We start from the raw sequence: 114,600 nt of genomic DNA on the forward strand, positions 1-114,600 counted from the left end.
GGTCGCGCACGATGCCCAGCACGTCGCCGACCAGCTCGGGGTCGAGCGCGGCGGTGACCTCGTCGAGCAGCAGCAGCGTCGGCTGCGTGCACAGGGCGCGTACGACGGCGGCGCGCTGCTGCTGACCGCCGGAGAGCCGGTCGGGGTGCTTGTCGGCGTGCTCGGCCAGGCCGAAGCGGTCGAGCAGCTCGCGGGCCCGCTCGCGGGCGGCTCGACGGCCCAGGCCGTGGGCGTGGCGCGGGGCGAGCGTGCAGTTCTCGAGGACCGTCAGGTGCGGGAAGAGGTTGTAGGCCTGGAAGACCATTCCCATCCGGCGCCGCACCTGCAGCGGGTCGACCCGCGGGTCGGAGATCTCGCGGCCCTCGAAGGTGATGACCCCGTCGTCGATCTCCTCGAGCAGGTTGAGGCAGCGCAGCAGCGTCGACTTGCCCGAGCCGGACGAGCCAATCAGGCACACCACGTCGCCGGGCTCGACGCGCAGGTCGACGTCGTCGAGGACGACCCGGTCGCCGTACGCCTTGCGCAGGCCGGTGACCTCGATCAGCGGCGCGCTCACAGGACCCCCGCCCGCTCGCGCTCGGCGACCCGGCGCTGCAGCCAGTCGGTGAAGCGGGCCAGCGGCACGGTCAGGGCGATGAAGAGCACCGAGACGACGACCAGCGAGGTGTAGTTGAAGTTGTAGGCGCTGTAGTCGCGTGCGGCGAAGACGCCGTCGAAGGCGCCGACCAGCGAGACCAGGGCAGTGTCCTTCTGCAGCGAGATGAAGTCGTTGAGCAGCGGCGGCACGACGCGACGCACCGCCTGCGGCACCACCACGTGGCGCAGGGTGCGCACCGGGCCCAGCCCCAGCGCCCGGGCGCTGGCGATCTGGGAGGGGTGGATGGACTCGATGCCGGCGCGGAAGACCTCGGCGACGTAGGCGGAGTACGACAGGATCAGCGCGACCGTCGCCCACACCAGCCGGTCGTTGGTGACGCCCTGCAGCTCCAGGGCCGGCACGCCGTAGCCGAGCAGCACCACCAGCAGCAGGGTGGGGATGCCCCGCATCACGTCGGTGAACGCGACCGCCACGATGCGTGCCGGCGCGAGCCACGCCGAGCGGGTGCCGCGCATGATCGCCACCAGCAGCGCCAGCACGAGGATGGCCGGCTCGGCGACCAGGAAGATCCGCACGTTGAGCCAGAAGGCCTCGACCACCAGCGGGAACGAGTCCCGGGCGTCGGACCAGGAGAAGAACGTCTCCTGCACCCGCTCCCAGCCCGGCGAGAGCACCAGGGCGAGGCCGAGGAGCGCGAAGACCAGGACGGTGGACAGGCCGGCGGTGCCCGTGCGACGCACCCGCAGGCGACGGCGCTCGGCGCGCCGGGCGAGCTCGCGCTCGCTGGGGTGCCAGGCCCCGGAGCCGGTCGGCACTACTGCAGCTCGGGCACGCCGACGACGTCGGAGAGCCACTCCTGCTCGATGTCGGCGAGCTCGCCGTCGGCCTCCATGGCCGCGAGCGCGGCGTCGACACAGGTCACCAGCGGGTTGCCCTTCTCGAAGAGCATCCCGAACTCCTCCTGCTCCCCGCTCTCGGGCTGGAACTGGCCCACGATGGTGCTGCCGGGGATCTCGACGGCGGAGATGTAGAAGGCGGTCGGCAGGTCGGCCAGCACCGCGTCGACCTGGTCGTTGGCCAGCGCCTGCTTGGCGGAGTTGGTGTCCTCGAAGACCGCCGGGTCGACCTCGGGCTGGATGACGTCGCGGATCGCGGTGAGCGAGGTGGTGCCGGTCTGGGCGCCCAGGCGCAGGTCGGCGAGGTCCTCGAGGCTGGTGGCCTCGGCGCCGGCGGTGCCCTCGAGCGCCACCACGGCCTGCGCGGCCTGGTAGTAGCCCTGCGAGAAGTCGACGACCTCGGCGCGCTTCGGGGTGATCGAGATCTGGTTGATGTCGAAGTCGAAGTCCTTGGCGCCCGGCGCGTAGGAGGTGTTGAAGGGCACCCGCACCCAGGTGACCTCGTCCTCGGAGAAGCCCAGGCGCTCCGCGACGGCGTACGCCACCGCCGACTCGTAGCCCTCGCCGTTGGTCGGGTCGTTGTCGGCGAACCACGGCTCGTACGCCGGGCTGTCGGTGCCGACGGTGAGGGTGCCGTCCTCGAGCAGCATGTCGTCGGTGACGCAGCCGGCCGGGTCGACGTCGGCGGCGTCCTCGTCGGGCGAGGCCGAGGCGCCCGGGTCGGTCGCGGTGGGCTCCTCGTCGGCGGGCGCGCAGGCGACCGCACCGAGCAGCAGGGGCAGGGAGGCGAGGGCGGGGACGACCGCAGACCGGCGCAGCATGGGGGAATCGTAGGACGAACCGGGGCTTGCAACTCGTTGCATAGGTCGGGCACGATACGTCCATGGCCCTCGAGCACGCCCTGCTGGTCGCCCTGCGCGAGCAGCCGGCCTCCGGTCTCGAGCTCACCCGGCGCTTCGGCCGCTCGATCGGCTACTTCTGGCCGGCCACCCACCAGCAGATCTACCGGGTGCTGGGCCGGATGGAGGGCGACGGCTGGGTGCACGCCACGACCGTCGAGCAGACCGGCCGGCCCGACAAGAAGGTCTACGAGGTCTCCGCCACCGGCGAGCAGGCCCTCGCCGAGTGGCTGGCCACCCCCACCACGCCCCACCCGCTGCGCTCGGAGCTGGCGGTGAAGATGCGTGGGGCCTCCTTCGGCAACCGCGCCGCCGTGCTCGACGTCGTGCGCGCCGACCTCGCCGAGCACCGCGCCCGCCTGGCGCACTACGAGCAGCTGACCGCCCGCGACTACCCCGACCCCACCACCCTGAGCGACCTCGAGCTCGACCAGTACCTCGTCCTGCGCGGCGGGGTCCTGACCGAGCAGACCTGGGTCACCTGGCTCACCGAGTACCTGGAGGCACACGCATGAGCACCCACCCGACCGGCCCCTACCCCCACCTGATGGAGCCGCTGCGGCTCGGGTCGCTGACGCTGCGCAACCGCGTGGTGATGGGCTCGATGCACACCGGGCTCGAGGACACCCCCTGGGACGTGCCCAAGCTGGCGGCGTACGCCGCGGAGCGCGCGCGGGGCGGCGTCGGCCTCATCGTCACCGGCGGCTACGCGCCGACCAAGCGCGGCTGGCTCAAGCCGTTCGCCTCCGAGCTGACCACCCGCCTGCAGGCGATGCGGCACCGCCAGGTCACCGACGCGGTGCACGCCGAGGGCGGCGCGATCGCGCTGCAGGTGCTGCACGCGGGCCGCTACGGCTACCACCCGTTCATCCACTCGGCCTCCGACACCAAGAGCCCGATCACGCCGTTCAAGCCCTCGGCGATGTCGGCGCGCCAGGTCGACCGCACCGCGACCGCGTTCGCGAGGACGGTCGCGCTGGCCGTCAAGGGCGGCTACGACGCGGTCGAGATCATGGGCTCCGAGGGCTACCTGATCAACCAGTTCCTCGCCGAGCGCACCAACCAGCGCGACGACGCCTGGGGCGGCAGCGCCGAGAAGCGGATGCGCTTCCCGCTCGAGGTGGTGCGTCGCACCCGCGACCTGGTGGGCGACGACCTGCCGATCATGTACCGGATCTCGCTGCTCGACCTCGTCGAGGGCGGCCAGAGCTGGGACGAGGTCGTGACCCTGGCGCACCGCCTCACCGAGGCCGGGGTCAGCGTCCTCAACACCGGCATCGGCTGGCACGAGGCGCGGATCCCCACGATCATCACCCAGGTCCCGCCGGCGGCGTGGCGCTCGGTGACCGCGCGGCTCAAGGCCGAGGTGTCGGTGCCGGTCTGCGCCTCCAACCGGATCAACACCCCCGAGCTGGCCGAGTCGATCCTCGCCGAGGGCGGCGCCGACCTGGTCTCGATGGCGCGCCCGCTGCTGGCCGACCCCGACTTCGTCAACAAGGCCGCCGCCGGTCGCGGCGACGAGATCAACACCTGCATCGCCTGCAACCAGGCCTGCCTCGACCACACCTTCTCCAACAAGACCGCCTCCTGCCTGGTCAACCCGCGCGCCTGCCGCGAGACCACGCTGGTGCTGGCCCCCACCCGCGTACGCCGCTCGGTCGCCGTGGTCGGCGCCGGCCCGGCGGGCCTGGCCACCGCGGTCTCCGCGGCCGAGCGCGGCCTGGCGGTGACCCTCTTCGAGGCCCAGCCCGACCTCGGCGGCCAGTTCCGCCTGGCGATGGCGGTGCCCGGCAAGGAGGACTTCGCCGAGACGCTGCGCTACTACACCCGGCGCCTGGAGGTGCTCGGGGTCGACGTCCGGCTCTCGACCCGCGCCACCGCCGCCGACCTGACCGGCTACGACGAGGTCGTGGTCAGCACCGGCGTCGAGCCCCGGCTGCCGGTGATCCCCGGCGGCGACGACCCGCGGGTCGTCTCGTACGCCGACGTGCTCTCGGGCCGGGTGGTGCCCGGCAAGCGGGTCGCGGTGATCGGCGCCGGCGGCATCGGCGTCGACGTCAGCCACTGGCTGGTCCACGACCCCTCCTCCCCCGGCCCCGACGAGCAGGCCGGCGTCGAGGAGTGGATGGCGCACTGGGGCGTCGGCGACCCGAGCCTGCACCGCGGCGGCCTGACCGAGCGCAAGCCGCGCGAGCCGTTCCGCGAGGTGACGCTGCTGCAGCGCAAGACCTCGATGATCGGCAAGGACCTCGGCAAGACCTCGGGCTGGGCGCACCGCGCGGTGCTCAAGCAGTCGGGCGTCATGCAGGTCGCGGGGGCGACGTACGAGCGGATCGAGGGTCGCGACGACGCCGTCCTCCTGCACGTCACCGTCGAGGGCGAGCCGCGCGAGCTGGTCGTGGACCACGTCGTGCTGTGCGCCGGGCAGGAGTCGGTGCGCTCGCTCTTCGACGACCTGACCGCCGCCGAGACCCACCCCGGCCTGCACCTGGTCGGCGGGGCCGACGTGGCCGCCGAGCTCGACGCCAAGCGCGCCATCGAGCAGGGCACCCGCGTGGCCGCCGCCCTCTGAGCGGCCGAAGGCCTGCGGTGGGCCCGTGAGCTCGGGCACCACCGTCGGTCCTGCGACCCCGGCCACGGCCCGGCCGGCCGTGCGCGTGGTGGCGTGGGCGCTGGTGGTGACGTGGCTGGCGGTCAGCGCCGCCGCCGTCCTCACCGGCGCGCGCAGCAGCACCTACGACGACCTGGAGCGTGCCCTGCGCGACGGGACGGTCACCGAGGTCGCCGTCGTGGGCGGGCTGACGGCGGGCGTCCGCGGCCGGGCCACGGTCCGGCTCGAGTGGCGCGAGGGGTGGCTCCTGCGCCGCGCCAGCGTCGAGGAGCGGGCGCCGGCTCGCGATGGGGCCGACGTACGCCGGGCCAGGGGCACCGCCGTGGTCGCGGCTCCCGTCGCCGACCGGCTGCGCGAGCTGCAGCCGGGGGTCGAGGTCGAGCACCGGGACTTCGCCCCCTCGGGGCTCAGCGTGTGGGGGATCCCGGTGCCGGTCTGGCTCTCCTGGACGTTCCTGGTCGCCACGGCCGGCACGCTGGCGGTGCTCGCCGCGACACCCGGCCCCTGGCGGGCGACCCGGTGGGCGTGGTTCTGGCTGCTCTGGACGCTGCCCCCGGTGGGCCTGCTGGCCTTCCTGCTCCTCGGCGGACCGAGCGGCCTGGCCGCCCCCGCGCCCGGGGCGCGCCGCCTGGGCGGCGGCTGGGCGTTCGTGCTGCTGCTCGTCCTGGGCGGCGGCACGGTGCTCGGCGGCACCTTCGTCTGAGGCCTGGCTAGGGTCGGGGCATGCCTGGTGAGGTCAACCGAGACGACAGCTGCCTGTTCTGCGCGATCGTGGCGGGCACCATCCCCTCGACGAGGGTCGACGAGGACGAGCGGACGGTGTCCTTCATGGACATCAACCCCGCCACCGACGGGCACCTGCTCGTCGTGCCGCGCGCGCACGCGGTGGACCTGACCGACATCGCGCCCGAGGACCTCGCGGCCTGCGCGCTGACCGCGCAGCGGCTGGCCCGGCGCCAGCTCGACGTGCTCGGCGCCGACGGGGTCAACCTGCTCAACTGCACCGGCGAGGCCGCCTGGCAGAGCGTCTTCCACTTCCACCTGCACGTCGTGCCCCGCTACGCCGGCGACCCCGAGCGCGACGGGCTGTCGCTGCCCTGGGTGCCCTCCCCCGGCGACCCCGACCGGATCGCCGCCACCGGCCGGCGGCTGCAGGGCGGGGCCGAAGGGTGATCCGCGACCTCACCGACTCCGAGGCCCGCGCCGCGCTGCCGCTGAAGTGGGGCGCGGTGCCCGAGGGCACCATCCCGGCCTGGGTGGCCGAGATGGACTTCGCGCCGGCGCCGGCGATCACCGCGGCGCTGACCGCCGCCGTCGGTCGCGGGATGCTCGGCTACTCCGCCTTCCCCGGCACCGCCCAGCCCGCCGACCTCGACGCCGCCTTCCGCGGCTTCGCCGAGCGGCACTGGGGCTGGGACGTGGCCCCCGACTCCTCCACCCCCGTCGGCGACGTGGTCGCCGGGCTGCGCCTGGCCCTCGACGAGCTGTGCCCGCCGGGCCCGGTCGTCGTGCCGCTGCCCTGCTACCCGCCGTTCCGCGACGTGGTCGCGCTGGCCGGGCGCGAGGCGGCGTACGTCGAGCACGACCCCGACCTCGACCACGACGACCCCGACGCGGGGGCCCTCGACCTGGCCGCCGTGGAGCGGCACCTCGAGGCCGGCGCCCGCACCGTGCTGCTCTGCCACCCGCACAACCCCCTGGGCCGGATCGCGCGCCGGGCCGAGCTCGAGGCGCTGCGCGACCTGGTGGCCGCCCACGGAGCCCGGGTGCTGGTCGACGAGGTGCACGCGCCGCTGGTGCTGCCCGGCCAGGACCGGTTCGTGCCCTACCTGTCGGTCGACCCCGGGGCGGTGCTCGTCACCAGCGCCTCCAAGACCTTCGGCACCCCCGGGCTGCACGCCGCGCAGGTCGTGCTGACCGACCCCGAGGAGACCGCTCGGCTGCGGGCGGTGCCGATCGCGGCCAACCACGGCCACTCCGGCCTCGGCCTGGTCGCCGGCGCCGCCGCCTGGCGCGACAGCGACCTGTGGCTGCACGCGCTGCGCTCCCGGCTGCGGGTCAACGCCGAGGACCTGCGCGACCTGGTCGCCCAGCACCTGCCGAAGGCGCGGCTGCGACCGCTCGAGGCGACGTACCTGGCCTGGCTCGACCTGCGCGCCTACGGCGTCGCCGACCCGGCCGGCGCCGCCCTCGAGCACGGGGTGCGCCTGGCCCCCGGCCACGACTACCACCCCGGCCTCGACGGGCACGCCCGCCTCAACATCGCCACCTCCGAGCAGCGGCTGGTGCAGATCGTGGAGCGGCTCGCCGCCGCCCTGACCTGAGCGCGAGCCGGCCGGTTCGAACGAGCCGGCTCGGCGTACGCCGCTCCGCACCCACCTCGCCGCACGCCGTCGCGCTCAGCGCTCCGATGGACTGTGCGGAAGCGACCGGTCGAGGGTGCACACCTGACTGCTCGGTGGTTCAGAAGTGACCGCTCGGCCGGCGGGGGGGTCAGACCTCGAGGCGGCCCTTGCGGCGCACGAGGGGGCGCTCGGCGCGGGGGAGCCAGGTGCGGGTGACGTGGTCGACGACGTGCACGCCGGGGGGCGACTCGATGCGGTGCAGGCCGGGGACCTCGTGGCCGCGGCCGTCGCGCAGCGCGGAGTAGACCTGCCACTCGCGGCGCTTGCGGGGGGCGCGGGAGGTGTCGAAGTCCATGTCGCTCCAGTGCGCGAACTCGTCGCGGTCGAGCCACTTCAGCTCCACGCACAGGCCCTCGGGGGCCACGAGCCGGGTGGTCGACTCGGGGAACTCGCGCACCTCCCACTCGAAGGCCTTCACGAACGTGAACTCCGGGCCCATCGGGTAGATCCACGGCTCGAGGAACCGGAAGCCCAGGTCGAGCCAGGCGACCTGCTCGCTCTCCACCGACAGCGGGTGGCGCGGCACGGCGACGATGGCGTTGGAGTCCTCGAGCTGCCAGGACAGGTCGCGCAGGATGCTCACGCCCTCGCGGGTCAGCACCATGTCGCCGTCCCACTTCATCGAGTAGGCGGTGCGCACGTGGGAGAACGACCAGTTGTAGAAGTGCGTGAGCGAGTGCACCGAGTCGGGCCGGGTGGCCAGGTGCTCGCTGCCGGCCCGGGAGACGCGGTGGGGGTAGGACGTCACGGTGATCCGGTCACCGGCCCCGCACTCGTCGGCCACGTCCTGCGCCACCTCGGGGGTGCCGTCGTCGGAGAGATTGTCGACGATGACGACGTGCTGGACCGCCTCCAGCATCGGCGGCAGCACCCAGGGCAGGTTGTGCGCCTCGTTCTTGAGCCGGAAGACGCAGGTCAGCCCGGGAGACAGCGCCCCGTCCTTCCAGGGCCAGCGCACGTCGTAGGCCGGGTCGCCCTCGAGGCAGGCGATGTCGGCGCCGCGCACCGGGCTCATCCGCGCTCCCGGCCCGCGACCTTGCGCAGCCCCCGGCGCACCGAGGGCGGCACCATCGCGCGCACCGAGTGCGGCACCTTGTCCACCGCGCTGGGCGCCCCGGGCTGGGCCCGCGCCCCCTCGCGGCGCGCCGCGTCGGCGGTGGAGCGGGTCAGGGCCTCCGCCTCGTCGTACATGTCGGCGTACGCCGCCCGCAGCTCGTCGAGGGTCGCCTGGACCTCGGGGGTGTCACCGCCCTCGTCGGGCAGCTGGTCGAGGGCCTCCCAGGTCGCCTGGGCGATGTCGCGCAGCCGCCGGGGCACCTCGATGTCGTCCCAGGTCAGCGAGACGCGGCGCAGCGAGGGGTCGATGAACTGGTGGACCTTGCGGATGTCGTTGGCCGAGGCCGACTTCACCGCGTCGAGGTCGAAGCGCTGCCCGAGGCCGAAGACCGGGACGGTCCAGTCGTCGAGCAGGTCGTGGTAGCGCACGAAGGCGCGGGCCGAGCCGCGGGTGCTGCGCTCGACGTGCAGCATCATGTTGACCCAGGCGGCGGTGCGGTGGACCTCGCTGGTGCGGGCGTCGTAGACGCGCTGCTTGGAGCCGACGACCTCGGTGACCGGGCGCAGCATCGTGACGTAGCCGGCCTCGGCCTCGGCGCGCATCGCCGCCGAGCGCCACACGCCCAGGAACCAGGCCAGGCGCGGGTCCTTGACCACCAGCTCGGGGCCGCCCGCGACGAGCTGCTCCTCGAGCCAGGTGTGCAGGCGGGTGCGCAGCGGTTCGAAGTTGTTCAGCCGCCCGGTGTCGAACCACGCCGAGGGCCGCGCGTCGGCCATCGAGACGTTGGTGCGCTCGAGGAGCTCGTCGTGGAAGTCCACGACCCACTGCGACTCCGCGAACCCCTTGGGGTTGGTGTCGTCGGCGGCGACCTCCGGCGCCGGCACCGTCATCCCGAGCGTCTGCAGGGCGCCGGCCATGCTGCTGGTGCCGCTGCGACCCGACCCGACGACGAAGACGACGCGGCGCTCCGGCGGGGCGGGGTCGACGAGCTGGGCAGGGGGCTCCGTGGGGGTGGGCGCGTCGACCATGGGCCTCAGACTAACGAGGTCGGCGGGTTCAGCCGACCGACCGGGTCTGCGCGGCGATCACCGCGGCGTACCAGTCGAAGGAGGCCTTGGGGGTGCGCGCCCCGGTCGCGTGGTCGACGTGGACCAGCCCGTAGCGCTGCGTGAGGCCGTGCACCCACTCGAAGCTGTCGAGCAGCGACCACACGTAGTAGCCGCGCACGTCGACGCCGCGCTGGCAGGCCTGCGCGACCGCGCGCAGGTGCGCGTCGAGGTAGGCGATGCGCTCCTGGTCGTCGACGGCGCCGCCCTCGTCGGGCGGCGTCGAGTACGCCGCCCCCGACTCGGTGACCACCAGCGGCGGCAGCGCCGCCCGGTAGCGGGCACGCAGGGTGATCAGCCACTCGCGCAGCGCGTCGGGCACCACCGGCCAGCCGATGTCGGTGACCGGGTAGCCGACCAGCTCGCAGACCTCGAAGGGGATCGGCGACTCCTCGGGCGCCGCGCCGATCTTGATGGGGCTGTAGTAGTTGACGCCGTAGAAGTCGAGGGGCTGGCGGATCGTGGCGAGGTCGCCGGGGCGCACCGCCTCCTCGACCAGCATCGCGAGGTCGACGGGGTAGCGCCCCAGCAGCATCGGCTCGAGGAAGAGCCCGTTCCACAGCGCGTCGAAGAGCTTGGTGGCGCCCACGTCGGCCGGGTCGTCGCTGACCGGCCACATCGGGGCGTGGTTGTTGGCGCACCCGACCGAGGAGGCGCCGGCGGCGCGCAGCTCGACGACCGCGCGGCCGTGGGCCAGCAGCAGGTGGTGGGCCACCGGCAGCGAGTCGAAGCCCATCTCGCGCCCGGGGGCGTGCATGCCGGTGGCGTGGCCCATCACGGTGGCCACGTTGGGCTCGACCACGGGGATCCAGTGCTCGACCCGGTCGGCGATACGCTCGCCGACCACGCCGGCGTACTCGGCGAACGCCTCGACGGTGTCCCGGTTGAGCCAGCCGCCGTCGTCCTCGAGGGCCTGGGGCAGGTCCCAGTGGTAGAGCGCGGCCATCGGCGCGACGCCCCGGACGAGCATCTCGTCGACCAGCCGGTCGTAGAAGTCGAGCCCGGCGGCGTTGACCGCCCCCCGCCCGCTCGGCAGCACCCGCGACCAGGAGATGGAGAAGCGGTGCCCGCCGACCCCGAGCCGGGCCATCAGGTCGACGTCGTCGCGCCAGCGCCGGTAGGAGTCGCAGGCCGGCTCGCCGCTGCTGGCGTCGAGCACCGTGCCCGGGAGGCTGGTGAAGGTGTCCCAGACCGAGGGCCCGCGGCCGTCGACGTCGGTGCTGCCCTCGGTCTGGTACGCCGACGAGGCGGTGCCCAGGCGGAAGCCCGGGGGCAGCACGGGGAAGGAACCTGTCACCGGCACAATGATGCCTGTGACCGTGGAGATCCGTCGGGGAACCGCCCGCTTCGTGACCCGGGTGCCGGGGCGACTGACCCGGCACTCCTTCTCGTTCGGGGAGCACTACGACCCCGAGCGGCTCTCCTTCGGGCCGGTCGTGTGCCACGACGACCACCTGGTCAGCGGCGGCGAGGGCTTCGAGGAGCACGCGCACAGCGACCTGGAGATCGTGACCTGGGTCGTCTCCGGCGCGGTGCGCCACGTCGACGCCGACGGTCGCGAGGAGGTCGTGCCGGCCGGCTCGCTGGCCGTGCTGTCCGCCGGCAGCGGGGTGCGCCACGCCGAGACCGCCGTGCCCGGCGCCGGGCCGACCCGGTTCGTGCAGACCTGGCTGCGCCCCGACGAGACCGGCACCGCGCCGTCGTACGCCGTCGCGCCCGTGGACCCCGCCATGACCGGCCTGCTGCCCGCGCCGCTGGCGGTGGGGGTCGCCGGGGCGACCCTGCAGGTGGCCCAGCTCGAGGCCGGCGACGCGCTGTCCCTGCCGGCCGCCCCCCGGCTGCACGCCTACCTGACCCGGGGCGCGCTGCTGCGCTCCTCGCTCGCCGAGCCGCTCGCGGCCGGTGACGCCTTCTGCTTCACCGACGAGCCGGCCCACCCGGTCGTCGCGGCGGTCGACACCCAGATGCTGGTGTGGACCTTCGCGAGCTGACGCGGGCCGGCCGGCTCGGCGGGTGGGCGGTCAGCGCTTCTTGGGCTTGCCGATCTTGATCACGAAGCGCGTCCGGACGTTCTCGACGCCGTCGCTGACGACCAGGACCACCTTGTACTGGCCACGGAAGTCGTAGCGGTTGATGGCCTTCTTGCCGCGCGCCTTGTTGCCGTCGCCGAAGGTCCACCGGTAGGAGAGCGGGTCGCCGTCGGCGTCGGTGGCCTTGACCCGGAACCGGATGGGCGACTTCGCCCGGGCCTTGCCCTGACCCTCGAGCGGCTTGGCGGCGATCCTGCGGACCTCCGGGGCCCGGTTGCCCGGGGGCGCCGTGACGGTCTGGGTGGCGGTGGCCGTCGCGGTGGTCGTGGCGGTCTCGGTCGGCTCGCTGGTCACCGTGGTCGTCGCGGTTGCGGTGGGCTGGCTCGTGACCGTCGTGGTCGCGGTGGCGGTGGGCTGGCTGGTCACCGTCGTGGTCGCGGTGGCGGTGGGCTGGCTGGTCACGGTCGCGGTGGTCGTCGCCGTCGCCGTGGTCGTGGCGGTGGCCGTCGTGGTCGCGGTCGCGGTGGTTGTCGCCGTGGTCGTCGCCGTCGCCGTGGTCGTGGCCGTCGCGGTCGTCGTCGCGGTGACGGTGGTGGCGGTCTCGGTCGGCTTCACGGCGCCGACCGTGTAGGTGCAGGTGGTCTTCGCCCGGTCAACCTCCTCCTCGATGGGGGCCAGCCCACGAGACGAGATGATCTTGAAGTCGCTCAGCACGGCGCCGGCCTTGAGGTCGGGGGTGGCACCCAGGGAGGGGAAGTCGTTGGCCTTGACGGTGACCGTCACCAGGTCGAAATCCGGGTCGAAGTTGCCAGTCAGGCTTTTTGGCGTCGTGATCCCCTCACCGGTGAGCTCGAACACGCCTGGAGCGCTGAGCGGCGACTGGAGTACCAGGAGGTCTCGTCTTGCCTCAACAACGTATTTCTTGCCAGCGAGCGAAAAGGACCAGTGGAACAAGTCGCTGATGCCACGCAAGCCACCACTGAAGACGGAAAGGTCGGTGACCTTGATATGGAACGTGACGGCGTCGCCCGTCTCATTGGTGGAGAGCCACGCCTCACGCAGGTCGAGTCCATCAGGGTCGAGGGCCGGGTCCACCGGCACCACGACCAGGTCGTTGACGTCGCCCTCGGGGTCGGTGAAGCGGGCGTCGTAGGTGCACTCGTCAGGAGAGGGCGCGGAGGTGGCCGGACCGGTCAGGGCCGAGGTCACGGCCAGGATCGGCAGACCCACGAGTGCCACGCCGGTGGCGGTGACAGTGGCAGCGGACCTTTTCCAGGACCGTTGAGCAGGAGAAGGCGTCATCGGGGGGCTCGCTTCCGTTGGGGAGGACGGCGTCGTACCCATGACCAACGGGACTTCACCCAAGGAGTGACCGTGACGACACCAGTGGTCTAGTCGACCTTCGCCGATCGATGGGACCCGGACGTGCCGCGACCCCGTCGGTCCTCGGTCGACGGGGTCGCAGCGTGTCTGCTCCGGGAAGGTCAGCGGCTACCCCCCGGGGTACGACTGCTCAACGACCCCGCCGACCAGGGGTCACCCGGGGTGCGGCGTGGTCTGGACCACACCGTCCGTCCCGGACGACCCGGCCGTCAGCCGCGCTCGCCGGGACGCCGCTCCTGGCGGAGGTCCTCCTCGCCGAGGCCGCCCAGGTGGGTCGCCAGCGCCACCAGCAGCAGGAAGCCGCCCCAGACCAGCCCGGCCACCAGCACCATGCCGGGGGCCTGGAGGTCGCCGGTCACCCGCACGAGCACCAGCGAGGCGGCCGTCGCGATCGCGATCGTCCAGACCCCGCGACGGGCGAGCCGCGCCGGGCGGGTGCCCGCGCGGGTTCCCGAGCGGTCGGACGGCTGCTCGGTGTCGCTCACGTCCACCACCCTAGTGAGGCGCCGCCCGGCTGGGCGCCGCGCAGGCGGTTGCGGCAGGCTGGGCGCATGGAACCCGACGGCGCCCGCGAGCGGCTCGCGGCCTGGCTCGAGGAGCTCGGCCTGGTCGAGCACCTGGCCGAGGCCGGGCTGCCCACGATGGTGCGCGACGACCAGGGTCGGGCCGTGTGGACCGACCCCGGCACCGGTGCCGAGCTGAGCGACGACCAGGTGGCCGAGCTCGACGCGGTGCTGCACCAGGAGGGCAGCGAACCGGCCCACGCCGTGCCGGTGCCGCTGCTGCAGATCGCCCGCCAGGCGCGGGTGCACGACGAGCTGCTCACCAGTGCGTGGCACAGCTACGAGAGCCTCGCGCGGCTGCGCGGCACCTCGGTGGAGCGCACCCGCTTCGCGGTGCACAAGGCGGCCGGGCAGCACCGGCTGCTCGCGGTGACCGGCCCGGCCGGGCTGATGGTGCCCGACTTCCAGCTCGACGCCACCGGGGAGGTGCGCCCCGAGCTGGTCGACCTCCTCGAGCCGCTGCTCGCCGCCGGCATGGACGGCTGGAAGGCGTGGGCCTGGCTGACCCGCCCGGCCGCCCTGGCCGCCGGGCTGGTGCCCGAGCAGGCCGCCGCGAGCCCCGACCCCGCCGACGTCGACGTCGTACGCCGCGCGGCGCAGCGGCTGGCCCGCACCGTCGCCGGCACCGGCTGACCGTCGGCCGGCCGGGTCAGCCGATGACCCGCAGCGCGCCGGGTCGCACCTCCACGACGGCCGGCTCGGCGGCCAGGCCGGGCAGCACGCCCAGCGGCTCGCCGTCCCCGCCGACGGGCAGCGGCGTGCGGCCGTCGGCGTTGAGCTCGACGCGGGCGCCGCGCAGCACCGTGACCTGGGGCAGGTCGACGTGGGAGCCGTCGTAGATCTTCGGGAACGAGCGCACCAGGGCGGTGCGCGAGGCGGCCTCCACCACGACGACGTCGAGCAGGCCGTCGTCGACCACGGCACCGGGGGCGACCTTCATGCCCTTGCCGTAGTAGGCCGAGCCGGCCACCACGACCAGCGCCGCGGCGTACTCGCCGACCCGGCCGTCGACGGCGACCCGGAAGCGACCGGGCTGGTAGGTGGCGATGGCGCGCACCGCTGCGAGCGGGTACTGCAGCTTCTGCGGCGTCCAGCGCATCCGGTCGACCATCGCTGCGGCCCGGGCGTCGATGCCCGAGTAGACCGACCCCGCCACCAGCCGGCTCGACGCGCCGGGCGGGGTCCAGGCCAGGAGGTCGACCTCCCGCACGGGCGCCCGCAGCAGGTGCTCGGCGATCGCCTCGGGCTCGGAGGGCAGCCCAAGCATCCGCGCGAAGTCGTTGCCGCGGCCCGCGGGGAGCACGCCCAGGGTGCCGCCGCCCCGGGAGACCGCGCCGGCCAGGTGGGAGAGCATCCCGTCGCCGCCGACCGAGACCACGACGTCGCCGCGCTCGACCGCGGCCTGCACCAGGGTGTCGGTGGCGCGCGGCCCGGGCGAGTAGGTGACGTCGACCGACGCCCCGGCCTCGCGCAGCACCCGCGCGACCGGCACCACCGCCTCCGGGGCCGCACCGCCGCCGGAGGCGGGGTTGACCAGGAACGTGAAGGAGCGGACGTCGCTCACGGGACCAGCACCCCCGGGTTGAGGATGCCGGTGGGGTCGAGGTCGGCCTTGACCGCCCGCAGGACCGAGGCGCCCAGGTCGCCGATCTCGGCGCTCAGCCACGGCCGGTGGTCGGTGCCGACGGCGTGGTGGTGGCTGATCGTGGCGCCGTTGGCGGTGATCGCGTCGTTGGCCGCGGCCTTGGCGCGCCCCCAGCGCTCCAGCGGCTGCTCGCCGGCGGCGGTGGCGACGGTGAAGTAGAGCGAGCAGCCGGTCTCGTAGACGTGGGAGAGGTGGCACAGCACGATCGCGGAGCCGCCTTCGGCGCCCAGCTCGCGCTCGAGCGCGGCGCGCACGTCGGCGTACAGCGCGTCGACCTTCGACCAGAAGGTCGCGGTCTCGAGGGTCTCGACGAGCACGCCGACGTCGAGCATCGAGTCGCGCAGGTACGGCGCGTTGAAGCGGCCGTGGGCCCACGAGGCGCCCGGCTCCTCGCCGAGCGGGGTGCCGCCGAGGCCGGCGAGCACCTCGGTGACCGCGGCGCGGCGCGCCTCGACCTGGCCGGGGGTGCCCTCGTGGCCCACGATCATCAGGCAGCCGGTGGCCTGCTCGCCGATCGCGTCGGGGCGGGCCAGGTTGAGCCCGGTCTCGGCCTCGTCGGAGAGCCGCAGCACGGTCGGGAGCAGACCCGACTGCACGAGCGTGCGCATCGCGGTCGCGCCCTCGACGAAGGAGTCCCAGCGCCAGCCCTCGTAGACCTTGACCTCGGGCAGCCGGCGGACCCGGACGGTGACCGCGGTGATGACGCCGAAGGCGCCCTCGGAGCCCAGCACCAGCTGGCGCAGGTCGGGGCCGGCGGCGTTGGCCGGCGACGAGCCGAGGCGCCACTCGCCGCGCGGTGTGGCCACCCGCAGCCCGACGACCATCTGGTCGAAGCGGCCGTAGCCGGCGCTGGACTGGCCCGAGGAGCGGGTGGCGGCGAAGCCGCCGATCGAGGCGTGCTGGAAGGACTGTGGGTAGTGGCCCAGGCACAGGCCGTGCTCGGCCAGCAGCGCCTCGGCCTCGGGCCCGCGCAGGCCGGGCTCGAGGGTGGCGGTCATCGACACCTCGTCGACCTCCAGGAGCGCGTCGAGGCGGACCAGGTCGAGCGAGACCAGCCCGGCGTACCCGTCGCGGCGCGCGGCGAGGCCGCCGGTCACGCAGGTGCCGCCACCGAAGGGCACGACGGCCAGGTGGTGCTCGACGGCCAGGGCCAGGACCGCGGCCACCTCGTCGTGGTCGGCGGGGCGCACCACCACGTCGGGGGCGTCGCCGAGGTCGCCGGCGCGGGCGCGCAGCAGGTCGGGGGTCGACTTGCCGCGGGTGCGCAGCCGGCGGGTCCCGTCGTCGGTGTGCACGTGGTCGGGGCCGGCGATCGCGCGCAGTCCGGCGAGCACCTCGTCGGTGACGCCCACCGGGGCCAGCGCGACGCTCGTGGTCGCGGGGGTGTCGGCCAGGCCGAAGGCGAGCTCGACGAGGCCGCGCGCCGCCTCGGGCAGCGGGGTCGCGGCGGCCGGGTCGCCCCAGCGCTGCGGGTGCATCTCACGGGGGTGCGCGTCGAGGGTCGTGGGAGAGCTGGTGTCGTGGGTCACGTGTTACAGTGTGACACATGACGTCACTGTGTCACAACGATGCGCCGGGAGACCCCCGCGACGCCTACCTCGACGCGGCCCGCGAGTGCATCCTCGACGTCGGCTGGCGGCGTACGACGCTCACCGAGGTCGCGCGCCGAGCGGGGGTGTCGCGGATGACGATCTACCGCTCCTGGGCCGACATGCCGACGCTGCTCGGCGACCTGATGACCCGCGAGTGGTCGGGCCTGGTCGCCTCGACGACCGCGGAGGACACCGGCGACCGCGACCCCGTCGAGCAGATCGTCGACGAGGTGGTGCGCACCATCGGCGCGCTGCGCCGCAACGAGCTGTTCGTGCGCATCGTCGAGCTCGACCCCGAGCTGGTGCTGCCCTACCTGCTGCACCGCCGCGGCCGCTCCCAGGAGCTGATCGTGACCCTGCTCGCCGACGCGGTCGCCCGCGCCCAGGCCGACGGGGTGGTGCGGCCCGGGCCGCCGCTGGCCATCGCCCGCAGCCTGGTGCTGGCCGCCCACGGCTTCGTGCTCTCGGCGCACACGATGGTCGACGACCAGGTCGGCGCCGACGACCTCGACGCCGAGCTGCGCCACCTGCTGACCCGGGCGCTGCGCCCGTGAGCGCGCCCACCGGCACCCCGACGCGCATCCGGGCCGGCCTGTCCGACGCCCCCGAGCAGGTCGACCTCGTCGTGGTCGGGCTCGGCGTCACCGGCGCCGGCGTCGCCCTCGACGCCGTGACCCGCGGCCTGAGCGTGCTCGCCGTCGACGCCCACGACCTCGCCTTCGGCACCTCGCGGTGGAGCTCGAAGATGGTGCACGGCGGCCTGCGCTACCTCGCCCAGGGCCAGGTCGGCGTGGCCCACGAGAGCGCGGTCGAGCGCGGCACCCTGATGAAGACCACCGCACCCCACCTGGTCCGCGCGATGCCGATGCTGATCCCGCTCACCACCAGCACGCCCGCGCTGCAGCGGGTGCTCTCGCGCAGCGGCCTGGCCGCCGGCGACCTGCTGCGCCGCGGGGCCCGCACCAGCGCCGAGACCCTGCCCACCCCGCGACGCCTCAGCCGCACCGAGGCCCTCGCGATGGCGCCCGGCCTGCGCCCCGCCGGCCTGCGCGGCGGGCTGCTGGGCTGGGACGGCCAGCTCGAGGACGACGCCCGCCTGGTCACCACCATCGCGCGCACCGCGGCGGCGTACGGCGCCCACGTGCGCACGCGCGCCAGGGTGCTGCACGCCAGCGGCACGTCGGTGGCGCTGCGCGACGAGCTCACCGGCGCCACCCGCACCGTGCGCGCCCGCTCTGTCGTCAACGCCACGGGCGTGTGGGCCGGCGACCTGGCCGAGGAGGTGACGCTGCGCCCCAGCCGCGGCACCCACCTGGTGCTGCGCGGCGACCGGCTGCCGGGGCTGCGCACCAGCGTCTTCGCGCCCGTGCCGGGCTCGACCAACCGGTTCGTGATGGTGCTCCCCCAGCCCGACGGCACCATCTACGTCGGCCTCACCGACGAGCCGGCCCCCGGCCCCGTGCCCGACGTGCCGCAGCCGACCGAGCCCGAGATCGGCTTCCTGCTCGACGTGGTCGCCGCGACCTTCGCCGAGCCGCTGCACCGCACCGACGTGGTCGGTGCGTACGCCGGGCTGCGGCCGCTGCTCGACGTGGCGGGCCCGGACGCGGCCGGCCAGACCGCCGACCTGTCCCGGCGCCACGCGGTGCTGACCGGGCGCACCGGCATGGTCACCGTCGTCGGCGGCAAGCTCACGACCTACCGCCGGATGGCCCAGGACGCCGTCGACACCGCCGTCGCCGGCGCCGGGCTCGACGCCGGCCCCTGCCGCACGGCCACGCTGCCGCTGCTCGGCGCCGCACCGCGGTCCGTCCTCGACGCGCTCGAGGAGCCCGCGCGGCTGGTGCGCCGCTTCGGCACCGACGCCGCGCTGGTGCTCGGCACGGCCCGCGAGGTCACCGGCCTGGGCGACGACGAGCTGCTGGCCCCGGCGGCGCCGACGGTCCCGGTAACCCTGGCCGAGCTGGTCTTCGCGGTGACCCACGAGGGCGCCCACGACGTCGACGACCTCCTCGAGCGGCGTACCCGGGTGGGGCTGGTGGGCGCCGACCGGGCGCTGGCCGAGCCGGCCGCCGAGCGGGCCCTCGCCCTGGCAGCGATGAGTCCGGGGCGCTAGCCGGGTCGGAGCGGTGACGGCACACTGTGAGGAGCACACCGATGACCGCACCCGCGACGGAGACCCCGCGCATGACCTCGACACCCCGCGTCGGCGCGAGCCCGGCCGAGCTCAGCGACTTCCCCGCCCTCACCGAGCGCTACTCGCGCGAGCTGCTGGCGCACTGCTACCGGATGAGCGGCTCGGTGCACGAGGCCGAGGACCTGGTGCAGGAGACGTTCCTGCGGGCCTGGAAGGCCTCGGCCGGCTTCGAGGGCCGCTCGTCGGTGCGGACCTGGCTCTACCGCATCGCCACCAACGTGTGCCTGACCAACCTGGAGGGCCGGCCCCGGCGACCGCTGCCCACCGGGCTGGGCACCGAGGACCAGCCGGCCGGTGACGCGCTCGAGCAGGACCACGAGGTCGCCTGGCTCGAGCCGGTGCCCGACGCGGCAGTGCTCGTCGAGCAGCGCGACTCCATCCGCCTGGCCTTCGTCGCCGCGCTCCAGCACCTGCCGGCGCGGCAGCGGGCGGTGCTGATCATGCGCGACGTGCTGCGCTGGAGCGCGGCCGAGGTCGCCGAGGCGCTCGAGACCACCCCGGCCGCGGTCAACTCCGCCCTCCAGCGCGCGCACGCGCAGATGAGCGCGCGGGCCCTCACCCAGGACACCGTCGAGCCCGACCTCAGCCCCGCGCAGCAGCACCTCCTCGAGCGGTACGTCGACGCGTTCTGGCGCAAGGACGTCGACCAGATCGTCTCGATGCTCACCGCCGAGGCCGTGTGGGAGATGCCCCCGTTCACCAGCTGGTTCCGCGGGCGCGCCAACATCGCGTGGCTCATCGGCAACGAGTGCCCCGGCGGCAGCCGCGACATGCCGATGATCGAGACGTCGGCCAACGGCCAGCCGGCGTTCGGCCTGTACATGCGCGGGCCCGGCGGCGAGTTCACCCCCTTCCAGCTGCAGGTGCTGGAGATGACCGGCCCGCCGGAGGCCCCCGAGATCCGGCAGGTCGCCGCGTTCTTCGACCCCCGCCTCTTCGAGGTCTTCGGCCTGCCCGCGAGCCTGCCCGCCGACCACGTGCCCACGGGTACGACGCCGTGAGCGCGCAGCTCGACCGGGCGGTCGGGCTGCTGGAGGCGTCGCTGACGGGCACCCGCGAGGTGCTCGGTCGGGTCGGTGCGCGCGACCTGCGCCGGGCCACCCCCTGCGCGGGCTGGGACCTCGCCGCGCTGGTGCGGCACATGGACGAGTCCCTGGCGGCCTACCTCGAGGCCAGCCACGGCCACCTCCGGCTGGCACCGCTCCCCACGCCCGCCGCGGCGCCCGGCGGTGCGCCCGTCGCGTCGGTGCGGGCCCGGGCCTGCGCCCTGCTCGGTGCGTGGTCCCTGGCCGCCGAGCAGGACCTCGACGGGGTCGCCCTCGACGGGGCCAATCTCGAGGGGGCCGGCCTGCCGGCCGACCTGCTCGTCTGCACCGCGGCCCTGGAGGTCGCGGTGCACGGCTGGGACGTCGCCCGCAGCCTCGACGACCCCGGGTGCCCGACGGTGCTGACCGAGGCCCTCGCGGCCGCGCTGCTGCCGGTGGCCAGGTGCACGGTCGCCGCCGGTCGCGGCAGCGGCCACTTCGCACCGGCCGTCGCGACCCCGCCGCGCGCCGGCGCCCCGGCGGTCCTGCTGGGGCTGCTGGGTCGTACGCCGGCCCCGCCGGCCCCATCGCCCCGGTCGGCCTGACTGGACCGGCCGGCGACGATCGGGCGAAACACCGCGGGCAAAACTTTACCTTCCTACGCTGCTGCCATGGCCCTGGCCCCGACGCCCCCGACCGCTGCCGGCGGCGCCCTCACGACCGCGGGCCGGCTCCAGCAGGTCGGGGTGCTGCTGCGGACCGGCCGGGTCCGCGACGCGGCGGGCGTGCTGGCGGTACTGGCCGCGGCGCCGCCCACCGCCACCGGCGAGCGCGCCACGCTGCTCGCCGCCCGGGTCGAGGTGCTGCTGGGCCGCGGCGACCTGACCACCGCCGCCACGCTCGTGGGCCCGCTGCTCGACCTGGTCACGGTGCCCGGGCCCAGTGGCCAGGCGGCCGCGGCGGTGGCGCACCACGCCCTCGGCGACCTCGCGGCCGCCGCCGGCGACCTCGACTCCTCGGTCGAGCACCTCACCCGGGCCGGCGCCCTGGCCCCTGACGCCGACCCCGAGCAGCTGCCCTGGCGCGCCAGCCAGGCCCTCGCCCTGGCCCGGGCCCGCCGGCCCCAGGAGGCCGCCCGCCAGGCCCGCGCCCACCTGCGGGTCGGGCGGGCCGCCGGGTCGGCGTACGCCGTCGCGCAGGGACTGCGCGCGCTGGCCACCGTCAGCACCACCGGCGAGGGCCGCCTGCTGCTCGAGGAGGCGCGCGAGACGCTCGCCGGCGGCCCGGCGGCCCGGCTCTCCGCGCAGGTCGACACCGACCTGGCCGGGCTGCTGGTGCTCTCCGGCGAGGGCTCCTCGCCCCGGGTGGTGCGGCTGCTGCGCGCCGCCGAGACGTACGCGGCCGACCAGGGGCTGTGGCCGTTGCGCCAGCGCGCCCGGCGGCTGCTCGACCTCGTGGGCGCGAGCGCGGAAGGGCGCAGCGAGGCGCTGGCCGCCCTCACCCTGGCCGAGCGTCGGGTCGCCGAGCTGGCGGTGCAGGGCCTGAGCAACCGCGAGATCGCCACCGCGCTGGTGGTGACGGTCAAGGCCGTCGAGTGGCACCTGTCGCGGGTCTACCGCAAGGTGCAGATCACCTCGCGGCGCGAGCTCGCCGGCGCACTGATGGGCTGAGTCGCCCAGGAGCGCTCAGGGCAGGTCCGGGTCCGGTGCGGTCCAGGTCAGGGTGCGGCCGTGGGCGTGCGTCCAGGCCACCGCCCGGCCGTCGAGGCCCAGCACGAACAGGCCCGGCGGCGGGGCGGGGCCGGTGGCGGTGACGCCGGGCAGCACGTCGGGGCCCTCGTTGCTGAGCCAGTGGCAGGCCCCCTCGGCGACCAGCCCCCGCAGCAGCTCCTCGGCCCGGCGCCGGGCCGGTTCGGGCAGGTAGCTGAGCACGGCGCTGTGCTGCACCACGACCCGGCCGTGGGCCGCGGCCCGCTCGACCAGGGCCGGCAGCTCCTCGACCAGGTCGCCCGCGACGAGGTGCGGCGGGTCCTGCCGAGCCACCTCGACCGCGGCAGCCAGCACCCGGCGACGGTCCTCGTGCTCGGGCCAGACCAGCGTCTCGAGCCAGTCGGTGGCGTCGTGGTCGGTGACGTCGAGGGGGTGCAGGTCGACGCCACCGCGCCAGGCGACCCGGGGCAGCCGGCCGGGCAGCGGGGCGCACGCCGCGCCGGCCCCGTCGACCCGGCACTCCAGCACCGGCCGGCCCTCGCCGACCCCCACCTCGTGCACGACCTCACCGTCGGGAGCGCGGTAGCGGTGGCCCCACCGGTCGGGGTAGAGGCACAGCCCGGCGCTCGCGCCGACCTCGACCAGCGCCAGCGGCTCGTCACCGAGCGCGGCCACCGCGGCCAGCGCCGGCAGCAGGGTCGCCATCCGCCCGGCCTCGTTGGTCTGCGTGGCGCGGGAGAGGATCGTGGCCCGCACCGACCCGTCGTCGCCGAGCAGCGCCGCCCGCAGCGCGTCGTACGGCGCCGGGGCCGCCACGCCGTGCCATCGCGCCGCGGCGAAGACCAGGTTCGGCTGGCGCTTCGGCGCCGGCAGCGTCTCGAGCCAGGCCCGCACCTCGGCGTCGCCGACCACGCCCAGCGCCCACTCGGTGAAGCACGGTGAGTCGTCGGCGGCCCCGGCGTACGCCGCGAAGTCCTCGTAGACCGCCACCACGTCACCCTCGACCAGCACGCCCCCCACTATCGCCGACCCGGCCCATATCTCGCGCTGACCCGGCGCACATCTCGCCTCGAGCCGGCCCGAACCGACGCCGGGTAAAGGCCGGTGCTGCACGACTCGGCCGGTTGAGGGAGGGTGGGCCCGTGACGACGTACCTCCTCATCGCCGGGCTGGGCCTCGTGCTGCTGCTGGTCTCGCTGGTCCTCGGCGACCTGCTCGACGGCGCGCTCGACGCGCTGGCCGGCGACGCCTTCTCCAGCGCGGTGATCGGGGCGTTCGTCTCGGCGCTCGGCTTCGGCGGTGCGCTGGCCCAGGGCCTCGGTGCGCCAGTGGCGGTCTCGCTGCCGGCCGGCGTCGTGGCCGGCGTCGGCTTCGGCTGGTTCGCCGCCTGGTTGACCCGGCTGCTGCGCACCGACACCTCCGGCGCCTCGCCGCGCACCGACGACACCGTGGGCCGCGAGGCCGTGGTCGTCACCGCGATCCCGGCCGACGGCTACGGCACGGTCAAGGTGCTCATCGGCGGGCACGAGATGCGCCTCAACGCGCGGCTCGACACCGACCACCCGATCCCCGTCGAGCCCGGCACCCGGGTCCACGTCACCGGCTCCGTCTCCCCCACGGCCGTCACGGTCGCGCCCACCTGGCGCGAGCTCGGCTGATCCCCTGCGCCCCACTACCCGGCACCACCCCGTCCCGCTCCCAAGGAGTCTCGTGTGAACCCGTCCGTGCTGATCCCCGTCGCGGGGTTCGTCGTCCTCTTCGTCCTGCTGGTGCTGCTGGTCACCAGCCGCTACAAGGTCGCCGGGCCCAACGAGGCGTTCATCGTCACCGGCCGCAAGGGCAAGGCGGTGGTGAACCCCGAGACCGGTGAGCTGACCACCGACCTGTCCGGGCAGAAGGTCATCCTCGGCGGCGGCACCTTCGTGATCCCGTTCGTGCAGAAGCTCGGCACCCTCGACCTCTCCTCACGCCGGATCTCGGTGCAGATCCGCGGCGCCGTCTCGGGCCAGGGCATCAAGCTCAACGTCGAGGGCGTCGCGATCGTCAAGGTCGGCGGCAACGCCGACCAGATCCGGCTGGCGGCCCAGCGCTTCCTCTCGCAGCAGGCCGACGTGGAGTCCTACACCCAGGAGGTCCTCGCCGGTGCGCTGCGCTCGATCGTGGGCGGACTGACCGTCGAGCAGATCATCCGCGACCGGGCCGCCTTCGCCCAGCGCGTCGCCGACGAGTCCGAGAACTCGCTGACCGGCCAGGGCCTGATCCTCGACACCTTCCAGATCCAGGACGTCACCGACGACGGCACCTACCTCGCCGACCTCGGTCGGCCCGAGGCAGCCCGCGTGGCCCAGGAGGCCCGCATCGCCGAGGCGAACGCCCGCCAGGCCGCCGAGCAGGCCCAGATCGCCGCCGAGCAGGAGATCGCGATCTCGCAGCGGGTGCTGGCGCTGAAGCAGTCGGAGATCAAGGCCGAGACCGACGCCGCCTCCGCGCAGGCCGCGGCGGCCGGGCCGCTGGCCCAGGCCGACCGCGACCAGTCGATCCTCACCGAGCAGGAGAAGGTCGCCGTACGCCAGGCGGCCCTGACCGAGCGCCAGCTCGAGACCGAGGTCCGCAAGCCCGCCGACGCCGAGCGCTACCGCGTCGAGCAGGAGGCCGAGGCCCGCCGCAGCGCCGAGATCGCGGCGGCCGAGGCCCGCAAGGCCTCGACCATCGCCGCCGCCGAGGCCAAGGCCCAGGAGGCCCGCCTCTCCGGTGAGGCCGAGAAGGCCCGCCGCGCCGCGCTCGCCGAGGCCGAGGCGATCGAGGGTGAGCGTCGCGGTGCGGCCGAGCGCGCCCGGCGTACGGCCGAGGCCGACGCGACCCGCGCCGAGGGTGAGGCACAGGCCGCAGCGACCCTCGCGGTCGGCCAGGCCGAGGCCGAGGCGATGGACAAGCGGGCCGAGGCGTTCGCGCACTACAACGACGCCGCGGTGCTGCAGATGCTCATCGAGGTGCTGCCCAAGGTCGCCAAGAAGGTCGCAGCACCCATCAGCGCCATCGACCAGCTGACCGTCATCTCCACCGACGGCGCCGGCGCGATGCCCAAGCAGGTCACCGACAACGTCACCCAGACGATGAGCATGCTCAAGGCCACCACCGGCCTCGACCTCGAGGCGCTCATCAAGAACTCCGTCGGCAAGGCGGCCCAGGCCACCGGGCTCGAGGGCTCCTCGACCGACTGAGCGCGAGCCGGCCCGGAGCTCCTGGAGGGAGATCCGGGCCGGGGTCGGCGCGAGATCTGCGCCGGGTCGGCGCGAGATATGCGCCGGGTCGGCGCGAGATATGCGCCGGGTCAGGTGGCGGGGAGGGCGACGTACGTCGTCTCCAGGTACTCCTCGATGCCCTCGAAGCCGCCCTCGCGGCCGAAGCCGGAGGCCTTGACGCCGCCGAAGGGGGCCGCGGGGTTGGAGATCAGGCCGGTGTTGACCCCGACCATGCCGAACTCCAGCGCCTCGGCCATCCGGATCGTGCGGGACAGGTCGCGGGTGTAGACGTAGGAGGCCAGGCCGTACTCGGTGGCGTTGGCGCGGGCCACCGCCTCCTCCTCGGTGGCGAAGGTCGTGATCGGGGCGACCGGGCCGAAGATCTCCTCGCTGTTGATCGCGGACCCGGCGGGGACGTCGAGCAGCACGGTCGGCCGGTAGAACCACCCGGCGCCCTCGGGGCGCTCGCCGCCGGTGACGACCCGGGCCCCGTCGTGCACGGCGTCGGTGACCAGCTGCGAGACGGAGTCGACGGCGGCCTCGTCGATGAGGGGCCCCACGTCGACCCCGTCGTCCTGGCCCCGGCCCAGCGACAGCGCCCCCATCCGCTCGGCCAGCTTCTCGCCGAACTCGGTCGCGACGTCCTCGTGCACCAGGAACCGGTTGGCAGCGGTGCAGGCCTCGCCCATGTTGCGCATCTTGGCCACCATGGCGCCCTCGACGGCGGCGTCGAGGTCGGCGTCGGCGAAGACCAGGAACGGCGCGTTGCCGCCGAGCTCCATGCTGACGCGCTGGAGCTGGTCGGCCGACTGGCGCACCAGGGTGCGGCCCACGCCGGTGGAGCCGGTGAAGGAGACCTTGCGCAGCCGGTCGTCGCCCTGCAGCGCCTGGCTCATCTCCTTGGCGTGGGTCGAGGGCAGCACGTTGAGCACCCCGTCGGGCAGCCCGGCCTCACCGAGGATCGCGGCCAGCGCCAGCATCGTCAGCGGCGTCTGGGCGGCCGGCTTGATGACCATCGTGCAGCCCGCGGCGACCGCCGGGCCGATCTTGCGGGTGCCCATCGCGAGCGGGAAGTTCCAGGGCGTGACGAAGAAGCAGGGACCGACCGGCTTCTTGATCGTCAGCAGGCGGCTGCCGCCGGCCGGCGCCTGCATCCAGCGGCCGTGGATGCGCACGGCCTCCTCGGCGTACCAGCGGAAGAACTCGTTGCCGTAGGCGACCTCGCCCTTGGCCTCCTTGATGGTCTTGCCCATCTCCAGGCTCATCAGCCGGGCCAGGTCGTCGGCGCGCTCACCGATCATCTCGAAGGCGCGGCGCAGGATCTCGCCACGCTCCCGGGGCGGGGTGGCCGCCCACCCGGCCTGGGCGGCCACGGCGGCGTCGAGCGCCTCGACCGCGTCGCCCACCGACGCGTCGGCGACCCGGGTCAGCTCCGAGCCGTCGGCCGGGTCGTGCACGGCGAAGGTGGCGCCGTCCTCGGCGTCGCGCCACCGGCCCCCCACGAGGAGCCGACGGTGCTCGTCGGGCAGCAGGGCGGCGAGGTCGGGAGTCTGGTCAGCACCGTTCATGGCGCGATCCTCGCACCACGATCTCCTTCTCCCAACGCTTCACCCGGCCGGGCGCGTCGTGGCATACTCGAGATGTCGACTTCGGAGGGAGCACTCAGAAGACGGCTGTGGACCCCTCGCCGACCCCATGCGGCGGGGGGTTCATCTGTTCGGTGCCAGCCCGGTGCCAGCCCGCACCAGCCCGGGGGGGGGGCTCAGCCGGCCGCGCGCAGCAGCGCCTCGACGAGCGGACCGGCCGTGCCGGAGCCGGAGTCGCCCACCTCGACGTACGCCGCGACCGCCAGGTCGCCCTGGGCCGCGACCATCCAGGCGTGGGTGAGCACCTTGCCGTCCCGCTCGAACTCGGCGGTGCCGGTCTTGGCCAGCACGGCGGGGCCGGGCACGTCGGCGAGGCCTCGCCCGCTGCCGGAGACGACCACCTCGCGCAGCATCGAGCGCAGCGCCTCGGCCTCGCCCTGCGTCAGCGGCGCGGCCCCCTCGGGCGGGTCGTCGGTGTAGCCCTCGACCAGGGTCGGGACGACGGTCGCTCCCTCCTGGACGCTGGCGATGACCGCGGCCATCACCATCGGCGAGGCCAGCACCCGGCCCTGCCCGATGAGCGAGGCGGCCGCCTCGGTCTCGCTCTCGGGCTGCGGCACGCTGCCGAAGTACGCCGGGAAGCCCAGGTCGTGGTCGATGCCCATGCCCAGCGTGGCCGCGGCGTCGTAGAGGTCGGTGCCGTCGAGGCGACCGGACTCGGCGATCAGCGCGGTGTTGCACGAGCTGGCGATCGCGCGGCGCAGCGGGATCCGGCCGAGGTCGGCCGAGGGGTAGTCGGAGTAGTTGGTGAACGCCTTGCCGTCGACGACGACCCGCGGGCTGCAGGTCACCGTGGTCGAGGGGCTCATCCCGGCGCGGAGCAGGGCCAGGCTGGTGACGATCTTGAAGGTGCTGCCGGGCGCGGCCTGGCCGAAGGTCGCGACGTTCGTGGCCCCGACCCCGGGGCCGTTGGCCGCGGCGAGCACCTCGCCGTCGCTGGGGCGCAGCGCGACCAGCGCGCTGGCCGGGCCGACGTCGGCCAGCAGCGACTCGGCGGTGCGCTGCAGGCCGACGTCGAGGCTCAGGCGCAGGTCCTCGCCGTCGGTGGCCGGCAGTGCGACCAGCTCGCGCTCGCCGCCCCCGGCCCCCGGGTCCTCGTCGACGGCGCGCACGAGCATGCCCGGGCTGCCCCGCAGCTCCTCGTCGTAGCGCGCCTGCAGCCCCGAGAGCCCGGCGCGGTCCCCGACGCGGTAGACGCCGGGCCGGGCCTCCATCATCTCGGCAGTCACCTCGCCGACGCTGCCGAGCAGCTCGGCGGCGAAGTCGCGGGTGGGCGCGAGCGCCTGCTCCGAGGAGATCGCCTTGATGCCGGCGAACGTGTCGGAGCCCTGCGACAGCGACGCCGGCACGTCGCCGACGCGGTAGACGATCCCCTCGACGAAGGCCTCGGGCCCGGCCCCCGCGACCCGGGCGCGGTAGGTCTTCTTGTCGAGGTCCGCGAGCTCGGCGAGCCGCTCGGCGGCCCGCAGCGCCTGCTGCTTCGACACCGCCGACCGGTCGACCCCGAAGCGCACGACCGCCCGGGGGGTGACGATGCGCTTGCCGCCGGCACCGAGCACGTCGCCGCGCGAGGCCCCCAGGGTGGAGGCGTCGAGCACCTCGCCGTCGTCGAGGCTGGGCTCGACCACGGACGGCTGCCACACCGCGCGCCACTCGTCGTCGACCAGGCGCAGGCTGGTGGTGGTCTCGTAGGACCAGTCCCCGGCGGGCAGCCGCCAGGTCCAGCCCAGGTCGACCTCGGCCACGTCGCGGCTGTCGCTGACCGTGAGCACCTCGACCTGCGGCTCGAGGCTCGCGAAGGCCGGCTCGAGCCCCGCGACCACGGCCGCGTGCGCCTCGTCGGCCTCGGTGGCGGCCGGCTCGGCCAGCGGGACCGAGCCGGGCTCGCCGGCCGCGAGGGCGGCGGCGTACGCCTCGGCGGCGGGGCGCGCGTCGGGCCCGCCCACCGTGTCGGCGACCTGGTCGCAGCCGGTCAGGCCGGCCGCGACCAGCGCGGCGGCGCCCAGCAGGGCAGGGGTCCCGAGACGTCGCATGCGACGTTCCTACCAGCCCCCGCCCCCAGGGCCCGGGAGCCCCGCGAGGGGCAGCGTCCCTACGGCTTCTTGTGGCGCGCCTTCTTGCGGTCGAAGTCGCCCGCGGGCTTGTCGCCGCGGGGCGGGCGCGCCACGGAGCTGCGGGGGCCGTTGTCGGCGCGCAGCTCGATCAGCTTGCCGGAGATGCGGGTCTCGGCCAGGGCCGAGAACACCTCCGGGCCCAGGTCGGCCGGCAGCTCGACGAGCGAGAAGTCGGGGCGGATCTGGATCTTGCCGAAGTCGCTGCGCGAGAGCCCGCCCTCGTTGGCGAGCGCCCCGACGATCTGGCGCGGCTCGACCTTGTGCCGCTTGCCCACGTTGATGCGGTACGTCGCCAGGTTGGTGTCGCCGCCGCGGCGCGGGGCCCGCTCGGCGCGGGCCTTGCCGGCCCGCTCGTCGCGACCGCCCGGCTCGGAGCGGCGCTCCTCGCGCTGGGCGCGGGCCCGGTCGGCCTCGGGGTCGATCAGCAGCGGGGTCTCGCCCTGCGAGAGCACCGCCAGGGCCGCGGCCACGTCGACCTCGGGCACGTCGTGCTCGCGCACGTAGTGGGCCACGATGTCGCGGAAGCGGTCGATGCGCGCGGTGTTGGCCAGCGCCTCGGTGATCTGGTCGTCGAAGCGCGCCAGCCGGGTGGAGTTGACGTCCTCGGCGGTCGGCAGCTGCATCTGGGTCAGCGGCTGCTTGGTGGCCTTCTCGATGTGCTTGAGCAGGTAGCGCTCGCGCGGGGTGATGAAGGAGATCGCGTCGCCGGTGCGTCCCGCGCGGCCGGTGCGGCCGATGCGGTGCACGTAGGACTCGGTGTCGGTGGGGATGTCGTAGTTGACGACGTGGCTGATCCGCTCGACGTCGAGACCGCGGGCGGCGACGTCGGTGGCGACCAGGATGTCGAGCTTGCCGGCCTTGAGCTGGTTGACGGTCCGCTCGCGCTGCGCCTGGGCGACGTCGCCGTTGATGGCGGCCGCGGAGTAGCCGCGGGCGCGCAGCTTCTCGGCCAGGGTCTCGGTCTCGTTCTTGGTGCGGACGAAGACGATCATCCCCTCGAAGTTCTCGACCTCGAGGATGCGGGTGAGGGCGTCGACCTTCTGCGGGTAGGAGACCGTGAGGTAGCGCTGGGTGATGTTGGCGGCGGTCGTCGCGCTGCGCTTGACGGTGATCTCGGCCGGGTTGCTCAGGTACTGCTTGGAGAGCCGGCGGATCTGCGCGGGCATGGTGGCCGAGAACAGCGCCACCTGCTTGTCGTCGGGGGTCTCGGCCAGGATCGTCTCGACGTCCTCGGCGAAGCCCATGTTGAGCATCTCGTCGGCCTCGTCGAGGACCAGGAAGCGCAGCTGCGACAGGTCCAGGGTGCCCTTGTCGAGGTGGTCCATGATCCGGCCGGGGGTGCCGACGACCACGTGGACGCCGCGACGCAGCGCGGAGAGCTGCACGCCGTAGGCCTGGCCGCCGTAGACCGGCAGCACGTGCACGCCGCGCATCCGGGCGGCGTACTTCTCGAACGCCTCGCACACCTGGAGCGCGAGCTCACGGGTGGGGGCGAGCACGAGCGCCTGCGGGCTCTTCTGCGCGATGTCGAGGTTGGAGAGGATCGGCAGGGCGAACGCGGCGGTCTTGCCGGTGCCGGTCTGCGCGAGGCCCACGACGTCGCGGCCCTCGAGGAGGGTCGGGATCGTGGCGGCCTGGATGGCCGACGGGGTCTCGTAGCCCACGTCGGACAGTGCCTTGAGCACCGGCTCGGACAGACCGAGATCGACGAAGGTCGGCACCTGATCGTCGACGGTCGTGGGGTCGGTGTCAGAGGAAGTCACTGCCATAAGGTAGTGGGTCGCGGGCGTGGGCCCCGATTCCTGCGCGCGGTGGCCTGGATCACCCGCACCCTCCGGGGCCCTCCCCGACCCGCTGCCCGACCCACTGTCCGGCCCACTGCACGGCTCACTGCCGGGCTCACTCCACGGTGACCGACTTGGCCAGGTTGCGGGGCTTGTCGGCGTCGAGCCCGAGGTGCTTCGCGGCGTGGTAGGCCAGCACCTGCAGCGGGATCGTCAGCAGGATCGGGTCGATCTCGCGCTCGTTGCGGGGTACGTCGATGCGGTGCGTGCCGGGGGCGGCCGACAGGTCGCCCAGGTCCACGCCCTCGTGGGTGACGACCACCAGCGGTCCGCGGCGCGCCGCGATCTCGTGGAGCGCGGCGACGTTGCGCTCGACGAGCTCGTCGTCGGGCACCAGCGCCACGGTCGGCACCGCCTCGCTGATCAGCGCCAGCGGGCCGTGCTTGAGCTCGGAGGTCTGGTAGGCCTCGGCGTGGCGGTAGGTGATCTCCTTGAACTTCTGCGCGCCCTCGCGGGCGACCGGGAAGCCGCGCACCCGGCCGATGAAGAACAGGCTGTCGGCCTCGGCGAGGCGCTGGGCGACCTCCTCGAGCTCGCCGTCGCGGTCGAGGACCGACTGGATCTGCTCGGGCAGCCGCTGCAGCCCGGCGATGAGCCGCTTGCCGTCGGCGATGGAGAGGTCGCGCACCCGACCGAGCTGGAGCGCGAGCAGCGAGAAGGCCAGGAACATCGTGGTCAGCGCCTTGGTGCTGGCCACCGCGACCTCGGGGCCGGCGTGCAGGTAGATGCCGCCGTCGCACTCGCGGGCGATCGCGCTGCCCACGACGTTGACCAGCCCGACCACGCGACCGCCCTTGCGCCGGATCTCCTGCACCGCCAGCAGCGTGTCGATGGTCTCGCCCGACTGGCTGACGGCGACGTAGAGGGTGTCGGGCTCGATGACCGGGTCGCGGTAGCGGAACTCGCTGGCCGCCTCGGCGTCGGCGGGGATGCGGGCGAGCTCCTCGATCATGGAGGCCCCCATCTGCCCCACGTAGTACGCCGAGCCGCAGCCCAGGATCTTGACCCGGCGGATCGCCCGCAGCTCGCGGGCGTCGAGGTTGAGGCCGCCGAGGTGGGAGGTGCCGAACCGCTCGTCGAGGCGCCCGCGCAGCACCCGCTCGGCCGCGCGCGGCTGGTCGAGCATCTCGGCGTGCATGAACGACTCGTGCTCGCCGATCTCGTACGCCGCCGGGTCGACGTCGACGCGCGAGGCGTCGCGGTGGGTGCGGTGCAGCTGGGCGGTGTCGTGGCGGTAGGTGGTGAAGCCCTGCGCCGTGACGGTGGCCATCTCGCCGTCGTCGAGGTAGGCGACGGTGGTGGTGTAGCGCACCAGCGCGGCCAGGTCGCTGGCCACGTGCATCTCCTTGTCGCCGACACCGACGATCAGGGGGCTGCCGTTGCGGGCCACCACGATCCGGTCGGGGAAGTCGGCGTGCACGACCGCCAGGCCGTAGGTGCCCTCGACGGCGCTGAGGGCGTCGGCGACCCGGCCCTCGAGGGTGTCGGCGCCGGAGCGGGCCACCAGGTGGGCGATGACCTCGGTGTCGGTGTCGGAGGACAGCTCGACGCCCTCGTCGGTGAGCATCGCGCGCAGCGACGAGGCGTTGTCGAGGATGCCGTTGTGCACCACAGCGACGCGGCTGGCGACGTCGGTGTGGGGGTGCGCGTTGTGGTCGGTGGCCGGGCCGTGGGTGGCCCAGCGGGTGTGCCCGATGCCGACCTTGCCGCCGAAGCGGGCCGGCAGCTCCTCGGCGAGGTCGCGCACCCGGCCCGAGCGCTTGGCCACCCGCAGCGCGCCGGCGGTGCCCAGCACCGCCATGCCGGCGGAGTCGTAGCCGCGGTGCTCGAGGCGCCCGAGGCCCTCGAGGAGCAGGGGGGCGGCCTGCTGGGTGCCGATGTAGCCGACGATTCCGCACATGCTGGTGTCTCCTGGCTGGTTGGGGCCGGTTGAGGGCCGGTTGAAGGGTGCTGGACGGCTCAGCCGTAGATCATCCGGCGCAGCTGGCGCTCGGACAGGGTGGGCGGGGCCACGACGCGCTCGGCCAGCTCGGCCGCGACGCGCGTGAAGATCTCGGGGTTGCGCAGCCCGCGCAGCTGCAGCGCGGCGTGGCGACGGCGTACGTAGTCCTCGACGCTCTCGCGGTGGAAGGCCACCACGTCACCGACGACGCGGCGCGCCTCGGCCTCGTCGAGGCCGGTGGTGGCCACCAGGTGCTGCACCAGGGGCGCCACCGGGTCGGGGGCGCCAATCCCCCGCTGCACGACCGTCACCCCGTCAATCTGCTCGATAGGGGGTCGTCGACGCAAGATCCTGCCCGATTCCGGGCAAGAACCGGTGCATCGGCTCGGATCTTCACTTCCGGTGGTCAGCGGCCCGAGAGGGGTGTTATGTTAGGTGAACAGAAGGTGAACAGGAGGTGTCCGATGACGGACTCGCAGATGACCGGTGGCCCCACTCGCAGCTGGGTGCTGGTGACCGACGCGGACGGACGTTCGCACCTGGAGTCGCGGTGGACCACGCCCCAGCCCGCCCCGGCCGCCGCACCCGTGCCGGCGACCCAGGCTGCCTGAGGCGTCCCGCACCCCATCCAGTCGCACGAGCCGCGTCCCACCGGGACGCGGCTCGTTCGCGTTCCCGGACCCCGTCGAGAAAAAGATCTGCGGCCCGGGAATGATCTCGCGGCGCCATGGCTTAGGTAGTTGAATCTTCACCCACGACTTCCCAGGAGCACCCCATGGCCATCTTCCGCAAGAACGACACCACCGCCCACGCCTTCGACGCGCCCACCGCCGCCCTGGAGGACATCTCCGGCGACTACACCATCGACGCCAGCCACAGCCGCCTCGGCTTCAGCGCCCGGCACGCGATGGTCACCACCGTGCGCGGGCAGTTCACCGACTGGTCGGGCACCGCCCACGTCGACACCGCCGACCCGGCCGCCTCCTCGGTCTCCCTCACCATCCGCACCGCCTCGATCGACACCGGCAACGCCGACCGCAACGCCCACCTGGCCTCCGCCGACTTCTTCGACGCCGAGAACCACCCCGAGATCACCTTCGTCTCCACCCACGTCACCCGCGACGGCGACGACTGGACCATCGCCGGCGACCTGACCATCAAGGGCGTCACCCAGCCGGTCACGATCGAGTTCGAGTCGACCGGCTCGGCCCAGGACCCGTTCGGCTACCTGCGCATCGGCTTCGAGGGCGGCACCTCGATCAACCGCAAGGACTGGGGCCTGACCTGGAACGCGGCCCTCGAGACCGGTGGCGTGCTGGTGTCGGAGAAGATCAAGCTCGACTTCGACGTCTCGGCGATCCGCAACGCCTGATCCCTGCGCGGCCCCGGGACGTCATGCCCCAGGCACGGACGGACGTCCTGCCCGTACGACGTCCCGGGCGCCCGCCGCGGAAATCAGGTGCCGGGGGTGCCCGCCCGGGTGCACCATCGGCGCATGAGCACGACGCCGGCACCGCTGCCCCCCGGGCTGCGCACCCGCACCCTGACCCTCGACGACGCCGCGGCCGTGGCCGACCTGGTGCGCGCCGAGGAGACGGTCGACCTCGGCGCGCCCGAGGTCGACGTCGAGGACATCCGCGCCGACTGGCTGCGTCCCAGCTACGACCTCGCCTCGAGCGCCGTCGGCGTCGAGGACCCCGCGGCCGGCGGGCGGCTCGTGGCCTACGTCGACCACGCCGGTGACGACGTCGCCTACGCCGCGGTCGACCCCGCCCACCAGGGTCGCGGCATCGGCACCTGGCTCGCAGGGTGGGTGCAGCAGCGCGCCCGGGAGCGTGGCGCCACGCGGGTCGGCAGCCAGGTGCCGCAGGACAGCGCCGCCGACCGGCTGATGGCCGCCCTGGGCTACCGGGTGCGCTGGACCGCCTGGGACCTGGAGCTGCCCGAGGGCGTCACCATGCCCGCCGCCCCGCTGGCCGCCGGGCACACGCTGCGCGACGCCGACCCGGCCGACCGGGAGGCGGCCTGGACGCTGCTCGAGGACTGCTTCCTGGAGTGGGCCGAACGGCCCCGCCAGCCGCTGGCCGACTTCGGCGCGCGGGTCTGGGACCGCGAGGGCCACCAGCCCTGGAACCTGCGGCTGGTGCACGACGCGGACGGCGTCCTGGTCGGCGCCACCCACGTGCACCTGGCCGGCGGGGGCGGCTACGTCGCCAAGGTCGGCGTACGTCGCGACCGTCGTGGGCAGGGCCTGGCCGCGGCGATGCTGGTCGACGCCTTCGCCCTGGCCCGGGAGCACGGGGCGACCCGCTGCTACCTCTCCACCGACTCGCGCACCGGGGCGCTCGGGCTCTACGAGAAGGTCGGGATGGTCGTCTCCTCGACCTGGGTGAACCGCGCGATCGACCTCTGAGCCGGGCCGTCCCGGCGACCTCTGGGAGGCTGTCCCGGTGAGCAGCCCGACCAGCACCACGCAGCCCGACCTGCACGGGGCCGGGCTGCAGCGCTCGCTCATCGCCCTGATCCAGGTGCTCGGGCTGGCGGTGTGGTTCTCGGCGACCGCGATCGCGCCCACGCTGCGCGGCGAGTGGGGGCTCGGCGACACCTCGGTGGTGTGGCTGACCGGTGCGGTCCAGATCGGCTTCGTCGTGGGGGCGCTGACCTCCAGCGTGCTCAACCTGCCCGACCGGATGCCGCCGCAGCGGCTGGTGGCCCTGTGCGCCTTCGGCGCGGCCGCGTCGACGTCGCTGCTGGCGCTGGCCGCCGACGGGCTGGCCCTGGCCCTGCCGCTGCGCTTCCTGACCGGGGCCTTCCTCGCCGGGGTCTACCCGGTCGGCATGAAGCTGATGGCCTCCTGGTCGCTGCCGGTCGACCGCGGTCGCGCGTTCGGCGTGCTCGTCGGCTCGCTGACCCTCGGCTCGGCGCTGCCGCACCTGATCAGCGCCTCGGGGCCGCTGCCGTGGCGCGCGGTGATGCTCACCGCCGCCGCCCTCACCCTCGGCGCCGGGCTCGTGGCGCTCACGGTGCTGCGCCCCGGGCCGCTGCTGGCGCCGGGCCAGCGCCCGCAGGCACGGCACGCGCTCGCCGGGCTCAGCAGCCGCGCCCCGCTGCTGGCCAACCTCGGCTACTTCGGCCACATGTGGGAGCTCTACGCGCTGTGGACCTGGCTGCCGGCCTTCCTCGTGCACCAGCCGGCGTGGGAGCTCTCGGGGGCCGGGGTGAGCGCGCTGACCTTCCTGACCGTGGGCGTGGCGGGTCTCGTCGGCGCCCTGCTCGGGGGCTGGGGCGCCGACCGGTACGGCCGCTCGGCCGCGGCCGTCGCCGCGATGGCGACCAGCGCGGCCTGCTGCCTGCTCGCCCCGCTGCTCTGGTCGACCGGACCGGTGCTGCTGGTGGTCTTCCTGCTGGTGTGGGGCGCGTCGGTGATCGCCGACTCCGGGGTCTTCTCCACCGCGCTGAGCGAGAGCACCGACCAGCGCTACGTCGGCACCGCGCTGAGCGTGCAGACCGCGATCGGCTTCACGCTCTCGGTGGTGACCATCCAGCTGCTGCCGCTGCTCGCCGACGCGGTCGGGTGGCGCTACGCCTTCTGGCTGCTCGCGCCGGGCCCGGCGCTGGGCGCGCTGGCGATGCTGCGCCTGGGTCGGATCACGGCACCTCGACGGTCGTGACCACCGAGGTGACCGAGGGCCGGCGGGGGGTGGAGGAGAAGCCGAAGTCGGGAGCGGGGTGCACGGGCGCGAGCGCGCCGAGGTCCCGCCCCTCCAGCCGTCCCCGGATCGCGGTCACCGCGTGGTGGTCGGTGGCGCCGTACCACTCGCGGCGCCCGTGGCCGGCCGACCCGCGGGTCCGCACGCCCCGCATCACGACCCGGGCGACCGGGTCGACCGCTGCGCAGAAGGCGGGCGACGTCGCCACCGGGTCGGGTACCAGGCCCAGCAGCCGGCCCAGCGGGGTGCGCCCGCCCACGTCGAGGTCGAGCTCGAGGGAGTCGGCCCGCACCGACCAGGCACCGGCCGGGCCGGTGGTCTCGAAGGCCTCGACCCGGACCTCGTCGAAGGTGTAGGTCGAGGCGATGAACTCGGCGACCCGCTCGGTGGGGGCCAGCAGCAGCCGGTGACCCGAGGGCAGCGCGACCATCGCGTCGGAGAACGGGCCCCACGGGGTCCGGTCCCAGCGCCCGACGACCACGCGCACGCCGGTGGTGCTGCCGACGCCGGCGATCCGGCCGTGGAAGCGTTGACGCATGCTGCGAGCCTAGGGGCCGGGCCTCACCCCCCGGCGTTCCAGATGTCGTTGGTGCAGCGCCAGGTGCCGCCCTCGCGGCGCCACGTCGTGAGGACCCGCCCCTCCATGACCACGGGTGTGCCGTCCTCGCCGGTCATCTCGACCCGGTTGGTGCCCCGGATCCAGGCCATCGAGCCGTCGTCGGAGAGCTCGATCTCGCCGGTCTCCCACGAGATGCGGAAGCCGGGGATGGCCGTGCTCGCGGTGACGTAGGCGCGCAGCGCGTCCTTGCCGCGCACCTCGTCCATGCCGGGTGGCACGACGACGGCGTCGTCGCTCCAGTACTCCAGGACCTCCTCCAGCGGGGCGCCGGACGAGGCGGCCGCCGACCAGGCGGCGTCGCGGGACCGCAGCTCGTCGCGCAGGGCGTCGGTCGTGGTGCTGCTCGTGGTGTCGAGGGTGTCGCTCATCGGGACCTCCGGGATGACCGACCCGCCCCATGCGGGCCGGACCTCTCATCGTCGCACCGGCGGTCGCCAGCAGGAAGAGCCGCCAGTCCGGTCGCCCGTCGACCGTGCTCAGTTGTGGCCGAGCCGGTCGAAGGCGCGGGTGGCCGCGTCGACGATGTCGTCGGGCTCGGCGTCGATGGAGCCCTCCAGCCAGGCCGAGACCAGCTTCTCCACGCCTCCGATGAACATCAGCCCGGCGAGCTCGCCGTCGCGGCCCTCCAGCGCGTCGGTGCCGTAGAGCGCGGCGGCCTCGGAGGCGGCGTACGCACCGAAGCCGCGCAGCATCGCGCTGCGCGGGCCGCTCAGGGTCGGGCGGGCGGCACCGCGCAGGATCGCGACCCGGCCCTTGCGCGGGTCGTCGGTGATGACGTGCACGAAGGCCGCCACCGCGGCCCGCACCCGCTCGGCGGGGCCGCCCTCGGTGCTGGTGATGGCCTCGTCGACGACGGTGCGGATCTCGTCGGTGATCTCGGCCAGCAGCGCCAGCAGCGCCTCGTCGAGGTTGGCGAACTGCTCGTAGAAGTAGCGCTCCGTCAGGCCGGCCTCGGCGCAGATGCGGGTCATCGTCACCGGCGGCCCGTCGACGCGCGCCCACACCTCGAGGGTCGCGGCGACCAGCTGCTCACGGCGCGCGGCGACACGCTCCTGGGCGCTCTGCCCGCGGTAGCGACCCGCTTTGACGGCCATGGGGGCATGGTGCCACGGGCGGGCGGGTGCGCCGACCACCCCGGCAGCGTGCCCGTCGAGAGTATTGACAGGACGTCCTGCCTGAATGACGATCTGCGCGTGGCCCGAATCCCTGCTCCGCACCTGCCCGCCGTCCGTGACCGAGTCGTCGTGGTGACCGGGGGTGCCCGCGGCATCGGTCTCGCCACGGCGGGGCGCTTCGCGGCCGCGGGCGCGCTGGTGCTGCTCGGCGACCTCGACGTCGAGGCCGCCCGCGACGCGGCCCGCACCGTGGGCGCGGCCACCGGTGCCCCCGACCGGGTGCGCGGGGTGCACCTCGACGTCACCGACCGGGCGTCCTTCGCCGCCCTGGTGGACGAGGCGCAGGCCTGGGGACCCGTGGAGGTCCTGGTCAACAACGCCGGCATCATGCCGCTGGGCCCGGTGCTCGAGCAGCCCGACGCCGTCATCGACAAGGCCCTCGGGGTCAACCTGCGCGCCGTGGTCACCGGCACCCGGCTGGTCGCGCCCGGCATGGTCGAGCGGCGCCGCGGCCACGTCGTCAACATCGCCTCCGCCGTGGGCCGGCTCGGGCTCGCCGGCGGTGCGGTCTACTCCGCCTCCAAGTTCGGGGTCCTCGGCTTCTCCGAGGCGGCGATGGGCGAGCTCGCACCGCACGGCGTGCACGTCTCGTGCGTGCTGCCCACCGTGGTCGCCACCGAGCTGTCGGCCGGGGTCGCCGCCACCCGCGGCATGCGGCCCTGCACCCCCGAGCAGGTCGCCGACACCGTGCTCGACGTCGTGCGCCGCCCACGCTTCGAGACCTGGGTGCCCGGCTACGCCAAGGGGCTGTTCCACACCAGCAACGCGCTCCCGCGCCGGGTGCGCCGCCTCGTCAGCCACGCCCTGCACGCCGACTCCAGCCTCAGCGACGTCGACCAGGGCGCCCGCGCCGGCTACGAGCAGCGCGCCCAGCGCTGACCAGCCCACCTCGCCGACCCGGCCCGAATGTCGCGCTGACCCGGCCCGTACTTCGCACCGAGTCGGCGCGAACCGACCCCCTGCGCCCCGGAACCTCCGTACCCTCGTGCTCGTGCCCACCTCCCGCTCCCGGTGCGCGGCGCTCCTGGTCGCGGCCGGGCTCGCGCTGACCGGGCTCCCGCCCCAGGCCGGCGCCGACGCGCCCGCGCTGGCCGAGCGCGACCCCCGCAGGACCCAGGGGCTCTTCGTCGACCCGCTGATGCCCGCCGCCCAGCAGGGTCCGGCGTACGCCGACATCGCCAAGCGCGCGCAGGCGCTGTGGCTCTCCAACGAGTACTACCCGCGCGACCAGGTGGCCGACGTCGTGCGGGCCTACACCTCGCGCGCGGCGCAGGCCGGCAAGACGCCGATGCTGGTCGTCTACGCGATCCCCGACCGCGACTGCGGCCTGTACTCCTCCGGCGGCCTCCCCGGCGCCGACGCCTACCGCTCCTGGGTGGCCGAGGTCGCCGCCGGCGCCAGGGGCAGCAAGGCCCTGGTCGTCGTGGAGCCCGACGCGATCGGCTTCTACGGCCACGACGAGTGCGCCAACGGCCGCGAGCGGCTGCTGCTCCTGCGCAGCGCCGTGCGCAAGCTGAGCAGGGCCGGCGCCTGGGTCTACCTCGACGCCGCCCACTCCGGCTGGACGCCGTACGCCGACCGCGCGCGGCTGCTGAAGAAGGCCGGCGTCGGCCTGGGCCGCGGCATCAGCACCAACGTCGCCAACTACCGCCGGCTCGGCCAGGAGAAGGCGTACGCCGAGACGCTGCTGCGCTCGCTGCGCCAGGACGGCGTCAAGGGTCTGCGCTACGTCGTGGACACCTCGCGCAACGGCGCCCGCAAGCCCGTCGACGGCGACGTCACCAACCCGACCTGGGCGCGCCTGGGCAAGCCGCCGAAGATGCGGTTCGACGGTCGCTTCGACGGCACGCTGTGGGTCAAGCACCCCGGCGAGTCGGACGGCCCGGTCAACGGCGGACCCTCGTCGGGGCAGTGGTGCGACCTGCTCGCCGACCGGCTGCTGGGCCGCGACGACCCGGGCCCCGGCTGCTGACTACCAGCCCCAGGAGCCCGGGATCCCCTTGAAGGGCCCGACGACGCGGCTGGTGATCCAGCCGCCGTAGAACCCGCCCTCCTGCGCCACCACGACCTCGCCGTCGACCCGGCAGGCGTCGACGGCCAGCGGCGTGACCGCGACCGCGTCGGCCAGCGCGGCGAAGGCCGGCGTCGGGGCCGGGTAGGTCCACGCCGCCCGCGGGGCGACCACCGGCGTGCCGTCGGGGCCCGGGCCGCCCACGAGGTCGAAGTAGGCGGCGTACCCCTTCCACTCGCAGGCCGACGAGCCGTCGGTGGGCCGCAGCACGCCCTCGGCGAAGGCCTCGCGCGGCAGGTAGTAGGTCGGCGGGTGGCTGGTTTCCAGGACCCGCCAGGACCGGGTGGTGCGGGCGACGACGACACCGCGCAGCTCGACCTCGATGCTCTCGGAGGACTCCTCCAGCGCCGGCGGGCGCGGGTAGTCCCACACGGACTCCTGCCCGGGGCCGGGCTTCTCAGGTCGGGGGCGCATGGCGCCAGTGAACTCCCACGCACCAACCGCACCTCGTCGGTGCCCGCGCCGAGTCGGCTCGTTCGAACCGGCCGGCTCGCGGTGGGGTCAGTCGGTGGCGGGCTGCTCCTGCGCGTGGCGCAGGTGCATCAGCTCGAGGGCCGTGGTGAGGTCCTCGGCGCTCTCGTAGGTGGCGGGCGCCTGGTCGATGAGCACGCTCGCCCAGGTGGGCTCGTCGGTCAGCACCTCGTGGCCGAAGTACTCCTCGATGGCCGCCGTGGCCCCCTGCATGTCGAGTGTCATCCCTCCATAGTGCCAGGCCAGAAGGGGTGAGGCGCCGGTCGTGACCGTTCTGTGGCCACATCCCCCCACCCTTGGGGATGGCCGTGGCCCCTGCGCGACCCGGTAGGCATGACCTGTGACCCACCCCAGCAGCTCGACCACAGAGGCCCTCGCCCCGCACGTCATGGTGCTCTTCGGCGCCACCGGCGACCTGGCGGCCCGCAAGCTCTTCCCGGGCCTCTACCGCCTGGCGGCGCAGGGCCGCCTGCCCGACGAGTACGCCGTCATCGGCAGCGGGCGGCACTCCCCCGGCAGCGACGACGAGTTCCGCCAGCAGGTGCGCGAGGCGCTCGGCGAGAGCGTCGAGGACCTCGACGACGAGGTGGCCGACGCGCTGCTGGAGCGGGTGTCGTTCTGCACCTCCGACGCCGACGACGGCGCCGACCTGGCGGCCGCGGTGCGCGCGGCCGAGGAGAGCCTCGGGGCCGACGGGGGCACCGACGGGGTACGCCGGCTGGTCTACCTGTCGGTGCCCCCGGCGGCGATGGAGCCGATGATCGCGATGCTCGGGCGCGAGGAGCTGACCGAGCGGGCGCGGCTGGTCGTGGAGAAGCCGTTCGGCCTGGACCTCGACTCCGCCCGCGAGCTCGACGCGGCCCTCAAGGAGGTCGTCGACGAGGAGCAGGTCTTCCGCATCGACCACTTCCTGGGCAAGGAGGCGGTGCAGAACATCCTGGCGCTGCGCTTCGCCAACGGGCTCTTCGAGCCGTCCTGGAACGCCCGCCACATCGACTCGGTGCAGATCGACGTGCCCGAGGACCTCGGCCTCGAGGGCCGGGGCAGCTTCTACGAGTCCACGGGCGCGCTGCGGGACATGATCTCGACCCACCTGACCCAGCTGCTGGGCCTGGTGGCGCTCGAGGAGGCCTGCCGCTTCGACGCCGACGAGCTGCGCGACGCGAAGTCGGCCGTCTTCGCCGCGATGCGCCCGCTCGACCCCTCCCGCGTGGTGCTGGGCCAGTTCGAGGGCTACCGCGACGACGAGGACGTCGCCGACGACTCCGAGGTCGAGACCTTCGTGGCCCTCGAGGCCTGGATCGACAACGACCGCTGGCGCGACGTGCCGTTCTACCTGCGCACCGGCAAGGCGCTCGCCGAGGGCCGGCGCACCATCACGCTGCGCTTCCGCACGCCGCACACCGAGATCTTCAACGGCTCCGTGGCCTGCAACGAGCTGGTCCTCGAGCTGACCGACCAGCCGCAGGTGCACGTCGAGCTGCAGGCCAAGAAGCCCGGGCCCGACATGGACCTGGTCAAGGCGGTGATGAGCCTCGACTTCGCCGAGGACGTCGACGAGGGCGACCCGCTGGAGGCCTACGAGCGGCTGCTGCTCGACGTGCTGCGCGGCGAGCGCACCCTCTTCACCCGCTCCGACGAGGTCGAGCGGATCTGGGAGGTCTGCCAGCCGGTGCTCGACTCGCCCCCCGAGGTGCACTCCTACGAGCAGGGCTCGTGGGGCCCCCAGGCCGCCCTCGACCTGGCCCGCGGCGGCTGGCACCTGGGGCGCTGAGCGGCGCCGGCCGGGCTCAGCGGGCGTTCTCGCGCAGCGTCGCGCCCCGGGCACCCCGCACGGTGAGCACGGCGCTGACCAGCGCCACGGCACCGAAGAGCACCGCGGTCAGCAGCGCCAGCAGCGCCAGCCGCACGGGGTCGACACCGGCGACCAGCTCGGGCGTCGACAGCGTCTCGGCGTAGCCGAGGGTGACGGTGCGCAGCACGACGTACTGCGCGAGCGCGCCGGCGGCCAGCCCCGCCACGGCGGTGCTGCCCAGCACCACGCCCAGCTCGCGCGCCACCGCGCCCATCACCTCGCGCCGCGGCACCCCCACCACCCGCAGCGAGGCGGCGTCGCGACGGCGCGCGGGCAGCTGCACGGCGGTGCTGACGCCGAGGGCCGCCACCGCCATCACCAGCACCAGCACCGCCACGACGGCGTACAGCCGCAGGGCCAGGGCGTACGCCTCGCCGTCGAGGCCGGCGCGCACGTCGCCGAAGGTGCGGTCGACCGAGAGCCCGGCCGCGCGCAGCTGCTCGGAGACGTCCTCGGGGGTGTCGGCGCGGGCCAGGACCACCACCTCGGAGGAGTCCTGGTCGTAGACCTCGCGGTCGATGCTGACCATGTCGTAGTCGATGAGCAGCCCGCGCGGCCCCAGCAGCGGCACGCTCGTGGCCTCGACGACCGGGTGGACCGGGAAGCTCAGCGGTGAGCTGGTCGAGAAGGCGTTGGGGTCGGGCTCGGTGCGGGCGTCGAGCCCCTTGACCACCGGCAGGGCCTCGGGCACGTCGCCGGCGGTGAGCTGGAGGATCGCGGGCTCGCCCGTGGCCGCCTCCACGCGCAGGACGCCGTCGTCGTCGGTGAGGCGGGTGACGGCCTCGGGAGCCGACGCGTCGGCGGCCACCTTCCACCCGGCGCCGGTGACGGCCCCGTCGACCGGCTCGCCGTCGGCGAGCACGCCCCAGATCTCGACGACCCCCTGGATGTCGGTGCGCAGCGCGGCCGGGCCGCCGAAGGTCAGCCCCTCCAGGCGGCAGCCGCTGCGGCAGGCCGGCACCCGGGTCTCGAGGGTGCCCGAGCTGGGAGGCACGGGCAGGAAGGCGAACCGGACGTCGCCCTCGGCGGTGACCAGGCGCAGGCGCAGCACGAGGTCGTCGCTCGAGCGGGCCCGGTTGTCGACGACGACCCCGATCCGGCTGCCCTCCAGCAGCGGGACCTCGCCGGTCGGGCGCAGCCGCTCGGCGATCTCGGCGGTGGAGGTGCCGGGGGTCCACTGGTCCGACCACTGCGCCACGCGCTCGAGGCGGGAGGTGTCGGCGACGGTGAAGACCGGGCCGGTGCTCGAGAGGGTGCCGGCGGCCATCAGCCACTCGCCGTCGGGGTCGGCGGTGCGGCTCAGCGCCACGGTGCGGTCCAGCGACAGGTCGGAGGCCCACACCACGGCCGCGGGGGCCCGGGTCGCGGCCACGCTGGCGCGCCACTGGGAGGCCGAGTCGTAGACCCCGGCCCCGAAGACGCAGATCGCGATCGCCGCGGTGACCGGCAGGATCACCAGGGTGCCCTCGCGGCGCCGGCTGAGCGCGCGGGCGGCCACGAAGGTCGACAGCGACGAGCTGCGCGGGCCGCGGCGGGTCCACCAGCCGGCCAGCGCGGAGGTGGCCCGCGCGCCGCCGAGGCCCGCGACCACCGCGAGCAGCACCGGCAGCACCAGGTCGGTCACGTCGGGGTCGCCCGGCGCCGTCGACGACAGCTTGCTCAGCAGCACCACCAGGGCGCCGGCCACGAGCGCGAGCTGGGCGACCACGGCGCCGCGGCGCGCCCGCGCCGGACGGCGTACGCCGCCCAGCTGGGAGGCCAGGTCGACCCGCAGCACCAGCCCCACCGCGACGACCGCGACCAGGCCCGCGCCGAGCCCGACGCCGAGGCCGGCCAGCAGCGAGGTCCACGGCAGCGGCACCGGCAGCCCCGGCACCAGCCACGACTCGACCAGCAGCCACGAGACGCCGAGCCCCAGCGCCCCGCCCACCGGCACCGCGACGCCCAGCAGCACCAGCGGCTCGGAGAGGCCCAGCGACCACATCCGGCGCCGCGGCAGCCCGCGCAGCGAGGCCAGCGCCAGCTCGGGCAGGCGCAGGTCGGCGGCGGCCGTGAGCAGCCGCAGCAGCAGCGCGAGCGCCACCAGCACCAGGGACAGCACGGCCGGGGCGACCGAGCTGCGCGCGGTCTCCTGCTGGGCGCGCACCTCGGCGGCCACGCCGTCGATGTCGTTGATCGAGCGGGTCTCGAACGACGCTCCCGCGGCGACGTCGAGCCCGAGCGCCGCGAGGTCGTCCTGGGCCGAGGCCACCGCGCGCACCGCGTCGAGGCCCTCCAGGTCGAGGTCGGCCGGCGGCTCCAGGCGGCGGTCGACGAGCACCTCGACGTCAACCCCCGCGAGCCCCTCGAGGGTGTCGTGGCCGGTGAGCAGCGGTGCGGGCCGGTAGGGCTGGTTGCTCGGCGGCGGCGTCGGGGTGCGGGAGGAGAAGCGCGACAGGTCGAACCACCAGTCGGCCTCGGCGGGCCCCTCGGGCACGGTGTAGAGCCCGACCACCTCGAGGGTGCCCGCTCCCTCGACGTCGAAGGTGGCGCCGACCTCGAAGGCGGTGAGCTCGGCGTCGCCGGCGAGCATCAGCACCTCGCGCGGCGCCGCCGGGCAGCGACCCTCGACCTCGAGGTGCTCGCAGTAGCCCTCCTTGGCCGCCAGCCGCACCTGGCCGCCCAGACCCGGGGTCTCGTCGGTGCGCAGGAACGTCTGCGGCGCGACGTAGGTGCCACCGGCGCCCGCGCCGGCCTGCCGGGCCAGGGCGGCGGCCTCGCTCGCCGCCGCAGCCGGGCCGGTGCCCGGCGCCGGCCGGTAGGCCCAGCTCAGGCCGGTCAGGGGGTTGGGCGCGTCGGCGAGCCGGGTGACCAGGTAGGAGCTGGTGACCGCGACCTGGAAGACCGGGCCGAGCACGGCCGAGGCGACGGCCAGGGCGATCAGCAGCACCGAGCCGAGCGAGAGCAGCAGCCGCGAGCGCAGACCGCGCAGCACGGTGGCGACCAGGGACCTCACCGGGCGGCCTCCTCGCGCAGGATGGCCGGCCGCGACCGCTCGGCGGAGACCCGGCGGCCCCGGCCCACGACCAGCGCCACCACGGCGGCCACGACGACCGCGAGCAGCGCCACCGGCCAGGCGTCGAGGGAGGTGCGCAGCGCGACCGCGTGGGCGGGCACCTCGACCAGGGCCAGGTCGCCCAGCAGCCACGCCACGCCCGCCGCGGTGCCCAGCAGCGCCGCGGTCACCGAGACGACCACCAGGCCGGCGGCCTCGAGGCGGCCCGCGCCCCGCAGGCGTCGTACGTCGAGGCCGACGGCGCGCAGCGCGGCCACGTCGCGCAGCCAGGCCGGCCGCTCGCGGGCCACCGCGGTGGCCAGGACCAGCAGCGCGACCAGCAGCCCGGACCCGGCGACCAGCAGGTAGACCCGCGCCTGGGCGGCCCCGGTCTCGTCGCTCACCCCGGCGCGCACCTGGGCGAGCGTGCGTAGGTCGCCGCCGGTCTCGTCGAGCACCTCGTCGAGCAGGGCCTCGGGCGTGTCGGCGCGGGCCAGCACCATCACCTCGGCCACCGGCACCGTGGGGGGCGAGCCCAGCAGGACCCGCGGCAGGTCGGCGAGGAGGCCGTCGGCCTGCACCAGCGGCAGGCCGGGGACCCGGCCCACGACGCGCGCGGCCAGGTCGGCGCCGCCGGGCGAGTCGACGACCGGGTCGCCCTCCCAGACCGCGCTGCGGGTCGCGAGCACGGGCACGGAGAGCCCGGCCGCGGCGGGCACCGCCACGAGCGGGGCGGAGGTGCTGACCGCGAGGAGCCCACCGGCCACCGGGACCGGACCGCCGGGCCGGTCGCCGCGGGTCTCCTCGGCCGGCGCCCAGCCTCGCTCGAGCAGGTCCTGGTCGCCGACGACCAGCGAGTCGAGGGTCCAGGGCAGCTCGCTGTCGCCCGGCTTGCGCTGGAGGGTGACCGCGACCGGCTCGCAGCCCGCGGCGCACTCCACGGGCGTCGAGGCGGTGGCGGGGCCCCCGTCGAGGCCGACCTCGAGGCGCAGCCGCACCTGCCGGGAGCCGCCGGTGAGGTCGCGCAGGCTCAGGACCACCACGGGGCGCATGCGGCCCTCGAGGCGCCGGCTCACGCCGCTGACGGTGGCGCTCACCTCGGTGCCCACCACCGGTCGGGTCGCCGACCCGGTGTCGGGGGCCAGCTCGTCGACCACCGACGCGAGGGCGGCCGCCGCGGTGTCGTCGTGGAAGTCGCCCAGCACGGCGTCGTGGCGCGACAGGTCGAGGAAGGCGCGGCGCGCGACCGCGCTGCCCTCCCCCGGCACCAGCACCGCCGCCATCAGCCAGCGGCCCTCGGGGTCGAGGCGGCGGGTGAGCTCGAGCGCCGGCTCCGCGTCGGTCTCCAGGTCGATGCGCAGCGGGGCCCCGGCCTGCAGCCGCGCGGTGCGCTCGGTCCACTGGTCGACCTGGAGGGCGGCGGTCAGCGCCACGCCCGCGACCACGGCCGCGGCCACGAGCACCTGCACCGCCCCCGCCACACCGCTGACCCGGTCGAGGCGGCGCGCGGCGAGGAAGCCGCCGAGCCCCCCGCGGGGCCCGCGCCGGCGCACCCACACCCGGGCCACGGCGCGCAGCAGCCACAGGGCGCCGGCCCCGACGGCCAGCCCCACGAGCGCCGGCCCGGCCAGCACCACCACGTCGACCCCCGCGGCGTCGGCGCCGCTCGACCCGAGCGAGCTGCGGTAGACCGCGACCGCGGCGCCGACCACGACCAGCACCTGCGCGAACGCCGCCGCGACCGTCGTACGACGCGGCCTCGCGACCGCGGCGACCTGGTCGGCCAGCGGCTCGCGCAGCGCCGCCGCCATCCCCACCAGCAGCGCGGCGAGCGCCACCAGGACCACCAGCAGGGCCGCGACCAGGGCGTCGACGCCGACCAGCGGGGCGGGGTCGCGCAGCCAGGCGTGAGCGCTGAGGCGCGCGACGAGCAGGCCCAGCCCACCGCCGAGCAGCCCGCCAAAGGTGAGCACCAGCAGCGGCTCGAGGGCCACCAGCACGTAGAGCTCGCCGCCCTCGAGGCCGCGCAGCCGGGCCAGCGCGATCTCGCCGCGCCGGGCCGAGGCCAGCTCGCGCCCCGTGGTGGGCAGCGCGACCAGGGCCAGCAGCAGCAGCGGCACCGCGAGCGCGCCGGAGGTGCCCGCGGCCTCGGCGAAGCCGAGCACCGCCACGACCCCGGCGACCACCACGGTGGTGAGCAGCAGCAGCGGGGTCAGGGTGGCGCGGCGCGACCAGGCCCCGCGCAGGGTCCGGGCCAGGGCGCCGACGGGCTCGCGGGTCACCGGCCGGCCGGCGGGCGCCGGAAGGCGGAGTCGTCGCGCGGCGCCGGGTCCTGGGCGGGTGCCACGACCGGGTGGGCGACCGGCGGCGCGGCCGGGGCCTCCGACGCCGACGGCTCGGGCCGGAACCGCGTGTGGGCCAGGTGCACGGGCTCGGTGTGGTCGACCAGCCGGCCGTCGTCGAGCGCGTGGTGGGCGTCGCAGGCCTCGACCACGGCGGGGTCGTGGGTGGCCACGACGACCACGGCGCCGCGCTCGGCCTCGCGCCGCAGCTCGCCCAGCACGAGCGCCCGGTTGCCCTCGTCGAGCTCGCTGGTGGGCTCGTCGGCGAGCAGCACCCCGGCGCCCACGCACAGGCCGCGGGCGAGCGCGACGCGCTGCATCTGACCGCCCGAGAGCTCCTCGACCTGGCGGTCGGCGAGGTCGGCGATGTGGAAGCGGGTGAGGGCGGCCAGCGCCTGCTCGTCGGCCTCGACCGGGTCGACGCCGCGCGCGCGCAGCGCGACCGAGACGTTCTCGCGCGCCGAGAGGATCGGCACCAGGCCGTAGACCTGCAGCACGAAGGCGACCTCGGGCCGCGGGTCGCCGGTGCCGCGCCAGGTGGGCGCGCCGTCGTACGTCGCCTCGCCCGCGGTGGGCTCGAGCAGGCCGCCGACGATGGAGAGCAGCGTCGTCTTGCCCGAGCCGCTGGGCCCCGAGAGGGCGGTCATCTCCCCGGCGCGCAGCACCAGGTCGATGTCGGCCAGCAGCGGCCGGTCGACCTCGTAGCGCACGCCGCGCACCTGCACGTCGCTCACGCGTGGTCCCCCTGCTCCTCGGGCGGTCGCGAGACGACCAGGCGGTCGGCGCTGTCGACGGTCTCGGGCTCGATGCGCACCAGCGTGCCCTGCGGCCACTGCTCGGCCAGGTGGCCGGGCAGGTGCACGACACCCTCGGCGCCGATGACGACGTACTCCGCGCCGTCGCGGCCCTCGAGCCCCACGCGCCCGCCCTTCATGGTCACCGTGCGCGGGAAGGTGGCCGCGACCTCGGGCTGGTGGGTGACCACGACGATGGTGGTGCCGAGCTCGTCGCCGAGCTCGTGGACCAGGCCGATGACGGCGTCGCGGTCGTCGTGGGAGAGCTGGCTGGTCGGCTCGTCGGCGAGCAGCAGCTGGGGCGAGGTGGAGACCGCGCAGGCCAGGGCCAGGCGCTGGCGCTGGCCGCCCGACATGGTGGAGACGACCTGGTCGGCGACGCCCTCGAGGCCGACCCGGGCCAGCAGGTCGCGCTCGGGCACGGCCTGGCGGCGCTCGGCCGAGGTCAGCGCCAGCCGCGCGAAGGCGATGTTCTGGCGGGCGGTGGCGTAGGCCAGCAGGTTGCGGGTGGCGCCCTGGAGCATGGTGCTGACGCGGCGCGAGCGGAGCCGGGCCAGCTGCGGCTCGGGGAGCCGGGAGATCTCGTGCTCGCCGAGGAAGATCCGCCCGGCGCTGGGCTTCTGGATGCCGCCCAGCAGCGTCAGCAGCGTCGACTTGCCCGAGCCGGACGGGCCCAGGAAGGCCACCCGCTCACCGGGGCGGATGGCGAGGTCGACGCCCTGCAGCGCGACCACGTCGTGGCCCTCGAAGGTGCGGTAGAGGTGCACCACCCCCGTGCACCGCACCCCGATGCCACCGGGGTGGTCCAGCTCGCCGATGTCCACACCGGGCTCGAGCACTGCCACCGTTGCCGCCTCCCCTTGGTCCGCGGCACAGCAGACCCCACGCGCGCGCCGGCGCGCAACACCGCACCGGCTCCGGCGCCGCTTCGTTAAGGACCTGTGACTCTCGCCGGCCCACCGGCCCCCGCCAGACCGGCGCGGCAGGCGCGCTCGAGGGCGCGGTGGCCGCGCCAGCGCGCCAGCAGCCCGGGCACCGGGGGCAGGCCGGTGGCCTCCGGGGCCTGCTCGACCTCCAGCGCCGAGCCGTCCCAGCGCCCCCGCCAGGTCCAGCGGCCCCACCGCTCGAGGTCGGGCCACGAGACCTCCTGGCCCAGCAGCAGCGCCGGGTCGCCGCTCGCGGCCCCCGGACCCGGCGGCGGGCCCACCCGGGGCAGGTCGCGGACCACGCGGGCCCGCGTCCCGTCGGCGCCGCCGACCACGAGCAGGTGCTCGTCGGGGCGCGTGCGGGCCGCGAGCGGCTCGGTGCCGACCACCTCGAGGTGCACCAGCAGCCGCGGCAGCCACCACCAGTGCTCGCGGCGCAGCAGCACCGAGTCGGCCAGCAGCCGCGAGGGCGGCCAGCGCAGCAGCTCCTGCTCCAGCAAGGTGGCGGTGAAGACGTCGCCCTCGGGGTCCTCCTCCAGCCGGGGCCGGGCCCGCACCGACATCGGTGCCCACGCGGCCCCCGCACCCGTCGGCTCGCTGAGGCACACGAGCACCTCCGGGGCGGCGGCCAGCGACCGCGCGACGCCGGCCTGCGCGTAGGGCAGCGCCAGCACCGGCCCGTCCGGCCCGACCAGCGGCAGCACCCCGTGCACCTGCGGCCGGTCGCCGGCGCGCCAGGCGACGTCGGCGACCACGGCGGCGCGCAGGGCGGCCTCGACCTGGGCGTCGCGGCGTACGGGCTCGGGAGGCACGCGGCCACTGTAGGCACCCGACGTCACCGTCACGGGGGGTGACAGCAGTCACAGGTAAAGGCCATGATGGCGACGGCTCGGGCCACCCACTCCGCCGACGGCCGGGCCGGGAGGAGTCGTCGTGCCCGCCATCGTCGTCGCGGCCGCCGTGGCCGTGCTGTTCTTCCTGGCCTACCGCCACTACTCCAGCTACCTGGCCCGTCGGGTGTACGGCGTCGACGCGGCGTTCGTGACCCCGGCGCACCAGTTCGCCGACGGGGTCGACTTCGTGCCGACCAACAAGCACGTCGTCTTCGGCCACCACTTCACCTCGGTCGCCGGCGCGGCGCCGATCGTCGGCCCGGCGATCGCCGCCTTCTGGGGCTGGGGCCCGGCCCTTGCCTGGATCGTGGTCGGCACGATCTTCGCCGCGGGCGTGCACGACATGGGCTCGCTGGCCGTCTCGGTGCGCCACGGCGCCCGCAACATCGGCACCATCGCCCACGACGTCATCAGCAAGCGGGCCCGCACCCTGTTCCTGCTGATCATCTTCTTCCTGCTGACCCTGGTGAACGCGGTGTTCGCGGTGGTCATCGGCAACCTGCTGGTGGCCAACCCGGGCGCGGTGATCCCGATCTTCGTGGAGATCCCGCTGGCCATCGGGATCGGGCAGTACATCTACCGCTCGAAGTCGGCCGCGCTGGTGCCCTCGCTGGTCGGCGTGGTCGTGCTCTACCTGCTGATCGGGGTCGGCCAGGCGGTGCCGATCGAGCTCACCGGGCTCGCCGACGCCCTGGGCGTCGACAACCCGCGCAACGTGTGGGTCGTCATCCTCTTCGCCTACGCCTTCATCGCCTCGCGGCTGCCGGTGTGGGTGCTGCTGCAGCCGCGCGACTACATCAACTCCCACCAGCTCTTCATCGCCCTGGGCGTGATCGTCGCCGGCATCGCCGTCGGCTGGAACACCATCGCGGCACCGCTGGTCAACGACGTGCCCGAGGGCTCGCCCTCGATCTTCCCGTTCCTGTTCATCACGGTGGCCTGCGGCGCGATCTCGGGCTTCCACTCGCTGGTGGCCTCCGGCACCACCGCCAAGCAGATCGACAAGGAGGCCGACGTGCGCCACGTCGGGTACCTCGGCGCGGTCGGCGAGGGTGCGCTGGCCGTCGGCGCGCTGCTGGCGGTGACGGCCGGCGTCGCCGCGACCCGGGCCGACTGGACGGCGCTCTACCCCGACTTCGACACCGCCTCCGGCGGCGCGGTCGGCAACTTCGTCAACGGTGTCGGGGTCTTCGCCAACAACCTGGGCGTGCCGCTCGACCTCGCGATCATCTTCGCCGCGGTCGTGGTGATCTCCTTCGCCGCGACCACCATGGACACCGGGGTGCGGCTGCAGCGCTACGTCGTGCAGGAGATCGCCGAGGTCCTGGGCTGGCACCGCCTGGCCCGCAACCTGACCCTGGCCGGCATCGTCGCGGTCGTGGTGCCGCTGGCGATGGCGCTGCTGCCCGGCGGCGGCGAGGCCGGCTACACCTTCGGGGTGCTGTGGCAGCTCTTCGGCACCACCAACCAGCTCACCGCCGGCCTGGCCCTGGCCGTGGTGGCGGTGTGGGTCGTCCAGCGCGGCCGGAACCCGGTCGCGGTGCTGGTGCCGCTGGCCTTCCTGCTGGTGATGACCTCATGGGCGCTCGTGGTCAACCTCAAGAACTTCGTCGACGACGGCCAGTGGGTGCTCGCCCCGCTCGACGCGATCATCTTCGTGCTGGCCGTGTGGCTGGTGGTCGAGGCCGCCCTCGCGCTGCGCCGGGCCAGCGGCAGCAGCACCGACGGCGAGCAGGCGCCCGTCCCCGACGACAGCCCCCAGCGACGATGAGGTCCGGGCGGTGAGGTCCGGGGCGGCGAGGGCCGAGGCGGTGGCGCTCGCCGGTGAGGTGGGCCGGGTGGTGCTGGTGCGCCCCTGGACCGACGCCCGGGGCGGGGGTGGCTGCTGCTCGGGGCCCGTGCCGCGCCACGAGCACCACGACGCCTCGAGCGACCCCTCCAGCGACCCCTCCAGCGACCCGGTGGGGACGGCGTACCGGGCGCTGCGCGCCCAGCTGCCCGAGCTCGACGTGCAGGTCGTCGACGCCGGCAACACCGCCTGGCTGCTGCCGGCGGTGCTGCGCCGGGCGCGGCGACGGGTCGGCACGCTGGGCGCGGTGCGCTCGGCGCTCGGCGCCACCCGGGCCGGCTCGGTGCTCGTCGACGGGCTGCGCGTGGGCGACCTGGAGGCGCTCGGGCCCGACGAGCTGGTCGCCGTCGTGAGGCGGGCCGCCTCGGCGTAGGTTCTGCCCCCGTGGGGGAGCGGATGCGCGGCCTGGTGGCCGACACGAGACCACTGCGCAACGACCACTTCCGGCGCCTGTGGGTGGCCAACATCATCACGGTGGTCGGGGCGCAGCTGACGGTCGTCGCGGTGCCGGCGCAGATCTACGCCGACACCGGCTCGTCGGCGTACGTCGGGCTGACCGGGCTCTTCGGCCTGGTGCCGCTGGTCGTCTTCGGCCTGTACGGCGGGGCGCTGGCCGACGTCTTCGACCGGCGCAGCATCCTGCGGGTCACCACCGTCGGGCTGATCGTGACGAGCGGGCTCTTCGCGGTGCAGGCGTTCCTGGGCTCGACCAACGTGTGGCTGCTGCTGTGCCTCTTCGCGGTGCAGCAGGCGTTCTTCGCGGTCAACCAGCCCACGCGCAGCGCGGTGCTGCCCAAGCTGCTGCCGCCCGACCTGCTGCCGGCGGCCAACTCCCTCAACATGACCGTCTTCCAGGCCGGGGCGATCGCCGGGCCGCTGGTGGCCGGCATCGCGATCCCCTTCACCGGCTTCGCCTGGCTCTACGCGATCGACACCCTGACCCTCTTCGCGACGCTGGCCGCGGTGCTGCGGCTGCCGACGCTGGCCGTCGAGGGCGCGGTGGCGCAGGTGCCGGGGGTGCGCGCCGTGGTCGACGGCTTCGCCTACCTGCGCACCCAGCCGGTGCTGCTGATGTCGTTCGTGGTCGACATCATCGCGATGGTCTTCGGGATGCCGCGGGCGCTGTTCCCCGAGATCGCCGCGGTCGACTTCGGCGGCCCCGACGAGGGCGGCCTGGTCTTCGCGCTGCTCTTCGCCGCGATCCCGGCCGGTGCCGTGGTCGGCGGGGTGCTCAGCGGCTGGGTCTCGCGGGTCTCGCGGCAGGGACTCGCCGTCGTCGTGTGCATCCTGGTGTGGGGCGTGGCGATGGCCGGCTTCGGCGTCGCCGTGCTGCTGGCCCCCCAGTGGCGCACCCCGATGCTGGTGCTGGCGCTGCTGATGCTCGTCGTCGGCGGCGCCGCCGACATGGCCTCGGCGGCGTTCCGGACCTCGATGCTGCAGAGCGCCGCCACCGACGCGATGCGCGGGCGCCTGCAGGGCGTCTTCATCGTCGTGGTCGCCGGCGGGCCCCGCGTCGCCGACGTGCTGCACGGGGCCACGGCCGCCGGGGTGGGCGCGGGCGCGGCCGCGGCCGGCGGCGGGGTGCTCGTCGTGGTCGGCACGGTCGTGGCCGCCCTGGTCGTGCCGTCCTTCGTGCGCTACCGGATCACCCGCACCCCTCCCGTCGTCCGGGTCGATGAGGGATAGTGGGGCGGTGGACCACGTCGGTGACGCCCCCCTGCTCGAGCACGACACGTACGACGAGGAGCTGTCGGCCCACCTGCGCTCGCTGGCCTTCCGCCTGCTCGGCAGCCTCGCGGCCGCCGACGAGGTGACGACGCTGACGCTGCAGCAGCTGGCCGCCCAGGAGCGGTCGCAGCCGGGCAGCGTGATCGACGAGCGCACCTGGGCCTGCACCCGGCTGGCGCGCCTGGCCCTCGGGCGGCTGCGCGGGCGGCGACCCGCCACGGTGGCCGCCGGCGCCCCGGTCACCGTCGACCTCGATGAGCCCCTCGACCCCGTCGACCCCGCGCGCGAGGCCGACGCCGCCGCGCTGCGCTCGGCGGTGGGCCCCGACCTGCTCGCGGCGCTCGAGCGGCTGGCCCCGGCCGAGCGGGTGGCCTTCGTGCTGCACGACCTGTACGACTGGCACTTCGAGGACGTCGCCGGTGCGATCGGGCGGACCCCGGTCGCCGCGCGCGAGCTGGCCATCCGTGGCCGCTACGCCGTCAGCGCCGGCAGCGACGACGAGGCGGCCGTCGGCGGCTCGGGGTCGCGGGCCCGCCAGCTCGCCGTGGTCGGCGAGGTCGTGGCCGCCGCCCGCGCCGACGACCTCGACGCGATGCGGGCCGCGCTGCACCCCCAGGTGCGGCTGCGCGCCGACGGCGCCGCGATCGACCTGGGCGCCGAGGCGATCGTCGAGGGCCCCGCGGCCGTGGCCGCCCACCTCGCCGAGCACGTGGCCGACCTGCGACCGGTGCTGCTCGACGGCTACGCGGCCGCGGTGTGGCGCGACGGTGCGGCCGAGCGGATGGTCGTGGGCTTCACCGTCGAGGACGCGCTGGTGCACGAGATCGACCTCGTCGCCGACCCCGCCGTGCTCGCGCTGCTCGACCTGGCCCCCCTGGACTGATCCGCCGGGCACCGATGAATCCGGTTGTCGGCGGGGGTCCCTAGGCTGCAGAGTCGAGGGGCGACGCCCGGGAGAGGACAGCTGATGGTGGACATGATCCAGGCCCACGGCCTGGTCAAGAGGTACAAGTCGGTGACCGCGCTCGACGGTCTCGACCTGGCGGTGCCCGAGGGCCAGGTGCTGGCCCTGCTGGGGCCCAACGGTGCCGGCAAGACCACGGCGGTGCGGGTGCTGACCACGCTGCTCAAGCCCGAGGAGGGCACCGCCCACGTGGCCGGGGTCGACGTGCGCGCCGACCCCGACGGCGTCCGCGCGCGCATCGGCCTCTCGGGCCAGTACGCCGCGGTCGACGAGCACCTGACCGGCTTCGAGAACCTCGAGATGGTCGGGCGGCTCTACGGCCTGGGCCGCAGCCGCTCGCGCGAGCGGGCCCGCGAGCTGCTCGAGCGCTTCGACCTCGTCGACGCCGCCGACCGGCCCTCCAAGACCTACTCCGGCGGCATGCGCCGGCGCCTCGACCTCGCCGGGTCGCTGGTGGCCGCGCCGCCGGTGCTGATCCTCGACGAGCCCACGACGGGGCTCGACCCGCGCAGCCGCGTGGGCATGTGGGACGTCATCCGCGAGCTGGTGCGCGACGGCGCCACGCTGCTGCTGACCACGCAGTACCTCGAGGAGGCCGACCGGCTCGCCGACGACATCGTGGTCATCGACCACGGCCGGGCGATCGCGCGCGGCACGGCCGACGAGCTGAAGTCGCAGACCGGCGGCGAGCGCGTCGAGGTCGTGCTGGCCCACGCCTCCGACCGCGACGCCGCCACCCGGCTGCTCGCCGGCGTCGCCGTGGGCGAGGTCGGCGTCGGCGACAACGGCCGCGAGCTGACCGCGGCCGTCGAGGGCGGCGTCCGCTCGCTGCGCCGCGTCCTCGAGGGGCTGGAGGAGGGCGGGCTCGAGGTCCTCGACATCGGCCTGCGCCGCCCGACCCTCGACGACGTGTTCCTGACCCTGACCGGGCACGCGGCCGAGGATGCGACCGGCGACGACACCCCTGCGGCCGAGGAGGCCCTGCGATGAGCACCACCACCTCCCACGACGCCGGCACCGGCCGGCTCCCCGAGCCCACGCCCGTGCCCGAGCGGCCCGGCGGCGTGGTCCGCGCCCTGACCGACGGCTGGATCGTGGCCAAGCGCAACCTGGTCAAGATCAAGCGGGTGCCCGAGGTCCTGGTCTTCGTGCTGATCAGCCCGATCATGTTCGTGCTGCTCTTCGCGTTCGTCTTCGGCGGCGCGATCGACCCCGAGGGCGCGGTGGGCTACCGCGAGTTCCTGATCGGCGGCATCTTCGCCCAGACGGTCGTCTTCGGCGCCACCTTCACCGGCGCCGGCCTGGCCGAGGACATGCAGAAGGGCATCATCGACCGCTTCCGCTCGCTGCCGATGTCGCACGCGGCGGTCCTGGTGGGCCGCACCACCTCCGACGTCGTCTACAACGTGCTCTCGCTGATCATCATGGCGCTGACCGGCCTGCTGGTCGGCTGGCGCATCCGCGAGGGCGCCTTCGACGCGCTGCTGGGCTTCGCGCTGCTGCTGCTCTTCGCCTACGCGATCAGCTGGGTGATGGCCTACGTCGGCCTGCTGGTGCCCTCGGTCGAGGTCATCAACAACGCCTCGTTCATCGTGATCATGCCGCTGACCTTCGTCTCCAACGCGTTCGTGCCGCTGAGCTCCTTCGACGGGGTGCTGCGCCAGTTCGTGCTGTGGAACCCGGTCTCGGCGCTCACCCAGGCCAGTCGCGAGCTCTTCGGCAACGTCGACGCCTCCACCCCGGTGCCCGACGCCTGGTCGATGCAGCACCCGGCGCTCTACACGCTGCTGTGGGTCGCGCTGATCCTGGCGGTCTTCGTGCCGCTCTCGACCCGCCAGTTCGCCCGCGCCTCGGCCTGACCACCCCCGCCGACCCGGCCCAAAATTCGCGCTGACCCGGCTCAGATCTCGCACTGACCCGGCTCATACCCGCGCGGTCAGGGCCGGGTCAGTGCCAGGGCCCGGTCGTCGCCGTCGCGGACCTCGCCACGTCCGTCGGTGTTCGACGTGACCAGCAGCAGCTCGCCCGCACCGCCTGCGTCGCTCGTGGGCAGGGCCAGGACGCTGCGCAGCCTGCCCAGCTCACCGGCGAGGTGCGCCACGGGCTGCTCGACGCCCGCCTCGCCCTCATCGCCTTCAGCGCCATCGGCGCCCGCTGCCAGGGGGATCTCCCAGAGCCGCTGACCGCGCAGGGCCGCCATCCACAGCGACCCGTCCCAGAAGGCCAGCCCCGAGGGAGAGGCGTCGGCGGTGCTCCAGACCACGACCGGGTCGGTACGACCCTCGCCGCCGCCGCTGCCCTCCACGTCGGGCCAGCCGTGGTCGGCGCCGGCCTCGACCAGGTTGAGCTCGTCGAAGGCGTTCGCCCCGAACTCCGAGGCCCACAGCCGGCCCTGCTCGTCGAAGGCGAGGCCCTGCACGTTGCGGTGCCCGTAGCTGTAGACCTCGTTGTCGAAGGGGTTGCCCGGAGCCGGCTCGCCCTCGAGCGTCAGGCGCAGCACCTTGCCGGACAGCGACCCGGTGTCCTGGGCCGACTCGGGCACGCCGTTGTCGCCGGTGCCGACGTAGAGCAGGTCGTCGGGCCCGACCACGAGCTGGCCGCCCTGGTGGTAGCCGGCGCCACCGGGGATGCCGGCGAGCAGCACCTCGGGCTCGCCGAGCCGCTGCCCGTCCCAGGGCATCGACACGATCCTGCTGGTCTCCTCGACGGTGTAGTAGGCCAGCAGGGCGGACTCGTCGGGGGTCAGCGCCAGCCCCAGCAGCCCGGCCTCGCCGCCGGGCACCACGTCGGGCAGGGTCCGCAGCTCCTCGCGCTGCCCGGTGGCCGGGTCGAGCAGCAGGATCCGTCCGGTGTCGCGCTCGCTCAGCAGCACCCGGCCGTCAGCGGTCGCCGCCAGGCCCCACGGGCTGGTCAGCCCGGTGGTGACCTGCCGCTGCCCCAGCGCCGCCGGGTCGTCGGTCGACAGGTCGTCGGCGGGGCCGGCGGTGCGGGTGGAGCCGCTGGGGGCGTTGGCCCGCTCACCGGGCTCGGGGTCGGCGCCGCAGGCGACCAGGACGGGCAGGGCCAGCACGGCGGCGGCGACCCGGGCGGCGCGGGGACGGCGTACGCGAGGGGTCACCGCTCCAGCGTGACAGGCCGACCTGACGACCGGGCCCACCCGCACTGGGCGCCCCGCCCGACGTGCTGGAAGGATCAGCCCTGTCGGCAGGAGGAACCCCATGGACGACATGACGGCGATCCTGGTCGTGGCGCTGCTCGGCGGCATGGCTGCCGCCGTGGTGCGCCTGCCTCCGCTGCTGGGCTTCCTGGTCGCCGGCTTCGTGCTCAACATCGTCGGCGTGGAGTCGGTGCCGGCCCTCGAGACCGCCGCCGATCTCGGCGTGACGCTGCTGCTCTTCGGGGTGGGGCTCAAGATCGACCTGCGCCAGCTGGCCCAGCGCGAGGTGCTGGCCACCGCCACCGCCCACCTGGTCGGCTCGACCCTGCTCGGCGCGGGCGTGGTGGCGCTGATCGCCGTCGGCGGCGTCGCGCTGCTCGAGGGCAGCGACTGGCGCACCTGGGTCCTGGTCGGCTTCGCGCTGTCGTTCTCCAGCACCGTCTTCGTGGTCAAGACGCTCGAGGAGCGCAGCGCCGCGCGCTCCCTGGGCGGGCGCACCGCCATCGGGGTGCTGATCGTCCAGGACCTCGCCGCCGTGGTCTACCTGGCCGCCTCGGGCGGCAAGCCGCCCAGCCCGTGGGCGGTGGTGGTGCTGCTGCTCCTGCCCGGCGCCTGGGTGCTGCGCACCGTGCTGGCCCGCATCGGGCACGACGAGCTGCGGCCGCTCTTCGGGCTGGTGCTGGCGCTGGTGCCCGGCTACGCGCTGTTCGAGGCGGTGGGGCTCAAGGGCGATCTGGGCGCCCTGGTCGTCGGGATGCTGCTGGCCGGCCGCCCCGGCGCCGAGGGGCTCGCGAAGAGCCTCTTCACGCTCAAGGACCTGCTGCTGGTCGGCTTCTTCGTCTCCATCGGCCTCGGTGCGCTGCCCGACGCCGAGCACCTCGTGGTCGCGCTCCTGCTCGTGGTCCTGCTGCTGCCGCTCAAGGCGATCGGCTTCGCGCTGCTGCTCAGCCACGCCGGCCTGCGGCGGCGTACGTCGGTGCTCACCGGGTCGACCCTGGCCAACTTCTCGGAGTTCGGGCTGATCGTCGCCGTCGCGTCGTCCGCCGAGGTGCTGGGCGAGGAGTGGGTGGTCACCCTGGCCACCGCGATCGCGGCCAGCTTCGTGGTCGGCACGGCCGTGGGCCGCCGACCCGAGTACCTGGTCGGGGTGCTCTCCCGGCTGGTGCCCGAGCGCGCCGAGGACCGGCTGCACCCCGAGGACCGCCCGCTCGACGTCGGCCACGCCGAGGCGGTCGTGCTGGGCATGGGGCGCGTGGGCCGGTCGGCGTACGAGCGGCTCGAGCAGGTGCACGGCCTGGCCACGGTCGGGGTCGAGACCTCCGGGGACCGGGTCGCACGGCTGCTCGAGGAGGGCATCGACGTCATCGAGGGCGACGCCACCGACCCGGAGTTCTACGAGCGGCTGCGCACCGGCGACGTGCGCGTCGTGCTGCTGGCGATGCCGTTCCACGGCAACAACCTCGACGCGCTGCTGCAGCTGCGCTCGAGCGGGTTCACCGGCGTCGTCGCCGTCGTCACGCAGTACGACGCCGACCTGCGGCAGGCGCGCGCCCTCGGCGCCTCGGCGGGGTTCCAGCTCTACGACGGCGCCGGCACCGAGCTCGCCGACCGCGCGGCCCAGGCGGCCGGGCTGCGCCGTGAGGACGACTGAGCCTGCTCGTCGGCGCGGCTCTGGCAGGGTGAGGTGGTGACCCCCGACCAGAGAGCGAGCGTCCCCGCCCCGCAGCTGTCGCTGCCCGACGACGAGGCCCGGGCCCGGGTGGCGGCGTTCGCCGACGACCTGGTGCGCCGGCGCACGGTGCGGGACTTCTCCTCGCGCCCGGTCGCCGACGGCGTCCTCGAGGACGCGGTGCGGGCCGCGGCCAGTGCCCCGAGCGGGGCGCACGTGCAGCCGTGGCGCTTCGTGGTGGTCACCGACCCCGACGTACGCCGGCGGCTGCGCGAGGCGGCGGAGGCCGAGGAGCGCGAGTTCTACGAGCGACGGGCCTCGGAGGAGTGGCTCGACGCGCTGGCTCCCCTCGGCACCGATGCGACCAAGCCGTTCCTGACCGACGCGGCCGCGCTGGTGGTGGTCTTCGAGGTGCACGCGGGGCCCACCTCCCCCAAGCCGTACTACGTCAAGGAGTCGGTGGGCATCGCCGTCGGCTTCCTGCTGGCCGCCCTGCACCAGGCGGGCCTGGCCACGCTGACCCACACCCCGAGCCCGATGCGGTTCCTCGGCGAGGTGCTGGGCCGCCCGCCCGAGGAGCGCGGCTTCGTGGTCGTCGCGGTGGGGCACCCGGCCGAGGACGCGCGGGTGCCGGCGCTCGAGCGCAAGCCGCTCGACGAGGTGCTGGTGCGGGTCTGAGGCGCGGGCCGCCTGCACGGAACTATCGGCGGGACCATGAACCTTCGTGGTGGCGGCGAGAGCTCCATCGGGTGCCCGATGAAACTCCCGCGGCGCCCGCTCAGCCGGTCAGCTTGGCCAGCCGGGCGCGGAGCAGGTCGACGCGGTGGGCGTTGCCGTGCAGCTCGACGTACCCCTCGGCGTACGACGCCAGGAGCGCGTCGTCGAGGCGGCGCACGGCGCCGGGCGGGTAGCGGTAGTCCATGTGCTCGTTGATCTGGGTCTCGTCGACGCCCATCAGCACCTCGGAGAGCTCGCCGAGGCTGGTGATCCCGAGCTCGAGCAGCAGCCCGGAGATCCAGGCGTAGTGGTCGGTGCGCGACCAGCCGGCGTCGGCGTACTGCCCGGCCAGGAAGGCCGCCAGCTCGCGGGGGTCCAGGCGCGGGTCGGCGTCGGGGCCGGCGGGCTCCTCGGTGCGCGGGTCGGTGGCCTGGAGCCGGTCGCGGATGGTGGCGAACTCGCGGTCGGCGAGCTCGAGGAGCCCGGCGGCGAGGGTGAAGCGGCGGTCGAAGTCGCGCGCGTGCTCCTCGGGCACCACGCCCTTGTAGCGGATGTCGTGCTCGAACTCGGCCCAGGCGTGCTGCAGGACGGTGCGGATCTGCACCGAGGCCACCAGCCCGCGCAGCGGTGACCAGTCGGGGTCGCCCTCGCGCGCGGCGTCGAGGCCGATCACCTGGTGCCGGCTGGCGTAGCCGAAGCGGCCCTCGCTGGCGGTCTCGCGGCCCATGTCGCGGTCGTCGTGCACGACCAGCTGGTCACCGAGCAGGTCGGCGACGGTCTCGACGTCGCGCTGCACGTAGGTGATCACCCGCACCCCGAGCTGGTCGGTGACCTCGGTGAGCGGGTCGCGGTACATCGCCCGGCCGCCCGGGCGACCGTCGACGGTGCGCGCGGCCTTGGCGGCGAAGGAGGCCACCGACTTGGTGCGCCCGGTGACCGACAGGTAGTTGATGCCGGCCTCGTCGAGGATCGACTGCACCAGGCGCACGTAGCGCTCACCGGCGTCGCGCAGCTGCGGCAGCCGTGCCGCGTAGGCCTGGGTGGCCGCTTGCACCGGGTCGGCCCGGGGGCGGGTGCGGCGCGGGCTGGGCTCGAGGTCGGCGGGCAGCGTGGGCACCACGACGTAGCCGTCCTCCCAGCCGCCGTCGGGCCCGACGTACGTCGTGGTCTCCTCGGGGTGGGTGTCGGCGAAGAGCCCGACGTAGGCGCAGACGACCGCGTCGACCTGGTCCTCCACGACCCGCAGCTCGCTCTTGCGGGTGGCGCCCTCGACCGCGTCGCGCAGCCGCGCCCACGGCTCGCCGGCGGTGACCACGACCGTCTCGAGGTAGCCCATCAGGGCCAGCAGCTCGCTGCGCAGGCTCTCGAGGTCGCGGCCGGGCTTGTGCTTGTACTTCAGGGTGCGACCCAGGCGGAACAGCGAGACGGTCGCGGGGTGCGGGTAGACCTCGATCGCGCGGCGCTGGCGCCCCGAGCGGGGGTTGAGGTCGAGGCCGAGGCGACCGGCCACCCGGGCCCCGCGCGGGGTCTCGGCGAACTCCGGCTTGCCGGTGTTCGCGGGGTGGGCCCCGGCGTCGAAGCGCGCGAAGTCCTTGTTCAGCGCGGCCTCGCAACCGCGGTTGCCGCTGGCGTTGCGCACGATCAGCGGCGCGTCGACCGCGACCAGGCACGCCCCGCCCGCCACGACGCCCTCGACCGCGGCCACCACCTCGTCGTCGCTGCGCTGCGCCGAGACGTGCACCAGCCGCGCCTCGGGGTCGAGCACCGCCACCCCAGTCGGGGCGCGCTCGCCCCAGGCGAGGTCGACGCCGACGTAGTGCATGCCCCCAGCCTCTCGTACGCCGCTCAGGCCTCGTGGATCGGCTCGGCGGGCAGCTTCTTGACCCGGCGGGTGCGCCGGCGCCGCCCGGGGATCATCGAGCGCATCTCCTCGAGCTTGCCGAAGCACAGCAGCCGGTCGCCGGCCTCGAGCACGTGGCGGCTGTGCGGGTTGGGGATGACGCTGGTGCCGCGCTGCAGGGTGAGCGCCGAGATGTCGCGCTCGCGCAGGCCCGACTCGCCCAGCGTCTTGCCGACGAGGTCGGAGGCGGCCTGCACCGCGATCTCGGCGACGCCGTACCCGGTCGAGACGGTCAGGCGCTGGCGCACGTCGATCTCGGGGAAGGCGACCTGGTTGTCGATGTGGTCGATGATCGAGCCGGCGATGTCGAGGTCGGTGGCGCGCTCGATGCCCTCGAGGCCCGGGGAGGAGTTGACCTCCATCACCAGCGGTCCCTCGTTGCCCTCGAGCATGTCGACGCCGGCCACCCGCAGGCCCATGATCTGCGCGGCCCGCACCGCCGCACGCTCGTAGTCCTCGTCGAGGGTGACGCCCTCCACGATGCCGCCGCGGTGCACGTTGGAGCGGAACTCGTCGCCCTGCGCGACCCGCCGCATCGCCGCGACCACCCGGTCGCCGACCACCAGGGCGCGGATGTCGCGGCCCTTGCTCTCGGCCACGAAGCGCTGGATCAGCACGTTCTGGCGGGTGCTCTGCAGCGTCTCGATGATCGCCTCGGCCACCTTGAGGGTCGGGGCCAGGATCACGCCGATGCCCTGGGTGCCCTCGAGCAGCTTGATGACCACCGGCGCGCCGCCGACCCGCTCGATGGCCGCGATCACGTCGGCGCGGTCGCGCACGAACGTCGTGGCCGGCATCCCGATGTGGTGGCGCGAGAGGATCTGGGTGGCGCGCAGCTTGTCGCGCGAGTTCGTGATCCCCCACGAGGTGTTCGGCGTGTAGACGTCCATCTGCTCGAACTGGCGCACCACCGCGGTGCCGAAGTAGGTGATCGAGTTGCCGATGCGGGGCAGGATCGCGTCGTAGTGCGAGAGCCGCTTGCCGCGGAACTGCAGGTCGGGCTCGTCGCCGGACAGGTCGATGCCGAACCGCAGCGTGTTGAGCACCTTGACCTCGTGACCCCGGTCGAGGGCGGCCGTGCGCAGGCGCTGCGTACTGTACGACCGGGGCGCGCGGGACAGGATCGCGAGTTTCATGGGTACCCAGACTGAGAGGCGACGGTGGAGACGGGACTTTCCTACACCCTCGCAGGGTGGCGCGAGTGGGTGAGCCTGCCCGACGCCGGCGTGGAGTGGATCAAGGCCAAGCTCGACACAGGCGCGCGGACCTCCGCCATCCACGCCTTCGACCTCGAGTCCTTCGAGCGTGACGGCGTCTCGATGGTGCGCTACTCGGTGCACCCCTGGCAGGCCACCGACGACGACGCCGTGGTCGTGGAGAGCACCGTCCTGGACACCCGCGAGGTGCGCTCGTCGTCGGGCCACGTCGAGGAGCGCTACGTCGTGCCGATGGCGATCACGCTGGTCGGGCACACCGTCACCGTCGAGATGAGCCTCAGCCGCCGCGACGAGATGGGCTTCCGGATGCTGGTGGGGCGTGAGGCGCTGCGCCAGGGCTTCGTCGTCGACCCCGGTCGCTCCTACCTCGGCCCCCGCCCGCCCGTGGCCGTGCGCCGCCGCAACCGGGGCCGCTGAGATGGCGCGCCCCTCCTTCGAGATCGGTCCGGTGCGGGTGCGCCCGGGCCGGGTGCAGTCGCTGGCGCTGCCCATCACCCGCCTGGTCACCGGCGCCGAGGTCGACCTGCCCGTGCGGGTCGTGCACGGGCGCGAGGACGGCCCGACGGTGTGGGTCGACGCCGCCATCCACGGCGACGAGGCCGTCGGCGTCGAGGTGGTGCGCCAGGTGCTGGCCGACCTCGACCCGCGGACCCTGCGCGGCACCCTGATCGCGATCCCGATCGTCAACGTGCTCGGCTTCATGACCGGCAGCCGCTACCTGCCCGACCGCCGCGACCTCAACCGCTCCTTCCCCGGCTCGGCCCGCGGCTCGCTGGCCGGCCGGATCGCGCACCTGATGATGACCGAGGTCGTCGCCAAGTGCTCGGTGGGCATCGACCTGCACACCGGCTCCGACCGGCGCACCAACCTGCCGCAGATCCGCACCGACCTCGAGGACCCCGAGACCCGCCGCCTGGCCGAGGCCTTCGCCGCGCCGGTGATGATGCACGCCCGGCTGCGCGACGGCTCGCTGCGCCACGCCGCCCGCGAGGAGGGCGCCAAGGTGCTGCTCTACGAGGCCGGGGAGGCCTGGCGGATGGACCCCTGGGCCATCGACGCCGGCGTGCGCGGCGTACGCCGCGTGCTCGCCGCGCTCGGGATGACCGAGCCGGTCGAGGAGGAGCCGCCCACCCCCAGCCTCGAGTCGTGGCGCAGCGGCTGGGTGCGGGCCCGGGGCACCGGGATGCTGCACCTCGAGGCCGAGCTGGGCCAGCGCGTCGAGAAGGGCGACCGGCTCGGCGGGCTCTTCGACTCCTTCGGCAAGCGGGTGCGGCTGGTGCACGCCGACCGCGCCGGCATCGTGGTGGGCCGCACCGAGGCGCCCCTGGTGAACTCCGGCGACGCCGTGGTCCACCTCGCGGAGGTCGAGGACTGACCTCCCGGGTGGGCCACGACTGACCGATCGGCGGAGGCGCCGCCGCGCGGGGCCGGGTGAGACTGCGAGTCCCCCCACCCCCCTGGAGAACCCCCGTGCGTCCTTCCCCCGAGGCGCCGCGCACCCCCGCGCTCCGCCGCCTGGCAGCCACCGCGCTCGGTGCCGGCCTGCTCGCCTGCCCCCTGCCCGCCACCGCCGGACCCGCCGCGCCCCCCGCGTCGCTCGCTCCTGCGGCCTCCGCCCCTGCCACCGTCGCCACGGCCCCCGCCGCGGCGTCGTACGACGTGCAGCAGCGGCGGCGCAACGCCCGCGGCCCGGCCGTGGGCGTGCAGTTCCACGGCATGTGGTCCTCCTACTCCGACCCCGAGCGGGAAGAGGTGCTCGACCGGCTGGTCGAGATGGGCGCCGGCTGGGTGCGCCTGGACATGTCGTGGTCGATGATCCAGCCGACCGCCGGCCGCATCGACCCGCAGGGCTGGGGCGTGCGCTTCGTCGACCGCGTGGTCGGCATGGCCGCCGACCGCGGGCTCAAGGTGCTGGCCACCTTCTGGCTGACCCCCGACTGGGCCGACCCCGAGGCCGGCGCCCGGTCGCTGCCCGCCGACCCCCGCGACTACGGCCGGGCCCTGGCCTGGGCCGCGGAGCGCTGGCAGGGCGAGGTCGACGCCTGGGAGGTGTGGAACGAGCCGAACTCCGAGGACTTCCTCGCCGGCGCCGACGCGGCGGCGTACGCCGACCTGCTGTGCGCCGGCTACGACGCGGTGCAGGCCTCCGCGGCCCGCGGCACCGACGTCGTCTTCGGCGGCACCATGCACAACGACTCGACCTGGATCGAGGCGGCGTACGACGCCGGCGCGGGCGACTGCTTCGACGTGCTGGCCACCCACCCCTACCAGTCGCCGTCGGACACCGGCCCGATGTCGGGCTCGGGCGAGGCGCACTGGGAGTTCAGCCACCTCGGCGAGGTGCGGGACCTGATGCGCCGCCACGGCGACCGGCGCCCGGTGTGGGTGACCGAGTTCGGCTGGTCCTCGCACCGCGACCGCGGCGACGAGCAGCCGTGGGAGCGCGGGGTCAGCAAGCGCCAGCAGGCCGACTTCACGGTCGCCGCCCTCGAGGCGCTGCGCACCCGCTTCCCGTTCGTGCGCAAGGCGTTCCTCTACAACGAGCGCGCGCGCACCGACGCCGGGCGGCACATGAAGGGCTACGGCCTGATGACCAACCGGATCAAGCCCAAGCCGGTCTACCGTGCGGTGCAGGCCTGGACCGGGCGCTGAGCCGGCTCAGCGCCCGAGGCCTCCAGCATCCGCTGCAGCTCGGCGCCCATCGCCTCGATGACGGCGTGCAGGCCCTGCAGCGGGCGCACCATCACGGTGAAGTCGCTGATCAGGCCGGTGTCGTCCCAGGTGATCATGTCGACGCCCTGCACCTGCTTGCCGCCGACGTCGGTGGTGAACTCCAGCACCGCCGAGTCCTCGCCCAGCCACTCGCGGCGGTAGGCGAGCCCCGGTCCCAGCACGGCGAAGGCCGCGGCGAGGTAGGCCACGACCTTGTCGCGGCCCTCCTGCGGGGTGTGCACGGCCGGGGAGCGGAAGACCGCGTCGGCGGCGACCAGGTCGGGCAGGCCCGCGGGGTCGCCGGCCTCGGCGACGGCGTGCCAGCGGGCGAGGGCGGCGGTGGTGTCCATGGGGCCATCCCACCACCGGCCACCACCGATTGACACCCGCCGCCGGGCAGGCGGCATCCTGCCCGGGTGGACACCCCCATCCCGGACTACCTCGTCGAGGTCCTCGACGCCGTCGCCGCCGACGCGAGCGGTGCCGTGGCCGACTACATCCCCGAGCTCGCGCAGGTCGACCCCGACCAGCTCGGGGTGGTGCTCGCGACCGTCGACGGCGCGGTCTACGAGGCCGGCGACTGCGCGGCCGGGTTCACGATCCAGTCGATCTCCAAGCCGTTCGTCTACGCGCTGGCGCTGCAGCAGCGCGGGCTCGAGGCCGTGCTCGACCAGGTCGACGTCGAGCCCTCCGGCGAGGCGTTCAACGAGCTGTCGCTCGAGAAGGGCTCGGGGCGCCCGCTCAACCCGATGATCAACGCCGGCGCGATCGTGGTGCACACGATGGTCGGCGACGCCCGCGACCCGCAGGGCCGGTGCGAGCAGGTGCTGGCCGGGCTCTCCGCCTTCGCCGGGCGGCCCCTGGCCGTCGACGAGGCGGCGTACGCCTCCGAGAGCGAGACGGCGTTCCGCAACTACGCCATCGCCAACATGCTGCGCAGCCGCGACTCCATCGTCGAGGACCCCGAGGACGTGGTGGCGGCCTACACCCGGCAGTGCTCGGTGCGGGTCACGACCCGCGACCTGGCGCTGATGGCCGCGACCCTGGCCAACGGCGGCGTGCACCCGCTGAGCGAGGAGCGGGTCGTCGAGGAGTGGGTGGCGCGCCAGGTGATGAGCGTGATGGCGACCTGCGGCATGTACGACTCGGCCGGCGACTGGATCTCCACCGTCGGCTTCCCGGCCAAGAGCGGCGTCTCCGGCGGCATCATCGGCGCGCTGCCGGGCCAGCTGGGCATCGCGGCGTTCTCGCCGCGCCTGGACCCGCACGGCTCGAGCGTGCGCGGGGTCGAGGTGTGCCGCCGGCTCTCGGCCGACATGGGGCTGCACATGATGGACCCGCCGCAGCCGGCGCGCTCCACGATCCGGCGCACCCACACGGTGCAGTACGTCGACGGCAGCGCCGCGATGGTCTTCGCCCTGCACGGCTCGCTGCAGTTCGCGGGCGCCGAGCGCCTGGTGCGCGACCTGGCCGACGCCGACGCCGCGGGCCGGCTCTCCGACGCGGTGGTGCTCGACCTGACCCGGGTGCACTCGATCAACGACGTGGCCCGCCGGATGCTGCTCGAGACCGTGCGGCGCCTGCAGCTGGAGGGCTGCGGGGTCACCCTGGTCGACCCCGAGTCGACCCTGCCCGACCCCGACTGCGGCGGCGGGGTGCGCCCGCCGGTGGTGGCGACGGTCGCCGAGGCCGCGGCGCGCGGGCACGCCTGAGCCCCGTCAGGCCTCCGGCAGCCGCAGCGCGGCCACGACGTCGGCGAACATGCGCTGCTTGATCGTGCCGAGCGTCGCCCGGTCCTTGCCGGCGAGGTGGCGCACCCGCGCGGCCGCTGCCTCGTGGAGGTCCTCCACCTCGGCGGTCGCGTCGACGATGCCGGCGGCCAGCGCCTCCTCGGCGCCGAAGCGGTGCCCGGTGGTCATCGCGTCGACGGCGGCGCGGGGGGTCAGCTTCGACATGACCAGCGCGTTCATGCCCGGGGTGAAGGGGATCAGGATGTCGACCTCGGGGAAGCAGACGTAGCCGCGCTCGGTGCGCATCACCCGGTGGTCGTGGGCCATGGCGAGCATCGCGCCGGCACCGAAGGCGTGGCCGTTGAGGGCCGCGACCGTCGGCACCGGGAGCGTCAGCACCCGCTCGAAGACGCCCTGCACGCGCGCGACGTACTCGCCGAGCCGGTCGGGGTGGGCGCCGAGCCAGTCGAGGTCGAGCCCGTTGGAGAAGAACTTGCCGCCGCCCGTGGTGACCAGCACGGCGGGCTCGCTGGTGGCGGCGAGGTCGGCGAGGAAGCCGTCGACCTCGTCGAGGAAGGCGGGGCTGAAGCGGTTCTCGTCGTCGCCCAGGTGCAGGGTCCACACGCGGCGGTCCTGGGGGCCGTCCTGGCTCAGCGTCGGCATCCGGCGCTCCTCTCGTCGGGCACATCAGAGCACACGTCGGGGGAGCCCGCCGGGACCTGAGGGGGTGTGCTCGCGACGCGCCCGACTCGGAACAATCGAGGGCGGGCCCGAGGTTGGGCCCGGTGTCGGGTCGCGGACAGCGGCCCGTCCCCCACGAACCATCGAGGAGGACGCATGACGCGCATCATCATCATCGGAGGCCACGGCAAGGTGGCCCGCAAGGCGACGCCGCTGCTGGTCGAGGACGGTCACGAGGTCACGTCCGTGATCCGCGACCCCGACCAGTCGAAGACGATCACCAAGCTGGGCGCCGAGCCGGTGCTGGCCGACATCGCCTCCATGCAGAAGCACGAGATCGAGGACCTGCTCCGCGGCCAGGACCTGGTGGTCTGGGCGGCCGGTGCCGGCGGCGGGTCGGCCGAGAAGACCTACGCGGTCGACCGCGACGCGGCGATCCGCTCGATGGACGCGGCCGCGGCCGCGGGGGCCGAGCGCTACGTGATGGTGTCGTACTTCGGGGCGGGCCCCGACCACGGCGTGCCGCCCGACAACGACTTCTACGCCTACGCCGAGGCCAAGACCCAGGCCGACGCCCACCTCGAGGAGTCCGCGCTGAAGTGGACGATCCTCCAGCCCAGCGGCCTCACCGAGGGTCCGACGACCGGCAAGATCGACGTCCACACCGAGGACGCCGGGCAGGTCTCGCGCGGCAACGTCGCCGAGGTGATCCGCGCCGTCGCGGGCGCCGAGGCCTCGGCCGTCGCCGGCCTCAAGATCCCCTTCAACGACGGGGACACCCCGATCGCGGAGGGTCTGCGCCACGTGCGCTGAGCCGTCCGGGCGCCGGTGGGCCCGTCGGCCCTCCGGCGCCGGCCGCTCCCCCTAGGCTGGGCGGACCCGAGCCCGGGTCCAGCACGACACCGCCGACGCAGGAGACCCATGAGCGACCACTACGGCAGCTACCCCCAGTCCCCCGACCCCGGCCAGCAGCCCGGACAGCCCGGCCAGCCCGGGTACGGCGCACCGGTCGGCGCCGACGACGTCGCCGGCACCGGTGTGCGCATCGCCGGGTTCGTGCTCGACGTCGTGGTCGTGGCCATCGTCGGCACCCTCGTGACCCTGCCCTTCGCCTCGACGTCCAGCGGCGGCGGTGAGATCGGATTCGAGATCGGCCCCACCGGCATGGTCGTCAGCCTGGTCGTCGCGGCGCTCTACTACATCGTGCCCACGGCCCTGTACGGCCAGACGCTGGCCAAGAAGCTGCTCGGCACCCGGGTCGTGCGCATGGACGACGGCCAGGTCCCCGGGTGGGGCAAGGCGGCCGGCCGCCAGATCATCCTGGCGCTGCTCAACATCGGCTGCTACATCCCGCAGATCGTCAACGCGGTCCTGCTCGCCCAGGAGCCGCTGCACCGCGGCTGGCACGACAAGGCCGTCGGCACCCGGGTGGTCACGACCCGCTAGGCGCCGGGGCGGGCGCGACGCTTGTCGCGCCAGGCGAAGAGCGCCCGCCACAGCCGCAGCGCCCAGGAGGGGTCGCCGCCGCCGTGCAGCGACGAGGTGCCGAGGAAGGAACCCGTCACGCCGCGGCTGGCCCGGTCGCGCCCCTCGAAGTCGGCGTTGGACTGGCCGGGGCGGCGCTGCTCGGGTCTCATCGGTTCTCCTCGCGGTCGACGATGGCGAACACCCGGGCGGGGAAGCCCGAGCCCTCGCGCGGCTTGGGCCAGGTTGCCACGGCCAGCGCCCCGACGGCAGGCACCCGGTGCAGGTCGGTGAGCAGCTCGATCTGCCACTTGTCGGCGCCCAGGATGTAGGTCTCGGCGGGCGCCGAGCCGCCGGCGACCACCGCGCCGGGGTCGGTGTCGGTGGTGTCGTGGCCCACCGCGGCGACCTGGCGCTGCTCGACGAGGAAGCGCAGCGCCTCGACGCTCCAGCCGGGGTAGTGCGCGACGCCGTCGGCGTCGCGGTTGGCCATCGCCTCGCCGTCGGGCCAGCGCGACGCCCACCCGGTCAGCAGGGCCACCAGCGAGCCGGGGGTGATGCGTCCGTACCGGGCCTCGTGCGCCTCGATGTCGGCGGGGGTGACGGCGTGGTCGACGTCGGCCTCGACCTGGTCACGGACGTCGACGACCACCAGCGGCAGGATCATCTCGGTGACCGGCAGCTCGTCGAGGAAGCGCCCGCCCCGCGCGAAGTGCGCCGGCGGGTCGACATGGGTGCCCCACTGCCCGATGTGGGTGTAGCGGTGGGCCAGGAAGCCGGTGCCCACCGACCCGACCCCCTCGTCGAAGTGGAAGAGGGTCTCGCGCTCCTCGTCGGGGAAGGCGAAGTAGTGCGGGATGCCCGGCCCGAAGGCGTGGGTCAGGTCGACCCACTCGCAGGCACGCAGGCGGGTCAGGACGTCGAGCAGCGAGTCGGCCATGTCGCGGATGCTAGCCCGCGTCAGAGGCCGGTGACGCCGCCGACGAGCCAGTCGTCGAAGGTCAGGGTGCTGATCCGAGCACCGTCACCGGGCAGCAGCCCGCCGGACGCCATGGCCCGGCCAGCGCGGCCGGGCAGCCGTACGCCGACCACGGGGCGGCGGCGCCCCTCGGCGCGCACGACCCGGCGGGCCAGGTCGACCAGCTGGTGCTCCTCCGGGCCGGCGATCTCGGTCGCGTGGCCCTGCGGCCCGGCCGGTGCCAGCCGGGCCAGCTCGGCGGCGACCTCGGCGGCCGCGACCGGACGGATCCGCTGTCGGGGCAGGACCGCGACGGGGCCGGGGACGCGCGCGAGCAGCTGGCCGGCGAACTCGTGGAACTGCGTGGCCCGCAGCACGGTCGCCGGCACGGCGCCGCGCAGGGCGACCTCCTCCTGCCGGCGCTTGCCCTCGTAGTAGCCGAGGTCGACCCGGTCGACGCCGACGATGGAGAGGACGAGCAGGTGCTGCACCCCTGCGCGCCGACCCGCGTCGGCCAGGTTCGTGGTCGAGGTCTCGAAGAAGTGCACCGACCTCCGGCGGCCGGTCGTGGCGATGTTGCTGACGTCGATGACCGCCTCGGCACCGGTCAGGGCGTCGTCGAGGCCACTGCCGGTCACCAGGTCGACCCCGCGGCTCCTGGCCAGGACGACCGGCGTGTGCCCGGCCGCCGTGAGTGCCTGGACGACGTGGCGCCCGAGGAGACCGGTCCCGCCGGCGACAGCGATCCTCATCTGCCCATCCTGCCTCAGCTGGCCGGGCGCACGCGCACCTTCTGCCCCGGCTCGATCTCCACGCGCCCTTGCGCCGGCCACCCGTTCCAGCGACGCATCCTGGCGCTGGGCCGGTCGAACCAGCGCGAGACCCGGGCGATCGTCTCGCCCTCCTGGGCACGGTAGATGCCGCGGTGGTTGGCGACCGGTCGTCGCAGCGGGGCCGGGCAGGGCGAGAGGTTCGGCTCCTTCCACGGCGCCGCCAGCTCACCGACCCACTTCGGGCAGGGGCCGTGGTCGAGGGCGCGCGGGGAGCCGGCCCACCAGGAGGTGCGCCTGGTGGCGCCGTTCCAGGTGAAGGAGAGGTGGATGTGGTCGGTGTGCGGGTTCTCGCCGGTGTAGGGCTGCCACCCCGACCGGGCGTCGTACCCGCGCCAGATGCGGCGGTTCCAGATCATGTACATCACCCCGAGCTCGCGGGCGTGCGCCGCGACCTCGCCCTCGACGCTGCGGGTCAGCCACCCGGTCGCGCGCCTGGCGATGCGCCGGTCCTTGGCCCTCGACGCGCGCAGCGACCAGTCCCAGGCGCGACCCTCCTTGTGCTCCGAGAGCCCGCCGCTGCTGCAGGCGCGGGTGATCCCGCCGCTGCCTCCGCCGAACTTCGCCAGCAGCAGCCTGCGTGCGGCCAGCACGCCCGGCTTGGCGACCGGGTCGCAGGAGACCTGGCCCTGGTAGACCGGGAAGGCGTCGACCTCCTTGGCCTGGGCCGGAGGCACCGCGGCGAGGGCGGCTGCCGCGAGCAGCACGGCGAGGACGGACGTGAGCAGGCGTGCGGAACCGGCGAGGGGCATGGGGGTGCTCCGGGGGTCGAGCGGCAGGGGCGGTCGCCGTGGCGGTCGGGGGTCGCCCGCGACACCCCCGACCGTATCCGCGGCGGCGGCCGCGCGTGGTGGCTTCGCGCAACGCGGCCAGGGGCGGGTCAGGCGGTCCGCTCGTCGACCTCGGCGGCGGTCAGCTGGCGCGGCCGGATGTCGCCCCGCGCGATCTCCTCGACGTAGTGGCAGGCCACGCGGTGGCCTGGGCGCACCTGGACCAGCTCGGGCCTCTCGTCGTCGCAGCGCGTCTCCTGCCGGTAGGGGCACCGGGTGTGGAACCGGCAGCCCGCGGGCGGGTCGGACGGCGAGGGCAGGTCGCCCTGGAGGATGATCCGCTCGCGCGTGTCCTCGACGACCGGGTCGGGGACGGGCACGGCCGACATCAGCGAGCGGGTGTAGGGGTGCAGCGGCTCGTCGTACAGGTCGTCGGCGTCGGCCTGCTCGATGATCGAGCCCAGGTACATCACCGCGACCACGTCGCAGACGTGGCGGACCACCGCCAGGTCGTGCGCGATCACCAGGTAGGTCAGCCCGAGCTCGGCCTGGAGGTCCTCCAGCAGGTTCAGCACCTGCGCCTGCACCGACACGTCGAGGGCCGAGACCGGCTCATCGGCGATGATGAAGCGCGGCTCGAGGGCGAGCGCCCTGGCGATGCCGATGCGCTGCCGCTGGCCGCCGGAGAACTCGTGGGGGTACTTCTGCGCCGCGCTCGACGGCAGGCCGACCTGGTCGAGCAGCTGGCGCACGCGGGCGCCCTTCTCGAAGGAGATGCCGTGCGCCTTCAGCGGCTCGGTGAGGATCGTCTCGACGCTCTGCCGGGGGTTGAGGCTCGCCAACGGGTCCTGGAAGACCATCTGCATGTCGCGGCGCGCGCGGCGCAGCGCCTCGCCGCGCAGGCCGGCGACGTCGGTGCCGTCGAAGTGGACGGTGCCCGCCGTGATCGGGCTGAGCCGGAGGACGGCGCGTCCGAAGGTCGACTTCCCGCAGCCGGACTCGCCGACCAGGCCGACGCTGCTGCCCTGCGCGACGTCGAGGTCGACGCCGTCGACGGCCTTGACGGCACCGACGGTGCGGCCGCCCAGCAGCCCCCCCTTGATCGGGAAGTGCACCTTCAGACCGCGCACGGACAGCAGCGGCTCGGCGCCGCCGGTCGAAGGAGTGGGGCTGGGGCTCGGGCTGGGGTCGGTCACGGGGAGGCTCCTGGGGACGGCGCGGGCTCAGCCACCGGGTTGAAGCAGCGCAGGGCACGGTCGCCGACGCGCTCGAGGCTCGGAGCCCGCGTGGTGCACTCGTCGACGACGTTCCCGCACCGCGGGGCGAAGGCGCAGCCCTGGGTCCAGGGGATGGTCTGGGTGGGCGATCCCGGGATGGGGGTCAACGGCGTGCCGCGCGGGTGGTCGAGACGAGGGATGCTGGCCAGCAGGCCGGAGGTGTAGGGGTGGCGCGGCCGGGCGAACAGCGGCCCACGACCCGCCGCCTCGACGATCCGCCCCGAGTACATGACGTTGACGTCGTCGCACAGGCCGGCGACCACGCCGAGGTCGTGGGTGATCATCAGCAACGCCGCGTCGGTGTCCCTGACGAGGTCCTTGAGCACCTCCAGGACCTGTGCCTGGATGGTGACGTCGAGCGCGGTGGTCGGCTCGTCGGCGATCAGCAGCTTGGGCTCGCAGGCGAGCGCGATCGCGATCAGCACCCGCTGCCGCATCCCGCCGGAGAGCTGGTGGGGGTACTCCCGCACCCGCCTGCCCGGCTCGGGGATGCCGACCCTCTCGAGGAGCGCCACGGCCCGGTCCTGGGCCTCCGCGCGGTCGACGTCGAGGTGCGCCTTGAGGACCTCGCGCAGCTGCACGCCGATGGTCACCACCGGGTTCAGCGAGGACATCGGGTCCTGGAAGACCATCGCGATCTCGCGTCCGCGCAGTCTGCTCATCTCCCGCTCGCTGGCGTCCAGGAGGTTGCGCCCGCCGTAGAGGACCTGGCCGCTGGTGCGGGCGGCGCGGCGCGGCAGCAGGCCCATCACGGCCAGCGAGGTGACCGACTTGCCGCTGCCGGACTCGCCGACCAGGCCGACGTGCTGGCCCGCGTGCACGCTGAAGGAGACCTCGTCGACGGCCACCACGTCACGGCGCCCGCGAACGCCGAAGACGACGGACAGGTCGCGCACGTCGAGCAGGGGCTCGCCCACGGGTGTGTCGTCCACGGCCGTCACCTCCGGGACCGGGGGTCGAGGGCCTCGCGCATCGCCTCGCCCAGCAGCGTGAAGCCGAGGGCGGTGAAGGCGATCGCGAAGCCGGGAAGGAGGGCGAGGCGGGCCGCGGCCTCGAAGCGGTCCTGGGCCGCGACGAGCATGCGGCCCCACTCCGCCACGGCGGGGTCGGCCTCGCCGAGGCCGAGGTAGGACAGCGCCGCGACCTCGATGATGGCCGTGGCGAGGTTCAGCGTCGCCTGCACGATGGTCGGTCCGATCGCGTTCGGCACGATGTGGCCGGAGACGATCTTCCGCTTGCGGATGCCGAGCGCCCCCGCGGCGAGCACGTAGTCGGACTTGCCCTGCGAGAGCATCGAGCCGCGCAGCAGGCGCGCGAAGATCGGCACCTGCGCGGTGCCGATCGCGATCATCACGGCGTAGGCGTTCTGACCGAGGACGGCGACGATGCTGACCGCGAGCAGCAGGCTGGGCACGGAGAGCATCACGTCGACCAGGCGCATCACCGCGTTGTCGACCCACGAGCCGACCCGGCCGCCGAGCGCACCGAACCCGCCCGCGAGGGCGCCGAGGCCGGCGCCGGCGACGAGGCCGATCGCGGTCGAGATCACGCCGTACGCCAGCGACTGGCGGGCCCCGTAGACCAGCTGGGTCCACATGTCGGAGCCGTAGCGGTCCAGGCCCAACCAGTGGTCCTCGGAGGGTCCGGGGACCGAGGACGGGGTCACCAGGCCGGCGTCGGCGGTGGAGCCCGGCTCGTACGACGTCAGCAGCGGGGCGAAGAGGGCGACCAGCACGAAGAGCAGCACGATGACCGCCCCGGCGATCGCGGTCGGGTTGCGCCGCAGGCGGCGGAACGCCGCTCGCCAGAGACCGACGCCACCGGCCTCGTCGGGGCCCGCGCCGTGCCCGCCGCTGCCGGCCAGCATGATCTCGGCGGAGTCGGCGCCCGTCCGGCCGCTCACGAGACCCTCACCCTGGGGTCGATGACGCCGTAGGCCAGGTCGACGAGGAGGTTGATCAGCGAGTAGGTGATCGCGATGAAGATGATGAACCCCTGGAGGACGGGGAAGTCGCGCTGGGAGATCGCCTGGAAGAGGTAGCTGCCGATCCCGTTGAAGGCGAAGACGCTCTCGGTGAGCACGGCGCCGGAGAGCAGCAGGCCGGCCTGGAGGCCGATGGTGGTGACCACCGGCAGCAGCGCGTTGCGCAGGACGTGGCGGCGGCTGACGATGCGACGGCTGAGGCCCTTGGACTCCGCGGTGCGGACGTAGTCCTCGTGCAGCACCTCGGCCACCGAGGCCCGGGTGATGCGCACGATGATCGCCAGCGGGATGGTGCCGAGCGCGACCGCGGGCAGGACGAGGTGGACCATCGCGTTGAAGGCGGCGTCCCACTCACGTGTCAGCAACCCGTCGAGCACGTAGAAGTTGGTGATGTGGGTGGCGTCCATCCGGGCGTCCTGGCGCAGCGCGGTCGGGAGCAGGCCGAGCCAGTCGGCGAAGACGAGCTTGAGCAGGATGGCGAGGAAGAACACCGGGGTGGCCACCCCGAGCAGCGAGCCCGACACCACGGCGGTGTCGAGGAAGCGGCCCTGGTTGCGGGCCGCGAGGTACCCGAGCGGCACCCCGACCACGATCGCGAACAGCAGGGCCGTGGTGGCCAGCTCGATCGTGGCGGGGAACCGTTCGAAGAAGGTCGTCAGGACCGGCTGGCCGGTCTTGATCGAGTCCCCGAAGTCGCCCTGCAGCAGTGCCTTGACGTAGATCAGGTACTGCTGCAGGAGCGGTTGGTCGAAGCCGTAGGACGCGTTGACCCGGGCGATCCCCTCCGGGGTGGCGCGCTCCCCCAGCAGCGACCGCGCGGGGTCACCGGGGAGAGCGCGCACCCAGGCGAAGAGGAGCACCGAGAGGCCGAACAGCACCGGCACCAGCAGCGCCAGGCGCCGCAGCGCGAACTTCAGCATCGACTGCCTTCGGAGTCAGAGGTGCGGGGACGGGTGCGGGGACGGGTGCCGGTCAGCCGACCGAGACCACGTTCCAGACCTCGTCCTGCACCGGGCTCTGCTGGTAGCCGCTCACGTCGGGACCGAAGGCCAGCGACGGGACCGGGTGGGCCAGCGGGACACCGGGCAGGTAGTCCATGACGAGCCTGTTGATCTCCTCGTAGAGCGGCTCCTGCTCCTCGGGGGTGGGCAGTCCGCGGGCCTCGCGCAGGGCGTCGAAGATCTCCGGGTTGTCGAAGCCCCACTCGCTGCTCTTGGCGCCGAAGAAGACGCCGAGGAAGTTGTCGGTGTCGTTGTAGTCGCCGGTCCACCCGAGCAGGTGCAGGCCGTGCTTGGAGGTGCCCTGGATCTTCTCGAGGTAGTCGGGGCTCCACTGGTCGGCCGTGGGCTTGATCTTCAGGCCCACCGCCTCGAGCTGAGAGCGGATCACGTTGAACGTGTCCTCCGGCTGGGGCATGTACGGGCGGCTGACACCGGTCGGGTAGTTGAACTCGATGGTGGCGCCGTCGGCACCGGCGTCGGCGAGCATCTGCTTGGCGAGCTCGGGGTCGAACTCGTAGGTCTGCACGTCGTCGGTGTAGCCCATCACGCTGTCCGGGATGAACTCGATCGCCGGTTGGGTGCCCTCGGGCATCGAGGCGCTGATGATCTCCGGGATGTTGAGCGCGTGCGCGATGGCCTGGCGGACCTGGGGGTCGTCCAGCGGCTTCTGCTGCTGGTTCATGCCCAGGTAGAGGACGTTGAAGGGGTCCCGGTTGACGATCTGGAAGCCCTCCTCCTCGAGCGGCGCGATGTCGGCCGGGCCGACCAGGTCGAAGCCGTCGATCTCGCCGGCACGCAGCGCGTCGGCACGGGCCTTCGGGTCCTCGATCGCGACCACGACGGCCTCGTCGACGATCGCCGGGTCGCCCCAGTAGTCGTCGTAGCGCGCCAGGGTGACGTCCTGCCCGCGGTTCCAGGCGTCCAGCATGAACGGGCCGGTGCCCGTGGGGTGCTCGGTGGAGTACGCGGAGTTCTTCGGGTTGGTGGCCCCGTCGTCCTGGAACTCCTCCAGCGCGCTGGGGCTCTGCATCGAGAACGCCGGCAGCGACAGCGCGGAGATGAAGCCGGCGAAGGGCTCCTTCAGGTTGATCGTCGCGGTCAGCTCGTCGTCGGCGGTGCAGGAGTCGTAGATCGCGGAGTCCGCGCGGTCGCCGGTCGCGAAGCCGCGGAACAGCGCCGCGTAGTAGTAGGTCAGGTCGTCGGTCTGGGCCGACTCGGGCATGTTGTACCAGCGGTCGAAGTTCGAGCAGACCGCCTCCGCGTCGAAGGCGGTGCCGTCGTGGAACGTGACGTCCTCGCGCAGGTCGAAGGTGTAGCTCAGGCCGTCCTCGCCGGTCTCCCACTCGGTCGCGAGCAGCGGCGCGGGGTCGGCCGTCCCGGGCTCGGTGCCGACGAGGCCCTCGAAGATCTGGCGGGCGACCCGGAAGCTCTCGCCGTCGGAGGCGAAGAACGGGTCGAGGGTCACCGGCTCGGCGGACCCGGCGAAGACGAAGGTGCCGCCGCTCGCGCCGTCACCACCGTCGCCCGCGTCGCCGTCGCGCTCGCTCTCGGCACAACCGGTCAGGATCAGCGCAGCGGCGGCCAGTCCGACCAGACCTGCGCGCGTTGACTTCTGTGTGGACCGCACGTGTCACCTCAATTCGTCGCGTCTCGCCCGAGTGACGAAACAGAACCTGCGGGACAGTAGCGCGCCGGTGTGACGTAGAGCACTAGCCCGGCACCCGATCGCGTGTCGCGATCCGGCAACGATTTCTGGGAGGGCCACTCGCGTGTCCGGCCGTACCGACCGGGAGTGTGGAGTCGTGGATGAACCAGGTTGATCTAGGACTCCACACTTCCAGCCCGTCGTCGGCGAATGCCTCCGCCGTCAGTGCGCCATGTCGACGAACCGCGAGTAGTGACCCTGGAAGGCGACCGTGATGTCGCGGGTCGGGCCGTTGCGGTGCTTGACCACGAGCAGGTCGGCCTCGCCGGGGCGGGTCGACTCCTTCTCGTAGGCGTCCTCGCGGTGCAGCAGGATCACCATGTCGGCGTCCTGCTCGATGCTGTTGTGCAGGGCGATGCCGTTGGCGACGAAGTTGTGCACGCCCAGGACCGTGGCGTCGTACACCGGCTGCTCGCCGATGGGCTCGACCCTGGCGATGGCATCCCAGTAGATGTCGTTGGTGGCCAGGACCTCGAGGTCGGCATCGCCGAGGACGCCGGCCACCTTGGCCAGCCGTTCGCGGCTCGGGGCGTGCTTCCACATGGTCGAGCCGGCGAACGAGGTCCCCATGGCGGTGGCGAACTCGCGGTGCGTCATCCGGCGGTCCGCCAGCTCCTGGCGCACGCGCCCCCAGACCTCCTGCGGCACGGTGTCGAGGTTGGTGTTGGGCCGGACGTCGCGCAGCGCCGCCGCGAGGCGGGCGACCTGCTCGCCGCGGGCACCGTGCACCCCGATGTCGTCGAGGAACCGCAGCTGGTTCTCGGCCCCGACGACGTGCACGTGCCAGCCGTCGCGGTAGCCGGCCTTGCGGACCCGCTTGATGCGGGTGAAGACGTTGAACCTGGCGAGGAGCCTGGTCACGTCGTCGGCGAGGCGGCGGCTCGTGGTGGCGTAGTAGACCCTGCCCGTCCCGCGCTTCTCGTCCAGGTGGACGCACCCGTCGGTGGCCCACAGGTGGTGCAGGAAGAGGCCCACCTGCTCCTTGGGCAGCCCGAAGACCCAGTCGGGCACGAACTTCTCGTGGCTGCGGAGACCGAAGAGCGCGTCCTCGTCGAGCCAGGCCGCGATCGGGTTGCGCCGGCCACGGGCGAGCCGGTACGGCGCGGGGAGGCGCAGCGTGGTGACCCGGGCGGCCGGGTACTCGTCGCGGACCGCGGTGATGCCGAACCGGCGGGAGGCAGCCTCGGCCACCGCCGCGAGGTTGGCCTCGTCGACGCTGGCGTGGCGCAGCGGCTGGCGCTCGACGAAGGACCCGTCACCGAGCAGGTGCGCGAGCAGGACGACCTCGTCGGGGTCGCGCGGGGTGATCTGCATCGGGGGCGGCACGTGGCGCACCGAGCCCACGCGCGAGCCGGTCGTCAGCTCGGCCAGCGGCACCCAGCCGTCGTAGGTCAGGAACGGGTGGTTGCCGGTCGCCTCCACCGTGCGGCCCGAGGCGAGCGTGACCCGGTACGTCGCCTTCGTCCCGCTCGGGAAGGCGTGCGTCAGGGTGCGCGGCACCAGCTTGAGCCGCTCGTCCAACGCCCAGACGGGGACGTCGGTCGCGCCCGTCGCCATCAGCTCGCCCAGGGTGATCTCGGCGTTCGTGTCGGCGCGCAGGAGCCGGGTGTCGGCGGTCAGGCAACCGGACTCACGCAGGTCGCTCATGGCGGGGCGCTTGTCGGCGCGCTGCTCGGAGCCACGGTTGAGCTGCGAGAGCGCGATGATCGGGACCTCGAGCTCCTTGGCCAGCAGCTTGATCTGGCGCGAGAACTCCGAGACCTCGAGCTGGCGCGACTCGACCTTCTTGCCCGAGCTCATCAGCTGGAGGTAGTCGATGACGATCAGCTGCAGGTCGTGCTTCTGCTTCAGCCGCCGCGCCTTGGCGCGGATCTCCATCATCGTCATGTTGGGGCTGTCGTCGATGAAGACCGGCGCCGAGGAGACCTCGCCCATCTTGCGGGCCAGCTTGGTCCAGTCGTCGTCACCCATCGCGCCGTTGCGGATGTGGTTGAGCGGCACCTTCGCCTCGGCCGAGAGCAGACGCATGGTGATCTCGGAGCGCGTCATCTCGAGGCTGAAGAAGACGCTGGTCAGGTTGTTGTGGATCGACGCCGCACGGCAGAAGTCGAGGGCCAGGGTCGACTTGCCCATGGCGGGGCGGGCCGCGACGATGATCATCTGGCCCTTGTGCAGGCCGTTGGTCAGCTCGTCGAGGTCGGCGAAGCCGGTGGGCACGCCGTAGATGCCCGACTCGCGGTTGCCGATCGCCTCGATCTCGTCGAGGACGCCGTCCATGATGTCGGAGAGCGGGGCGTAGTCCTCGCCCGAGCGCTTCTCGGCGAGCTTGAAGACCTCGGCCTGGGCCTGGTCGACGATGTCGTCGACCTCGCCCTCGCCGGCATAGCCGATCTGCACGATCTTGGTGCCGGCGTCGACGAGGCGGCGCAGCACCGCCTTCTCGCGCACGATCTCGGCGTAGTAGCCCGCGTTGGCCGCGATCGGGACGTTGGCCGACAAGGTGTGCAGGTAGGGGGCCCCGCCGACCTTCTGCAGCTCACCGCGACGCTGCAGCTCGGCGGCGACGGTCACCATGTCGACCGGCTCGCTGCGGCCGTAGAGGTCGATGATCGCGTCGTGGATCGTCTCGTGGGAGGGACGGTAGAAGTCGCCGCCGCGCACCCGCTCGGTGACCTCGGAGATCGCGTCCTTGCTGATCAGCATCGAGCCCAGCACCGACTGCTCGGCGGCCATGTCCTGCGGCGGCGTGCGGTCGTTGGGGCCGCTGCGCGGACGCTCGCCCGGCGCGTAGGAGACGGGCCCGTCGCCCCAGTCCTCGTAGGGCGGCTCCTCGGCCGTGCGGCCGCTCTGCTCGGTGACGCTCAACGTGCTCTCCCATGGCTGGTCCCGGACCGACCCCGTGCCGGCTGGGCCGGTGCCCACGACGCTAGGACCGGCCACCGACAACGCGGCGCCGGACCTCGTGGAGACCGGTCCCGGACGACGTCCCGAGGACCTCGTCCGCGTGACCGTACGTGGGGATCCGCCCCAGCGGAAAGCGAGTTGTCCACAGGGCCTGGGGATAACCCGGGGTTGCCCGTGGACGACACGCGAGGACGTGTGCACTGCCTGGGGACACAACTGTGGAGAACCAAGTGATGCCGCCGACGAAATGGCCTCTGACCTGGGGAAACGCCTCTCCCCACCTGTGGACAGAAAATTGTGGGCAGGACGACGTCGTTCACCCGCCGGCCGCGCTCCGGATGCCTGGATGTTTGTCGACAAAGCGTCGACTAGCGCAGTTTCCACAACTTGTCCCCAATACGGGACAGATGCCGGCGACCGGTCTCGACCAGCGCGCGCCTACGATCCGCGGGTGAGCCCGCGCAGCGCCCCGTCCGAGCACCGGGCCACCGATCGCGAGATCTGGCGGCTGGCCGTCCCGGCGTTCCTCGCGCTGGTCGCCGAGCCGCTCTTCCTGCTCGGCGACGCGGCCGTCGTCGGCCGGCTGGGCACCCCCGAGCTGGCCGGCCTGGGCATCGCCGCGGTGGTGCTGCAGACCGCCGTCGGCCTGTGCGTCTTCCTCGCCTACGGCACCACCGCCAGCGTCGCGCGCCGCCTCGGCGCCGGCGACCTGCGTGGCGCGCTGGCCCAGGGCGTCGACGGGCTCTGGCTGGCGGTCGGGATCGGGGTGGTGACCACCGTGGTCGGCGTCGCGCTCACCGACCCGCTGGTCGCGGCCTTCGGTGCCGGACCCGAGATCAGCGAGCAGGCCACGACCTACCTGCGCATCGCCTTCCTCGGCACCACGCCGCTGCTGGTGATGCTCGCCGCCACGGGGGTGCTGCGCGGCCTGCAGGACACCCGCACCCCGCTCTACGTCGCCGTCGGCGGCAACGTGCTCAACATCGTGCTCAACGTCGTGCTCGTCTACCCCGTCGGCCTCGGCATCGCCGGCTCGGCGATCGGCTCGGTCGTCGCCCAGGTGCTCAGCGCCGCCGTGCTCACCGTGGTCGTCGTGCGCGGCGCCGGGGCGCAGGGCGCCCCGCTGGGCCCCGACCTGCCGGGCATCCGCCTGGCCGCCCGGGCCGGGGTGCCCCTGGTGGTGCGCACCCTGACGTTGCGCGCCGCCATCCTCACCACGACGTACGCCGTGACCCTGGGCGCCGCCCCCGGCGCCGGGCTCGACGTCGACCTGGCCACCCACCAGCTGGCGATGACCCTGTGGGGGTTCCTGGCCTTCGTGCTCGACGCGATCGCGATCGCGGCGCAGGCCCTGACCGGACGCACCCTCGGCGCCGGCGACGTGGCAGGCACCCGGCGGCTGACCCGGCGGATGCTGCGCTGGGGCGTGGTCAGCGGGGTGGTGACCGGCGTGCTGCTCGCCGCGGCGAGCCCGCTGCTCGGCCCGCTCTTCAGCCGGGACGCAGCCGTCCACGAGGCGCTGGTGCCGGTGCTGCTCATCGCCGCCCTGGGTCAGCCCGTGGCCGGCATCGTCTTCGTGCTCGACGGGGTGCTGATCGGAGCCGGCGACGGCCGCTACCTGGCTGTCGGGGGGCTGCTCACCCTGGTCGTCTACCTGCCCGTCGCCCTGCTCGCCGCCTCGTGGGGCGGGCTGCTGGCCCTGTGGGTCGCCTACACGACGGTCTTCATGGGCTCGCGGATGCTGGTGCTGGTGCTCCGCGAGCGCAGCGACGCCTGGGTGGTCACCGGCGGGGGCACCCCCGGCCCGTCCCGGACCCGCTCGGGCGCCGGGTCGTAGGCTCCCCGCCATGGCCCCGCTCTCCCTGGTCGCCTCGGGCCTGCTCCTGGTCGCGCTCGTCGCGCCCGTCGGCGGGTACGACGTGCTGGCCGACTGGGCGGGCTGGGCCCTGGTCGTGGCGGCGCTGCGCCGCCTGCCCCTGGCCTCGGCGACCCGGCAGCGACCGGTCCTGGTCGGGCTGGCCGTCACCGCGGGCCTGCTCTCCGCGCTGCTGTGGTTCCCGCTGCTGCACGAGGCGCTCGCCGACGTCGACCCCGCCATCGCCTGGGCGCTGAGCCTGCCGGCGCTGCTGGTGACGGTCCTCCTGGCCCACGAGCTGGCCGCGGCCGCCGCCGGCGCGCAGGACCCGGCCCCGCGGCGGCGCTGGCACCTGGTGCGCACCGTCGCCGTGCTGGTCGCCGTGCTGCCCGTCCTCGTCTACGGCGCTGGTCTGGACCAGCTCGAGCCCCTCGCCTTCGTGCTCGCCGACCTCCTGATCCTCACCGTGATCGTGATGCTGCTGGTCGATGCGCGGCGCCCGTGGGCCGGCGGCACCCCCCGCGACTTCGGTCGAAGCGCCGCGAGGACCGCCCGGGATTCGTAGCCTGAGGCGGAGCGGGGCGTTGAAGCATCGACCCCGCCAGCCCCCTCGGAGGAATCTCGATGACCGTCCCCCCGTCCGTACGTCGTGGCGCGGCCCTGTCCGTGGCCGCCCTCGTCGGCGCCCTGCTGCCGGTGCTCGCGATGCCGGCCGCCCACGCCGAGCCCGGCTGCCTCAGCGAGGCAGCACCTCCCGGCGAGCTCCCCCTCCCGCTGCCGCTGCCCTCGCCGATCGGACCCGGCGACCGGTGCGACGACAGCGAGCCGCCCGTCACCTCGGCCGTGACGGCCTCCCCCGCCCCCAACGAGGCGGGCTTCATCGCCCAGGACTCGGTCACCTTCACCTTCTCCGGCGCCCACACCGACGCCGACACCGACCCGATCGCGTTCGAGTGCCAGTTCTTCAACACCCCCGAGGCCCCGCCCGAGGACGAGTGGACCGCCTGCACGAGCCCGCAGACCTACAACGACCTCGAGGACACCCGGCGCGAGCTCGGTGGTCGCGAGACCCCCTACACCTTCCGGGTGCGGGCCTACGACGCCGCCGACCGCAAGATCGACGCCACCCAGAACGACCTGATCCTGGGTTCCAACGGGGCCGAGACCGACCTGCCCGACGTCGACCAGACGCCGGAGGAGGCCACCTTCAAGCTCGACACCGTCGCCCCCGTCGCCCGCATCTTCAACCAGCCCTTCGACCCCGAGACCCCCGACCGCCCGATGCTCACCACCGACAGCCCCACGCTGCGCATCACCGGCTCGGAGTCGCCGCTGGTCTACACCTGCGACATCGACGGCGAGGCGATGCCCTGCCGCGACGACCACGTGACCTTCAAGGACCTCGGGCCCGGCACCCGGACCCTGAGCGTCTCGGTGACCGACCGGGCCGGCAACACCTCGGCCCTGCCGGCCACGACCAGCTTCACGGTGCCCGAGGACCTGGTCTCCCCGGGCCGCCGCTGGGCGACCAAGCGCCGCGCCAAGTCCTTCGGCGGCGACTACCTGGAGGCGTCGGCGTACAAGACCAAGATCACCGTCGCCGGCGTCGACGTGCGCGAGGTGCGCCTGCTGGCCACCACCGGCCCCACGAGCGGCAAGCTGAAGTACAAGATCCCCGGCGGCGTGTGGCAGAAGGTCAAGCTCGGCGGCAAGCGCACCACCCGCAGCGACGTGGTCGTCGTGCGCAACGAGCAGAGCGCCTCCTTCACCGGCAAGATCGCCTTCCGGGTGATGAGCCGCGGCAAGCCGGTGCAGCTCGACGCGATCATGCTGCGCTGAGCCGCAGCCCCGACGTACGACGACGGGCCCGGACCTCCAGTGGAGGTCCGGGCCCGTCGCGGTGCTGCAGGGTGCTGCTGGGTCTCAGGCCTTGACGACGTTGAGGGCCACCGTGGCGGACACCTCGTCGTGCAGCCGCACGGAGACCTCGTGGTTGCCGAGCGAGCGGATCGGGTTCTTGACCGCGATCGTGCGCTTGTCGACGGCCTCGCCGGTCGTCTCGGTCAGCGCCGAGGCGATGTCGGCGGGGGTGACGGCGCCGAAGAGACGCCCGCCCTCGCCGGCCTTGACGGCGACGTTGACCGTCGACGCCTCGAGCTTGGCCTTGATCTCAGCGGCGTGGTCGTGGTCGCGGACCGCGCGGCTGGTGCGCGCGGCCTTGATCGACTCGACGGTCTTCTCGCCACCGCGGGTCCAGCGGATGGCCACGCCACGGGGCACGAGGTAGTTGCGGCCGTAGCCGTCCTTGACCTCGACCACGTCGCCCGGGCCACCGAGACCGGTGACCTCCTGGGTCAGGATGAGCTTCATCGTCCGTGCTCCTCTCAGCGACCGGTGGAGGTGTAGGGCAGCAGGGCCACCTCGCGGGCGTTCTTGACGGCGATGGCCACGTCGCGCTGGTGCTGGACGCAGTTGCCGGTCACCCGACGCGCGCGGATCTTGCCGCGGTCGGAGATGAACTTGCGAAGGAGGGTGGCGTCCTTGTAGTCGACGCCGCTCGCCTTCTCCTTGCAGAACTGGCAAACCTTCTTCTTGGGCTTGCGAATCACTGCCTTGGCCATTGTGGTGCTTCCTTTCTAGAAGCCCGCCCCGGAGTGGCTACCGGGTCGGAATGGGTCAGGTTTGTCTGGACAGGTGGTGCTGGACCGAGCGGTCCAGGATCAGAACGGGGGCTCCTCGCCCACGCCGGGGGCGCCCCAGGGGTCGTTGCCCTGGGCCGGGGCCGGCCGGGACTGGCCCCCGCCGAAGCCGCCGCCCTGCTGGCCCCCCTGCTGGGGAGCCGGCGAGGCCCACGGGTCGTTGGCCGGGGCTGCGCCCTGGCCCCCGCCCTGCTGGCCGCCGCCGGAGTAGCCTCCGCCGCCGCCCTGGCCGCCACCGGAGTAGCCTCCGCCGCCGCCCTGACGGGTCGTGCGGGCGACCTTGGCGGTCGCGTAGCGCAGGGACGGGCCGACCTCGTCGACCTCGAGCTCCATCACGGTGCGCTTCTCACCCTCGCGGGTCTCGTAGCTGCGGGCCTTGAGCCGGCCCTGGACCACGACGCGCATGCCCTTCTGGAGGGACTCGGCGACGTTCTCCGCGGCCTGCCGCCAGATCGAGCAGGACAGGAACAGCGCTTCGCCGTCCTCCCACTCGTTGGTCTGACGGTTGAGGGTGCGCGGCGTCGACGCGATCCGGAAGTTGGCCACGGCCGCCCCCGAGGGGGTGAAGCGCAGCTCCGGGTCGTCGACGAGGTTGCCGACCACCGTGATGACGGTCTCGCCTGCCATGAGGTCTCCCTAGCGGTGTGCTGATCCTGGTGCTGTTCGGTCGTCCGAGACAGCGTTCGCGACCATGGTGGCCGCTCGCGCCGACATCGGACAGGGGTCATCCACAAGTGGACGACCCGAGGCGTCGAGCCGGGGGCTCAGTGCGCGTCGGGCCGGATGACCTTGGTGCGCAGGATCGCCTCGTTGAGGCCGAGCTGACGGTCGAACTCCTTGACCGTGTCGGGCTCGGCGTTCAGCGAGATGACGGCGTAGATGCCCTCGGCGTTCTTCTTCACCTCGTACGCGAGGCGACGACGTCCCCAGACGTCGACGGACTCGACGGTGCCACCGTCCTTGGTGATCACGTTGAGGTACTTCTCGAGGGACGGCTGAATCGTCCGCTCTTCGAGGCTGGGGTCGAGGATGACCATCACTTCGTAGGCACGCATAGCGGTCTCCACCTCCTCTGGACTCGGCGGCCACGGTCTCTCCGTGGCAGGAGGGCTGTGCGAAACCCGCACCCGGCGCACCGCGGAGCGGCGGGCTGGTGGGAGCGGGGCCCGAGGACACGGACCCGTCGGTGGGTCGTGCGATCTCGGACAGCGCAAGATACCAGCGCGCCGCGGTGTCGGCCTAAACGTCGTCCACAGCCCGCACGCGCGCGAGGACCCAGGCGTGCGCCGGGCGGGGACGGGGTAGGGGGCTGGCGATGAGCCACCGCCACCCCGCCCCCTCCCTCGCTCCCTCCGTCGCGCCCGCCCCGACGGGCCCGCCGGCCCGCCTGGTCGGGCGCTACGAGCTGGCCGACCGCATCGGCGCCGGGGCGATGGGGTCGGTCTGGCGGGCCTGGGACCACCAGGCCGGGCGCTGGGTGGGCGCCAAGGTGCTCGACCAGGCCCGAGGTGGCGCCCCGACGGAGGCCGCCGGGCTGCTGCTGCGCTTCGTGCGCGAGCAGTCGGTGCGCATCGCGCACCCCCACGTGGTCGCCCCGACCGGCTGGGCGGCCGAGGACCACGTCGTCGTGCTGACCATGGACCTGGTGCGCGGCGGCTCGCTCGACGTGCTGCTCGCCGAGCACGGCGCGCTGCCCAAGAGCTACGTGCGGGTGCTGCTGGCCCAGCTGCTGCGCGCGCTGGCCGCGGTGCACGAGGCCGGGGTGGTGCACCGCGACGTCAAGCCCGCCAACCTGCTCCTCGAGCCGACCGGCGCCGCCCGGCCCCACCTGCGCCTCGGCGACTTCGGCGTCGCCACCCTCCAGCACGAACCGCGCCTGACCCGGCACCCCGGTGCGGTCGGCACCGACGGCTACATGGCCCCCGAGCAGGCGCGGGGGGCGCTGCCCGACCCCCGCCAGGACCTGTACGCCGCCGGCGTCGTGGCCCTCGAGCTCCTCACCGGCCGTCCGCCCACCCGTGAGGGCCCGCCGCCCGTCCCGCCCGGTGACCTCGCCGGTCTGCTGGCGGCGCTGACCAGCCCCGACCCGGCCGGCCGGCCACCCTCGGCGCTGGCCGCCCTCGAGCGGCTGCACCGGCTGGGCGTGCCGCCGGGCACGCCCTGGGACGAGGAGCCCGGCCCGCCGTACGTGCCCGACCGCCTCGGCGAGCCGCCGGCGCCGCGCGCGCCCGGCCGGGGTCCCGACCGGCGCACCGTGCTGGCGGCCTGCTGCCTGGTCTCGGCCGCGGTGCTCTGCGTGGTGGCGCTCGCGCTGCTCGTGTGAGGCCGGCCGGGGCTCACCGACGGCGCAGCAGCACCAGCCCGACGAGCACCAGCACGAGCGCGAGGAGCAGCAGCACCGTCGCCGCCACGAGCCGCTCGTCGGCGACCAGCGGCAGGGGCACGCTCACGTCCACGGCACCAGGGTGCCCGGGCCTCCGGCCCGCAAACCCCCGGGCGGGGGCGTCGGTGCCCGCTCCTAGGCTGGGGCCATGTCGTCGAAGTCCCAGCAGCTGCCGATCGGTGCCCACGTCGACCAGGCCGACCCGGTCGGGGAGGCGCGCGAGCGCGGGGTCCCGCTGGTGCAGATGTTCCTCGGCGACCCGCAGGGCTACCGCGGGCCCGAGGTCGCCCACCCCGGCGGGGCGGCGGGCCTGCGCGCCGAGGCCGAGGAGGCCGGGGTCGACCTCTACGTCCACGCGCCGTACATCGTCAACGTCGCCACCACCAACAACCGCATCCGGATCCCCAGCCGCAAGCTGCTGCAGCAGCACATGGACGCCGCCGCCGAGATCGGCGCCAAGGGCCTGGTCGTGCACGGCGGGCACGTCAACAAGGCCGACGACCCCGCCGTGGGCTTCGACAACTGGCGCAAGGCGGTCGAGGCGACCGACCTCAAGATCCCCCTGCTCATCGAGAACACCGCCGGCGGCGACAACGCGATGACGCGCTACCTCGAGCGCATCGAGGGCGTGTGGGCCGCGATCGGCAGCGCCGAGGGCGCCGACATGGTCGGCTTCTGCCTCGACACCTGCCACGCCCACGCCGGCGGCAACGCCCTCGAGACCGTCGTGGCCGACGTGCTGGCCATCACCGGGCGCATCGACCTGGTGCACGCCAACGACAGCCGTGACGACTTCGGCTCCGGGGCCGACCGGCACGCCAACTTCGGCGCCGGGCGCATCGACCCCGACCTGCTCGCCTCGGTCGTGCGCGACGCCGGCGCGCCCGTGGTGATGGAGACCCCCGGGCCCGCCGAGGCGCACGTCGCCGACGCGGCCTGGCTCCGCGATCGGCTGTAACGTCGCGGCTGTGAGCCCCGCAGCGACCCGTGCCGAGCCCAGCGCCCCGCTGAGGGTGCAGGAGATCCCGCCCGCCGACCACCTGGCCTTCCTGGACGGGCGGTCCTCCGCGAGCTTCCTGCAGACCCCCGCCTGGGGCCGGGTCAAGGCCGAGTGGCGCCGCGAGTCGCTGGGCTTCTTCGCCGGCGACGAGCTCGTCGGCGCCGCCCTGGTGCTCTACCGCCAGCTGCCCCGGCTCAAGCGCTACCTGGCCTACGTGCCCGAGGGCCCGGTCATCGACTGGGCCGACGACGACCTGGCCCGCTGGCTCGAGCCGCTGGCCGCGCACTGCCGGGCCCGGGGGGCCTTCGGGGTGCGGATGGGCCCGCCCGTGGTCACCGCCCGCTGGAGCGCCCAGCAGGTCAAGGACGGGATCGCCGACGACGCCGTACGCCGCCTCGGCGACCTGGCGCCGCTCGAGCGCGACGTCGTGGGGGCGCGCGTCGTCTCTCAGCTCGAGTCGATGGGCTGGCGCCACCAGGGCGTCGAGGGCGGCTTCGCCGCCGGCCAGCCGCAGTTCGTCTTCCAGGTGCCGCTCGTCGACGACGACGGGGCGCCCCTCGACGAGGACGCCGTGCTCAAGGCGATGAACCAGCAGTGGCGGCGCAACATCAAGAAGGCCGCCAAGGCCGGCGTCGAGGTGCAGTCGACCTCGGGCGTCGCCGAGGCCCTCGAGGCGCTGCCGGCCTTCCACGAGCTCTACGTGCACACCGCCGAGCGCGACCACTTCACCCCGCGCCCGCTCTCCTACTTCCGCACCATGGTCGAGGCGCTGGCCGGCGAGGGCGAGCAGCTCGGCCAGCCCGGCCGCCTGCGCCTGCACCTGGCGCGCCACGAGGGCGACCTGGTCGCGGCGACCATCGCGATCCGGGTCGGCACCCACGCCTGGTACTCCTACGGCGCCTCGTCGACCGAGAAGCGCGACGTGCGCGGCTCCAACGCCGCGCAGTGGGCGATGATGCGCGACGCCCTCGCCGCCGGCGCCCACGTCTACGACCTGCGCGGCATCACCGACACCCTCGAGGCCGACGACAGCCACGTCGGGCTGATCCAGTTCAAGGTCGGCACCGGCGGCCAGGCCGTCGAGTACGCCGGCGAGTGGGACCTGCCGCTCAACAAGGTGCTCTACCGCGCCTTCAGCCTCTACATGGCGCGCCGGTGACCGCGCGATGAGCCTCACGCTGACCGTCGACGGCCCCCGCTGGCGCGAGCACCTGCGCCGCACCGCCGCCGCCCACCCCGGGCTGGTGCCCGTGGTCAAGGGCAACGGCTACGGCTTCGGCCTGGGCCGCCTCGCGCGGCGTACCCAGTGGCTGGCCGAGCAGGACCTGGGCCACGAGCCCGGCGCCGGCACCTGCGACACCCTGGCCGTGGGCACCTACGACGAGATCGGCGAGGTCGCCCAGCGCTTCGGCGGCAGCATCGTGGTGCTCACCCCGTGGCGACCCTTCGGGACCGCGCTCGAGGCGACCGACGACGACGCCCTGGCCGAGCGGCTGGTGCACACCGTGGGCCGGCTCGAGGACCTGCGCGACCTGCTCGAGCGCCGCCCGCGGGCGCGGTTCGTCCTCGAGCGGATGACCAGCATGCAGCGCCACGGGTTCACCGCCCGCGGCCTCTGGTCGGTCGGCGAGGTGCTGCGCGCCCACCCCGGCGCCCGCCTCGAGGGCGTCGCGATGCACTTCCCGCTCGCGCACGGCTCGCACACCTCCGAGGCCTCGCGGCTGCTCACCGACGTGGTCGGCGCCGAGCTGCCCGAGGGCGCCGGCGCGCGCACGGTATGGGTCTCGCACCTCAGCGACGCCGAGCTGGCCGGGCTGGCCGCGCGCTGGCCGGAGTACCGGTTCCGCTCCCGGATGGGCACCGGGCTGTGGCTCGGCGAGCGCTCCGCCCTAACCGTGACCTCGACGGTCCTCGACGTGCACCCCCTCGAGCGCGGCGACGTCTTCGGCTACCGCGGGCGCACCGCCCCGAAGTCGGGGCACCTGCTGGTGGTGACCGGCGGCACCGCCCACGGCATCGGCCTCGAGGCGCCCACCGGCGACCTCGGGCTGCGCGGTCGCGCCGCCACCCTGGCCCGCGGCGGCCTCGACGCCGTCGGGTTCGTCCGCTCGCCGTTCTCCATCGACGCCAAGCAGCGCCTCTTCGCCGAACCGCCGCACATGCAGGCCTCGATGCTCTTCCTGCCCACCGGCGCCCGGGTCCCCGCCGTCGGCGACCTGCTCGACGTCCGGGTCCGCTACACCGCCACCACGTTCGACCGCATCGTCGTCACCTGAGGCTGCCCGGCGGAATCGTGGCCCGGCTGCATGAGTCACCGGTCGACCGGTGACTCATGCACTTGTCAGGTGTTGCAACACCCACCAAGTGCAGGAATCACCGGCTGACCGGGGACTCATGCACGGGCGCCGGGGCCCCCGGGGGTACGTCGGTCGGGGGCGGTGGGGGCAGCGGGCGGCGTACGGGGTCGTGCTGGGGGCGCCACACGTCGCGGGCGACCAGGGCCACCAGGTAGAGCTCGGCACCCACGCGCAGCACGATCGCCACCCAGTAGAAGCCGGCGTCGCCGCCGCCCCCGGCGTCGAGGAGCCCGCCGAGGTACCACCACACGGCGGCGAAGTAGAAGATCTCGCCGGCCTGCCACACCAGCTGGTCGCGCAGGCGGGGGCGGGCCAGCACCGCGAGGGGCAGCAGCCACAGCACGTACTGCGGCGAGTAGACCTTGTTGACGAGCAGGAAGCCCGCCACCAGCAGGAAGCCCAGCTGGGCCAGGCGCGGGGTCTCGGGGGCCAGCATGCCGAGCACGAAGACGCCGGCGCACCAGGCGGCGAAGAAGGCCAGCGACGCGGTGTTGATGGTGGAGGGGTCGATGTCGAGGTCGCCGGCCTGCGCGGCGACCAGCCACAGCGAGCCCAGGTCGGCGCCGCGCTCGGAGTTGAAGGACCAGAAGACCCGCCACTGCTCGTAGCCGGTGAGCACCGCCGGCAGGTTGGTCAGCAGCCAGGCCACGCCCGCGCCCAGCCACACCACGCCGAGCTCGCGCCAGCGGCGCCCACGCAGGCAGATCACCAGCACCGCGCCGAGCAGGAACAGCGGGTAGAGCTTGGTGGCGGTGCCGACCCCGACGAGCACCCCGGTCAGCAGCGGCCGCCCGGTCGCCCACGCCCACAGGGCGCCGGCGACCAGCACGACGGCGAGCAGGTCCCAGTTGACCAGGCCGGTCAGCAGCAGCGCGGGCGAGACCGCGAACCACAGCGCGTCCCACGGCCGACGCGCATGGGTGCGGGCCAGCAGCCACACCGCGAGCAGCGTCAGCACCGCGAAGCCCAGGGCGTTGACGATGACGAAGGCGCGGATCTCGCGCTGCACCTCGGCGTCGCCGAACAACGAGCCGGGGTCCGCGGCGCGACGCTCGGCGAGGTCGGGCAGACCCCCGAGGCCCTCGGTCAGCCCCTGCGCCACCAGGGCGGTGCCCCAGGCCCAGTAGGAGATGCCGACGGGGTACTCCATCACCTCGGGGTAGCGCTCACGCAGCGACTCGTCGCCGGAGTAGGGCCACGCCCGCTCCGCCAGCGCCCGCCCGGTGTAGAGGTAGGGCAGGTCGGAGTAGCACATCTGGCTGAAGCGGGCGTCGCTGTCGCTCCAGGTGTCGGAGTAGCACGGCGCCTTCTGGAGCATCCCCAGCGCCACCACCACCGCGGCCAGCGCGAGCAGCACCCGCACCGGCGTCCACCAGGGGTGCCGCCCGGCCCGCTCGCCGAGCGGCCCGCCGAGACCCTCGCTCAAGGTCGCGGCGAGCGGGTCCTCGCGCGTCGGCGCGGCGTCGGTCACTGCGTACGGCGTCGCTCGGCCGTCGCCGCGCCGCCGGCGCGACCACTCGGGCTGGCCGAGGGCCCGCCACCGCCGGCGGCGCCGCCGGACGGCGACTGCGACGGCGACGACGAGGGGCTGCTCGACGGCGAGGAGCTGCCGCTGGGCCCGCAGAGGATCCCGTCGCAGTCGTCGGTGGGGCTCGGGGTCGGCGTGGGCGCCTGGGTCGTCGGCTCCTCGGTGGGGGTCGGCTCCTGGGTCGGCGTCGGCTGCCGGGTGGGCGACTGCCGGGTCGGCTGCGGGGTGGTGGGGGCCGGCGGCGCGGTCGTCGGCGCGTAGCCCGGGGGCGCCTCGCCGTCGACGAAGACCGGCTCGGGGAACTCCTCGACCTCGAGGCCCTCCATCAGGTCGCTCATCACCGCGAGCCAGGTGTCGGCGGGGTAGGCGCCGCCGAAGTACTCCGGCAGCCAGCCCTGCAGCTGCTCGTTGCCCTTGCCGCGCACGTACATCACCGCGGTCGACATCTGCGGGGTGTAGCCGGCGAACCAGGCCGAGGAGACCTCGCCCTTGCCGTTGGTCGCGGTGCCGGTCTTGCCGGCCGCGGGCCGGCCCAGCGCCAGCGCCGCGGTGCCCGAGCCGCCGGTGACGTTCTGCTGCAGCGCGTAGGAGACGTCGGCGGCGATGTCGGCGCTGACGGCGCGCTCGGTGCTGTCCTCGTGGGTGTACTCGACCTCGCCGTCGGCGTTCACGACCTCCTCGACGACGTACGGCTCGGCGTAGACGCCCTCGTTGGCGATCGTGGCGTAGGCGTTGGCCATGTTGATGGGGCTGACGGTCGCGTTGCCCAGGGCGATGCCGGTGATCGGCTCCAGGCCCGGGGACGTCGGCGGGATGCCGGCCGCGTTCTTGCCGGCCTCGGCCGGCGGCACGCCCATCGCGTTGGCCATGTCGAGGACCTTCTGCGGGCCCTTCTCCATCGCCAGGGTCATGTCGATGAACGCGGAGTTCGCCGACTTCTGGGTCGCGTAGACCATGTCGATGGCCGAGCCGTAGCTCTGGTCGCCCTGGTTCTCGATCTCGGTGCCGTCGGGCAGCTCGTAGGGCGAGTTGCCGTCGAAGGTGTCGCGCAGCGAGAAGCCCTCCTTGATGGCCGCGGCGAGCGCGAAGGCCTTCATGGTCGAGCCGGCCTGGCCGCCGGTGACGGCCCAGTTGTACTGCGACTGCACGTAGTCCTGGCCGCCGTAGAAGCCGCGCACCGCACCCGTGCCGGGCTCGACGCTGGCCACTCCGACGTGCAGCTGCTTGTCGCCGAAGCCCTCGGGGCGGGCCTCGAGGACGCCCTCCTCGGCGGCCTTCATGGCCTCCTCGGTGAAGGTGGTGGTCACGCGCAGGCCGCCGCCGTCGATCTCGTCGTCGGTGAAGCCGAGCCGGTTCAGCTCGTCGCGCACCATCTCGAGGACGTGGCCCTTCTGGCCGCCGTAGGTGCTCTCCGCGGCGATCTCGGGGAACTTCGGCAGCCGCTTGACCGCCTTCTCCGCGGCCTCGGGCGTGATCGACTCGAGCTTCTCCATCTGGCTCAGCACGTAGGCGTAGCGCCCCTCGAGCAACCGCTTGCTCTCCTTGCCGCCGGCCGGGTCGAAGCGCGAGGGGTTGTTGAGCACCGAGGCCAGCACCGCCGACTGGCGCAGGTTCATGTCGGTGGCGTCCTTGCCGAAGTACGCCTGCGCGGCCGCCTGCACGCCGTACGCGCCGCGGCCGAAGTAGATGGTGTTGAGGTAGCCCTGCAGGATCTCGGTCTTCGACTGCTTGCGGTGCAGCTTGAGGGCCAGGATCGCCTCCTTGACCTTGCGCTCGTAGGAGCGCTCCTGGGTCAGGTAGAGCACCTTGACGTACTGCTGGGTGATGGTCGAGGCGCCCTGGGTGTCGTCACCGGAGGCGTTGTTGAAGAAGGCGCGAGCGATGCCCTTGGGGTCGAGCCCGGAGTCGCTCCAGAAGGACTGGTTCTCCGCGGCGACCACCGCGTCCTTGATCGAGTCGGGCATCTCCTCGTAGCTGATCGAGGTGCGGTCCTGGGTCGCGAAGCGGCCGGCCTCGGTCTTGCCGTCGTCGTAGTAGACGAAGGTCGTCTCGGTCTCGAACTCGGCGTTGGGGTCCGGGATGTCGGTGCTCTGGTAGAGGTAGAAGAACCCACCGGCAGCCAGCAGCGCGCCCACGAGACCGGCGATCGAGCCCCACTTCAGGACGCTCAGCGAACGCTGCTTCCACGTCCGCGGGGTCTTCTTCTTCGGCGTCTTCTTCACGGCCGGGCCCTCGGCCCTGCGCTTGGCTGTCACGTCGGTGCTGCTCCAGGGGAAGGGGGCGCGACCAGCACGCCCGGTGGTCCGGACCGTCCATCAGGGTACGCAACCGGCCCGAGGACGCACCGATCCGCGCGATTAGGCGTGATAGAAGCAGTTTTCTCATCGCGGGGATATATCGCTACGATATGTCGCATGGCACGCCGTGGAGAGACCATCGAGCTGGCAGTCCTCGGACTGCTGCACGAGGGACCCATGCACGGCTATGAGTTGCGCAAGCGGCTGAACCTGATGCTCGGCTGGGGCCGGGTGCTCTCCTACGGCTCGCTCTACCCGACGCTGAAGAAGATGCTGCGCGCCGGGCTGATCGAGGAGTCCGCGCCCACCCGCACCCCGGTGAGCCGGCGGCCCCGGATCACCTACCAGGTGACCCCCGCCGGCACCCTCGAGTTCGAGCGCCTGATGTCGGAGGTCGGCCCCACCGCGTGGGAGGACGACAACTTCGACATCCGCTTCGCCTTCTTCTCCTCCACCGACATGGAGATCCGCCTGCGGGTCCTCGAGGGACGCCGCACCCGGCTCCAGGAGCGCCTCGAGCGGGTGCAGGGCCAGCTGTCGATGACCCAGAAGGAGGTCGACCGCTACGCCGCGGAGCTGCAGCGCCACGGCGTCGAGTCGGTCGAGCGCGAGGTCAAGTGGCTCTCCGACCTCATCAACGCCGAGCGCGGCGTGGCCCACCCCGGCCCGCACGAGCGCACCACCGGCGAGCAGCACGACGACCTGCCCGAAGACCAGCACGAAGACCAGCACGTCCCACCGGCCGCCTCACCCGAGGTGCCGGCGACCACAGCTCGACGAGCCGGCCCCGCGGCCGGCGAGTCGTGAGACAAGGAAGGAACGACCCGATGGGTTCGGTTCGAGTAGCAATCGTGGGAGTCGGCAACTGCGCCACCTCCCTCGTCCAGGGTGTCGAGTACTACAAGGACGCCGACCCCGAGGGCAGCGTCCCCGGTCTGATGCACGTCATGTTCGGCGACTACCACGTCAAGGACGTCGACTTCGTCGCCGCCTTCGACGTCGACGACATGAAGGTCGGCAAGGACCTCTCCGAGGCCATCCACGCCTCGCAGAACAACACGATCAAGATCGCCGACGTCCCGACCCTCGGTGTCGAGGTCCAGCGCGGCCCGACCCTCGACGGCCTGGGCAAGTACTACCGCGAGACCATCGAGGAGTCCGGCGCCGAGCCGGTCGACGTCGTGCAGGTGCTGCGCGAGCGCGAGGTCGACGTGATGGTCTCCTACCTGCCCGTGGGCTCGGAGGAGGCGGACAAGTTCTACGCGCAGTGCGCCATCGACGCGGGCGTCGCCTTCGTCAACGCCCTGCCCGTCTTCATCGCCTCCGACCCCGAGTGGGCCAAGAAGTTCGAGGACGCCGGCGTCCCGATCGTCGGCGACGACATCAAGAGCCAGGTCGGCGCCACCATCACGCACCGCGTGATGGCCCGCCTCTTCGAGGACCGCGGCGTCACGCTGGACCGCACCTACCAGCTCAACGTCGGCGGCAACATGGACTTCAAGAACATGCTCGAGCGCGAGCGCCTGGAGTCCAAGAAGGTCTCCAAGACCCAGGCCGTCACCTCCAACCTGACCGGTGAGCTCAAGGGCAAGGTCGCCGACCGCAACGTCCACATCGGTCCCTCGGACCACGTCGAGTGGCTCGACGACCGCAAGTGGGCCTACGTGCGCCTCGAGGGCCGCGCCTTCGGCGACGTGCCGCTGAACCTCGAGTACAAGCTCGAGGTCTGGGACTCCCCGAACTCCGCCGGCATCATCATCGACGCCCTGCGCGCCGCGAAGATCGCCAAGGACCGCGGCATCGGCGGCCCGATCATCTCGGCGTCGTCGTACCTGATGAAGTCCCCCCCGGTGCAGCTTCCCGACGACGAGGGTCGCCGCCGCGTCGAGGCCTTCATCGCCGGCGAGGAGTAAGCACCTCCCCCCAGCACGACCCTGAACAACCCAGCACGACCCAGCACCGAGGACGGCGCGGACCCACCGGGTCCGCGCCGTTCGTCGTACCCCCCTCGCGGGTGACGGGGGTGAAGAAGGGCGGCCCGCTCGTAACCCGTGGCCCACGGGGGTCGTTGGCCCGGGGTACGCGCCCCTACCGGGGGTGCCCGTCTCGAGGACCACCATGCATCCCACACCCCGCCACCGCCGGCGACTCAGGGCCACCGCCCTGCTCGCCGCCGGCACCACCGCTCTCTCCGGTCTCGGCGCCCTCGGTCTCGGTGCGGCCACGGCTGCCACCGCCGAGCCCGCCAGCAGCCTCAGCAGCGCCACCAGCGCCACCAGCGCCGTCGCGGCGGCGTCCGCGCCCGGCGTCATCGCCGCCCCGCCCAGCAAGGCCTCCCTGGGCGACCTCGCCGTCGAGAACAGCTTCGTCTCGTCGGTCGGCTGGGTGAAGCCCGGCGAGAGCTACCCCTCGCGGATCCTCCTGACCAACGCGGGCACCACGCCGGTCACCGGCGTCACCGTCAGCGTCACCGCCCCGCGCGGCAGCACCATCACCGCCGTGCGCCCGCCGAGCGGCACCTCGACCACCCCGGTCGCCTCCGGCGGCACCGACACCCTGACCTGGACCGTGCCCCTGGTGCCCGCCGGCAGCGCGGAGTCGCCCGCCCGGGTCACCCTGGTCCTCGAGCACGAGGCCGACTCGCTGGCCCAGGAACCCACCATCGTGTGGCGCGACCTGTCCAGCACCGCGAAGGTGACCCGCGCGGCCCAGAGCACCAGCGTCACCAGCCACGGCCCCAAGGTGATCCCGCCCAACGAGATCTACGAGACCGCCCGCTACGGCGACCGGCCGTTCCCGATCGTGCCGGTGCAGTACACCGACCGGAAGTACCAGGCCACCCACACCGGCGGTCAGCTCGAGAAGATCATCAACGACCCGACCTTCGAGGGCTCGACCTTCAACCTGTTCCAGGAGATGAGCCTGGGCCAGCTGTTCCCCGAGGGCACGGTGCCCTCCGCGGGCCTCGACGGCACCGACTTCGCCTATGAGCCGGGCTTCGAGTTCACCGGTGTCGAGCTGGGCCAGACCTGCACGGGCGGCCTGACCTACGCCGACTCCCCGCTCGACCCGGCCGGCACGCCGCTCTACCCCGAGCGGATCAGCGACGGCGTCTACAACCTGCCCGGCAACACCGCCTACTACGGCGCCGACGCCAACGGCTCGGCCCTGGTCGGCGCGCTGGCCGGGGTCGGTGCGCTGCAGGCCATCGACAGCGGCTGCGGCACCCCGGGCAAGATGGTCTACGACGCCGCCGCGATCGCCGACCCCGAGGTCGACTACTCCGACTTCGACACCGACAAGGACGGCGTCGTCGACTTCTTCATGGCCGTCTTCGCCGGCTGCGGCGGCAACGGCGCCTCCCAGCTCACGATCCTGGGCTGCGAGTACACCGACGTCTCCTACGACAACGTGTGGCCGCACTCCTCGTCGCTGGAGTTCTACTACACCGACCCCGACACGGGCCTGGCCGGCTTCACCACCGACGACCAGCTCAAGGACCTCGAGGGCCGCCCGCTCTGGTACACCGACACCACGCGGACCACGATGACCACCACCGACAAGGGCAAGGACCTCGTCGTCTACGTCCGGGTCGGGCCCTACAACGTCAACCCCGAGACCGCCATCGACGCGGCCAGCGTCATCAGCCACGAGTACGGCCACTCGCTGGGCCTGCCGGACTTCTACTCCACCGGCAGCCGCGAGACCTACGGCGACTGGAACCTGATGGCCACCGACCAGTCGCAGAACATGGACGCGTTCTCGCGCCAGGAGATGGGCTGGGTCGTCCCGCAGGTCCTCGACGCCTCGACCTCGGTCACCGGCTGGAAGGACTCCAAGACCGACATCGACGCCATCACCTGGCGGACCCCCGACGGCACGCCGTACACGCTGCGCGAGGGCACCGACGGGCGCGTGCAGAACTCGCAGATGTACGTCGCCAAGCTCCCCGGCCGCCAGCTCCTCGACCCGGCCGTCTTCGACTCCGGCGACAAGGCGAGCAAGACCCACGCGTGGTGGTCGGGCTCGGGCAACGACTTCGGCTGCGCCCCGCAGAGCGGTCGCAACCTCGACGTGGCGATCCCGCAGCTGGCCACCGTGCCGGCGGGCAGCACCGTCGAGCTGTCGATGAAGTCGTGGTGGGACATCGAGTGGGACTACGACTACGGCTTCGTGCTCACCACCACCGACGGCGGCAAGACCTACACCTCCAACGAGTCGGAGAACGGCTACACCACCTCCAACACCGACCCGCTGGCCGGCAACCCCAACCAGAACCAGTGCCAGGCCACCTTCGACCACGGCCTGACCGGCACCTCCGGCAGCTACGCCGCCGGCTCGGAGGCCCTCGACCGCAAGCTCGGTGAGACCCCTGAGGCCGTCTTCCTCGCCGACCGCTACGACATCAGCGAGCTGGCGGGCAAGGAGGCCGGTGCGCTGCGCTTCAGCTACGCCACCGACCCGGGCCTGGCCCGGCCCGGCTGGTTCGTCGACGACCTCAAGGTCACCGTGACCGAGCCCGGCAAGGCGCCGTACGACGTGCTGGTCACCGACCTGGAGACCAGCGGCGGGCCCGACGACGGCCGGATCTTCAACGGCGGCTGCCGCAAGGACCTGACCGTCGCCCAGAGCTGCACCCAGGGCTGGAAGTTCCTCCAGGCCGGGGCGGCCTCCGAGCAGGACCACGCCTACTACCTGGAGATGCGCGACCGCTCCGGGTTCGACTTCGACGGCAAGGGGCAGGCCGACCGCGGCGGCGCCGCCTTCGAGGCCGGGCTCTCCCTGGTCTACACCGACGAGGCGCACGGCTACGGCAACACCGGCACCGACAACCCGCCGGCGCAGTCGCCGCTCGACGCGACCCCGACGCCGGGCAGCGACACCCCCGAGCTGAACGACGCGGCCTTCACCGCCGCGGCCGCCCGCTCGAGCTTCTCCGACGCCCCGGCGAAGCCCCACGTGGACAACTACTCCGACCCGAGCACCACCTCGGGCGACTGGGAGTTCGCCTTCGGCTGCCTGGGCTTCACCGTGAGGTCGATGTCGGGCGACGACGCCGCACCGGCCAACAACCTCACCGGCGACGTCGACCTCACCGTCGGCTCCGGCTGCGGGGAGTTCAACTACGGCTACCTCGACGAGGAGCCCGCCGCCGACAACACCGCACCGGAGGCCGTCGCCGAGGCGACCCCCACCACGGTCGGCACCGGTGAGGACGTGACGCTCTCGGCCGAGGGCACCACCGACGCCCAGAGCGGCGTCGAGGACCTCGACTTCGTCTGGGACTTCGGCAACGGCGGCGAGACCAAGGACGCGACCGGCGAGGTCGTGACCGCGTCGTACGGCACGCCCGGCACCAAGACCGCCACGGTCACGGTGACCGACCCGCAGGGCGCCGTGGACACCGCGTCGGTGACCATCACCGTCACCGAGGACGGCGCCGGGAGCGAGAACACCGCGCCCACGGCCGAGGCGAAGGCCAAGCCCGCGCGCGCCACCGACTCCCGCTCGGTGCGGCTCTCGGGCAAGGGCTCCAGCGACCTCGAGACCGGTTCGAAGGACCTGAGCTACACCTGGGACTTCCACGACGGCGGCAGCGAGGTCGACGCCCGTGGGCGCCGCACCAAGCACCGCTTCCGCGAGGTCGGCGTCCAGAAGGTCACCCTGACCGTCACCGACGAGGACGGCGCCAGCGACACCGACACGATCCGCTTCCGCGTGCACCGCTTCTCGGCCTGCCAGTCCGGCAAGGTCGAGCGGTCGGGCTCGTGGCGCACGGTCGGCTCCCAGCGCGGCCCCGGCGGCAACTACTGCGACAACGCCGCCAAGGGCCAGGGCCAGGGCAAGGACGTGCTGCGTCTCGACTTCAGCGGCCCGCAGGCCGCCGTGGTCTACGGCACCGACGCCCAGGGCGGCAAGGCCACGGTGCTGGTCGACGGCCAGCGCGTCGGGGTCATCTCGTTCAAGAGCGACGAGCCCTCGCGCCGGGTCAGCCTCGAGCGGGTCTTCAACGGCCTCGGCAAGGGCCAGCACACCCTCGTGCTCAAGGTCCGCTCGAAGCTCGCCTACGTCGACGGCTTCGTCACCAAGAAGTAGTCACCACCGCACCAACGACCGGCGCCGGTCCCCTCGGGGGCCGGCGCCGCGTCGTCGTACGGGGGGTCGCCGTGGGTCGAGCAGTGACGAGCGCCAGCGAGGAACGTCGTCGAGACCCAGTGAGAACCGCGCTCGCCGTACGCCATGGGCTCACCGGGTCTCGGCGACGCTCGAGCCTTCGGCCCTCACTGCTCGACCAACGGCGGCCAACGGGGTGCCGCTGGTGGGCCGGCGGCGACGGTCAGGACTCGAGGGTGGCGCGCATCCGCTCGAGGGTGCGCTGCATGCCCTGCTGCATCTCCTGGCCGAAGGCGGGGACGCCGCCGAAGGCGACCTTGGTCAGGCCCTTGGAGAGGGGAGAGATGCCGTCGGGGGTCTCGCGGCGGTGCACGATGCGGGTGCGGGTGCCGTCGTCGAGCGGCTCGAGGGTGAAGGACCACACGGTCCAGTTCTCGGTGACCCGGAAGGCGATCTCGCGGTGCGGGTCGAAGCGCACCACCTTGGCCTGGGTGGGCCAGTGCATCCAGCCCCGGTGGTTGAGGTTGACCATCCGGCTGCCCGGCCCGACGGCGCCGCCGGGCACGAAGGTGCGGCGCACCTGCGGGCTCCACTCCGGCATCCGGCGCAGGTCGCTCACCAGCGCCCAGGTCTGGGCCGGGGTCGCGTCGACCTCGATCTCGGCACGCAGGTCGTGCTCGCGGTGGTCGGGCGCGTTGCTGGGGGTGGCTGCGGTGGTCATGAGCGGACCGTACCGTCGGTATGGGCCGGTCGGCTACCGCTGCGCCCACCAGGCGAGCAGCTCCTCGCGGGCGCGCTCCTCGCCCAGCGGGCCGTCGTCCATCCGCAGCTCGAGCAGGTGCCGGTAGGCCTGGCCGACCTCGCGCCCCGGCCCGATCCCGAGGATCTCCATGATCTGGTTGCCGTCGAGGTCGGGGCGCATCGCGCCGAGCTCCTCGGCCTCGGCCAGCCGCTCGATGCGGGCCTCGAGGTCGTCGTAGGTGCGAGCGAGCCGCTCGGCCTTGCGACGGTTGCGGGTGGTGGAGTCGGCGCGGGTCAGCACGTGCAGGCGGGTCAGCTGGTCGCCGGCGTCGCGGACGTAGCGGCGCACCGCCGAGTCGGTCCACTCCCCGCTGCCGTAGCCGTGGAAGCGCAGGTGCAGCTCGACCAGGGCGCTGACCGCCTCGATCTCGTCGTTGGAGAAGCGCAGCGCCTTCATCCGCTTGCGGGTGAGCTTGGCGCCCACGACGTCGTGGTGGTGGAAGGTGACGGTGCCGTCGTCGAGGAAGCGCCGGGTGCGCGGCTTGCCGACGTCGTGCATGAGCGCGGCCAGCCGCGAGACCAGGTCGGGCCCGCCGAGGCGCTCCTCCTGGTCGATCGACTGCTCCAGCACGGTCAGGGTGTGCTCGTAGACGTCCTTGTGGCGGTGGTGCTCGTCGCGCTCCAGGGCCAGCGCGGGCAGCTCGGGCAGCACCCGCTCGGCGAGCCCGGTCTCGACCAGCAGCGTCAGCCCGCGGCGGGGGTGCGGCGCCATGACGAGCTTGACCAGCTCGTCGCGCACCCGCTCGGCCGAGATGATCTCGATCCGCTCGGCCATCGCGGTCATCGCCGCGACCACGGACTCGTCGACGTCGAAGCCGAGCTGGGCGGCGAAGCGTGCCGCGCGCATCATCCGCAGCGGGTCGTCGGAGAAGGAGTCCTCGGGGGTGCCGGGCGTCCGCAGCCTGCGGTGGGCCAGGTCGAGCACCCCGCCGTACGGGTCCTCGACCTCGCGGCCGGGCAGCCGCACCGCCATCGCGTTGACGGTGAAGTCGCGACGACCCAGGTCGCCGGCCAGGGTGTCGCCGAACGCGACGTCGGGCTTGCGCGAGGACGGGTCGTAGGACTCCGAGCGGTACGTCGTCACCTCGACCTGCCACTCGCCCTTGCGGCAGCCGATGGTGCCGAAGTCGCGGCCCATGTCCCAGATCGCGTCGGCCCAGCCCTTCAGCAGCCGCTCGGTCTGCTCGGGCCGTGCCGAGGTCGTGAGGTCGAGGTCGTTGTGGTGGCGACCCAGCATCGCGTCGCGCACCGGCCCACCGACCAGGGCGATCTCGTGGCCGGCGTCGGTGAAGCGGCGACCGAGCTCGTCGATCACGGGGGCGATGCGGTCCAGCTCGGCGGCGACCGATCGCTGCACCTCGACCATGCTGAGGGGGGCGGGCTCGTCGTGGGGCACGGGCCGACAGTCTAGGTGCGCCTCCGCGCAGCGGGTGCGGTGCACGGTGCCCGGCCCCGTGACGGGGCCCCACTAGAGTCGGGGCGTGGTCCTCCCCCGTGCACTGCCCCCTGCCCACGGGGCCCGACCCGGTCGACCCGGTCGACGCAGGAGCCGCCGCGGGCGCCTGGCTGCGGGCACGCTCTGCGCCGCGCTGGTCGGCACGCTGGCCGCCGTAGGGGCACCGAGCGGCACCGGGCCGGCGTACGCCGCCGCGGCCGAGGATCCCGCCGAGCCGCTCAGCGTCACCATCGACTCGCTGACGCCGGGCGAGCTGCCGCGGTCGGGCCCGATCGAGGTGACCGGCACCGTCACCAACGTCGACGACCAGACCTGGACGACCGTCAACCTCTACCCCTTCCTCGGCGACTCGGCCCTGACCACGCCGGCCGAGCTGAGCCGGGCGCGCGACACCCCGGTGCGCGACTTCGTCGGGGCCCGGGTCACCGACCCGGGGCCCTACGCGACGATCGAGACGCTGGAGCCGGGTGAGTCGGCCGACTACTCCTTCACCGTGGCCCGCTCGCGCCTCGACGTCGACGAGCGCGGCGTCTACTGGTTCGGAGTGCACGCCCTGGGCCAGGACGCCGCCGGGCGCGACCTCAACGCCGACGGCCGGGCCCGCACCTTCCTGCCCTGGGTCGGCGCCGAGGAGCGCAGCCTGCCGGTCTCGGTGGTGGTGCCGCTGCGGCGCCGGGTGCTCCACGAGGCCGACGGCCGGGTCGCCGGGCTGGAGTCGTGGAGCCGCGCGCTCGACGCCGACGGTCCGCTCGCCCGGCTGGTCGAGTTCGGGGCCGGCGCCGACGGCGCCCCGCTGACCTGGCTGGTCGACCCGGCCGTGACCGACGCCGCGGGGCGCCTGGCCGCCGGCAACCCCGCCCGGTCCATCGAGCCGACCATCGACCCCCGCGACCCCGACGCCCCCGACCCCGACGGCCCCGACGGCCCCGACGGCACCGACGGCACCGACCCCTCGGGGAGCTCGAGCCCCTCGGGCCCCGCCGAGGACGGGTCGACGGATCCCTCGGCCCCCGCGGACCCCGACTTCCCCGAGACCACCGGGACCGTGCCCGAGCGCCTCGGCGACGACGCCGTCGACGGGCTCGACGCCGAGCAGGCCGCGCTCGCGCGCAGCGCCGGCGACTGGCTCGACGACCTCGCCGCCGCGGTGGGGTCGGGCTCCCAGGTGCTCGCGCTGCCGTACGGCGACCTCGACGTGGCCGCCGCCTCGCGGCTGGCCCCCGAGCTCTACCGCTCCGCGCGCCGCCGCTCCGGCTCGGAGCTGGAGGGCGTCGAGCTGAGCACCAGCCCCGCGCTGGCCTCGCCGCTGGGCTTCCTGCCCGTGGAGGCCCTGGCCGAGGCCCGCGAGGACGAGACGATCCTGCTCACCGACCGGATGCTCGGCGGCCAGCGCGCCGACGACCCGCTGCCGAGCGTGGTCTCCGTCGAGGGGCGCGACGTGGTGCTCTCCTCCTCGGGGGCCGTCGACGGCGGCCCGGGCCCGGGCGAGCGGCTGTCGTCGCTGGCGCTGCGCCAGCGGATCCTCAGCGAGGCCGCGGTGCGGCTGCTCGACACCGGTCAACGCTCCCCCCTGGTGCTGACGCTGCCGCTGGGCTGGGTGCCCGACGGCGACCCGGCCGACTTCTTCGAGGGCCTGGGCACCTCCTGGGTCGACCTCGACACGGTGGCCGAGGCGACGGCCGACCGCCGCGCGCGCCCGGTCGACAGCGAGGAGCTGACCTACCCCGACTCGCAGCTCGAGGCCGAGCTGGGCGCCGCCGACCTCGCCGCCGTGACCGAGCTCGTGGCCGCCGGCCAGCACCTGCAGGACCTGCTCACCTTCAACGACCGGGTCGCCTCGGTGGTCTCCGCGCAGGCCTACCCGACCGCCTCCTACCTGACCCGTCCGGTGCGTGCCGCCGCGCTGCGCTCGGCCCAGGCCGCCACCGACGACGTGCGCGACCTGCTCGGCGCCGTCGAGGTGAGCGCCCCGCCCGGCGTGACCCTCTCGAGCGCCAGCGGCCGGCTGCCGGCGACCATCACCAACACCCTCGACCAGACCGTGACGGTGCGCCTCGACGCGCGCTCCGACCAGCCGATGACGCTGCGGGTGCCCGAGAGCATCGAGGTGCCGCCCGAGAGCTCGACCACGGTGCTGCTCAACGCCACCACCGAGCAGCAGGGGGTGCACAACGTGACCCTGGTGCTGACCGACGTCAACGACGTGCCGCTCGGTGACGTCGACGTGGTCCCGATCCGGGCGGCGCAGGTCAGCCGGGTGATCTGGCTGATCATGGGCGCCGGCGCCGCGCTGCTGCTGGGCGCCATCGTGGTCCGGCTCGTGCGCCGGGTGCGCGCGGCCCGCGCCGAGCACCCCGACGAGCACTCTTCCGGGCACCCCTCCGACGTCCCCCAGGAGCAGGCGTGAGCACCACCAGCACCGACGAGGAGCGCTCCAGCATCCTCGGCTCGTCGGCCGTGATGGCCGCCGGCACCACCTTCTCGAGGCTGAGCGGCTTCATCCGGGCCACGCTGCTGGCGGCCGCGCTCGGCAACCTGCTGCACGCCGACGCGTTCCACATCGCCAACACGATCCCGAACATGCTCTACATCCTGCTGGCGGGCGGCGTCTTCAACGCCGTGCTGGTGCCCCAGCTGGTGCGGGCCCTGACGGACGACGAGGACGGCGGCGAGGCCTACACCAACCGCGTCGTGACCCTGGCCGGGCTCTTCCTGGCCGCGGTCACGGTGCTGCTGGTGATCGCCGCGCCGCTGGTGGTGGGCCTCTACACGACCGACTGGCCCCCCGAGGTCCGCGAGTCGACGGTCGACTTCGCCCGCTACTGCCTGCCGCAGGTCTTCTTCTACGGCATGTTCGTGCTGGTCGGGCAGATCCTCAACGCCCGTGGCACGTTCGGGCCGATGATGTGGGCGCCGATCGCCAACAATGTGGTCGCGGTGGCCACCCTGGTGGTCTACCTGCTGGTCTTCGGCGCCGCCCGGGAGTCCGAGCGGTTCGCCGGGTTCAGCACCTCCCAGGAGCTGCTGCTGGGCCTCGGCTCCACCGCGGGCATCGCGCTGCAGCTGCTGGTGCTGCTGCCCTACCTGCGGCGCGCCGGCTTCCGCTACGCACCGCGCTTCGACTTCCGGGGCACCGGCCTGGGCCACACCCTGCGCCTGGGCGTGTGGACCGTCGGCTTCGTGGTGGTCAACCAGGCGGCGTACACCGTGGTGATCTGGTTGGCCTCGACCGGTACCGCCGGTCGTGACCCAGAAGGCACAGGCGCGACGGTTTACGCCGCGGCGTTCCTGATCGTGATGGTGCCGCACTCGATCATCACGGTCTCGCTGGCCACCGCGATCCTGCCGCGGCTCTCGGCGCGCGCCGCCGGCGGCGACCTGCGGGCGCTGGGCGAGACGCTCTCCTCGACGCTGCGCACCGCGCTGGCGGTGATCGTGCCGTTCGCGGCGCTGCTGCCGCTGCTGGCCCCCGACCTGCCCCGCATCCTCTTCGGGTACGGCGCCGCCGCGGACTCGGTCGACAACTACGTCACGACCCTGGCGCTCTTCGGGCCGGGGCTGGTCTTCTTCACCGTCCACTACGTGGTGCTGCGCGGCTTCTACTCCCTCGAGCAGACCCGCACCGTCTTCTTCGTGCAGTGCGCGGTCGGCGTGACCAACGTGGTGGTCGCCCTGGCCCTCGTGCTCAGCACCGGTGCGGCCTTCACCGCCCCCTCGCTGGTGCTGGCCTACGCGGCGGCGTACGCCGTCGGCTCGGTCGTGTCGTGGTCGGTGCTCTCGCGCCGGGTCGGCGGCCTGGGCGGGCAGGCCCTGCTGCGCTTCGCCGTCCGCGCGCTGCTGGTGGTCGCGGTGAGCACCGCGGTCGCCGCCGCAGCGGCCTGGGGCCTGCACCAGGTCGGGCCCGAGGAGAGCCGGCTGATGGCCGGCCTGCGGGTCGTGGTGACCGGCGCGGTCGACGTCGCCGTCTTCCTCGTCCTGGCCCGTCTGGTGCGCCTGCGCGAGGTGACCGACGTGCTGCGCACCCTCACCCGACGCGCCCCCGCCCCGCAGCACGACTGACCCCCCTACGATGGCGGGGCAGCCACCCACCGCCGAGCCCCCGCGAAGGAGCGCAGTGCCCCACTCGATCCGGCCCGGTGACCTGCTCGCCGGCCGGTACCGGCTCGTCGACCTGCTCAGCGAGAGCGGGAGCGGGCGGTTCTGGCGCGCCCACGACCGCATCCTGGAGCGCCACGTGGCGCTGCACGTCATCTCCGCCGAGGACCCGCGCGCCGAGGGTCTCCTCCGCGCCGCCCGCCGCTCCGCCACCGTGCTCGACCCGCACATCCTGCGGGTGCTCGACGCCGAGGAGGTCGACGGCCTCTGCTACGTCGTCAACGAGTGGGGCACCGGCACCTCGCTCGACATCATGCTCGGTGCCGGCGGCGTGCTCTCGCCGCGCCGGGCGGCCTGGCTGGTCGCCGAGGTCGGCGCCGCCGCCACCGTCGCCCACGCGGCCGGGGTCGCCCACGGCCGGCTCAACCCCGAGAACGTGCTGGTCGACCTGCACGGCTCGATCCGGGTCATCGGGTGGTGCGTCGACGCCGCGCTGCACGGCCGGCCCGAGAGCCGGGTCGAGGACGACGTCGACGACCTGGCCGGGCTGCTGTACGCCGCGCTGACCGGCCGCTGGGCCGGCGCCTCCGACTCCGCCGTCGTCTCGGCACCCCGCGAGCACGGCCGGGTACTGCGGCCCCGGCAGGTGCGGGCCGGGATCCCCCGCCAGCTCGACGTGCTCTGCGACGAGGTCCTCGACCTGTCCGGGCGGGGCCGCGGGCTGCGGGCCCCCGAGTCGGCGCGCGGCCTGACCGCGGCCCTCGAGGACTTCGTCGGGGACCCCACGGGCATCCCCGAGTCGCTGGTCGAGCGGCTGGTCTCGCGCGGCAGCGGCCCGGTGCGCTTCAGCGCGGTGCCCGAGCTGGGGCTGCGCCCGGCCGACGAGCCCGAGGTCGAGCCGACCCGGGTCGTGCGGGCCGAGGACCTGCCCCGCGACGAGCCGACCGTGGTCGTCCCCACGCCCGAGCCCACCCCGTCCGACGAGCCGACCGCCTCCGACGTACCGGCCCCGTCCGACGTACCGGCTCAGCCCGACGAGCCCACCGTCGTCACCGAGCTGCCGAGCGGCGACCCGGACACGAACACCGACACCGAGGCGGACACGGACACCGAGGCGGATCCGGTGGAGGCCCCCGACGCCGCGGGGCCGACGACCCCGGCCGACGGCCGGCAGGCCGCCTCGTCGGTCGACCTGCCGACCGAGGCGGGCCTGCCCTCCTTCGACGAGCAGGAGGACCGCAGCCGCCGCCAGGTGCCCGGCCCCCCGCCACCCCCGCTGGAGGAGCCGACCCCGCGTCCGCTCTTCGCCCCGGAGCCGCCCGAGGGCACCCCGGTCCGCCGGGCCCGGCCCGGCGCCGCCTCCACCACGACCGGCGCCGGCGACTACTGGCCCTGGGACACCGGCACCGGTCACGGCACCGGCCACGGCACCGGCGTGGGCGCCCTGGGCTCGATGACCCACACGGGCAGCGGGCTGCTCGACACCGGCGTGGCCGCCGACGACGACCAGGTCCCCGGGCGCAGCACCTTCCGCCTCGCGGCCCTGCTGCTGGCCGGTGTGCTGCTCGTGGTCGCCGTGGCGGTCGCCTTCAACCTCGGGCGCGGCCGCACCCCGCTGGGCAGCGTCCCCGACGACGAGGCCTCCCCCACCGCGGGGACCTCGGCCACCGCCTCGGCCACGCCCGAGCCGCTGACCGGGCTCAGCGTCACCGACCTCGACCCCCAGGCGGACCCGCCGGAGGAGAACCCCGAGCTCACCCCGCTGACCGTCGACGGCGACCCCGCCACCAGCTGGCGCACCTCCACCTACCGCCAAGACCTCGGCCCCGCCGGGCTCAAGACCGGCGTCGGCCTCGTCGTCGACCTCGGCGACCCGGCCGAGGTGCGCGGCGTCGAGCTCGACCTGGTGGGCGAGGGGTCGCAGGTCCAGCTCTTCGTCACCGACGAGGCGCCCAGCGGCGTGGCCGACCTCGAGCCCGTCGCCGACGTGAGCGCCGGCACCCAGGAGCGCATCGAGCTCGACCAGGCCGTGGCCGGTCGCTACGTGACCGTGTGGTTCACCTCCCTGCCCGACGTGGGCGACGGATTCCGCGCCGAGGTCTCCGAGATCCGGGTGCTCGGGTGAGCACCCGATGAGGGGGCACCGCCAGGACGAGCGGCCGCTGGCCGAGCTCGACGACCGGGCCCTGCTGGCCGCCCACGTGGCGGGTCGCGAGGGTGCCTTCGGCGAGCTCTTCGCCCGCCACCGCGACCGGCTCTGGGCGGTCGCGCTGCGCACCACCGGCCACCCCGAGGACGCCGCCGACGGCCTGCAGGACGCCATGGTCGCCGCCTACCGCCGCGCCGGGTCGTTCCGCGGGGACGCCGCCGTGACCACCTGGTTGCACCGCATCGTCGTCAACGCCTGCCTCGACCGGCTGCGGGCCGCGCGCGTACGCCGTACCGACCGGCTGCCCGACGACCTGGAGGAGTACGGCGACCGGGGCGACGCCCGCACCGCCGCCCCCGAGACCGAGGATCCCGCCGAGCACTCGGTGCGCGCGGAGCGGCGCCGGGCCGTGGTCGACGCCCTGGGCACCCTGGGCGCCGACCAGCGCGCCGCCATCGTCCTCGTCGACATGGAGGGCTACCCGGTCGCCGAGGCGGCCCGCATCCTGGACGTCGCCGTGGGGACCGTGAAGTCGCGCTGCTCGCGCGGCCGGGCCCGCCTCGCCGCCCACCTCGCCGACCTGCTGGTCGACGACGACCGGGCCCCGGGCCAGGCCCACCACCCCGCCGCAGGGAACCCCGACGCGGGCCCGCCCGTCCGACCTGACGACCCGCGCGGACCACCCGCTCCGCGCTCCCGACCCTGAGACCGACCCCGGGACCGACCCCGGTCCCACCCCGAGCCTGACCGCACCGGCTGGCAGACCCCGGCCACCGGCAGCAGCTGGCCACCGGGGAGGATGACCCGTCGGCCCACGCCGGCGGCACCCCCACCACACCCCTCACCACACCCCGTCAGCACCCACCCGCACCAGCCACCCGAGGAGGCGAGATGTCCGGGCACCCGACGCCCTCCCCCGAGGAGGAGGCCCGGCTGCGGCGCCTCCTGGCCGATGCCCGGCACGAGGCTCCCGTGCCCGGCGACGTGGCGACCCGCCTCGACGAGGTGCTCGCCCGGCTCGAGGCCGGCGAGGACGTGCCCAGCGGGGTCAGCGGCACCGGGGTCCTGGAGCTGGCCGCCGCGCGCCGCCGGCGCGCCGCCTCGATGCTCGTCGCCGCCGCGGCCGTGATCGCCGTCGGGATCGGCCTGGGCCAGGTCGTCGACCTGTCCGGTGCAGGCTCCAGCGGTGACTCCAGCAGCGCCGGCGAGAGCGTGGCCGACGAGCTCGGCGCGCGCAGCACCGCCCCCGACCGCGGGGAGACCAGCGACGAGCCGGGCTACGACGCCGGGGCCGAGAGCGGTCCCGCGGCCGGGTCCACCCTGACCCGCGACCAGCCCAGCCGCGGGGTCGTGGTGGTCGACCGCCGCCTGGCCCGCGTCGACGACGACTCCTTCGGCGACGACGCCGCCGTGGTGCAGCGTCGCGCCATCCGGGTCGGCGGCGGCCCCTCGGCCAGGGTGGCCCGCCTGCGCGCCGCCCCCCGTCCCGTCGCGCGGCGCTGGCAGGACTGCGCGCCGGCCGAGTGGGGCGCGGGCCTGCCCGTGGCCGTCCTGTACGACGGCGAGCCGGCCGTGCTGGCCTTCCGCGAGCCCGCGGGCGACAGCCAGGTCGTCGACCTGCTGCAGTGCGGCACCGGTGGGGTGCTGCGCAGCACCACCCTCCCCCGCCGATGACCCGCCGCTGACGCGCCGCTGAGACCTGGCTCACCCGCTCCGGCACCTCCGGGAATGCCGCTCGCCTAGGATCGGTTGGACCCGACGGACCGGGAACCGGTCCACCCCCAGACCGAGGAGCAGCTGGACGCATGTCCGAGAACGACATCCGCAACGTGATCATCATCGGCTCGGGTCCCGCCGGGTACACAGCGGCGGTCTACGCCGCCCGTGCCAACCTGCACCCGCTGGTGTTCGAGGGCTCCGTCACCGCTGGTGGCGCCCTGATGAACACCACCGAAGTCGAGAACTTCCCCGGCTTCCGCGACGGCATCATGGGCCCGGCCCTGATGGACGAGATGCGCGGCCAGGCCGAGCGCTTCGGCGCCGAGCTGGTGGCCGACGACGTCGTCGAGGTCGAGCTGGCCGGCGAGGTGAAGACGGTGCGCACCGCCACCGACACCCACCGCGCCCGCGCCGTCATCCTGGCGACCGGGTCGGGCTACCGCGAGCTGGGCCTGCCCCGCGAGAAGGAGCTGTCGGGCCGCGGCGTCTCCTGGTGCGCGACCTGCGACGGGTTCTTCTTCCGCGACCAGCACATCGCGGTCGTCGGCGGTGGCGACTCGGCCGTCGAGGAGGCCACCTTCCTGACCCGCTTCGGCTCGAAGGTCTCCCTGATCGTGCGCCGCGACGAGCTGCGCGCCTCCAAGATCATGCAGGAGCGCGCCTTCGCCGACCCCAAGCTCGAGATCCTGTGGAACACCAAGGTCGCCGAGATCAACGGTGCCGACAAGCTCGAGTCGCTGACGCTGGAGGACACCACCACCGGCGAGCAGCGCCCCCTCGACGCCACGGGCCTGTTCATCGCGATCGGCCACGACCCGCGCTCCGAGCTGCTCGTGGGCCAGATCGACCTCGACGACGAGGGTTACGTCGTCGCCGAGCACCCGACCACCGGCACCAACCAGCCCGGCGTGTTCGCCTGCGGCGACCTGGTCGACCACCAGTACCGCCAGGCGATCACCGCGGCCGGCACCGGCTGCGCGGCCGCGCTCGACGCCGAGCGCTACCTCGCCGAGCTCGAGCACGTCGCGGCCACGCCCGCCGAGGCCCAGGCCCGCGCCGACGCCGAGGCCGTCGGGGCCTGAGCCCCACCGGCGCGGGTCGCGGAACATCGCGGCCCCGCCGGGTGTTCCTCCACCGCAGCACCCACCACCTCCCCGCACCCCAGATCCCGAAAGGTCCCACCATGGGCAACATCTCCGCCGTGACCGACGCCGAGTTCGACCAGACGGTCCTGATGGCCGACAAGCCGGTCCTCGTGGACTTCTGGGCGGAGTGGTGCGGCCCGTGCCGCCAGGTCGCCCCGATCCTCGACGAGCTCGCCGGCGCGCACGGCGAGAAGATGACGTTCCTGAAGATGAACGTCGACGAGAACCCCGTGACCCCCTCGTCGTACCGGGTCACCGGCATCCCGACGATCAACGTCTACCAGGGCGGCCAGGTCGTCAAGACCATCGTCGGCGCCCGTCCGAAGGCCGCGCTGCTCAAGGAGCTCGCGGACTTCATCTGAGCCGCCGCGCCCAGCAGACCGCTCGGCGAGCCCCCGTCACCTCACGGTGCCGGGGGCTCGCTGCGTTCGGCGGCCGGTACGCCGGCCGGGCGCACCACGCCGCGCAGCCGCTCGATCGCGGCCTCCACCTCGTCGCGCCAGCTGAGCGCGGAGCGCAGGTCCATGCGCATCCGGGGCGTGCGGGGGTGCGGACGCTGGGTGCCGAAGCCCACGCCCCCGAGGAAGCCCACCGGCAGGGTGCAGCGCGCCACCTGGGTGGCGCCTGCGGGCTCCGCGCCCCCGGCCGGGGCCACGGGGCCCCCGACGTGCCCGAAGGCCTCCACGGCGCGGATCCCGCCGCGCCCGAGCAGGTCGCGGGCCATCGCCTGCACCAGCACCCGGCCCAGCCCGCCCCGGGCGTGCTCCGGGGCGACGTACCCGCTCACCAGCAGCACGGCATCGGGCGAGACCGGCGAGGTCGGGAAGGCGTCGGCCCCGGGCACCAGGACCGGTGGCGCGTAGACCAGGTGGCCGACCGGCCGGGAGTCCACGAGCACGACCCGCCCGCAGGAGCCCCACTCGCGCAGCACCCGGGAGACCCAGGCCGCCCGCTCGTCGGCCGCCTCCTGCGGCGTGCAGGGCCGGGAGCGGCGTACGGGGTCGAGCTGCCAGGCCGCGCACGTGCGGCACGGCGCGTCGAGCTCCTCGAGCAGGTCCAGCGTCAGCCGGACGACCCTGCGCGCCACCCACCTCACCTGCCTCGCCGACGACTGTGAGCCGATCGACCCGACCAGCACGCGATCCCCGCGTGCACACGAGCCCGGCATCCCTCATGCTAGACCTGTCATGGATTCCTCACCCGCGCGCTCGCAGACCCGACTCGACTCGTTCGTCGACCGCTACGCGGCGCGCACGGCCGGCATGACCGCCTCGGAGATCCGGGCCCTCTTCGCCGTGGCCTCGCGGCCGGAGGTCGTCTCGCTGGCCGGCGGGATGCCCAACATCTCCGGGCTCCCGCTCGACGTCGTCGGCGGCGCCATCGGGGACCTC

The 114,600-nt window shown here is 74.1% G+C and carries 103 protein-coding genes and 1 pseudogene (2 of these 104 running past the window's edge); 53 read left to right on the forward strand and 51 right to left on the reverse strand.

From position 1 onward, the window contains the following. The 3 genes in view from OCU29_RS15765 to OCU29_RS15775 are tightly spaced (each overlapping or abutting the next) and all read right to left on the reverse strand, a layout consistent with a single transcriptional unit that may run on beyond the window. Positions 1–556, reverse strand: partial view of an amino acid ABC transporter ATP-binding protein gene (locus OCU29_RS15765; protein WP_306799031.1) — the 5' portion only. It extends 215 nt beyond the left edge of the window; only the first 556 of its 771 coding nucleotides appear in the window; the start codon lies at positions 554–556; its stop codon lies off the left edge, out of view. Then, positions 553–1,413 (reverse strand): amino acid ABC transporter permease, encoded by an 861-nt coding sequence (locus OCU29_RS15770; protein WP_261820661.1) that lies wholly within the window; start codon positions 1,411–1,413, stop codon positions 553–555. The genes OCU29_RS15765 and OCU29_RS15770 overlap by 4 nt, the downstream gene beginning before the upstream one ends. Next, on the reverse strand, positions 1,413–2,315 hold the full coding sequence (locus tag OCU29_RS15775; protein WP_179614745.1) for an ABC transporter substrate-binding protein: 903 nt from the start codon (positions 2,313–2,315) through the stop codon (positions 1,413–1,415). Before OCU29_RS15775 ends, OCU29_RS15770 begins: the two co-directional genes overlap by 1 nt. 62 nt (positions 2,316–2,377) lie before the next feature. On the opposite strand from OCU29_RS15775, the gene OCU29_RS15780 reads away from it, so the two are divergent. The 5 genes from OCU29_RS15780 to OCU29_RS15800 are packed head-to-tail and all read left to right on the forward strand — an operon-like array spanning position 2,378 to position 7,328. Further along, the gene (locus OCU29_RS15780) at positions 2,378–2,908 is read left to right on the forward strand and encodes a PadR family transcriptional regulator (RefSeq protein ID WP_261820662.1); all 531 of its coding nucleotides are present in this window, start codon (positions 2,378–2,380) and stop codon (positions 2,906–2,908) included. After that, positions 2,905–4,965, forward strand: a complete 2,061-nt coding sequence (locus tag OCU29_RS15785; RefSeq protein WP_261820663.1) for an NADPH-dependent 2,4-dienoyl-CoA reductase — start codon at positions 2,905–2,907, stop codon at positions 4,963–4,965. Before OCU29_RS15780 ends, OCU29_RS15785 begins: the two co-directional genes overlap by 4 nt. A 25-nt stretch (positions 4,966–4,990) precedes the next feature. Beyond that, entirely contained in the window at positions 4,991–5,707 is a 717-nt protein-coding gene (locus OCU29_RS15790; RefSeq protein ID WP_261820664.1) for a hypothetical protein, read from the forward strand. 20 nt (positions 5,708–5,727) lie between these two features. Continuing rightward, positions 5,728–6,177, forward strand: a complete 450-nt coding sequence (locus tag OCU29_RS15795) for an HIT family protein (RefSeq protein ID WP_261820665.1) — start codon at positions 5,728–5,730, stop codon at positions 6,175–6,177. Then, entirely contained in the window at positions 6,174–7,328 is a 1,155-nt protein-coding gene (locus tag OCU29_RS15800) for a MalY/PatB family protein (RefSeq protein WP_261820666.1), read from the forward strand. Before OCU29_RS15795 ends, OCU29_RS15800 begins: the two co-directional genes overlap by 4 nt. A gap of 169 nt (positions 7,329–7,497) precedes the next feature. On the opposite strand, the gene OCU29_RS15805 is transcribed toward OCU29_RS15800, so the two are convergent. The 3 genes from OCU29_RS15805 to OCU29_RS15815 are packed head-to-tail and all read right to left on the reverse strand — an operon-like array spanning position 7,498 to position 10,869. Then, complete coding sequence (locus OCU29_RS15805) at positions 7,498–8,424, reverse strand: hypothetical protein (RefSeq protein ID WP_261820667.1); 927 nt, start codon at positions 8,422–8,424, stop codon at positions 7,498–7,500. Further along, positions 8,421–9,494 (reverse strand): sulfotransferase family protein, encoded by a 1,074-nt coding sequence (locus OCU29_RS15810; RefSeq protein ID WP_261820668.1) that lies wholly within the window; start codon positions 9,492–9,494, stop codon positions 8,421–8,423. The genes OCU29_RS15805 and OCU29_RS15810 overlap by 4 nt, the downstream gene beginning before the upstream one ends. A gap of 28 nt (positions 9,495–9,522) precedes the next feature. Continuing rightward, positions 9,523–10,869, reverse strand: a complete 1,347-nt coding sequence (locus OCU29_RS15815) for a GH1 family beta-glucosidase (protein WP_261820669.1) — start codon at positions 10,867–10,869, stop codon at positions 9,523–9,525. 16 nt (positions 10,870–10,885) lie between these two features. Here OCU29_RS15815 and OCU29_RS15820 point away from each other — a divergent pair, with 16 nt between their 5' ends. Next, on the forward strand, positions 10,886–11,563 hold the full coding sequence (locus tag OCU29_RS15820) for a pirin family protein (protein WP_261820670.1): 678 nt from the start codon (positions 10,886–10,888) through the stop codon (positions 11,561–11,563). A gap of 30 nt (positions 11,564–11,593) precedes the next feature. On the opposite strand, the gene OCU29_RS15825 is transcribed toward OCU29_RS15820, so the two are convergent. Both OCU29_RS15825 and OCU29_RS15830 read right to left on the reverse strand, forming a co-directional pair. Beyond that, a complete protein-coding gene (locus OCU29_RS15825; protein WP_261820671.1) occupies positions 11,594–12,967 on the reverse strand; it encodes a PKD domain-containing protein in 1,374 nt (457 codons plus the stop codon). A gap of 227 nt (positions 12,968–13,194) precedes the next feature. Continuing rightward, positions 13,195–13,470, reverse strand: coding sequence for a hypothetical protein (locus tag OCU29_RS15830; RefSeq protein ID WP_261820672.1), 276 nt, complete (start codon positions 13,468–13,470; stop codon positions 13,195–13,197). 66 nt (positions 13,471–13,536) lie between these two features. Between OCU29_RS15830 and OCU29_RS15835 the strand changes: the two genes are divergently transcribed. Continuing rightward, complete coding sequence (locus OCU29_RS15835; protein ID WP_261820673.1) at positions 13,537–14,181, forward strand: hypothetical protein; 645 nt, start codon at positions 13,537–13,539, stop codon at positions 14,179–14,181. A gap of 16 nt (positions 14,182–14,197) precedes the next feature. Here the strand turns inward: OCU29_RS15835 and OCU29_RS15840 are convergent, their stop codons facing one another. Both OCU29_RS15840 and OCU29_RS15845 read right to left on the reverse strand, forming a co-directional pair. Next, complete coding sequence (locus OCU29_RS15840; protein WP_179614759.1) at positions 14,198–15,112, reverse strand: diacylglycerol kinase family protein; 915 nt, start codon at positions 15,110–15,112, stop codon at positions 14,198–14,200. Further along, positions 15,109–16,722: an FAD-binding oxidoreductase gene (locus tag OCU29_RS15845; protein WP_261820674.1), complete on the reverse strand. Its 1,614-nt coding sequence runs from the start codon at positions 16,720–16,722 to the stop codon at positions 15,109–15,111. The genes OCU29_RS15840 and OCU29_RS15845 overlap by 4 nt, the downstream gene beginning before the upstream one ends. A gap of 17 nt (positions 16,723–16,739) precedes the next feature. On the opposite strand from OCU29_RS15845, the gene OCU29_RS15850 reads away from it, so the two are divergent. The 5 genes from OCU29_RS15850 (at position 16,740) to OCU29_RS15870 (ending at position 21,677) form a co-directional block, all read left to right on the forward strand. Beyond that, entirely contained in the window at positions 16,740–17,339 is a 600-nt protein-coding gene (locus OCU29_RS15850) for a TetR/AcrR family transcriptional regulator (RefSeq protein WP_261820675.1), read from the forward strand. Continuing rightward, complete coding sequence (locus OCU29_RS15855; protein ID WP_261820676.1) at positions 17,336–18,901, forward strand: glycerol-3-phosphate dehydrogenase/oxidase; 1,566 nt, start codon at positions 17,336–17,338, stop codon at positions 18,899–18,901. The genes OCU29_RS15850 and OCU29_RS15855 overlap by 4 nt, the downstream gene beginning before the upstream one ends. Positions 18,902–18,972: 71 nt before the next feature. Continuing rightward, the gene (locus tag OCU29_RS15860) at positions 18,973–19,983 is read left to right on the forward strand and encodes a sigma-70 family RNA polymerase sigma factor (protein WP_261820677.1); all 1,011 of its coding nucleotides are present in this window, start codon (positions 18,973–18,975) and stop codon (positions 19,981–19,983) included. Beyond that, positions 19,980–20,612, forward strand: coding sequence for a maleylpyruvate isomerase N-terminal domain-containing protein (locus OCU29_RS15865; protein ID WP_261820678.1), 633 nt, complete (start codon positions 19,980–19,982; stop codon positions 20,610–20,612). Before OCU29_RS15860 ends, OCU29_RS15865 begins: the two co-directional genes overlap by 4 nt. Before the next feature lie 66 nt (positions 20,613–20,678). Then, a complete protein-coding gene (locus OCU29_RS15870) occupies positions 20,679–21,677 on the forward strand; it encodes a helix-turn-helix transcriptional regulator (protein WP_179614764.1) in 999 nt (332 codons plus the stop codon). 15 nt (positions 21,678–21,692) lie between these two features. Here the strand turns inward: OCU29_RS15870 and OCU29_RS15875 are convergent, their stop codons facing one another. After that, on the reverse strand, positions 21,693–22,727 hold the full coding sequence (locus tag OCU29_RS15875; protein ID WP_261820679.1) for a DUF2332 domain-containing protein: 1,035 nt from the start codon (positions 22,725–22,727) through the stop codon (positions 21,693–21,695). Positions 22,728–22,858: 131 nt separating this feature from the next. Between OCU29_RS15875 and OCU29_RS15880 the strand changes: the two genes are divergently transcribed. Then, on the forward strand, positions 22,859–23,374 hold the full coding sequence (locus OCU29_RS15880; protein ID WP_261820680.1) for an NfeD family protein: 516 nt from the start codon (positions 22,859–22,861) through the stop codon (positions 23,372–23,374). 54 nt (positions 23,375–23,428) lie between these two features. Then, entirely contained in the window at positions 23,429–24,937 is a 1,509-nt protein-coding gene (locus OCU29_RS15885) for a flotillin family protein (RefSeq protein ID WP_261820681.1), read from the forward strand. Between the two features lie 110 nt (positions 24,938–25,047). On the opposite strand, the gene OCU29_RS15890 is transcribed toward OCU29_RS15885, so the two are convergent. The 5 genes from OCU29_RS15890 to OCU29_RS15910 all read right to left on the reverse strand — a co-directional run bounded on the left by OCU29_RS15890 (position 25,048) and on the right by OCU29_RS15910 (position 32,815). After that, a complete protein-coding gene (locus tag OCU29_RS15890; protein ID WP_179614768.1) occupies positions 25,048–26,526 on the reverse strand; it encodes an NAD-dependent succinate-semialdehyde dehydrogenase in 1,479 nt (492 codons plus the stop codon). Positions 26,527–26,720: 194 nt separating this feature from the next. Continuing rightward, a complete protein-coding gene (locus OCU29_RS15895; protein ID WP_261820682.1) occupies positions 26,721–28,637 on the reverse strand; it encodes a penicillin-binding transpeptidase domain-containing protein in 1,917 nt (638 codons plus the stop codon). Between the two features lie 59 nt (positions 28,638–28,696). Next, positions 28,697–30,487 (reverse strand): DEAD/DEAH box helicase, encoded by a 1,791-nt coding sequence (locus tag OCU29_RS15900; protein WP_370463676.1) that lies wholly within the window; start codon positions 30,485–30,487, stop codon positions 28,697–28,699. A gap of 130 nt (positions 30,488–30,617) precedes the next feature. Beyond that, entirely contained in the window at positions 30,618–32,462 is a 1,845-nt protein-coding gene (gene glmS, locus OCU29_RS15905) for a glutamine--fructose-6-phosphate transaminase (isomerizing) (RefSeq protein ID WP_261820684.1), read from the reverse strand. 59 nt (positions 32,463–32,521) lie between these two features. Beyond that, positions 32,522–32,815, reverse strand: coding sequence for a hypothetical protein (locus tag OCU29_RS15910; protein WP_261820685.1), 294 nt, complete (start codon positions 32,813–32,815; stop codon positions 32,522–32,524). Between the two features lie 153 nt (positions 32,816–32,968). Here OCU29_RS15910 and OCU29_RS15915 point away from each other — a divergent pair, with 153 nt between their 5' ends. From OCU29_RS15915 to OCU29_RS15930, 4 genes are all read left to right on the forward strand, one after another. Then, a complete protein-coding gene (locus OCU29_RS15915; protein WP_261820686.1) occupies positions 32,969–33,115 on the forward strand; it encodes a hypothetical protein in 147 nt (48 codons plus the stop codon). A gap of 164 nt (positions 33,116–33,279) precedes the next feature. Then, on the forward strand, positions 33,280–33,876 hold the full coding sequence (locus OCU29_RS15920) for a YceI family protein (protein ID WP_261820687.1): 597 nt from the start codon (positions 33,280–33,282) through the stop codon (positions 33,874–33,876). Between the two features lie 123 nt (positions 33,877–33,999). Continuing rightward, on the forward strand, positions 34,000–34,917 hold the full coding sequence (locus OCU29_RS15925; protein ID WP_261820688.1) for a GNAT family N-acetyltransferase: 918 nt from the start codon (positions 34,000–34,002) through the stop codon (positions 34,915–34,917). A 37-nt stretch (positions 34,918–34,954) separates the two neighbouring features. Further along, positions 34,955–36,175: an MFS transporter gene (locus OCU29_RS15930; RefSeq protein ID WP_261820689.1), complete on the forward strand. Its 1,221-nt coding sequence runs from the start codon at positions 34,955–34,957 to the stop codon at positions 36,173–36,175. On the opposite strand, the gene OCU29_RS15935 is transcribed toward OCU29_RS15930, so the two are convergent. The 3 genes from OCU29_RS15935 to OCU29_RS15945 all read right to left on the reverse strand — a co-directional run bounded on the left by OCU29_RS15935 (position 36,153) and on the right by OCU29_RS15945 (position 37,927). Further along, positions 36,153–36,752: a hypothetical protein gene (locus OCU29_RS15935; RefSeq protein WP_179614775.1), complete on the reverse strand. Its 600-nt coding sequence runs from the start codon at positions 36,750–36,752 to the stop codon at positions 36,153–36,155. The two genes, OCU29_RS15930 and OCU29_RS15935, sit on opposite strands and share 23 nt — an antisense overlap. Positions 36,753–36,775: 23 nt before the next feature. Beyond that, on the reverse strand, positions 36,776–37,201 hold the full coding sequence (locus OCU29_RS15940) for a DUF4440 domain-containing protein (RefSeq protein ID WP_261820690.1): 426 nt from the start codon (positions 37,199–37,201) through the stop codon (positions 36,776–36,778). Positions 37,202–37,309: 108 nt separating this feature from the next. Then, complete coding sequence (locus OCU29_RS15945) at positions 37,310–37,927, reverse strand: TetR/AcrR family transcriptional regulator (RefSeq protein WP_261820691.1); 618 nt, start codon at positions 37,925–37,927, stop codon at positions 37,310–37,312. Between the two features lie 99 nt (positions 37,928–38,026). Here OCU29_RS15945 and OCU29_RS15950 point away from each other — a divergent pair, with 99 nt between their 5' ends. Continuing rightward, positions 38,027–38,887, forward strand: coding sequence for an SDR family oxidoreductase (locus tag OCU29_RS15950; RefSeq protein ID WP_261820692.1), 861 nt, complete (start codon positions 38,027–38,029; stop codon positions 38,885–38,887). A 112-nt stretch (positions 38,888–38,999) separates the two neighbouring features. Next, positions 39,000–39,980 carry a glycoside hydrolase family 6 protein gene (locus OCU29_RS15955; RefSeq protein WP_261820693.1) on the forward strand — a complete coding sequence of 327 codons (981 nt, stop codon included), beginning with the start codon at positions 39,000–39,002 and terminating at the stop codon, positions 39,978–39,980. Here the strand turns inward: OCU29_RS15955 and OCU29_RS15960 are convergent, their stop codons facing one another. Together OCU29_RS15960 and OCU29_RS15965 are read right to left on the reverse strand one after the other, a co-directional pair. Continuing rightward, complete coding sequence (locus OCU29_RS15960; protein ID WP_261820694.1) at positions 39,981–40,493, reverse strand: DUF427 domain-containing protein; 513 nt, start codon at positions 40,491–40,493, stop codon at positions 39,981–39,983. It abuts the gene before it with no gap. 87 nt (positions 40,494–40,580) lie between these two features. Beyond that, entirely contained in the window at positions 40,581–40,775 is a 195-nt protein-coding gene (locus tag OCU29_RS15965; RefSeq protein ID WP_261820695.1) for a hypothetical protein, read from the reverse strand. A gap of 115 nt (positions 40,776–40,890) precedes the next feature. On the opposite strand from OCU29_RS15965, the gene zwf reads away from it, so the two are divergent. Further along, positions 40,891–42,324, forward strand: coding sequence for a glucose-6-phosphate dehydrogenase (zwf, locus tag OCU29_RS15970; protein ID WP_261820696.1), 1,434 nt, complete (start codon positions 40,891–40,893; stop codon positions 42,322–42,324). 16 nt (positions 42,325–42,340) lie between these two features. On the opposite strand, the gene OCU29_RS15975 is transcribed toward zwf, so the two are convergent. From OCU29_RS15975 to OCU29_RS15995, 5 genes are all read right to left on the reverse strand, one after another. Then, the gene (locus OCU29_RS15975; RefSeq protein WP_261820697.1) at positions 42,341–45,400 is read right to left on the reverse strand and encodes an FtsX-like permease family protein; all 3,060 of its coding nucleotides are present in this window, start codon (positions 45,398–45,400) and stop codon (positions 42,341–42,343) included. Next, complete coding sequence (locus OCU29_RS15980; protein WP_261820698.1) at positions 45,397–47,721, reverse strand: FtsX-like permease family protein; 2,325 nt, start codon at positions 47,719–47,721, stop codon at positions 45,397–45,399. Before OCU29_RS15980 ends, OCU29_RS15975 begins: the two co-directional genes overlap by 4 nt. Then, on the reverse strand, positions 47,718–48,515 hold the full coding sequence (locus OCU29_RS15985; RefSeq protein ID WP_261820699.1) for an ABC transporter ATP-binding protein: 798 nt from the start codon (positions 48,513–48,515) through the stop codon (positions 47,718–47,720). The genes OCU29_RS15980 and OCU29_RS15985 overlap by 4 nt, the downstream gene beginning before the upstream one ends. Continuing rightward, the gene (locus OCU29_RS15990) at positions 48,512–49,420 is read right to left on the reverse strand and encodes an ABC transporter ATP-binding protein (RefSeq protein WP_261820700.1); all 909 of its coding nucleotides are present in this window, start codon (positions 49,418–49,420) and stop codon (positions 48,512–48,514) included. Before OCU29_RS15990 ends, OCU29_RS15985 begins: the two co-directional genes overlap by 4 nt. Before the next feature lie 86 nt (positions 49,421–49,506). Beyond that, entirely contained in the window at positions 49,507–50,313 is an 807-nt protein-coding gene (locus OCU29_RS15995; RefSeq protein ID WP_261820701.1) for a hypothetical protein, read from the reverse strand. A gap of 121 nt (positions 50,314–50,434) precedes the next feature. Between OCU29_RS15995 and OCU29_RS16000 the strand changes: the two genes are divergently transcribed. From OCU29_RS16000 to OCU29_RS16025, 6 genes are all read left to right on the forward strand, one after another. Further along, on the forward strand, positions 50,435–52,165 hold the full coding sequence (locus OCU29_RS16000; protein WP_179614787.1) for a carbon starvation protein A: 1,731 nt from the start codon (positions 50,435–50,437) through the stop codon (positions 52,163–52,165). 10 nt (positions 52,166–52,175) lie between these two features. Beyond that, positions 52,176–52,616: a hypothetical protein gene (locus OCU29_RS16005; RefSeq protein WP_261820702.1), complete on the forward strand. Its 441-nt coding sequence runs from the start codon at positions 52,176–52,178 to the stop codon at positions 52,614–52,616. An 11-nt stretch (positions 52,617–52,627) separates the two neighbouring features. Next, positions 52,628–53,929 (forward strand): MFS transporter, encoded by a 1,302-nt coding sequence (locus OCU29_RS16010; RefSeq protein WP_261820703.1) that lies wholly within the window; start codon positions 52,628–52,630, stop codon positions 53,927–53,929. A 7-nt stretch (positions 53,930–53,936) separates the two neighbouring features. After that, a complete protein-coding gene (locus tag OCU29_RS16015; RefSeq protein WP_179614789.1) occupies positions 53,937–54,854 on the forward strand; it encodes a sigma factor in 918 nt (305 codons plus the stop codon). 84 nt (positions 54,855–54,938) lie between these two features. Beyond that, on the forward strand, positions 54,939–55,925 hold the full coding sequence (locus OCU29_RS16020) for an ATP-binding cassette domain-containing protein (protein ID WP_261820704.1): 987 nt from the start codon (positions 54,939–54,941) through the stop codon (positions 55,923–55,925). After that, positions 55,922–56,794, forward strand: a complete 873-nt coding sequence (locus OCU29_RS16025; RefSeq protein ID WP_261820705.1) for an ABC transporter permease — start codon at positions 55,922–55,924, stop codon at positions 56,792–56,794. Before OCU29_RS16020 ends, OCU29_RS16025 begins: the two co-directional genes overlap by 4 nt. Before the next feature lie 77 nt (positions 56,795–56,871). On the opposite strand, the gene OCU29_RS16030 is transcribed toward OCU29_RS16025, so the two are convergent. Then, entirely contained in the window at positions 56,872–58,053 is a 1,182-nt protein-coding gene (locus OCU29_RS16030) for a sorbosone dehydrogenase family protein (RefSeq protein WP_261820706.1), read from the reverse strand. Positions 58,054–58,153: 100 nt separating this feature from the next. Between OCU29_RS16030 and OCU29_RS16035 the strand changes: the two genes are divergently transcribed. After that, entirely contained in the window at positions 58,154–59,743 is a 1,590-nt protein-coding gene (locus tag OCU29_RS16035; RefSeq protein WP_261820707.1) for a cation:proton antiporter, read from the forward strand. Positions 59,744–59,779: 36 nt separating this feature from the next. Next, positions 59,780–60,439: a nitroreductase family protein gene (locus OCU29_RS16040; RefSeq protein ID WP_261820708.1), complete on the forward strand. Its 660-nt coding sequence runs from the start codon at positions 59,780–59,782 to the stop codon at positions 60,437–60,439. 100 nt (positions 60,440–60,539) lie between these two features. Here OCU29_RS16040 and OCU29_RS16045 read toward each other — a convergent pair whose 3' ends face one another. From OCU29_RS16045 to OCU29_RS16050, 3 genes and pseudogenes are all read right to left on the reverse strand, one after another. Continuing rightward, positions 60,540–62,300, reverse strand: coding sequence for a DUF429 domain-containing protein (locus tag OCU29_RS16045; protein WP_261820709.1), 1,761 nt, complete (start codon positions 62,298–62,300; stop codon positions 60,540–60,542). Between the two features lie 23 nt (positions 62,301–62,323). Then, on the reverse strand, positions 62,324–62,626 hold the full coding sequence (locus OCU29_RS19860; protein ID WP_347207521.1) for a TrkA C-terminal domain-containing protein: 303 nt from the start codon (positions 62,624–62,626) through the stop codon (positions 62,324–62,326). 27 nt (positions 62,627–62,653) lie between these two features. Further along, positions 62,654–63,514 (reverse strand): annotated as a pseudogene (locus OCU29_RS16050) (RimK family alpha-L-glutamate ligase); the annotation flags it as partial. A gap of 24 nt (positions 63,515–63,538) precedes the next feature. Between OCU29_RS16050 and OCU29_RS16055 the strand changes: the two are divergent. From OCU29_RS16055 to OCU29_RS16065, 3 genes are all read left to right on the forward strand, one after another. Continuing rightward, complete coding sequence (locus OCU29_RS16055; protein WP_261820711.1) at positions 63,539–64,012, forward strand: RimK/LysX family protein; 474 nt, start codon at positions 63,539–63,541, stop codon at positions 64,010–64,012. 1 nt (position 64,013) lies between these two features. Continuing rightward, a complete protein-coding gene (locus tag OCU29_RS16060) occupies positions 64,014–64,970 on the forward strand; it encodes a succinylglutamate desuccinylase/aspartoacylase family protein (protein ID WP_179614796.1) in 957 nt (318 codons plus the stop codon). Positions 64,971–65,065: 95 nt separating this feature from the next. Next, positions 65,066–66,247 carry a cellulase family glycosylhydrolase gene (locus OCU29_RS16065; RefSeq protein WP_261820712.1) on the forward strand — a complete coding sequence of 394 codons (1,182 nt, stop codon included), beginning with the start codon at positions 65,066–65,068 and terminating at the stop codon, positions 66,245–66,247. On the opposite strand, the gene OCU29_RS16070 is transcribed toward OCU29_RS16065, so the two are convergent. After that, entirely contained in the window at positions 66,214–66,657 is a 444-nt protein-coding gene (locus OCU29_RS16070) for a nuclear transport factor 2 family protein (protein ID WP_261820713.1), read from the reverse strand. The two genes, OCU29_RS16065 and OCU29_RS16070, sit on opposite strands and share 34 nt — an antisense overlap. A gap of 66 nt (positions 66,658–66,723) precedes the next feature. Between OCU29_RS16070 and OCU29_RS16075 the strand changes: the two genes are divergently transcribed. Further along, positions 66,724–68,019 (forward strand): glutaminase, encoded by a 1,296-nt coding sequence (locus OCU29_RS16075; protein ID WP_261820714.1) that lies wholly within the window; start codon positions 66,724–66,726, stop codon positions 68,017–68,019. A 6-nt stretch (positions 68,020–68,025) separates the two neighbouring features. On the opposite strand, the gene OCU29_RS16080 is transcribed toward OCU29_RS16075, so the two are convergent. Further along, the gene (locus OCU29_RS16080; RefSeq protein ID WP_261820715.1) at positions 68,026–68,700 is read right to left on the reverse strand and encodes an enoyl-CoA hydratase-related protein; all 675 of its coding nucleotides are present in this window, start codon (positions 68,698–68,700) and stop codon (positions 68,026–68,028) included. A 174-nt stretch (positions 68,701–68,874) separates the two neighbouring features. On the opposite strand from OCU29_RS16080, the gene OCU29_RS16085 reads away from it, so the two are divergent. Both OCU29_RS16085 and OCU29_RS16090 read left to right on the forward strand, forming a co-directional pair. After that, positions 68,875–69,531 (forward strand): NAD(P)H-binding protein, encoded by a 657-nt coding sequence (locus OCU29_RS16085; protein ID WP_179614801.1) that lies wholly within the window; start codon positions 68,875–68,877, stop codon positions 69,529–69,531. Between the two features lie 108 nt (positions 69,532–69,639). Continuing rightward, entirely contained in the window at positions 69,640–70,164 is a 525-nt protein-coding gene (locus OCU29_RS16090; RefSeq protein WP_261820716.1) for an RDD family protein, read from the forward strand. On the opposite strand, the gene OCU29_RS16095 is transcribed toward OCU29_RS16090, so the two are convergent. The 10 genes from OCU29_RS16095 to OCU29_RS16140 all read right to left on the reverse strand — a co-directional run bounded on the left by OCU29_RS16095 (position 70,161) and on the right by OCU29_RS16140 (position 81,572). Next, positions 70,161–70,355 (reverse strand): hypothetical protein, encoded by a 195-nt coding sequence (locus OCU29_RS16095; protein ID WP_261820717.1) that lies wholly within the window; start codon positions 70,353–70,355, stop codon positions 70,161–70,163. The genes OCU29_RS16090 and OCU29_RS16095 overlap by 4 nt on opposite strands. Next, positions 70,352–71,122 (reverse strand): cyclase family protein, encoded by a 771-nt coding sequence (locus OCU29_RS16100; RefSeq protein ID WP_261820718.1) that lies wholly within the window; start codon positions 71,120–71,122, stop codon positions 70,352–70,354. The genes OCU29_RS16095 and OCU29_RS16100 overlap by 4 nt, the downstream gene beginning before the upstream one ends. Before the next feature lie 20 nt (positions 71,123–71,142). Continuing rightward, positions 71,143–71,892 (reverse strand): SDR family oxidoreductase, encoded by a 750-nt coding sequence (locus OCU29_RS16105; RefSeq protein WP_261820719.1) that lies wholly within the window; start codon positions 71,890–71,892, stop codon positions 71,143–71,145. 14 nt (positions 71,893–71,906) lie between these two features. Continuing rightward, positions 71,907–72,722: a hypothetical protein gene (locus OCU29_RS16110; protein ID WP_261820720.1), complete on the reverse strand. Its 816-nt coding sequence runs from the start codon at positions 72,720–72,722 to the stop codon at positions 71,907–71,909. Between the two features lie 128 nt (positions 72,723–72,850). Then, positions 72,851–73,936 (reverse strand): ABC transporter ATP-binding protein, encoded by a 1,086-nt coding sequence (locus OCU29_RS16115; protein ID WP_261820721.1) that lies wholly within the window; start codon positions 73,934–73,936, stop codon positions 72,851–72,853. Then, positions 73,933–74,949 carry an ABC transporter ATP-binding protein gene (locus OCU29_RS16120; RefSeq protein ID WP_261820722.1) on the reverse strand — a complete coding sequence of 339 codons (1,017 nt, stop codon included), beginning with the start codon at positions 74,947–74,949 and terminating at the stop codon, positions 73,933–73,935. Before OCU29_RS16120 ends, OCU29_RS16115 begins: the two co-directional genes overlap by 4 nt. Before the next feature lie 5 nt (positions 74,950–74,954). Beyond that, positions 74,955–75,920 (reverse strand): ABC transporter permease, encoded by a 966-nt coding sequence (locus OCU29_RS16125; RefSeq protein ID WP_261820723.1) that lies wholly within the window; start codon positions 75,918–75,920, stop codon positions 74,955–74,957. Next, a complete protein-coding gene (locus tag OCU29_RS16130; protein WP_179614808.1) occupies positions 75,917–76,921 on the reverse strand; it encodes an ABC transporter permease in 1,005 nt (334 codons plus the stop codon). Before OCU29_RS16130 ends, OCU29_RS16125 begins: the two co-directional genes overlap by 4 nt. 52 nt (positions 76,922–76,973) lie before the next feature. Continuing rightward, the gene (locus OCU29_RS16135; protein WP_261820724.1) at positions 76,974–78,629 is read right to left on the reverse strand and encodes an ABC transporter substrate-binding protein; all 1,656 of its coding nucleotides are present in this window, start codon (positions 78,627–78,629) and stop codon (positions 76,974–76,976) included. Between the two features lie 240 nt (positions 78,630–78,869). After that, entirely contained in the window at positions 78,870–81,572 is a 2,703-nt protein-coding gene (locus OCU29_RS16140) for a replicative DNA helicase (RefSeq protein WP_306799032.1), read from the reverse strand. 490 nt (positions 81,573–82,062) lie between these two features. Here OCU29_RS16140 and OCU29_RS16145 point away from each other — a divergent pair, with 490 nt between their 5' ends. From OCU29_RS16145 to OCU29_RS16155, 3 genes are read left to right on the forward strand one after another with little or no spacing between them, the layout of a single operon-like run. After that, positions 82,063–83,448 carry an MATE family efflux transporter gene (locus tag OCU29_RS16145; protein WP_261820726.1) on the forward strand — a complete coding sequence of 462 codons (1,386 nt, stop codon included), beginning with the start codon at positions 82,063–82,065 and terminating at the stop codon, positions 83,446–83,448. Positions 83,449–83,458: 10 nt separating this feature from the next. Next, on the forward strand, positions 83,459–84,031 hold the full coding sequence (locus OCU29_RS16150; protein WP_261820727.1) for a hypothetical protein: 573 nt from the start codon (positions 83,459–83,461) through the stop codon (positions 84,029–84,031). Positions 84,032–84,090: 59 nt separating this feature from the next. Next, complete coding sequence (locus OCU29_RS16155) at positions 84,091–85,305, forward strand: hypothetical protein (RefSeq protein WP_261820728.1); 1,215 nt, start codon at positions 84,091–84,093, stop codon at positions 85,303–85,305. Positions 85,306–85,389: 84 nt separating this feature from the next. Here OCU29_RS16155 and rplI read toward each other — a convergent pair whose 3' ends face one another. From rplI to rpsF, 4 genes are all read right to left on the reverse strand, one after another. Further along, complete coding sequence (gene rplI / locus OCU29_RS16160; protein WP_179614813.1) at positions 85,390–85,836, reverse strand: 50S ribosomal protein L9; 447 nt, start codon at positions 85,834–85,836, stop codon at positions 85,390–85,392. A 14-nt stretch (positions 85,837–85,850) separates the two neighbouring features. Then, positions 85,851–86,087, reverse strand: a complete 237-nt coding sequence (gene rpsR, locus OCU29_RS16165) for a 30S ribosomal protein S18 (RefSeq protein ID WP_179614814.1) — start codon at positions 86,085–86,087, stop codon at positions 85,851–85,853. A 99-nt stretch (positions 86,088–86,186) separates the two neighbouring features. After that, positions 86,187–86,792, reverse strand: coding sequence for a single-stranded DNA-binding protein (locus OCU29_RS16170; RefSeq protein ID WP_179614815.1), 606 nt, complete (start codon positions 86,790–86,792; stop codon positions 86,187–86,189). Between the two features lie 137 nt (positions 86,793–86,929). Continuing rightward, complete coding sequence (rpsF, locus tag OCU29_RS16175) at positions 86,930–87,220, reverse strand: 30S ribosomal protein S6 (RefSeq protein ID WP_179614816.1); 291 nt, start codon at positions 87,218–87,220, stop codon at positions 86,930–86,932. A gap of 260 nt (positions 87,221–87,480) precedes the next feature. Between rpsF and OCU29_RS16180 the strand changes: the two genes are divergently transcribed. The 4 genes from OCU29_RS16180 to OCU29_RS16195 all read left to right on the forward strand — a co-directional run bounded on the left by OCU29_RS16180 (position 87,481) and on the right by OCU29_RS16195 (position 91,824). Continuing rightward, a complete protein-coding gene (locus OCU29_RS16180; protein ID WP_261820729.1) occupies positions 87,481–88,488 on the forward strand; it encodes a serine/threonine-protein kinase in 1,008 nt (335 codons plus the stop codon). 208 nt (positions 88,489–88,696) lie between these two features. Further along, on the forward strand, positions 88,697–89,506 hold the full coding sequence (locus OCU29_RS16185; protein ID WP_261820730.1) for a deoxyribonuclease IV: 810 nt from the start codon (positions 88,697–88,699) through the stop codon (positions 89,504–89,506). A 10-nt stretch (positions 89,507–89,516) separates the two neighbouring features. Continuing rightward, a complete protein-coding gene (locus OCU29_RS16190; RefSeq protein ID WP_370463677.1) occupies positions 89,517–90,707 on the forward strand; it encodes a lipid II:glycine glycyltransferase FemX in 1,191 nt (396 codons plus the stop codon). A gap of 7 nt (positions 90,708–90,714) precedes the next feature. Then, positions 90,715–91,824, forward strand: coding sequence for an alanine racemase (locus tag OCU29_RS16195; RefSeq protein ID WP_261820731.1), 1,110 nt, complete (start codon positions 90,715–90,717; stop codon positions 91,822–91,824). A 97-nt stretch (positions 91,825–91,921) separates the two neighbouring features. On the opposite strand, the gene OCU29_RS16200 is transcribed toward OCU29_RS16195, so the two are convergent. Then, positions 91,922–93,376 (reverse strand): glycosyltransferase family 87 protein, encoded by a 1,455-nt coding sequence (locus OCU29_RS16200; protein ID WP_261820732.1) that lies wholly within the window; start codon positions 93,374–93,376, stop codon positions 91,922–91,924. Then, positions 93,373–95,688 carry a transglycosylase domain-containing protein gene (locus OCU29_RS16205; RefSeq protein ID WP_261820733.1) on the reverse strand — a complete coding sequence of 772 codons (2,316 nt, stop codon included), beginning with the start codon at positions 95,686–95,688 and terminating at the stop codon, positions 93,373–93,375. The genes OCU29_RS16200 and OCU29_RS16205 overlap by 4 nt, the downstream gene beginning before the upstream one ends. A gap of 159 nt (positions 95,689–95,847) precedes the next feature. Between OCU29_RS16205 and OCU29_RS16210 the strand changes: the two genes are divergently transcribed. The 3 genes from OCU29_RS16210 to OCU29_RS16220 all read left to right on the forward strand — a co-directional run bounded on the left by OCU29_RS16210 (position 95,848) and on the right by OCU29_RS16220 (position 101,826). Next, entirely contained in the window at positions 95,848–96,537 is a 690-nt protein-coding gene (locus tag OCU29_RS16210) for a PadR family transcriptional regulator (protein WP_261820734.1), read from the forward strand. A 20-nt stretch (positions 96,538–96,557) separates the two neighbouring features. Continuing rightward, complete coding sequence (locus OCU29_RS16215; RefSeq protein WP_261820735.1) at positions 96,558–97,643, forward strand: inositol-3-phosphate synthase; 1,086 nt, start codon at positions 96,558–96,560, stop codon at positions 97,641–97,643. A 205-nt stretch (positions 97,644–97,848) separates the two neighbouring features. Further along, complete coding sequence (locus OCU29_RS16220) at positions 97,849–101,826, forward strand: PKD domain-containing protein (protein WP_261820736.1); 3,978 nt, start codon at positions 97,849–97,851, stop codon at positions 101,824–101,826. 241 nt (positions 101,827–102,067) lie between these two features. Here the strand turns inward: OCU29_RS16220 and OCU29_RS16225 are convergent, their stop codons facing one another. Both OCU29_RS16225 and OCU29_RS16230 read right to left on the reverse strand, forming a co-directional pair. After that, the gene (locus OCU29_RS16225; protein WP_179614825.1) at positions 102,068–102,565 is read right to left on the reverse strand and encodes an SRPBCC family protein; all 498 of its coding nucleotides are present in this window, start codon (positions 102,563–102,565) and stop codon (positions 102,068–102,070) included. Between the two features lie 33 nt (positions 102,566–102,598). Continuing rightward, complete coding sequence (locus OCU29_RS16230; RefSeq protein WP_179617248.1) at positions 102,599–104,011, reverse strand: CCA tRNA nucleotidyltransferase; 1,413 nt, start codon at positions 104,009–104,011, stop codon at positions 102,599–102,601. Between the two features lie 115 nt (positions 104,012–104,126). Between OCU29_RS16230 and OCU29_RS16235 the strand changes: the two genes are divergently transcribed. From OCU29_RS16235 to trxA, 7 genes are all read left to right on the forward strand, one after another. After that, positions 104,127–106,508 carry a DUF6049 family protein gene (locus tag OCU29_RS16235; RefSeq protein WP_261820737.1) on the forward strand — a complete coding sequence of 794 codons (2,382 nt, stop codon included), beginning with the start codon at positions 104,127–104,129 and terminating at the stop codon, positions 106,506–106,508. Then, positions 106,505–108,160, forward strand: coding sequence for a murein biosynthesis integral membrane protein MurJ (gene murJ / locus OCU29_RS16240; RefSeq protein ID WP_261820738.1), 1,656 nt, complete (start codon positions 106,505–106,507; stop codon positions 108,158–108,160). Before OCU29_RS16235 ends, murJ begins: the two co-directional genes overlap by 4 nt. Before the next feature lie 55 nt (positions 108,161–108,215). Then, on the forward strand, positions 108,216–110,321 hold the full coding sequence (locus tag OCU29_RS16245; RefSeq protein WP_261820739.1) for a hypothetical protein: 2,106 nt from the start codon (positions 108,216–108,218) through the stop codon (positions 110,319–110,321). A gap of 7 nt (positions 110,322–110,328) precedes the next feature. Next, entirely contained in the window at positions 110,329–111,051 is a 723-nt protein-coding gene (sigM, locus tag OCU29_RS16250) for an RNA polymerase sigma factor SigM (RefSeq protein WP_261820740.1), read from the forward strand. Positions 111,052–111,236: 185 nt separating this feature from the next. Next, positions 111,237–112,019, forward strand: coding sequence for a hypothetical protein (locus tag OCU29_RS16255; protein ID WP_179614829.1), 783 nt, complete (start codon positions 111,237–111,239; stop codon positions 112,017–112,019). A gap of 131 nt (positions 112,020–112,150) precedes the next feature. Beyond that, positions 112,151–113,146: a thioredoxin-disulfide reductase gene (gene trxB, locus OCU29_RS16260; protein WP_179614830.1), complete on the forward strand. Its 996-nt coding sequence runs from the start codon at positions 112,151–112,153 to the stop codon at positions 113,144–113,146. 101 nt (positions 113,147–113,247) lie between these two features. Next, positions 113,248–113,571 carry a thioredoxin gene (gene trxA, locus OCU29_RS16265; protein WP_179614831.1) on the forward strand — a complete coding sequence of 108 codons (324 nt, stop codon included), beginning with the start codon at positions 113,248–113,250 and terminating at the stop codon, positions 113,569–113,571. A 41-nt stretch (positions 113,572–113,612) separates the two neighbouring features. Here the strand turns inward: trxA and OCU29_RS16270 are convergent, their stop codons facing one another. Next, positions 113,613–114,296, reverse strand: a complete 684-nt coding sequence (locus OCU29_RS16270; protein ID WP_261820741.1) for a GNAT family N-acetyltransferase — start codon at positions 114,294–114,296, stop codon at positions 113,613–113,615. A 100-nt stretch (positions 114,297–114,396) separates the two neighbouring features. Here OCU29_RS16270 and OCU29_RS16275 point away from each other — a divergent pair, with 100 nt between their 5' ends. Next, positions 114,397–114,600, forward strand: the start of a protein-coding gene (locus tag OCU29_RS16275) for a PLP-dependent aminotransferase family protein (RefSeq protein ID WP_261820742.1). The gene runs 1,110 nt beyond the window's last position; 204 of the gene's 1,314 nt are visible here — the first part of the coding sequence; its start codon is at positions 114,397–114,399; the stop codon falls past the right edge of the window.

It is taken from the genome of Nocardioides sp. OK12 (assembly GCF_024341885.1).
Classification (GTDB): domain Bacteria; phylum Actinomycetota; class Actinomycetes; order Propionibacteriales; family Nocardioidaceae; genus Nocardioides; species Nocardioides marinisabuli.

Coding starts and splice junctions, on each gene's coding strand:
- OCU29_RS15775 (WP_179614745.1), bottom strand. CDS start 2,315: ATGCTGCGCCGGTCTGCGGTCGTCCCCGCCCTCGCCTCCCTGCCCCTG.
- OCU29_RS15810 (WP_261820668.1), bottom strand. CDS start 9,494: ATGGTCGACGCGCCCACCCCCACGGAGCCCCCTGCCCAGCTCGTCGAC.
- OCU29_RS15915 (WP_261820686.1), top strand. CDS start 32,969: ATGACGGACTCGCAGATGACCGGTGGCCCCACTCGCAGCTGGGTGCTG.
- OCU29_RS16230 (WP_179617248.1), bottom strand. CDS start 104,011: ATGGTCGAGGTGCAGCGATCGGTCGCCGCCGAGCTGGACCGCATCGCC.
- sigM (WP_261820740.1), top strand. CDS start 110,329: ATGAGGGGGCACCGCCAGGACGAGCGGCCGCTGGCCGAGCTCGACGAC.
- OCU29_RS16080 (WP_261820715.1), bottom strand. CDS start 68,700: ATGCCGACGCTGAGCCAGGACGGCCCCCAGGACCGCCGCGTGTGGACC.
- OCU29_RS16070 (WP_261820713.1), bottom strand. CDS start 66,657: ATGGACACCACCGCCGCCCTCGCCCGCTGGCACGCCGTCGCCGAGGCC.
- OCU29_RS15870 (WP_179614764.1), top strand. CDS start 20,679: ATGGCCCTGGCCCCGACGCCCCCGACCGCTGCCGGCGGCGCCCTCACG.
- OCU29_RS15960 (WP_261820694.1), bottom strand. CDS start 40,493: ATGCGCCCCCGACCTGAGAAGCCCGGCCCCGGGCAGGAGTCCGTGTGG.
- OCU29_RS16195 (WP_261820731.1), top strand. CDS start 90,715: ATGAGCCTCACGCTGACCGTCGACGGCCCCCGCTGGCGCGAGCACCTG.
- OCU29_RS15785 (WP_261820663.1), top strand. CDS start 2,905: ATGAGCACCCACCCGACCGGCCCCTACCCCCACCTGATGGAGCCGCTG.
- glmS (WP_261820684.1), bottom strand. CDS start 32,462: ATGTGCGGAATCGTCGGCTACATCGGCACCCAGCAGGCCGCCCCCCTG.
- trxB (WP_179614830.1), top strand. CDS start 112,151: ATGTCCGAGAACGACATCCGCAACGTGATCATCATCGGCTCGGGTCCC.
- OCU29_RS15900 (WP_370463676.1), bottom strand. CDS start 30,487: ATGGCAGTGACTTCCTCTGACACCGACCCCACGACCGTCGACGATCAG.
- OCU29_RS16025 (WP_261820705.1), top strand. CDS start 55,922: ATGAGCACCACCACCTCCCACGACGCCGGCACCGGCCGGCTCCCCGAG.
- OCU29_RS15795 (WP_261820665.1), top strand. CDS start 5,728: ATGCCTGGTGAGGTCAACCGAGACGACAGCTGCCTGTTCTGCGCGATC.
- OCU29_RS15835 (WP_261820673.1), top strand. CDS start 13,537: ATGGAACCCGACGGCGCCCGCGAGCGGCTCGCGGCCTGGCTCGAGGAG.
- OCU29_RS16090 (WP_261820716.1), top strand. CDS start 69,640: ATGAGCGACCACTACGGCAGCTACCCCCAGTCCCCCGACCCCGGCCAG.
- OCU29_RS15805 (WP_261820667.1), bottom strand. CDS start 8,424: ATGAGCCCGGTGCGCGGCGCCGACATCGCCTGCCTCGAGGGCGACCCG.
- OCU29_RS16215 (WP_261820735.1), top strand. CDS start 96,558: ATGGGTTCGGTTCGAGTAGCAATCGTGGGAGTCGGCAACTGCGCCACC.
- OCU29_RS16255 (WP_179614829.1), top strand. CDS start 111,237: ATGTCCGGGCACCCGACGCCCTCCCCCGAGGAGGAGGCCCGGCTGCGG.
- OCU29_RS15780 (WP_261820662.1), top strand. CDS start 2,378: ATGGCCCTCGAGCACGCCCTGCTGGTCGCCCTGCGCGAGCAGCCGGCC.
- OCU29_RS16060 (WP_179614796.1), top strand. CDS start 64,014: ATGGCGCGCCCCTCCTTCGAGATCGGTCCGGTGCGGGTGCGCCCGGGC.
- OCU29_RS16150 (WP_261820727.1), top strand. CDS start 83,459: ATGGCCCCGCTCTCCCTGGTCGCCTCGGGCCTGCTCCTGGTCGCGCTC.
- OCU29_RS15945 (WP_261820691.1), bottom strand. CDS start 37,927: ATGGCCGTCAAAGCGGGTCGCTACCGCGGGCAGAGCGCCCAGGAGCGT.
- OCU29_RS16095 (WP_261820717.1), bottom strand. CDS start 70,355: ATGAGACCCGAGCAGCGCCGCCCCGGCCAGTCCAACGCCGACTTCGAG.
- OCU29_RS15890 (WP_179614768.1), bottom strand. CDS start 26,526: ATGAACGGTGCTGACCAGACTCCCGACCTCGCCGCCCTGCTGCCCGAC.
- OCU29_RS15925 (WP_261820688.1), top strand. CDS start 34,000: ATGAGCACGACGCCGGCACCGCTGCCCCCCGGGCTGCGCACCCGCACC.
- OCU29_RS15935 (WP_179614775.1), bottom strand. CDS start 36,752: ATGCGTCAACGCTTCCACGGCCGGATCGCCGGCGTCGGCAGCACCACC.
- OCU29_RS16180 (WP_261820729.1), top strand. CDS start 87,481: ATGAGCCACCGCCACCCCGCCCCCTCCCTCGCTCCCTCCGTCGCGCCC.
- OCU29_RS16155 (WP_261820728.1), top strand. CDS start 84,091: ATGACCGTCCCCCCGTCCGTACGTCGTGGCGCGGCCCTGTCCGTGGCC.
- OCU29_RS16185 (WP_261820730.1), top strand. CDS start 88,697: ATGTCGTCGAAGTCCCAGCAGCTGCCGATCGGTGCCCACGTCGACCAG.
- OCU29_RS15895 (WP_261820682.1), bottom strand. CDS start 28,637: ATGCGACGTCTCGGGACCCCTGCCCTGCTGGGCGCCGCCGCGCTGGTC.
- OCU29_RS16130 (WP_179614808.1), bottom strand. CDS start 76,921: ATGCTGAAGTTCGCGCTGCGGCGCCTGGCGCTGCTGGTGCCGGTGCTG.
- OCU29_RS16035 (WP_261820707.1), top strand. CDS start 58,154: ATGGACGACATGACGGCGATCCTGGTCGTGGCGCTGCTCGGCGGCATG.
- OCU29_RS15965 (WP_261820695.1), bottom strand. CDS start 40,775: ATGACACTCGACATGCAGGGGGCCACGGCGGCCATCGAGGAGTACTTC.
- OCU29_RS15850 (WP_261820675.1), top strand. CDS start 16,740: ATGACGTCACTGTGTCACAACGATGCGCCGGGAGACCCCCGCGACGCC.
- OCU29_RS16105 (WP_261820719.1), bottom strand. CDS start 71,892: ATGAGGATCGCTGTCGCCGGCGGGACCGGTCTCCTCGGGCGCCACGTC.
- OCU29_RS16110 (WP_261820720.1), bottom strand. CDS start 72,722: ATGCCCCTCGCCGGTTCCGCACGCCTGCTCACGTCCGTCCTCGCCGTG.
- OCU29_RS16045 (WP_261820709.1), bottom strand. CDS start 62,300: ATGCACTACGTCGGCGTCGACCTCGCCTGGGGCGAGCGCGCCCCGACT.
- rpsR (WP_179614814.1), bottom strand. CDS start 86,087: ATGGCCAAGGCAGTGATTCGCAAGCCCAAGAAGAAGGTTTGCCAGTTC.
- OCU29_RS16210 (WP_261820734.1), top strand. CDS start 95,848: ATGGCACGCCGTGGAGAGACCATCGAGCTGGCAGTCCTCGGACTGCTG.
- trxA (WP_179614831.1), top strand. CDS start 113,248: ATGGGCAACATCTCCGCCGTGACCGACGCCGAGTTCGACCAGACGGTC.
- OCU29_RS16170 (WP_179614815.1), bottom strand. CDS start 86,792: ATGGCAGGCGAGACCGTCATCACGGTGGTCGGCAACCTCGTCGACGAC.
- OCU29_RS15860 (WP_261820677.1), top strand. CDS start 18,973: ATGACCTCGACACCCCGCGTCGGCGCGAGCCCGGCCGAGCTCAGCGAC.
- OCU29_RS15920 (WP_261820687.1), top strand. CDS start 33,280: ATGGCCATCTTCCGCAAGAACGACACCACCGCCCACGCCTTCGACGCG.
- rpsF (WP_179614816.1), bottom strand. CDS start 87,220: ATGCGTGCCTACGAAGTGATGGTCATCCTCGACCCCAGCCTCGAAGAG.
- OCU29_RS16225 (WP_179614825.1), bottom strand. CDS start 102,565: ATGACCACCGCAGCCACCCCCAGCAACGCGCCCGACCACCGCGAGCAC.
- OCU29_RS16220 (WP_261820736.1), top strand. CDS start 97,849: ATGCATCCCACACCCCGCCACCGCCGGCGACTCAGGGCCACCGCCCTG.
- OCU29_RS15940 (WP_261820690.1), bottom strand. CDS start 37,201: ATGAGCGACACCCTCGACACCACGAGCAGCACCACGACCGACGCCCTG.
- OCU29_RS16085 (WP_179614801.1), top strand. CDS start 68,875: ATGACGCGCATCATCATCATCGGAGGCCACGGCAAGGTGGCCCGCAAG.
- OCU29_RS16020 (WP_261820704.1), top strand. CDS start 54,939: ATGGTGGACATGATCCAGGCCCACGGCCTGGTCAAGAGGTACAAGTCG.
- OCU29_RS16100 (WP_261820718.1), bottom strand. CDS start 71,122: ATGGCCGACTCGCTGCTCGACGTCCTGACCCGCCTGCGTGCCTGCGAG.
- rplI (WP_179614813.1), bottom strand. CDS start 85,836: ATGAAGCTCATCCTGACCCAGGAGGTCACCGGTCTCGGTGGCCCGGGC.